The following is a 111,843-nucleotide window of genomic DNA, read 5'->3' as shown; positions in this document are numbered from 1 at the left end:
CGAAAACGAAACCTTCAAAGTGACCGAGCAGGAAGGCAAAGAGAAATACTATTGCCTGTCTATGCTGCCCTATCCTTCTGGCCGCCTGCACATGGGCCACGTGCGTAACTACACCATTGGCGATGTGATTGCGCGCTACCAGCGCATGCTGGGCAAAAACGTCCTGCAGCCGATTGGCTGGGATGCCTTTGGCCTGCCCGCCGAAGGGGCGGCGGTGAAAAACAACACTGCGCCAGCACCCTGGACCTACGACAACATCGAATACATGAAAAACCAGCTGAAACTGCTGGGCTTCGGCTATGACTGGAGTCGCGAACTGGCGACCTGTCAGCCTGAGTATTACCGCTGGGAACAGTGGTTCTTCACCAAACTGTACGAAAAAGGTCTGGTCTACAAAAAAACCTCCGCAGTCAACTGGTGCCCGAACGACCAGACCGTACTGGCGAACGAACAGGTGATCGATGGCTGCTGCTGGCGCTGCGACACCAAAGTCGAACGCAAAGAGATCCCGCAGTGGTTCGTGAAAATCACCGATTACGCCGAAGAGCTGCTCAACGACCTCGATAAGCTGGAAGACTGGCCGGAGCAGGTCAAGACCATGCAGCGCAACTGGATTGGCCGTTCTGAAGGTGTGGAGATCACCTTTGACGTGGCCAACAGCGCGGAAAAAGTCACGGTTTACACCACCCGTCCGGACACCTTCATGGGGGCAACTTATGTCGCCGTGGCAGCCGGTCATCCTCTGGCGCGTCAGGCTGCCGTCAACAACCCGGCGCTGGCTGACTTCATTGCTGAATGCAGCAACACCAAAGTCGCCGAAGCGGACATGGCCACGATGGAGAAGAAAGGCATGGCCACCGGCCTGCACGCTATCCATCCGCTGACGGGCGAAGAGATTCCGGTCTGGGTCGCTAACTTCGTGCTGATGGAGTACGGCACCGGTGCCGTGATGGCCGTACCGGGTCATGACCAGCGCGACTGGGAATTCGCCACCAAATACGATCTCAACATCAAGCCGGTGGTGCTCAACCTCGACGGTACCGAGCCGGATGTCAGCGCCGCGGCGATGACCGAAAAAGGCACGCTGTTCAACTCCGGCGAGTTTGACGGTCTGGACCACGACGCCGGCTTCAACGCCATCGCCGATGCGCTGGCCGCCAAAGGCGTCGGCGTGCGTAAAGTAAACTATCGCCTGCGCGACTGGGGTGTGTCACGCCAGCGCTACTGGGGTGCGCCAATTCCGATGGTGACGCTGGAAGATGGCACCGTAATGCCAACGCCAGAAGATCAGCTGCCGGTAATTCTGCCGGAAGACGTGGTCATGGACGGTATCACCAGCCCAATCAAAGCCGATCCGGAGTGGGCGAAAACCACCGTCAACGGTCAGCCGGCGCTGCGTGAAACCGACACCTTCGACACCTTTATGGAATCATCGTGGTACTACGCGCGTTACACCTGTGCGAACTACAACGAAGGCATGCTGGATCCGGCGGCAGCGAACTACTGGCTGCCGGTCGATCAGTATGTGGGCGGTATCGAACACGCCATCATGCACCTGATGTATTTCCGCTTCTACCACAAGCTGCTGCGCGACGCGGGCCTGGTCAACTCTGACGAGCCGGCCAAACGCCTGCTGTGTCAGGGCATGGTACTGGCAGACGCCTTCTACTACGTCGGCGCCAACGGCGAGCGCAACTGGGTTTCACCGGTTGACGTTAACGTCGAGCGCGACGAAAAAGGCCGCATCACCAAAGCCATCGACAATCAGGGCCGCGAAGTGATCTACGCGGGCATGAGCAAAATGTCGAAGTCCAAAAACAACGGCATCGACCCGCAGCTGATGGTTGAGCGCTACGGCGCAGATACCGTGCGTCTGTTCATGATGTTTGCCTCCCCGGCGGAAATGACGCTGGAGTGGCAGGAGTCAGGCGTGGAAGGCGCTAACCGCTTCCTGAAACGCGTGTGGAAGCTGGCGTACGATCACGTGGCTAAAGGCGCGACCGTGGCGCTGGATGTCAACGCGCTCAACGATGAGCAGAAAGCGCTGCGTCGCGATCTGCACAAAACCATCGCCAAAGTGGCGGATGACATCGGCCGTCGTCAGACCTTCAACACCGCTATTGCGGCGATCATGGAGCTGATGAACAAACTGCTGCGCGCGCCGCAGGAGAGCGAACAGGATCGCGCCCTGATGCAGGAAGCGCTGGTCGCCGTAACGCGCCTGCTCTATCCATTCACCCCGCACGCCAGCTACGTGCTGTGGCAGGCACTGGGTGGCGAAGGCAGCATCGACGACGCCAGCTGGCCGGTTGCCGATGAAGCGGCAATGGTAGAGGATTCGCTGCTGGTGGTGGTGCAGGTCAACGGTAAAGTGCGTGGTAAAATTACCGTAGCGCCGGATGCGACGCAGGAGCAGGTGCAGGCGCGTGCGGCACAGGAGCATCTGGTGGCGAAATATCTGGATGGCGTCACCCTTCGTAAAGTGATTTATGTCCCTGGCAAACTGCTTAACCTGGTCGTAGGTTAAGTTCAGGAGGAACTGTGCGACAACTCGTTATCAGGCTGTTTGTCCTGCTGGCAGTGCTGGTCACTGCCGGCTGTGGTTTTCATCCGCGCGGCACCACGCAGGTGCCACCGGAAATGAAAACGCTGATCGTCCAGAGCGGCGATCCGTATGGCCCGCTGGCGCGCACCGTGCGTCAGCAGCTGCGCATCAACGATGTCAAAATCGTTGAAGACAGCAAAGCGGCCAGTGCGCAATACCCGACGCTGCGTCTCGGCGCGGAGAGCCAGGGACGCGATACTGCGTCGGTATTCATCAGCGGCACCACCGCCGAATACTCGCTGGTAATGACCGTCAGCGCGCAGGTGTTGCTGCCGGGTAAAGGCATTTATCCGATCAGCACCACGGTATACCGTTCGTTCTTCGACAACCCGAACGCCGCGCTGGCGAAGGATGCCGAGCAGGATATGATCGTGCAGGAGATGCGTCAGCGTGCCGCCGAGCAGCTGGTACGTAAGCTGCTGACGGTACACGCCGCGCAGGAGAGCAACAAAGAGACGCTGCCGCAACCTGAAGTGATTGCGCCAGGCGCGGACTCACCGGAAGTGCCCTCCTCGTCAGCCACCAGTCTGCAATGATCAGGATCTATCCTGAACAACTGCGCGCGCAGCTTCGAGAGGGGCTGCGCGCCTGTTATTTTCTCACCGGTAATGAACCCCTGCTGATTCAGGAGAGCGCAGATGCCATCCGCGCTGCCGCCGCTCAGCAGGGCTTCGACGAACATTTTTCCGTCAGCGTTGATGCGCAGACTGACTGGGAGGCGATTTTCGCCAGCTGTCAGTCGCTGAGCCTGTTCACACAGCGCCAGACGCTGACGCTGCAACTGCCGGAAAACGGCCCCAACGCCGCCATCGCCGAACAGCTGGTGAAACTGGCGGCGCTGCTGCACAGCGACATTATGCTGGTGCTGCGGATGGCGAAGCTGACCAAAGCGCAGGAAAACAGCGCCTGGTTCAAAGCGCTCAGCGCCAGTGCGGTGCTGGTGCCGTGCCAGACGCCGGAACAGGCGCAGCTGCCGCGCTGGGTGGCCGCCCGCGCGAAAGCCCTGCAGCTGAGTATTGATGACGCGGCAATTCAGCTGCTCTGCTACTGTTATGAAGGTAATCTGCTGGCGCTGGCCCAGGCGCTGGAGCGGCTGTCGCTGCTGTGGCCGGACGGCAAACTGACGCTGCCCCGCGTGGAAGAAGCGGTGAACGATGCCGCGCATTTCACGCCGTTTCACTGGGTTGATGCGCTGCTGGCCGGCAAGAGCAAACGCGCGCTGCACATTTTGCGTCAGCTGCAAAAAGAGGACAGCGAAGTGGTGATTCTGCTGCGCACGCTGCAGCGCGATCTGCTGACGCTACTGCAGCTGCAACGCCAGCAGGCGAAGCAGCCGCTGCGCACGCTGATGGATCAACAACGTATCTGGCAGAACCGCCGTGCCCTGTTCACTGAAGCGCTGCAGCGACTGGATGCGCAACGGCTGCAGCAAGCGGTGCATCTGCTGGCTCAACTCGAACTGACCATGAAGCAGGACTACGGTCAGAATCTGTGGCCGCAGCTGGAGACGCTGTCGTTGCTGCTGTGCCATCGTGATTTTCCGCTGGGTTTAACTGATGTCTGACCTTTACGCGCTGTTTGGCGGCACCTTCGATCCCATTCATTACGGCCATCTGCGTCCGGTCACCGCGCTGGCGCAGCAGGTTGGCCTGCAAAAAGTGACGCTGCTGCCAAACAACGTGCCGCCGCACCGGCCACAGCCGGAAGCCAGCGCACAACAGCGCGTGGCGATGCTGCGCTGCGCCATTGCCGATCGTCCGCTGTTTGATATCGACACGCGCGAGCTGACGCGCACCACGCCGTCATGGACGGTGGACACGCTGGAAACCCTGCGCGCCGAGCGCGGCGCACAACAGCCCCTCGGGTTTATCATCGGTCAGGATTCTCTGCTAACGTTAGGAAAATGGCATCGCTGGCAGGAGTTGCTGTCGCTGTGTCACCTGCTGGTCTGTCAGCGTCCAGGCTACGCCGCGCAGATGGCTACGCCAGAGATGCAGCAGTGGCTGGATGCGCACCGCGCGCATGAGGTGCAGCAGCTGCATCGCGCGCCGGCAGGCCACATCTGGCTGGCCGATACGCCGCTGTTCGACATTTCTGCCACTGAGATTCGCCAGCGCCGCCATCATGGCCAGGACTGCGCCGATCTGCTGCCAGCGGCGGTGATCGACTACATCGATCGCGCGGGCTTATATCGCGATTGATCGCCGCGTGCTATACTGCGCCGCTTCATTTTTGGCTGCGTTTTCCGGGGCATTCAGCCTGCCCATAATCACCTGTTTTTAAGGGGAACCTTTTGCAAGGCAAAGCACTCCAAGAGTTCGTTATTGATAAGATTGATGATCTCAAAGGCCAGGACATCGTTGCGATTGATGTGCAGGGCAAATCCAGTATCACCGATTGCATGATTATCTGTACCGGGACCTCCAACCGTCACGTCTCCTCCATCGCTGACCATGTGATGCAGGAATCGCGCGCGGCTGGCCTGAAACCGCTCGGCGTCGACGGCAAAGCGGCTGCTGACTGGGTTGTGGTCGATCTCGGTGAAGTGATCGTGCACGTGATGCAGGAAGAGAGCCGCCAGCTGTATGAGCTGGAAAAGCTCTGGAGCTAAACGTTGAAACTGCAGCTTGTCGCCGTCGGCACCAAAATGCCCGACTGGGTTCAGACCGGTTTCATGGAGTACCTGCGTCGCTTTCCCAAAGATATGCCGTTTGAGCTGACTGAAGTGCCGGCCGGTAAACGCGGCAAAAACGCCGACATCAAACGCATTCTGGAAAAAGAGGGTGAAGCGATGCTGGCGGCGGTGGGCAAAGGCAACCGCATTGTGACGCTGGATATTCCCGGACAGCCGTGGGAAACGCCGCAGCTGGCGCAGCAGTTAGAGCGCTGGAAGCTGGACGGGCGTGATGTCAGCCTGCTGATTGGTGGGCCGGAAGGCCTGGCGCCGGCGTGTAAAGCGGCAGCCGAGCAGAGCTGGTCACTGTCCGCGTTAACGCTGCCGCACCCGCTGGTGCGTGTGCTGGTGGCGGAAAGCCTGTATCGTGCCTGGAGTATTACCACTAATCACCCTTATCACCGTGAATAAACGCCTGACAACCTCCAGACAATAAACGCAGCGGATGAAATTACAGAGCAACGCTTTTCGCGATTACACTGCCGAACAGAAACTGTTTGTCCGCCGCGCCCTGGTGGCCTTTGTCGGCATCCTGCTGCTCTCCAGCGTGCTGGTGGTCAATCTGTATCATCTGCAGATCCTGCGCTTCGACGACTACAGCACCCGTTCAAACGAAAACCGCATCAAACTGGTGCCGGTTGCCCCCAGCCGCGGCATCATCTATGACCGCAACGGTGTGCCGCTGGCGCTCAATCGCACCATTTACCAGGCCGAGCTGGTGCCGGAAAAAGTCGATGACCTGAAGCAGACGCTGCAGGATCTGCGGCCGGTGCTGGATTTGACCGACGACGATATCGATGCGTTTGAAAAAGAGCGCAAGCGCTCGCGCCGCTTTACCTCGATTCCGGTCAAAACCGGCCTGAATGAAGTGCAGGTCGCGCGCTTTGCAGTGAACCAGTACCGTTTCCCGGGCGTGGAAGTGAAAGGCTACCAGCGCCGCTACTACCCTTACGGCCAGACGCTGACGCACGTGGTGGGCTACGTCTCGAAAATCAACGATCGTGACGTCAAGCGCCTTGATGAAGAAGGCAAATGGCCGAATTACGCAGCCACCCACGACATCGGTAAGCTCGGCATCGAAAACTATTACGAAGATGTGCTGCACGGCAAAACCGGTTACGAAGAGGTTGAAGTCAACAACCGCGGTCGCGTGATCCGTCAGCTGCATGAGCAGTCACCGCAGGCCGGACGCGATATCTGGTTAACCATCGATCTCAAGCTACAGCAGTACATCGAAACCCTGCTGACCGGCAGCCGCGCCGCCGTGGTGGTGAGCGATCCGCGCACCGGTGAGATTCTCGCGCTGGTCTCCACACCCAGTTACGATCCGAATCTGTTTGTCGATGGTATTTCGAGTAAAGATTATAAGGCGCTGCTCGGCGATGAGAACCGCCCGCTGTATAACCGTGCGCTGCAGGCATCGTATCCGCCAGCTTCCACGGTTAAACCTTATGTGGCGGTCTCAGCGCTCAGCGCCGGCGTGATCAACCGTAATACCAGCCTGTTCGATCCGGGCTGGTGGCAGCTGCCGGGCTCAGAAAAACGCTACCGCGACTGGAAAAAATGGGGCCACGGTCGCCTCAACGTCACTAAATCGCTGGAAGAGTCAGCGGATACCTTCTTCTATCAGGTGGCCTATGACATGGGCATCGACCGCCTGTCGGAGTGGATGACCAAATTCGGCTACGGCCACCGTACCGGTATCGACCTGCCGCAGGAGAGTCCCGGTAACATGCCGACGCGCGAATGGAAGATGAAACGCTTTAAAAAGCCGTGGTATCAGGGCGATACCATTCCGGTCGGTATCGGCCAGGGCTACTGGACAGCGACGCCGGTGCAGATGAACAAAGCGCTGATGATCCTGATTAACGACGGCGTGATCAAAGTGCCGCACCTGCTGCGCGCCACCCGTGAAGGCAACAGCATGGTGCCGTATCGCCAGCCGCCGGATGCGCCGATTGGCGACATTCACTCCGGCTACTGGGAGATCGCCAAAGACGGGATGTATGGCGTGGCCAACCGCGCCAACGGCACCGCGCATAAAAGCTTTGCCGATGCACCGTACAAGATTGCGGCGAAATCCGGTACCGCACAGGTGTTTGGCCTGAAAGAGAATGAGACGTACAACGCGCACAAGATTGCCGAACGGCTGCGTGACCATAAGCTGATGACCGCCTTCGCGCCGTACGACAAGCCGCGCGTCGCCGTCACCATGATTCTGGAAAACGGCGGTGCCGGCCCGGCGGTGGGCACCGTGATGCGCCAGATTCTCGACCACATAATGCTGGGCGACAACAATACCGTGCTGCCAGAAGCCGCACCCATGCCGCCCGGCTACGAAGGTGAATAACGATGTCGATGAACGATAGTCCCCAGAAAAGAACGATCTGGACGCGTATCCATATCGACCCACTGTTTATGCTGATCATCATCAGCCTGCTGGCCTACAGCGCCATTGTTATCTGGAGCGCCAGCGGCCAGGATCCGGGCATGATGGAGCGCAAGCTCGGGCAGATTGCCATGGGCACCATCATCATGCTGGTGATGGCGCAGGTGCCGCCGCGCGTGTATGAAAGCTGGGCGCCCTACCTCTACATTGTCTGCGTGATTTTGCTGGTGGCGGTCGATGCCTTCGGCCACATCAGTAAAGGGGCACAGCGCTGGCTGGATCTCGGTTTTGTGCGCTTCCAGCCATCGGAAATCGCTAAAATCGCCGTGCCGCTGATGGTGGCACGCTTCATCAACCGCGATGTCTGCCCGCCGACGCTGAAAAACACCGGCATCGCGCTGGTGCTGATTTTCATGCCGACGCTGCTGGTGGCGGCGCAGCCGGACCTCGGTACCTCCATTCTGATCGCCGCCTCCGGCCTGTTTGTGCTGTTCCTCTCGGGCATGAGCTGGAAGCTGATTGGCGTGGCCGTGCTGCTGGTGGCGGCGTTCATCCCGATTCTGTGGTTCTTCCTGATGCACGATTATCAGCGCGACCGTGTGATGATGCTGCTCGATCCGGAGAGCGATCCGCTTGGTGCCGGCTACCACATTATTCAGTCCAAGATTGCTATCGGCTCCGGCGGACTGCGCGGCAAAGGCTGGCTGCATGGCACCCAGTCGCAGCTGGAGTTTCTGCCCGAACGTCACACCGACTTTATCTTCGCGGTGCTGGCGGAAGAACTCGGCCTGGTGGGCGTCCTGCTGCTGCTGGTGCTTTATCTGCTGCTGATCATGCGCGGGCTGGTGATTGCCGCACGCGCGCAAACCACTTTTGGTCGCGTGATGTCCGGCGGCCTGATGCTGATTCTGTTTGTGTATGTTTTCGTTAACATTGGCATGGTTAGTGGTATCTTACCGGTGGTTGGCGTGCCGCTGCCGCTGGTGAGCTACGGCGGATCGGCGCTGATTGTGTTAATGGCCGGATTTGGCATCGTGATGTCGATCCACACTCATCGAAAAATGTTATCTAAAAGCGTTTAAGAGGCTGCACATGCGTAAGGACTGGCTTGGGGTTGCTCTGGCATCACTGGTACTGGCTGCCTGTTCCACACCGGAACAGCAGACGAACACGGCCCCGCCGCAGCCGGCCTATAATGGCCCGGTGGTGGAGATTCCCGGCGTGGAGCCGCGCTATGAGCCGATCAATCCCTCTACCAGCCAGGACTACAGCGTCAACGGCAAAACCTACCGGGTGATTAAAGATCCGTCCAACTACAGCGAAGTTGGTCTGGCAACCTGGTACGGTGAAGAAGCGCAGGGCAACCGCACCGCGCTGGGTGAAACCTACGATCCGGACGCGTTAAGCGCCGCACACCCTACCCTGCCGCTGCCAAGCTACGTGCGCGTCACCAACCTGGCTAACGGCCGGCAGATTGTGGTGCGCGTCAACGATCGCGGCCCTTACACGCCGGGCCGGATTATCGACCTGTCGCGCGCCGCGGGCGATCGCCTGAATATTTCCAATAACACCCGCGTACGGGTGGATTACATCAAAGTAGCACCGGACGGTTCGGTGTCCGGCCCGGGCACCATCGGCACCACCGTGGCCAAACAGAGCTATGCGCTGCCGGCGCGGCCTGACCTGAGCGGCGGCATGGTGATGACCGGCGCCAGCAGCGCGCCCGCCCCTGCCGCACAGGACGTCCGCGCGGTGGATAACAGTTCACTGCAGAGCAACGGCAACATCGGCGCACCGGTGCAGAGCAGCGGCTTTCTCGGCGCACCGCAGCCGTTAGCCAGCGGCGTACTGGAAGGCAGCGCGCCGGCCACACCGGTTGTCGCCAGCCCTGCCGCACCGGCTGCGGCTGCGGCAGCGAGTCCGGCTCCGGCCAGCCACAACGCCAGCGCCCATGCCGGCAGCGGTTTTGTGGTACAGGTTGGCGCCCTGAATGACGCCGCACGCGCCCGGCAGATGGCGGACAGCCTTGGCCAGCGCTTTGGTGTACCCGGCGCGGTGGAAGCCAATGGCAACGTCTACCGCGTGCAGCTTGGCGGTTTCAGCAGCCGGGCTCAGGCCGCGGCGCTGCAGCAGCGTCTGAGCACTGAAGCGCAGATCAGCTCCTTTATTACCACGGCCCGCCCGTCAATGTGACGGGCCGTGCCCTTGCCTGCTGACACTGAGGCATAAAGCCAGATGTCGCACGATGGCAGCTTTGCTATAGTAAGGCACTTTTTTCACTCTTAACCCCACGGATGCTGTAGTCCTGAACATGAATACGCTGAAACCTTCTCGTTTTCTGAAACGCCTGACAGTGGGATCACTGGTCGCTCTCTCCCTCAGCCACGTTGCCTTTGCAGATGATGTTAATCTGAAAACCATGATTCCGGGCGTGCCGGACATCGATGCCGAAGCTTACGTGCTGATCGACTATAACTCCGGCAAAGTGCTGGCGGAAAAGAACGCGGACGCGCGCCGCGACCCGGCCAGTCTGACCAAAATGATGACCAGCTACGTCATCGGCCAGGCGGTCAAAGCGGGCAAAATCCATCAGGATGACATTGTTACCGTCGGTAAAGATGCCTGGGCAACCGGCAATCCGGTGTTCAAAGGCTCCTCGCTGATGTTCCTCAAGCCGGGCGATCGCGTACCGGTCTCTCAGCTGACGCGCGGTATCGTGCTGCAGTCCGGTAACGACGCTTGCGTGGCGATGGCCGATTATGTTGCCGGCAGTCAGGACGCGTTCGTTAACCTGATGAATAACTACGTGGGCGCGCTGGGCCTGAAAAATACCCATTTCCAGACCGTGCACGGTCTTGATGCTGACGGTCAGTACAGTACGGCGCGTGACATGGCGCTGATTGGCCAGGCGCTGATTCGCGATGTGCCGGATGAGTACGCGGTCTACAGAGAGAAAGAGTTCACCTTTAATAACATCCGCCAGATGAACCGTAACGGCCTGCTGTGGGATACCAGCCTGAACGTCGACGGCATCAAAACCGGCCACACCGAAGCCGCCGGCTATAACCTGGTGGCGTCAGCGACCGAAGGCCAGATGCGTCTGATCTCGGCGGTGATGGGCGGTCACACCTTCAAAGGCCGTGAAACCGAAAGTAAAAAGCTGCTGACCTGGGGCTTCCGCTTCTTCGAAACCGTGGCACCGCTGAAGGCGGGCAAAGAGTTTGCGTCTGAGCCGGTATGGTTTGGCAACAGCGATCGCGTGCAGCTCGGCGTGGAAAAAGATGCCTACCTGACCATCCCGCGCGGCCGCATGAAAGACCTCAAGGCCAGTTACGTGCTGAACAACACCGAACTGCACGCGCCGCTACAGAAAAACCAGGTCGTGGGCAGCATCAACTTCCAGCTGGATGGTAAAACCATCGAACAGCGTCCGCTGGTGGTGCTGAACGAAGTGCAGGAAGGCGGTTTCTTCAGCCGCATCATCGATTACATCAAACTGATGTTCCATCACTGGTTCGGCTAAGGCGCGCTTGAAAAATCGCCAATCCGTCCCCAGATAAGCTACTATATTGCTCCCGCTTCGGCGGGAGCCTGTTTTTTATGCACCGGAGTTAATATGAAAACCAAACTGAATGAACTGCTCGAATTCCCGACGCCTTTTACCTACAAAGTGATGGGCCTGGCGCAACCGGAGCTGGTTGATCAAGTGGTTGAAGTGGTGCAGCGTCATGCGCCCGGCGACTACAGCCCTGACGTGAAGCCCAGCAGCAAAGGCAATTATCACTCGGTTTCGATCACCATTAACGCCACCCACATCGAACAGGTGGAAACCCTGTACGAAGAGCTGGGCAACATCGAAATCGTGCGCATGGTGCTGTAATGCTGACGCTGGTAAAGGCCGCTTTGCCAGCGTTATACTCTGCCCTCCACTCGCTACCGGACTTCTGCTTTGTCTGCTAATACGCTTCTTGTTCGTCAGCTTGGCCAGCGCGACTGGCAGCCCGTCTCCGATGCCATGCATCACTTTACCGATCGGCGCGACAGCGCCACCGCCGATGAACTCTGGCTGGTGGAACACCCCGCGGTGTTTACTCAGGGCCAGGCGGGCAAAGCCGAACATGTGCTGGTGCCGGGCGATATTCCGGTGGTACAGAGCGATCGTGGCGGCCAGGTAACCTATCACGGCCCGGGCCAGCAGGTGATGTATGTACTGATTGACGTTAAACGCCGCAAGCTGGGCGTGCGCGATCTGGTCACCGCACTGGAAGAGACGGTCATCGCTACGCTGGCTGATTACGACATCAGTGCGCGTGCACGTGCGGATGCGCCCGGCGTATACGTTGACGATGCGAAAATCTGTTCGCTCGGCCTGCGCATCCGTAAAGGCTGCTCGTTTCACGGTCTGGCGCTCAATGTTGCGATGGATCTGGCGCCCTTCCTGCGCATCAATCCCTGCGGCTATGCCGGCATGCAGATGACGCAGATCAGCGCTTTCCAGCCCGGCGTCACGCCGGCAGACTTGCAGCCGCGCCTGGTGCAGCATTTCGCGCGCCTGACCGGCTTTAGCGACACAGAATGGCATGATGAGGCCGCGTGCTGACCTTGACCGTACGTGCGCATTTACAAAATTGTAACTTTCGCCACGGCTTATCGGCTGCTTCTGCCCCGGCGAGATGATATAATTTTTGCAATTTTTTCAAATAAAGTTGAAAGCCTGGTTCTCAGTTTGAGTGAGGAAGCTTTCAAATCGCAATCCCGACCGGAACCTGCAGATTTATGAGTAAACCAATTCAGATGGAACGTGGCGTCAAGTATCGCGATGCCGACAAAATGGCGCTGATTCCGGTAAAAACCGTGGTCACCGAACGCCAGGAAATCCTGCGTAAGCCGGAGTGGATGAAGATCAAGCTGCCTGCGGATTCCAGCCGCATTCAGGGCATCAAAGCGGCGATGCGTAAAAACGGCCTGCACTCGGTGTGTGAAGAGGCTTCCTGCCCTAACCTTGCCGAATGCTTTAACCACGGCACCGCCACCTTTATGATCCTCGGTGCCATCTGTACCCGCCGCTGTCCGTTCTGCGATGTGGCACACGGTCGGCCAAACGCGCCGGACGCCAACGAGCCGCTGAAGCTGGCACAAACCATCGCCGACATGGCGCTGCGCTATGTGGTGATCACCTCGGTGGACCGCGACGATCTGCGTGACGGCGGTGCACAGCACTTTGCTGACTGCATCAGCGCCATCCGCGAGAAAAGCCCGACCATCAAAATTGAAACGCTGGTGCCGGACTTCCGCGGCCGTATGGATCGCGCGCTGGAGATCCTCACGGCTACGCCGCCGGATGTGTTCAACCATAACCTGGAAAACGTACCGCGCGTCTATCGCCAGGTGCGTCCGGGCGCCAACTACGAGTGGTCGCTGAAGCTGCTGGAGCGTTTCAAAGAGGCGCATCCGGACGTGCCGACCAAATCCGGTCTGATGGTCGGTCTCGGGGAAACCAATGCGGAAATCATCGAGGTGATGCGCGATCTGCGTCGCCACGGTGTCACCATGCTGACCCTCGGCCAGTACCTGCAGCCAAGCCGTCACCACCTGCCGGTACAGCGTTACGTCAGCCCGGCGGAGTTTGATGAGATGAAAGAAGAAGCGCTGGCGATGGGCTTCACCCATGCGGCATGCGGTCCGTTCGTCCGCTCGTCTTATCACGCTGATATGCAGGCGAAAGGCCTGGAAGTGAAGTAATCTCCTGCCGCGATTGTGCCCTGCTGCGGCGCAATCGCAAAAATTCTGCTTAAACCGCTTAATTCCTGTCGCAAATCTGTCGCTTTAACCGCTGAGGCCATAAGAGCCTGTTTATTATTTTATTTTCTCAGTGTTTTTTTCATAAAGGTCAGATTATGCAATCATCCTTTCATATCGATGAGCTCGATTTTATGCGGGCGGCGGATGTGTCAGGTCCATCCTCTGGTAGACCGCGAAGCGGCGCGTCGGGCGAAAGCCTGGATGCGCTAAAAGCGCGTACCACGCCCATGGATATCACTAATCCGTTCGTGACGCCCCATGCGTCGTGCGAACTGGCGTTTCTTGCAACCGCCATCAGCATCGACCACCGCTACGACGAAATTCATCTGCACCTGCCGCAAAGCGCGCAGCCTGCGTCTGCGCCCGCACTGCCGTTCACCGAACTGCGCAGCGTAACGCCGGATGAAACGCCGTTGCTGCCAGCGCTGCCGCCGCTTGAGTCAGCGCAGCAGGCCGCCGGCGAGAGCGTCTGGCACAGCCTGCCTGAGATTCCGGCGCTCAGCCCGGCGCTGTCGCTGGTCAGCGCGCTGCCTGCGGCATGGTATGCAGCAGAACACCAGACGCCCCACCCGTCGCCTGTCCCCACGCTCCCAGTCCGGCAGCCGCTGAGTCTGCCAGAGGTGGCTGTGCTGCGCGACATACGGCAACACGACTATGCGGTGGATTACGACGACAGCGGTGAGCCGAAAATGTTTAGCGGCACGCTGGCGGCGGGCGCTCAGGTGCATATTTATATCGATAATGTGCTGATCGAGGTGGTAACCGGCGACGAACAGGGTCACTGGCAGTTCGCTCAGCCCGCCGATTTAAGCGCGACACAGCATGTTTTCAGTGCAGAGTTCGTCGATGAACAGGGGCATGTCAGCAGCCGTTACAATAAGTTGATTACCGTACTGCCGCAGCCTGCCGCCATTATCACGCCGATTGATGACAGCGATCTCAGCGCGATTGATTGTGCACTGATGGAACTGGCGATGCAGCAGGATGATATTGCGCCCGCTATTCTGCCGCTGACCTTCAGCGAAGCATGGCTGGATGAGTGGAACAATGCTGACAGCACACTGACCGCCAGCGGCGATCACGGCGGCAACCTGCCAGGCTGGGATGAACCGCTGGAACATCACATTGTCTGGCACTAAAAAAACGAAAACCAGACTGTAGCAGTCTGGTTTTTTAACGTAATAAATATTTACACTTATTGACGTTCAGCGCAGAGATTACTCTTTATGGCCGACGCGTTCAGCAGGCGTTTCTTCGGCACTGCTTTTGGTTGCGGTGGATTCATCATCTTTCATGGCTTTTTTAAAGCCCTTGATTGCGGAACCCAGATCGCCACCCAGTGAACGTAACTTGTTGGTGCCAAAAAGCAGTACGATAAGCGCACCGATGATCAGCAGTTTGGCAATACTGATACCTTCCATATTTTACCTTTCAACCTTCGCGAAAAACGGACAGCACTATTAACGCGCAGTTATTCACCACGCTCAACTGCAATCTGTAACAGAGTGAGATCTCAGGGTCAGATAAAGCGGCTGAGAAACGCCTGGGTACGTGGATGCTGCGGATTGCCGATCACCTGCTCTGGCGGTCCCTGTTCCACCACCACGCCACCATCCATGAACACCACGCGATCGGCGGCTTCACGCGCAAAGCCAATCTCATGCGTCACCACAATCATGGTCAGGCCGCGATTAGCTAACGTACGCATGGTGGCCAGCACTTCCCCCACCAGTTCCGGATCCAGCGCTGAGGTCGGTTCATCGAACAGCATCAGCAGCGGTTTGATCGCCAGCGCACGGGCAATCGCCACGCGCTGCTGTTGTCCCCCCGACAGATGCCGCGGCCAGGCGTCGGCTTTATCGCTCAATCCGACCGTTGCCAGCAGCTCACGCGCGTGTTGCAGCACCTCATCGCGTGGGAACTTGTGCACGCCAATCGGCGCTTCCATGATGTTTTGCAGTACCGTCATATGGGGATAGAGATTGAACTGCTGAAACACCATGCCGATTTTCTGCCGCTGATGGGCAATTTTCCGCGCCGACAGGCGATGCAGCAGGCCGCGCTTTAGCGCATAACCAATCTGCTCGTCGCCCACCATAATCGAGCCGGCATTCATCTCTTCCAGATGATTAATGCAGCGCAGAAAGGTCGACTTGCCGGAGCCCGAAGGCCCGAGAATCACCACCACTTCGCCCGGAAACACATCAAGGTCGATGCCTTTCAGCACCGCGTTATCACCAAAGCGCTTTTGCACATTACGCGCGCGCACCAGCGGCTGAATCTCGCTCATACGTCCTCCTTTAAACGCGGGGCCGCAGCCAGCGCCGCGTCACTGCTTGCGCGTCGTTTGTTCACCACCACGGTACGTTTGCTGCCGCGCGCGTAGTAGCGCTCAATGGCTGACTGGCCGACGTTGAGGATCGAGGTAATCAGCAGATACCAGATCACCGCCACCATCAGCATCGGAATGATTTCAAAGGTACGGTTGTAAACGGCCTGCACCGAATAGAGCAGATCGCCCATCGCGATGACGCTCACCAGCGACGTGGCTTTGATCATGCTAATCAGCTGGTTGCCGGTCGGGGGAATAATGGCGCGCATCGCCTGTGGAATGATGATACGCCGCAGCGCGCGGCTGCGGCTCATGCCAAACGCCTGAGTGGTTTCAACCTGACCGTGATCGACCGACAGCAGGCCGGCACGGATAATCTCCGCCATATAGGCAGCCTCGTTGAGCGCCAGACCGGCGATGGCGGCAGTCAGCGGCGTGATCAGATCGTTAGTGTTCCAGCTGGCAAAGGTGATGTCTGTCCACGGCACGGTGATCGAAAGCGTGGGAAACAGTGTCGACAGGTTGTACCAGAATATCAGCTGCACCAGCAGCGGCGTACCGCGAAAGAACCAGATGTAGAGCGCCGACACGCCGCTCAGCAGTTTATTCTCTGACAGCCGCCAGACCGCCAGCAGCAGCCCCAGCAGGGTGCCCAGCACCATCGACACCACCGTCAGCCCGAGCGTCACCTGCAGCCCTTTCAGCACCGAGCCTTCGGTAAACCACTGCAGCACCACGTGCCACTCAAAATTGGGATTGGTCGCCACCAGCCACAGACCATTCGCTGCCAGCGTCAGGACCACGATCCAGCTAACCCAGCGTCCATACGCGGGCGCGCTACGGGCAAAAGCGACGTCGCGCTGCGGCACGTCGGCCTGATCCGTGGGGCGCGCGTTGGGGCCGACGGCACTCATTTTGCCGTCTCCTGCGCCAGGTTACGTCCCGGCTGCGGCAGCATGTTGCCGTCCAGCTGCCACTTTTTCATGATGGCCGCGTAGGTGCCGTTGGCAAATAGTTCTTTGTAGGCATCCAGCACCACCTCGCCCAGCGGCGAGCCTTTGGGAACGACCGTGCCCTGAAAGATATCGCCAAAGCCGTTTTTCTGCCCCTGACCAGACAGTTCAAGCTGCCCCTGCGCCTGCTCAATGAAATAGGTCAGCGGCGCCTGCGAGGAGAAGAAGGCATCCGAACGCTTCGAGCGCACCGCCAGTATCGACGAAGGCTGATCGGTAAAGGACTGCACTACGACTGCAGGTTTGCCCGCAGCCTCACAGGCGGCTGACTGTTTGCGGATCACCTGCTCCGCCGAACCGGCCGCCATCACCGCAATGCGCTTGCCGCAGGTATCTGCCAGACCGTTGATGTGCGCCGGATTGCCCTTCTGCACGCCAAACACCACGAACTCCTGCACGTAGTCGATGAAGTCCACCTTCTGCTGGCGATCCGGATAATCACCTATCGGCCCGATGGCCATCTGATAGCGTCCGGAATTAATGCCGGCCAGTACGCCGGACAGACCGCTCACCGTCGCGTGTTCAATTTTCACGCCCAGCAGCTGGCCGAGCGCCACGGTAAGATCGGCCGAGGCGCCATCCATTGAGTGCGGCCCGTTAACGATCTCATACGGCGGAAAGGAGCCGTTGTTTACCGAGATCATTTTGCCAGCCTGTTTGATCTGCGCTGGCAGCCGATCGTGCAGCGCCTTATCCATTTTTTGCGTCGGAATGGCGTCCGCTGCCTGGACGACACTCGCCGTCAGGCCGGTCGCCAGCGCGATGGCGGTTAAAAGCATTTTCATCAGTCAGTTTCCCCCAGGCAGGTCAAAGTGATTGCAATTCCGGACGGGCAAAGCGGCGATTTTCCAGTACCGGCAGCACGCTGCGGGCGTAGGCGATGCGGGCCGGATCCAGTTCGGCAAACACCAGTGCAGCGCACTCCGGTGCCTTAGCAATCACCACGCCAAGCGGATCGATCACCAGACTGTTACCAATGTTGCGCGGCCCGCACTCGCCTACCGCCACCATGTAGCAGGTGTTTTCCAGCGCGCGCGCACTGGTCAGCAGTTCCCAGTGCATCTCCTTTAACGGTCCTTTTACCCAGGCGGAAGGCAGCACCAGCACGTCGGCACCGTCCAGCACCAGCCGGCGCGCCAGTTCGGGAAAACGCACGTCGTAGCAGGTCATCAGCCCGACTTTCATGCCGGCCACCTCAACCAGCGGCGGCACGGCATCACCCGGATTGACCCGCTGCGACTCCTGCATGGCGAAGGCATCGTACAGATGCAGCTTGACGTACTGCGCGATGATTTCGCCATTACGCACGGCAATCAGCACGTTGTGCGCTTTGTTATCCTGCGTCGGCACGTGCACGCTCATCATGGTGGTCAGCGCGTTACCTTTGCTGGTTTCCAGCAGCTGACTGACAAACGGCCCGTCCAGCGGCTGTGCGGCTTTTAACACCAGATCGGGATCGGCGATATCGCGCGCCAGCACGCCTTCCGGCAGCACCAGCAGATCGGCGCCCGCCGCCAGCGCATCCTGCATCAGACCGCGACAAATGGCGGTGTTCTCCTGCCATTCGCGGCTAACGGCGAACTGCCCCATGGCTACTTTCATCTTCACTCCCCTCTGGCCGCCGCCGGGAAAATCTCCTCCGGCGAGAGCAACGTTGTGGTTAAGCCCTGCTGAAACAGCTCACGGGCGAAGTCGGCAATCATCCTTTTGTTAGCGGTAAATCCGTTTTGATTCCAGTCGGCAGGCAATTCCTGCGCGGTGCGTCGCAAATCATCCAGCAGCCACGGCGTGGTATCCGCGTACTTCTCGCGTTTGCGCATCCACAGCTGATACGCGCGATCGATCACCTCGCTCAGCGCCTGCGGCAGCCACGGATGCGCCGCCGCCAGCGCCGGCTTCAGCGCCAGCAGATGAATACCGGGCACATAGCCGACGCGGTTGAAGTAGTCGCGCTCAGCACTGACGAAATCCGCCTGCAGCTGGCGCAGACCGGAATCTTTCAGGAAAAAACCCTCAGGCATAAACGGCGTGAACACCGCATCCAGCTCGCCGGCTTTCAACAGTTCAATCAGCGGACGCTCGTCCGGCGCCGGTTCGATGCGGCCCGGGCGACCAAATCCCGCCAGCCGGTCAACAATCGGATGATCAGCGGTCAGGCGTCCGGCAAACCAGAAGGCGTCGTTGATATCGACGCCCGCTTCACGCAGCACGGTGCGCGTCCAGGTATTACCGGAGTCCTGCCAGCCGGTAACGCCGATTCTTTTGCCTTTCAGCTGGGCTGGCGTGGTGAGCGGGCTGGCGGTGGTGGTGATGATGCAGCGCTGGCGAAAGCCACGCATCAGAAAGTGCGGCAGGCCGAGCAGTGAATTGTCGCCGCGCGCCCGTGCCTGCGCATAGCGGCTGAACGACACCTCACCGCCTTCGTAGTGTTCACTGCTGGCCAGGTTATCTACCAGCGTGCCTACGCGGTCAATGATCAGCCTGAAGCCCTGTGGCTGAATATCGCCCAGCGCCAGCGGCGTGAAGTAATCCCAGTCGCGCACCGCCAGTCTGATAGTGATCATCGTTGTGCTTCTCCGTTTGTTCAGCCGCCACGCTGGCGCTGTGCATTTTTTCTGCAAATTGTGCTTGAATTTGAGTCTAAAACGCGAATACTAATCTGAACAATCATTTCTTTGTTACTGAACAAAGCTTTTTCTTATGACGCAAATTGTGGATGCAGAGTGGCTCAGCCAGCAGATTAACGACGCCTCGGTCAAAGGCATTACCCTCGCCGCGTCAACATTGATTCGCGACGGACAGATTGCCGTGGGCATGCAGATGCCGGCGGTGCGCGATTTGGCGGAACGGCTGGGCGTGAGTCCGGCCACGGTATCCGCGGCCTGGGCGCAGCTGAAAAAGCAGAAAGTGCTGGCGGGTAAAGGGCGAAGCGGAATCTGGGTGTGCGGCAACAGTGTGATGCCGCGACCGGTCCGCTTTGAGAAAATTGGCAACTATGGTGAAAACGTCAAAGCCGCGCTGGCGATGGCTGCGCCCGATCCGGCACTGCTGCCGGACCTGCGCCCGGCGATGCTGGCCGGGCTGGCGTCACCGCAGCTGAATAGCTATCAGCGTGAGGCGATTTCGCCACAGCTGCAGGCGGCCATTGCGCCGCGCTGGCCCTGTCCGGCGGAGGCGTGGCTGGCGACCGATGGCGGCTTCGATGCCATGAACCTGATAGTGCAGACGCTGCTGTCACCCGGCGATCGGGTAGTGATTGAAGATCCGACCGCGACGCGTCTGCTGGATATGCTCGACAACATCGGTGCCGAGATCCTGCCGCTGCCCGGTGATGAGCAGGGACCGCTGCCCGCGGTGCTGGCGACACACTTACAGAAAGCGCCAGCGATGTTCATTTATCAGCCACGCACCCACTCGGCGACCGGCTACAGCGTCAGCCAGCAGCGCAGCGAAGCGCTGGCGCAGGTGCTGGCGCAGAGTGCCACCCTGATTGTCGAGGATGATGGCATCGGCGATTTGTCGCGCTGGCCGGTATGGAGTCTCGGCCGCCACTATCCGCAGCGCACGCTGCACGTGCACTCCTTTTCCAAAGCCTACGGCCCGGATCTGCGGCTGGCGGTGGTATCCGGCACGACAGAACTGGTGAAACGGCTGCAGTCGTGGCGTAACTTCGGGGTCAGCTGGACCAGCCGTATTTTGCAGGATGCGGTGGCCTGGATGCTGAGCGATGCGCCCACCCAGCAGCGCATACAGCAGGCTAAAGCCACGTATGCCGCGCGCCGTCAGCAATTGCTGGCCGCACTGGCGCGGCGCGGGCTGGTACAGGAAGATCGCGACGGCCTGAGCGTGATGCTGCCGGTGGCGTCAGAGCAGTATGCCATGATCACCCTCGCCGCCAGAGGCATCACCGTGCTGCCAGGCGAACGCTGCAGCATCAACAGCGGACAGTTCATTCGCGTCAGCATTGCGCGGCTGCCGGCCGATCAGCTCGACAGCATCGCCGATGCGTTAGTGATTGCCTGCGGACGCGAGCTTAATATCAGCCCAGATCTTTGATGTGATAACGTGGCGACTCAACGTAGCCTTCACGCGCATAAAACTGGTTGGCTTTCAGGCGCGAGGCGTGACAATGCACTTCCATGCGGTCGCAGCCACGGGCACGCGCCAGTTGCTCGGCGTGGTTCAGCAGTTGCTGGCCGCTGCCTTTACTGCGCTCGCCTTCGGCGATACAGAAATAGCTGATGCGCGCGAAATCGCCCGCTAATGCCAGCTGCGGAATAAAGTGCAGCGAAAGAAATCCCAGCACCTGGTTACCGTGTTCCGCCACCAGCAGCGTCTCGTCGGGATGGGCGCACAATTGCGCCAGCCGATCGCTGATAAATTTTTCCGTGCCGCGATAACCCAGCTCGGTTAACAGTGCACTCAGGGTAAAGCTGTCTTTGGCCTGTGCTTCACGTATGTTCATCCTGCCTCCTCCGTTCCCTGACTGCTGTTATATAGCGTTGCCGCTGAAAAATCTGCAAGTAAGCTTTGTTATGAGTATGTTACGGGAATTATCTGTGAGCGACGCCGCAGAATGTGCCTTGTCATGCCGCTGTCACGCTGGCTTAAGGCTGGCTTAATCTTGCTTTGCCATGCTGGCATAAATGAAGTTGCGAGGCATGGCACATGAAGAATCTGGTACCGCACTGTTTTAATGAATGGCTGGCGCTGTCGCTCAGTACGCTGGTGATTATCGCCTGGGCCATTAGCTGGTGGCAGGGCTGAAAAAAGCACAAAAAAAACCCGCCATCAGGCGGGTTTTTAAAATTCTGACTGTTAACTTACAGAGCGGTAACGTTAGCAGCAGATGGGCCTTTAGCGCCGTCGGTGATTTCAAACTCTACACGCTGACCTTCAGCCAGAGTTTTGAAGCCGTTGCTCTGGATAGCAGAGAAGTGTACGAATACATCTTTGCTGCCATCTTCTGGAGTAATGAAACCGAATCCTTTGGACTCATTAAACCACTTAACGTTACCTTTGATCTTGGACATCTATATTACCTTTACATGAAAAATGGACACTAAACTGTGTCGGCATCTAGTACAGCAATTGCAGTGACATTTGTCCAGCGCGAATTGATGAAAAAGTGATAAATATTGATTTTTTCCATGCCCTTCACACTTTCTGCGCATCTTCAGCGACTAAAACTGAAATCTTAACCAGGCAAAATAGACGTTGCCATTGTTATAAGTGCCTGGAATGTAAGTCATTTGGAAGGTTGCTGGGCCATACCCTATCGAAGCCAGCGGCAATACCAGCGGAACCGGGATATATCGCCAGTTATCTCTGGCCGTCACACCCGCGGTGTAACCGGCGCCCAGATGGAAATTCTGATCGTTCAGCGGTCGCCAGGTCGCTTCCCAGCCGTAGCCGGCGATGGGCTCCCACTTGTTAAACGAGTCTTTGAACGCCATGGCATACAGGCCGTGCCAGTTGCCCTTTTCATCCCAGCGCGAAACGCCACCGCCCGCGCCCCACGGCCGCTCGTTGTACTTTTTGATGTGTTCATCATCGTAAGTAAAGCGGTTGTGCCAGGTGATAGCCGGGACGTAAAGATCGTAATTTTGCGGTTGTGTCCAGGTTTGCGCCACGTTATCGGAGAAGGTATTCCAGCCCGATTTAATCGCTTCGCCTGTGGTTGCCGCTGGTGTCGAAAAAGAGACCGATGAAGTCAAAATACAGCCGCAAAAAGCTGCAGAAATACGCCAGTTCACAACAATGCTTCCTGTTAAATCATCCTGTATCCGGCAGGCACCGCGTAGCGCCACATCGCGCCGCACCGTGCTGCCGTGGGTTAATGGCTGATGCCACGAGCGTGTACAGCGCGCGCGCCACAGTGGCGCCAGTCGCACCCGGCTCTGCTGGCAATCAGCTGGTTAATTTTACCTCACTGCGCGAACGGAGTCGAAACGGCAAATAAACAAAACGCAGAGGGTAAAAGGTGCAGAAAATGCACTGCTCAGTTGATTATTACTTAGGGTGATTACTTAATATTCAGCAACTTATCCATAGAAATTGATTTCATGAATAAATTAATAAAATTTATCAATTGAACTCACCCGATGATTGAGATAAATCTCATCACTCCAGGACGGAGAGAGGAGGAACTGAGATGACAATTCGTTGCAGCCGCTGCGGTTGCGCCAAATTTTTTTATACAGTACCCGGCAAGGAAAAGGTCGACGATCCCGATCATCACGGCGCCTGTTGCGCCGCGTGCGGCAAGCCGATCAGCCTGCGCGATGTGATCCCGCTGTCATCCCTGCACCCGTCTTCTGCCGCCCGTCACGTTGAATAATGTTTTCAGGCACCCACCGGGTGCCTGAACGCGTCAGAAAATCAGTTTAAACACACCAGTAATCGTCAGTAACCCGACAATAAAGATGATGGCAATAATCCACAGTATTATTTTCATTGTTCGCTCCTTCAGGATGAAAAATAACGCATCGTGCATTCAGTATAGATGATTATTCCGGCTTCGCTGGGCGCTGCGAGCGCGATCCCAGTCACTTGCCTCAGAGACTGTTACCTGCTCTTTTTTTCTGCGAGCCCGGTCGCAGCTTACCGCTTAAGTTGCTATCCCGCCGCACGCGTAGCGCGCTGATTGTCTAAAATTACAGCGCCTGTAGCAGGCCTCAATTGTTCGCTATGTCTACGTAACAAGGAGATGATATGAGCACGATTAATACCAGCATGGGTCGTTACAGCCTCAAGGCAAAGGATCATGGCAGTCACATTCGTGGCAGCATTGCGATTAATGACGAAGGCGGTACGCAGCTCACCCTGCAAGAGTTTGATGAGCATTATCTTGACGATGTCGTCAACAACGTTATTTATCCAATCACGGGTGGGAACCGTGAAATTGCACGCGCACTGCGTGAACAGATGGTTAAAGCCGGCTTCGAACAGCCGCACTGAGTTTGTTGGGCCACGTGTTGTGGCCCTTTATCAGCCCTTACTTGCGATTATTATCCATTTCAGCGCAGGATGCTCTCTCCCCCCATAAGGAGATTAACCGCGTGACTGAACTGCATCGTGTTTCCCCTTCCCGCTTACATCAGTTTGTTCAGGCTATCTGGCTGCATGCCGGTAGCAGTGCCGAAGAAGCGCGCCTGGTGGCTGACCATCTTGTTGCTGCTAACCTCGCGGGCCATGACTCCCACGGCGTCGGTATGATACCGAGCTATATGGCCTCGCTGACGCAGGGCTTTCTCCAGCTCAATCAGCACGTCAGCATCGAAAAAGACGCTGGCGCGGTCCTCACCCTTAATGGCCAGAAAGGCTTTGGTCAGGTGGCCGCGTACGAGGCCATGCAGCACGGCATTGAGCGGGCGAACAGGTTTGGACTCGCGGCGGTCGGCCTGCATCATTCGCATCACATTGGCCGTATCGGTCACTGGGCGGAGCAGTGTGCCGCAGCGGGCTTTGTCTCCTTTCACTTCGTTAATGTGATGGGCGATCCGATGGTGGCGCCGTTTAACGGCAGCGATCGCCGCTTCGGCACCAATCCGTTCTGCGCGGTGTTTCCGCGTCGCGACGGCGAACCGCTGCTGCTGGACTTTGCCACCAGCGGCATCGCCTATGGTAAAACGCGGGTGGCGTATAACAAAGGTCAGCCGGTCGCGCCGGGCTATTTGCTTGATGCGCAGGGCCAGCCGACCACCGATCCGGGCGTGATGCATCAGTCGCCGTATGGCGCGCTGACCGCCTTCGGCCTGCACAAAGGCTATGCGCTGGCGACGATGTGCGAAATCCTTGGCGGCGCGCTGTCCGGCGGTCGCACTACGCATGACGCCACGCTGCTTTCCGGCACCGACGCCATCTTCAACGGCATGACTACCATAATCCTGAACCCTGACGCGTTTGACGCACCGGCGATGCAGCAGGAAGCCGAAGAGTTTCTCGCGTGGGTCAGGCGTTCACCGCAAAGTGGTGAGGCGGAGATTCTGGTGCCGGGCGAATGGGAAACGCGCAATCGGGCAGCACGTGAACGCGAGGGTATTCCGCTGGACAGCAACAGCTGGCAGCAGATTTGCGCAGCGGCACGCCAGGCTGGCATGCCGGAGGAGGAACTGGCGGCCTTCCGCGCCTTAGCGCAGTAAGCCGCCGGGGCTGAGGCGCGGTGCCTCAGCCGGTTACAGCGCAGCGGACAGCAGCAAACAGCCCAGCAGACCGCACACCGAGATGATGGTTTCCAGCGCCGACCACGAGCGAATAGTTTCACCGATGGTCAGGTTGAAGTACTCCTTAAACAGCCAGAAGCCCGGATCGTTGACGTGCGAGAAGATGACACTGCCGGAACCGACGGCAATGACCATCAGCTCCGGGCTGGCGCCGCTGGTGGCAATCAGCGGTGCCACAATGCCGCCGGCGGTAATCGCTGCGACGGTGGCAGATCCCAGCGCAATACGCAGCACCGCCGCAATTGACCACGCCATAAAGATTGGCGAGACGTTGGTTTCATGCATCATGCCGGCGATGTATTTATCCACACCACTGTCCACCAGCACCTGCTTGAAGGCGCCACCGCCGCCGATGATCAACAGCATCATGGCGATGATTTTGATCGAATCAGTGATGGTACCCATCACCTCATCCATGCTGCGGCCACGGTTAAGGCCAAAGGTGAAGATGGCAATCAGCACTGCAATCAGCGTTGCCATGATCGGATCGCCAAAAAATTCCGCGTACGGCAGCAGCACATGGTCTTTCGGCAGCAGCATTTCTGCCACGGCACGCAGCGCCATCAGGATCACTGGCACCAGCGCCGTCCACACGCTAACGCCAAAGCCCGGCATCTCCGCTTCGCTGAAAGTTTTCGGGTTCCACAGCCCTTCCGGAATCGGCTTATCAATGCCTTTCAGAAAACGCGCATACACCGGCCCGGCCAGAATCACCGTCGGAATACCCAGCAGCGTACCGTACAGCAGGGTTTTCCCCATGTCGGCATTAAATAACGTGGCGATCGCGGTCGGGCCCGGATGCGGTGGCAGAAAGCCGTGCGTGACGGATAAGGCGGCCGCCATCGGCACGCCGACATACAGCAGCGGCACGCGCGCCGACGCGGCAATGCTGAACACCAGCGGCAGCATCAGCACGAACCCGACTTCATAAAACAGCGCGAAGCCCACAGTGAAGCCGGTCAGCACCAGCGCCCACTGAATGTGCTTTTGGCCGAATTTTTCGATCAGCGTGGTGGCGATACGCTGCGCACCGCCGCAGTCGGCCAGCAGTTTCCCCAGCATCGCGCCAAAGCCCATGATCAGCGCCAGGCTGCCCAGAGTACCGCCGACGCCGGTTTTGATCGATCCAATCACTTTATTGACCGGCATGCCCTGCATCATGCCTACCGCCAGTGCCACCAGAATCAGCGCGATGAAGCCGTTAAGTTTGAAGCGAATCATCAGCAGCAGCAGTAACGCCACGCCAATTGCCACATAGAGTAATGGCATAATTTTTCTCCACTTTTGCGCTCGGCGTATTACCGGCAGCGGTTTGTTGTAATGGGACAAAGGGGTTATCAGTGCCAGATGTTTCAGAATGCGACATCCTGTTACCGGTATCATGTTAAGGGTAACATTGACGGGAAAGCACCTGGTGCAGCGGGTGAATTTCTGTTTTGCGAAGGTGATCAACTTTTTGTCGGAGGGTTATCAGAATGTTTGCCCCGGCAGCGGCGTGGCTTTTGGTTACACTAGCTGTTTTATGCCAACCGATAAGGATCTGCAGGTGAGTGAGAATCTGATTGAGCTGTACAGTAATCAACAAACCCTGTTTGGCCGTGGCAGCATCGACCGCCTGGTCCCGCTGCTGGCGGCGAATCCGCAGCCCACGCTGCTGTTCTGCGGCCGCTCATTTCTCAACAGTGCGGCGTGGGCGCGTCTGGGCGCGACGCTGAACGATCACATTCTGGGCTATGAAATTGTCAGCCATGAAGCCTCGCCAGACGAGATCGATGGCTGGGTGACGCGCTGGCGTGGCCACGTCGATCGCGTTGTCGCCATCGGCGGCGGCAGCGTGCTGGATGCGGCCAAAGCCTTTGGCGCCATGATGCAGCATCCGCTGAATATCGCGCGCTACCTCGAGAAAGTGGGCGATACGCCGGTACAGGCGGTCACGCTGCCGCTGATCGCCATTCCTACCACCGCCGGCACCGGCAGCGAGGTCACGCAGAATGCGGTGGTGACCGATCAGCAGCACATTAAGGTGAAGGCCTCGCTGCGCCATCCGGTGTTTGTGCCGCAGGTGGCGATTCTCGATCCCGATCTGCTCAAAGGGGCGCCGGATCGCGTGCTGGCCACCTGCGCCATCGATGCCTTTACCCACCTGTTCGAGGCTTATCTGTCACGCAAGGGCAACCTGTTCAGTCAGCAAAACGCGCTCAACGGGCTGCAACTGTTCATGCAGGCGTGGCCGTACCTCAATCTGGACGACAGCCGCGGCGATGCGGCACGTGAAGCCATGATGATGGCATCATGGCTCGGCGGCGTCAGCCTGAGCAGCGCCGGTTTGGGGGTGATCCACGGTATTGCCGGCGAGCTGGGGGCGATTAAACCGTTCCATCACGGCGAAGTCTGCGGTCGTCTGCTGTTCCCGTTCCTTGATGTACTGGCGGAGAGCGCGCACCCCGAACAGCAGCGGCTGATGGCGGCGCTGGCTGAACGCCTGCTGCCCGATGAAACGGCACCGCCGGCGCTGGCGCTGAAAGCCTGGCTGCAGCAGCAGGCTATCGTGCCGTTCTGGCTGGAAGGACCGACGCTGGCTGCGGAAGAGGTCGACTGGATTGTGGCGCGCGCCAACAGCAAAAACGGCTGGGTCAATTATGATCCCGCCACGCTCACGGAGATGATTACCGCCGCGTGGCGCGTCGTCTGAGCCTTTCGGGCAGCGCAGGCTGCCCGTTGCTTATTCAGCCAGCAAACGGCCCTTCCCCCGCCAGCATCTGCTCAATCACCTGCAGCACGCCTTCCTGGTTATTGGACGGTGCGCCGTAGCGCGCAGCGTCTTTGACCCGCTGCGGCGCATTCTGCATGGCAAAGCTGAAGCGCGACTGCACCAGCATCTCCAGATCGTTACCGCCGTCGCCAAACGCCAGCACCTCATCGCTGCTGATGTCCCAGCGCTGCTGCAACAGACGCAGCCCGTTGGCTTTGTGCAAGCCGGGCACAATCAAATCCACCGAGCCGTGCCCGCTGGAGGTCGCCGCCGCCGCGCCCTGATGCAGACGCTCAATATCAGCCATCAGAATATCGACATAATCATCGGACAGATTCAGCGCAAACTTGAACAGCCGGTCATCGCCCACGTCAGCGAGGCTATCGATCGCCTTGAGGCGATGGCAGTAGTGACGCATTTTGACCAGCCACTGCTCATCCATGGTGTTGAAGTGATAAGCGCTGTTGCGGCCGCAGAGGATGTATTTCAGGTTGGGATAGTTACCGCGCTGCAGGGTATCGAGCACGGCATTAACGTCCTCGCGCGAGAACGCGCCGCAGAACAGCTCCTCATCCCTATCGAGGATCCACGCGCCATTTTCGGCGACAAAGGCGATCTCACTGGCGATGTCGGGAAAGAAGGATTTGAGCTGGTAATACTGATTACCGCTGGCGACCACAAATTTGATGCCGCGCCGCGTCATCTCCTGATAGCAGGCCTGAAAACGTGCCCGGTTGTACTGTTTTTTATCGTCGAGAAAGGTGCCGTCCATATCCACCGCCACCATTTTTACCATGGTCATCATGACTCCTTAACGCGTTGAAAGGAAAAACGGGTTGTCCAGAGAATAACCTGGTGAGCGGTGAAAGCGGAGAGAAACACGGATGGCCGTCGCCATCCGTGCGGCAGGATTAGTTAAATGCGTTATTCAGCAAAATGGCGGTGATAATCCCGGTCGCGGCCGCCACTAACACATAATTTCCGTCGATAAAGGCCCAGTGCTCGCCGCGCGGCGGCTCATACAGACCGCGTGCCCGCCAGTCATCGACGCGATAGTGTGGACCGCGAAACTCCGGCGGTGCCGGATAACCACGGCGAAAATCATGACCGCGCCAGGCAAAGCGATCGCCGCCACGATGTCCCTCCGGCATACGGTGGTCAGCATAGTGATCGTGACGATCCGGGCCCGGTCCGCGATCGTGGCCAAAGTCACGACGGTCATGATGATCGGGACCCGGGCCGCGATCCTGATGGCGGTCGCCGCCGTGCGAATCCCAGCGAGGATCACCGGGACCGTCGGCCCAGGAGACGCTGGAAAACAATGTGCTGCATGCAATAAATGACGCAATAATCGTAAGTGTTGTTTTTTTCATGGTGTTACCTCCAGGGATAACGGCAGTCTGCGCGCCGTTGAGGCTTACTATTACCTAAACAAAGCTAAAACAGCATTTCCAAAACTCTTAAAAATCGGTGACTTACAATACATTACGCCAGGTTAGCGCTTTCTTAACGATTGTGGAGACTTTATGGTGGCGTGGCACGATAAGGCTGGCAGGGAAATAAGCAATTAATTCAGCGGAAATAAAGAAAACCCGATCGCGGGGATCGGGCGGACAATGCTATTTCCATAAAAAGCATAAAGCGGGGAAACCCTGCTAAAAAGAGGGTAAAACTGAAGCACACAACGCCACATCACTAGCATTGCCCGGAAAGAATAACATTCATCAGGGCAAAATACTTTCAGAAAACTTCTATTTTCAGAAAAAACCGTAAAAATGTTCATGGCAGCGAAAATAACCACCAAAGGTACATAACGTGAAAGGAAATAAGGTCCGTGCTCTGACCAGCTGTCGCCAGGAAATATAGTCAGCCCGTATAAAATATCGACATAAAATCACAATACATTGAATTTGAAAGGTAAAAATTAATCAATGCCATTTTTTAGTTATGCCGCCATTTAAGCCGACCGGCAAAATAGCTGACCGGCACATTTCATTGATAGCGAGAGCCCTATTGCTGTGCTGGCAATTAATCGATGTGCGTGATTAATATAACGCTAATTTTTCGTTGCGCTGAAGCATAAGGTTAAATAACCAGCAAGCGGGCGCACAATAATTATGCGCCGGCTGTTAATCCAATTGCGCTGGCGAATTTAGCGGGGTGGCGCAGAAACAGGATATCGCTGAGTTGCAGCCGGATGGCGCAGCAGCGCCTGCGCCGGACGTATCGGCCGCCGCACCAGTTCACCCGCACAATTCGGACAACGCTGCGCCAGCACGCCTTCCGCGCAGTCAACGCAAAACGTGCACTCAAACGAGCAGATGCGCGCATCAGGCGAGGCCGGCGGCAGATCTTTATCGCAGCATTCACAGTTAGGACGTAATTCCAGCATGGCACTCTCCTGTCAGGGTTCAGGGCTATCATCGTCGCCGCCGACCCGGCGCGCCAGCCTGTGAGCGGACATAGGGCGGACAGTTCGGGACAGCTTTTCATCCTGCACGCCTTGCCTTGCGCGCTAAAAACATTACATTCCGCAAAAGCCGTTCTATAGTTCATTCGCTACGTTTATCTGCGAGGCTTTTGCATGCGTGTTAAAGGGTTAAATATCGGTTTCTTTATAGTGATTCTGGCGATTGTCACGATCGCCTTTTTTGATGTGCTGGCGCCCTATTTCTCTGCCATTTTGTGGGCGGCGATTCTGGCGGTGATCTTTGCGCCGCTGAAGTCACTGCTGCGGCGCAAAATGGGCGACCGCAACGGGCTGGCCTCTTTTGTGACCTTACTGATTATCTGCCTGATCGTGTTCACCCCGCTGGCGATCATCACCTCGTCGCTGGTGGTCGAGATCAATACGGTGTACACCAAGCTGCAAACCAATTCCGCGCAGTTCCCGACGGTGTTTGCCTCGCTGCTGCAGCATCTGCCGGAGTGGGCACAAACCTGGCTGGCGGATCACGATCTGAACAATGCCGCACAGATTCAGCAAAAACTCTCCGGCTTTGCGCTGAAGGGCGGACAATACATGGCGGGCAGCGTGTTCCTGATCGGTAAAGGAACTTTCACCTTCACCGTGGGCTTTGGCGTGATGCTTTATCTGCTGTTTTTCCTGTTGAAAGACGGCGCCTGGCTGGTCGGGCTGATTCTCGAAGCGCTGCCGCTCTCCACCTATGTTAAGCACCATCTGCTGATGAAATTTGCCGCTGTATCGCGCGCGACGGTCAAAGGCACCGTGGTGGTGGCCGTGGTGCAGGGGGTGCTTGGTGGCTTTGCCTTCTGGATCACTGACATCGACGGTAGCCTGCTGTGGGGCGCGCTGATGGCGTTCCTGTCGCTGATTCCGGCAGTCGGCTCGGCCATCGTCTGGGTGCCAGCGGCCATCTTCTTCTTCGCCACCGGTGCGCTGTGGAAAGGCCTGTTCCTGGTGGGCTTCTTCGTTATCGTGGTCGGGCTGGTGGACAACATCCTGCGTCCGCTGCTGGTTGGCAAAGATACCAAAATGCCGGATTACCTGATCCTGATTGCCACGCTGGGCGGCATGGAAGTGTACGGCATCAACGGCTTCGTGATTGGTCCCTTGATCGCTGCCCTGTTCATCGCCTGCTGGAATCTGCTCTCCGGCCGCGACAACCGGGAAAATGTCGAAGAGATCGACGAAGAGTTTATCGAAGAGGGTAAAACCCGCGAGTAGCAGCGGTATAACAACTAAAGACCTGCTGACGGGCCACTATCGCTCACTGGCAGGCTCATCCAAAGCGGCGCTTTAAAGCGCCGCTTGTCTTTTCAGCGCGGCCGCCAGGCTGTCTCGCACGCAACGCTGTCTGCGCCTTTACTGACCTTTCCCTCCTGCCTTCACCCTTTTACCGGGCTCAGTCAGCACTCAGCCCGGACGTTTCACAATTAAACCCATGCTGCTAAGGTGTCAGAGGACAATCGCGACAATCTGGAGCGTATAATGCTTACAACAATAATTTATCGCAGCCACATCTCTGAAGATGTTCCCGTCAATATCCTGCCGGAGATGGTGGCAAAAGCGAGTCTGCTCAATGCTGAGCATCATGTTACCGGCATCCTGCTGTTTAACGGCACGCACTTTTTTCAAATCCTGGAAGGGCCGGAGCAAGGCGTTCTGGCAATCTACGCCCGCATCTGTGCCGACCGGCGTCATCACAATGTGGTCGAGCTGATGCGCGACTACTCCCCTTCGCGGCGTTTCGGTAATGCTGGCATGGAGCTGTTCGATTTGCGTAATCACCACAGCGGCAGTGTGCTGCAGGCGGTGCTTGATCGCGGCACGTCGAAATATCAGCTGACCTATGACGATCGCGGGCTACAGTTCCTCAGAACCTTTGTCGAAGCGCGTGAAAAAGAGAACTACTTTGAAGTGCCGCCGGCTGATTGCTGGGAGTTCATCCCCGCGGAAGGGCAATCTCCCGCGCCGGCCAGTGGCGTCACTTTCCGCCCAGTGGTTGATCCCCTCGGCCGTGAAGTGACGGCCATTGAGGCGATTCCGCACGCGCAACCCGCCGGATTAAAGGAACATGAGCGTTACATTCATGACCTCAACGTGGTGACAGACGCACTGCATAAAGCCGGCCAGGCATGTCCCGATGGCATGACGCTGTATATCAGTATCCTGCCGATGACGCTGGTTTATCTTCCCGATGCGGTAAGTCAGCTGGTCAGCGCCATCGCGCAGGCGGAGCTGGTGCCGCAGCAAATCATTCTTGGCGTGAGCGAAACGGAAGTCATCTCCCGGCTGGAAGATTTTTCCACGGCGGTCAGACAGCTGAAAGAGGCTGGCATCAGCCTTTCCATTGATAACTTCGGCGACGGCTCGGCCGGTCTCTCTTTACTGGCGCACGTCCAGCCTGACCGGGTACGTATCGGCGCAAATATTGTACGTGATATTCATCGTAGCGGCCCGAAGCAGGCGGTGATGCAGGCGGTCATCCGCTGTTGTTCGGCGCTGGAAATCAACGTCATTGCGGCCGGCATTGAGCGTCCCGAAGAGTGGATGTGGCTGGAGGCGGCCGGGATCATCGATTTCCAGGGCAGCCTGTTTACGCCTGAGGGCGGCGCCGTGGCATGGCCTGAGAGCCGCGAGGCGATCTGAAAGCGGTTAAGCCTGACGACGCAGAACCTCTGAAGAGATAAAACGTCAGGCTCACAGGAGAAGACAATGCTGAGCGATGCCCGACTGCAGTTTATATCCAGCCATCCGGAGGAGAACGAACCGGAGGCGGTATCCATGGCGCGCGAGTTACTTCGGTACCGCAGTGCGCTGGCGCAGCCATGGGCTGTGGTGGAGGGACTGGGTGTGAAGTACGTGGAGGACGGTAACGGGGCGATGATCTGGCCGGCGCGTTACTGCGAACGCGGCGACACCTTACTTTATCGTCTGGATCAGGCGGCTTCAGAGGTCAGCGGGCGCGCTGAAGCCGCGGAACCCGTCAGAAAGTAGCGCCGTGATGGCCGGTGCGAACGCAAATGTCATCCTCTTTGCAACGCCGGCAACTCAATATGCTGATCATTGCGCCGATAACCCGCGTCCGGCATCTTTTAGCGGAGTTTGATGTGCTCAATGTGTCCGGGTGAGATTCCTGTGGTAAGCTCATTGCCCTAACCGCAGCCGGACAGACTGATGAAAAACAATTTTGACGATAAAATGGCGGATATCATCATCGGAGAAGCCGTAACGGCGTTACTCGATGATAACGTCGCCATAAGCTGGGCGGCCCTCAACGACAGGCTGCAGGCGATGCTTGACCGCGAAACAGACAGTGACCGCATTCGTGCTGTGCTGCGTGTCATTGAGGACGTCAGACGGGAAATGGAGATGAGCGCGGTGAAGAAAGAGGCGTTCACTGCCGGGCATTTTTCTTTTTCCGGCAAGCTGCACTGATCGCTGCCTGACAATCTGCCGCGCCTGACGCTGTGGTTTCTGCTATACTGTATGCTTATCCACCAACGGATGGAGGTCATTTGAGCGATGACACTACCGCCGAAGATATCTACGCCGTTATTGGAACGGTTGTGGCGCGCCTTCTTAAGCCGGACCAGCACCTGACACTTCAGGACATTACCCATGCACTGCATCATCTTGGCGAAACGGCAAGTGAAGATGAACTGCGGCAGGCCTGTTTAAACGCCATCAGTATGCTTGTGAAGCAGATGCACTAAGCTTAATCTACTGCTCCGGCTTACTAACCTTTTCAGAACCCTTCATCATCCGGCGTTCTGCCGACCACGATTTCAAGCACGTTGCGCAGTACATCCAGTTTGACAATATCGGTGGTCATCTCAAGCTCTGAGATGAGATACAGGATGATGGTTTTGCTCGTCACTTTTTGGCCATGGATGACGATGTCGCGAATCACGGCATCCAGTGCCGCGGCTTCGGCCGCATAGCGCTCACCGCCGCTGCGAAAATGGTGAATAAGGGCCGCTTCAGCGCTGAATGCGTGTTCGTTGGTTTGCATGTGTAGTTATCCGTAAACCGGGCGCTGCTGACAGCCCGGTGGTCGCCAAAAAAATCGGCCATCCTGAGATGGCCGTGTTATGCCGGGCGTCCTGCCACACTCCGGTTAATCACGAGATCGTATCGTCCCTGTCATTAATGCTTTTTACCAGCCCTGGGTTGTGACATCCCGCCCAGAGCAGCCATCGGCTTTTTACGAATTTCACGGGCTGCTGACTGCATCTGCATTTCCCTGATGGCGATCCTGATCGCCTCCAGACGGTCGGGATTAAATTCCTCTGCGGCCATTGACCGGAGCCGGGCTGAAACGGTCGCCACATTGATTCGTTCATTATTATCGAGCAGCCTGACCACCGCCTCGCCCAGAACGATTTCGGTTAAACGTTCAATTTGACTTCTCTGCATGCCCACCCCCTGCGGGACTGTGCCCTTTCGGACAAGTGGCTGCCCCTTCCCGGATCATAAAGCGCATGCTGCAGGTACCACCGATTATCCCTTTACGTATCAGCGTTCAAACAGCATGCCAATCAGCGTCTGGTAATGACGCTCTTCTTCATAATTTGCCGCGACCTCAAGGCGTCTCAGCAGTTTGGTGCAGATCGCCTTACGGTTGAGGTTTTTTCCTGCGCGCAGGATCTCAACGACAATCTGCCCCAGCGTTTCCTGCTGAGTAGGTGCTGTCGCTCTGCTGAAATAGCGGGCAATCTCACTGGCGCTGTCTGGAAATTTTGCAACATTCTGACGCATGATGAACCCCTCGAATGGTTAAAATACCGTCGCTTCTCTCTGTGCGTAAACTTATACAAAGAAATAAAACTTGTACAGCAATACTGTTTCTGTATTAGCTACGTTCTTGTGCAAAAAATGCTAACACCTTAATCTCAGGGGCTTACGCGCTGAAATAACCGGCATGATGGCTGGGTTCAGCGGCAGGAAAAACGGTATCGGTTTGGACAACCCGCTGATTTCCTGACACGGGGAGAGGATTGTTGCTGTACAGACGATATCGTATCGGTTACTTTGCGCCCTACAAGATGATCGTGTGCTGCAGGTGGACAAATGAGAAACAACGGGCTGCCGCCTTGTCACAATACCGGACTAGCCGGTTACTTCAGTCAGGTCACCGATCCCCGCCAGATTGCGCTACTGGGACGCATCACCGTTGAAATTTTGCGTCAGGAACGTCGGCTGACGCGCACCGCGATCTGTCTCAAGCTTATCGGGCACATCAATGACACGGACGATGACGTCGAAGCGGAACAGGCACGTTCCCTGCTGGCGATGCTGTTTGGTCGCTGATCGTTTGATTCATCCGCTCACCTTCAGCGCGTTGCACATCCGTCGCTAAAGCCCGCATCCGTTGCCACATGCCGCGTTGCCGAAAATCGTTAATACGAGGTTTGATGGTGGTGAAGACGTCATCCCTGACAGTTTTCTCCGGCCGGTACACGCTAACGCGCGTCCGATGAGGTCATCTACGTTGTCGTCTTCCGGCCAGAGCCGGACTACGTCTTATGGCGTCAGTTCTTCTCGTCGTTCAGGCCTGCAAGCGTCTGCAGGTACGGCACATGGATCGCGGCCTGCTCAGGCTCATCGAAGCTTCTGAGCCAGCCGATCGCCTCTGAAATCGCGGACAGACGTATGTCGCTGCCGCCAGCGCGTTTCATGTGTCTGAGCTCGTCGATAAGCGTATTAACGCTGATCTTCTTTTTGCCCAAAGCCAGGCTTAGTGCCGCTTCGCCAATAATGACGTGCCCTTTCCCGTCGTGTTGAATAGACAAATTTACTTCCTCCATTTCACGTTGATGAGAACCTCACGTCACACTGTAGACCCTATTGAGCGAACCGGTGCAGGCAAGTTCTGAAATGAAGCCTGTATCAGGATTTATTTTAGCGAGCATGAAAAATGCCGCGGCGGGTGCCGCGGCACAGCGTGCTGGGGATCAGGTTGATGACGCGGCTTGATCCGCAGGTTCACCAAAATGCTCGCGCATGTGGGATTCAATTTCTTCCAGTGATTTCCCCCGGGTTTCCGGCAACATCACGGCAATAAAAGCCAGGGAAGCCACATTGATTGCGGCAAAGATAAAGAACGCCTTATTACCAACCAGCGACAGCAAAGGCGGAAATGCCAGCGCCACCACGGCGTTGCATATCCACTGAAACGCTACCGCTGAACCGGTTAATACCCCGCGAACTTTCATCGGAAATAACTCCGACATCAGCAGCCAGTAAACCGGGGAAATGCACATCTGCATAAAGAACAGGAACACCAGAATACACGCCAGTGCCAGCAGACTTTGCGTCAGGCTTTGCGGCATGAGAACCAGCACCGCGCCCAGCGCCAGCTGCATCGCAATCACCACCGACAGCCCGGTCATCAGCATCGGGCGCCGGCCGAAATGACTGATGGCTTTAATGCCGGCAAAGGTGGCCAGTACCGATACCACCCCGTTGCCGATGGTGGCCGCAATCGAAGCACTGGTGCCCAGCCCGGTACTTTTCAGAATGACCGGCGTGTAATACATGAAGGCGTTGACGCCGGTAAACTGCGCGACGATGCCCATGCCGCAGCCCAGCAGCAGCAGACGCACAATCCATTTTTCTTTTAACAGTTCGCGTGCGGGTGGCCCCTGACGGGCTTCGCGGGCATTCTGCCGCATCTCTGCCATCTCTTTTTTAATCTCGCGCGGATTTTCCCGCAGTTTGCGCAGGATACGCAGCGCCTCATTAAAGCGCCCTTCCGCCACCATCCAGTGCGGTGAGGCCGGGACAAAAAAGGTGCCAATAAACAGCAGAATACCGGGGATCATCGCCAGCGACAGCATATAGCGCCACATGCCCGGATCGTGCAGTAACAAACTCATGGCGGCGCTGACGACATAAGCCAGCAGTTGCCCTGACACAATCATCAGTTCGTTGCGGCTGACCAGCGGTGCCCGGCGCTTTGGACCGGCAATTTCAGCGATAAAGACCGGAACCGTTGACGATCCGCCGCCCACCGCAAACCCCAGAATAAAGCGCATCACCACCATGATTTCCAGATTCGGCGCAACCGTGGTGCCTAACGCCCCGGCAATGAACAACAGGGCAAGGCTGCGTAACGTGATACGGCGACCAAAGCGGTCTGAGACATAACCGCTGATGAACGCGCCGAGCGCGGAGCCAAAGGTGAGCGCAGAGGTCACCAGCCCTTCGGTAAATGGCGTGAGATCGAGACCGCCCTGCGCGGCGGGCAGCGTCATGTAGGGCAGCGCGCCGGAAATAATGCCGGTGTCGTAGCCAAACGCCAGCGCGCCCATCGTGGCGACTAACACCACAAAAAACAGGCGCTGCTGAACAGTGAACGTCAGGCTGCCGCCATCATCTGATTGAGACTGCGAAGGATTTTGCTTGCTATCGTCCATGGGTGATTCAAGACCTGGTCAATGACGGGATAAAAAGGAGGTTTGAGTATAGTCAGAAACGAGAAAGTGTGAGGCCGGTCACGATTTTTACCGGATGGCGACGGAATAAAAATCCCGCACCACCCTGACTGCACAGCGCATATTTGCGCCGCAGCCGCGCCCTCGCACTGCGCTCAACCCCTGGCTGGCCTGCTGCAATCCCGCCCCCGACAGGGGGAAAATTTTCTGCTAAGGTACGCTGGCTGGTTAATGAGAAACACGCTGAGGCGTAACGCAGAAAGGCAGGTCCGGTGACAGATTGCTGAATTAACGTTCAGGAAAACGGTGTCTTTTAAGGTAGAACGTGAAAAAAGAAACGGTTAAGAAAAATATCATTCTCGCGGCGCTGCAGCTTTTTCGGGAGCGCGGCTTCAACAATGTTTCAACCCGCGATCTGACCAATACGCTGGGCATATCCCGCAGCCATATCTACCACTATTTCAAAAACTGGGATGCGCTGAGGCTGGACTCTATTGCTTTCATGCTGGATGAGGACGTTGCCGCTTTCTCTGTAGAGAGCGAAAAGAGGGATGATTCACAGCATGACGCCTTTTTTCGTGCGCTGGTGGATTATCTCCTGCCAGACGGGCCGGCTTCTCACTGGTTGATCTACCTCGAGTTGTGGCCGCTGGCGGCAAGGGATACGCAATTTGAGCAGCTGCTGCTCTCCAGCACGCAGACGTGGACGGCGATCATCCGTCAGGGCTTATCAGGCCAGGCATTTAGCCACCTCAGCGAAGCAGGTAAAGACGAGGTGGCGCATAATCTTCACGCCCTGATTGACGGTTACTCAAGCGCGCTAATTCTTAACTACTCTGCGGATAAGCGGACACATTTTTTTCTTGAGATAATGGCCGCCTTGCAGAAACTTTGTCGCTAGCAGGGATTTTTCCACATAGCCGCTTACCTCCCGGGCTTTAAATCATTAAACAGCCTGGCCATCTTGCTGCCGGCTGAGGTGTAGGCCGGATTGTTTTTCTCCGGCGCCATCCAGCTTTCATCCGCTTCCGGATGCGGTCCGCTCAGGAGTACCGTGCCTTTACCGTAAGTATATTTCGCCAGCGCGACATCACCGTTGGCATAGCGCGCCAGAGCGACAAAGCCGTGCGCGTCTTCGGCATTCAGGTAAGGACCATCCTGATAATAAAATTTTTCGGTTTTCCCCTGCCAGACAACATCGACAACGTAATCGCCCTCATCGGGTATGTTAGTCCCCTTGCGCATGACTTCAGAGTCCAGCGATGAGGGGATCAGCCCCAGCCAGTTTTCATCGGCCAGATACGCGCCCATGCACAATCCGAGAAAGCTTTTTCCATTGCGGACAAATTTGCGTATGGCCTCAGCCCCTTCGTCGCCCAGCGCAGCAAAGGCGCCGGGGATGTCCTGCCCGCCGCCGGGCTGGATGTACACATCAAAAGTGGCGAGATTATCCTCCGTGACCTTTATTTTTTCCTGCTCTCCGACATAGGCGATGTCCAGCGGCAGACCGCTCTGTTCCAGCGCTTTACGGACCATTTCGGAGCAGCCCGGACAACCGGCACCGCCGCGATAGATAGCGACATGGGTGACGGCGGCACTGGCCATATTCACGGTGGCTAACCCGCCGGCAAGCAGAATGGCAGCATACGTCAGAAGGTTCTTCATCAGATAACGCCAGAAACGGGAGGAGGCTCTCAGTAACATTGTTTTCACCATCAGCGGCAGGACCAGGCTCAAAATTAGAGCGACTGCTCAATTTAGGACCAGCACGAAGAGGCTGTCAACAGCCTGACAGCGTGAAAAACACAATCCTCTGTTTTAATTAAACTTTCACATGAGCCCGTTAACGGCTGCCGCGATTGTGCCGGTTGCAGAAGGAGTGTCTGAAGCTGATCGGCCGGGAATTATTCGATAAAACCGCTGGCTGACTGCCGTAACCGCCCGGTGATGGCGATCAGCCCTTCGATGTCTTCCGGCGTCAGCAAATCGAGGAAATTTCGCCGCACGCCCGCGGCATGTATCGGCCGCGCTGTAGCAAGCAGCTGGCTCCCGGCCTCTGTCATGCGGACTGAAATCCCTGCGCGAGTCGCGCGGCTGCGCTGTACCAGATCCCGGGCGGCCATACGTGAAAGCTGGTGCGATAGCCGCGACTTGTCCCATTCAAGGTATTCCAGCAGCTCACGCTGCAGCAGTACGCCCTGCGGACTGCGGTTGATTTCCATCAGGATCATGAAATCCGGGCCGGACAACCCGGTCGCCTCATTGATCTCTCTGACAATGCGTCCGGTGATGATTTCAGCAAGCCGGCGATATCCGCGCCATGCCTGCCACTCTGCGTCTGAAATCTCTGTGCTGCCCATTATTTATCCCGCCACGTAGTTGATATGTCAACTTTGTGATTATACAGTATCCACTTTACATCGGGGAAGAACAGGCATGTCGGACAAACTGACTATCGCTATCGTGGGCGGCGGCCCGGCAGGCCTCACGGCGGCCGTGATTCTTCAGCGCCACGGTTTTAACGTGACGGTGTTTGAGGATGAGCCGGCGGATGCTGCGCGGAGTCAGGGCGGCTCACTGGATTTGCATGCTGACAGCGGCCAGGTGGCGCTGCGCAGAGCGGGCCTGCTGGAGCAGTTCATCAGTATCGCCAGGCATGATGATCAGGAAAGCCGGATGCTGAATTACCTTACCGGAGACATTGAGGTCGACAGATTCACGCCGGAAGGTGAAATGGATAAACCGGAAATCGATCGCGGCGAGTTGAAAAACCTGCTGCTGAGCGCCCTGCTGCCGCAGACCCTGCAGTGGAATCACAAACTGCATTACGTTGACTATGGCCAGCAAAAAGCGCACGGGCTGGTATTCAGAAACGGCAGGCGCTACGAAGCCGATATCGTGATTGGTGCAGACGGTGCCTGGTCGCGGGTCCGCCGTTATCTGACACCGGTACGTCCGTTTTATACCGGCATTACCTTTTTCGAAGGCTGGATAGATCACCCGTCCGACCAAATCAACAGCATTGCCGGCAACGGGACCGCGTTCAGCTTCAGCGGTGCGCAGGCGCTGGTCACGCAACGCAACGGCGGCGGGAGGATTTGCGTCTATGCGGCGATGAAGCGCGCCCCTGATGTCATCGATCAACACATAGCCTCCTCCGGCCTCACCGCCTGGGTGCGCGACAGCTACCGCGACTGGGCCGCTTCCCTGCAGTTGGTGGTAAACGCCACCGGTGACTATGTCAGACGCCCGATTTACAGCCTGCCCGCCGATTTTGGCTGGGCACCACGGCCGGGCATCACCCTGATTGGCGATGCCGCTCACCTGATGCCGCCGGTTGGCGTCGGAGTCAACCTGGCGATGCTTGATGCTTCAGACCTGGCTCTGGCACTGTGCGAGGCCTCGCACCCGCAGAACGGACTGCGCTCTGCGGAGACCCTGATTATGGAACGCGCACGCGACATGATGCCTGATGCAATAGCGGGGTTTCAGAACTGGTTCGATGAGAGAGCCTGACACCAGTTTTACGTGACCCGCCACCCGCGGTTTACTGTTGCTTTTGTTCCGCCTCTTTCTGTTTTTTGGCGGCCATGTGGTGGCCCACCGCGCAGCCAGCTGCCGCACCGGCAACGCCATGATGAACCAGATGACCTGCCACGCCGCCAGCGACGGCGCCTTTCAGGCACCCTTTTGCCTCTGCCTGGGCGCTAACGACTAAAAGAAGGCCTGCCGCTGCCAGGGCCGCAATCCACTGTTTTTTCATTGCCGTAAATCTCCATAAAGATACGTGTTATGTCAGTAATGCTGAGCATAGCCTGGCAGCACTGACGGCATGATATACAGGAGGTAAACGGCGAACTTTGTTACCTATGGTTACGCTTATGCAGCAACGGTCTGCTCAGGACAAAGTCAGTCAGGGCGCAAAACGCACCGGTATCTTTTCTTTCAGATACACAGGCCGCATGGGGAAGGTGTTGGCATCTATCGCCTGCTTTACCGCATTGATAGCGACGGCGCACAGATCAGCATCTCCGCCCTGCGCAGTGACGTTTGTCGGTGGCTGACCTAAGGGTTGCGTAATGACCAAATCACAGGTCTTACCGTGATATAAATTCGCGTCAAAAAACCGATACTGTATTGCGGTAACGACCTGACAAAGCCACAGATGCGTATCTTTATTTGCTATTTGCGAGGAGGTTTGCGATTCGCACTCGCTTCTTATCTCGGAAGCGGTTGGAAACCTGAATGACTGCCTTGTTGTTTGTTTAGTATGGGACTGGCAGCCGACTAATAACATGACGGCGATAAGTGAGAGTGTTTTTTTCATCATGGCATCCATGCAGATCATTTATGCATTTATAGCATCCCGGATAGATTGCGGAAACCGTGCCTGCTATCGGGTTGCTTTCGCATTGGCAGCGAATACTCACCCCAGCAACCGACCGCATTCCAGATGTGAGAATAAACAGTGTAACGTCTCATGCCAATTCGCAGACCCCATCAAAGGTTGCGAAATAAGGCCAGCGTGTTTTGGCCAGCCTGACATGCAGGGATAGGTTTCTGTTGAAAGGTCGGGACGGCTGCAGAATAAATTCAGCAAAGATCTTTCCGCCCCACCCGACTCAATCCCCAATATGCACGTGATTTATTGAGCGTCCTTAGTCTGATTTCTACTCAGGAACGCTGAGCCCTTTTACGTCAGACACGAAATGTGTCCACCATCCCCCGCAGAGCGTGCGCCTGCTCAGAGAGAGACTGAGACGCCGAAGAGGACTCTTCAACCAGCGCAGCGTTATTCTGCGTGACACCATCCATCTGACTTACCGCAATGCTAACCTGAGAAATGCCCTGCATCTGTTCTGAAGAAGCCAGTGAAATATTATCCATGGCCTCTGCCAGTTCGCCCACCATGCTGACAATCTTCAATATGCTCTGCCCTGTACCTGCTGCCACCTCAACACCGCTTTCGACCTGCTCAACGGCCTGTTCAATCAGCTGTTTGATGTCGCGAGCAGCATTTGCACTGCGCTGTGCAAGCGTTCTGACTTCACCGGCAACCACGGCAAAACCGCGTCCTTCTTCACCTGCCCGGGCGGCCTCCACCGCTGCGTTGAGCGCCAGAATGTTGGTCTGGAAGGCAATGCTTTCGATCACGGAGGTGATGTCCCGTACCTTTGTCGCGCTCAATGAGATCTCATTCATGGTTTCAGACATACGCTGTACGTCGGCCTCACCTGCGCGTGCCAGCGTTGCCGCATCCCGGGCAGACCCAGCGGTCTGCTGCGCGCCGGCCGTATTACTTTTCACGGTGGCGGTAAGCTGCTCCATACTGGCCGCAGTTTCCTGCAGTGCTGCAGCCTGCTCCTCAGTGCGGGATGACAATTCTGTATTGCCCTGTGATATCTCATCCGCCGCCAGCGCCACTGAAGCAGCAGAGTCTTTTATCTTTGACACCAGACCACGCAGGTTTGCCTGCATGCCATCCAGAGAAGCCATCAGGCTGGTACTGTCATTGTTTCGCAGCGTTACAGGCGTCGTCAAATCGCCAGAAGCAATGGTTGCCGCAAGAGTCTGCGCCTGTACAGGCTCGCCGCCCAACTGACGCATCAGTACGCGAATGGTCATAACGCACGTTCCCACTGCCAGCAGTGCTGATGCGGCCGCGAGCAACATCAGGATCAGCGATGCCCGGCGTGTCGCCTGACTGTTAGTTTCAACAGCAGACTGCGTGTTTTTCATCTGAACCAGCGTCATGTCATTAAGCGCTTTGAGCAAGGTACTCTGCACCGGGCGCGTGACGTTCAGCAGATAGGCAGTGGCTTCCTCAGCACGATTTTCAAGCCCGAGCCGGCCAGCCTGCTTCAGCGACGAAAGTGCAGGCTCCTCAGCTTCAGTAATGCGGCTCATGACTTCCCGCCCCTGCGGTGTTGAATCCTCCTGCATCACCTCAGCCAGAGCCTTACGGCTGGCTATATACTGCGCTTCTTGTTTTTGTACGCGCTCCCATTCAGGCTTCATTGCCTCAATATCTGTTAAGAGCGCCAGGTTACGAACCGCAATGCCCATATCCCTGATGCTGCCACGCATATCCAGCACCAGCTGATACTTTTTCATTTTGACGTTAACCGCATCGTCCATACCTTTGCTCGCATTACTCAGGGCGTTGAGCGCAATGCCGGTACAGATAATAAAAAGTACAACAAGCAGGCCAAAGCCCGTTGCAAGTCGGGTGGATATTTTCATATTAATTCTCGCTGTAAGTAGATGAGAGTGTCAGATATGAATGTGTTATCGGCATTGTGTGACGCAGATTCATCACCCGGAATGGTTAATTTTAAAATTCATTTCGGACATGTCGTTCAGATTGACGCAGCTACACATCGCTATATTAGTGACATTCTCAATATAAAATTAACCAACGAATTTTTGAGAGAAATAATTCTTGCATGCAAATAATCAATACCTAGCTCATAACCGTCCGCACCAGGAAATTTTTCACCGATATGCTACCGCTGACACCCTGTTCTTTTCCTGGCGCAATAATTCTGAATCCGCCGAGGGGAAATGGTAAAAACCATTGATTTTAATGAAAAAAATGATGATTGAATTTTCTTCGATTGACCTAAAATCGTGCCAACGTTAAACACCTGTTATCATCCAGCCGTAACGCCACGAAACCAGAACGAGAAAAATAGCCCGCAAAGTTTTTATAAAAGGTTAATTATTATTTACCATCCCCGCTTAACAGGTGACAGGTTGATATTAACGGCCGTAAGTATTTAGCAGGAATGGCCTGACGCGATCCCGAGTCAGGTGCCATAATTATTTCTAAAATATTTTCAATGAATATCGTCATCCGCGCCTGACTGACAGCGGTTCAGAAAATCTGTCTGGCAGGAAACATCGCATCTATACTGAATGGTCAGGTTAACTTATATAATTCCTGTCTAAAAAGGCATTGCGCGTTGACTGTCAACGAGAATAATTCATCAGGGTGCTTATGCCCCAGTGAGCTGGCGTTTCGCCTTGTCATGTCGTGCTCTGGCATCAGCACAGAGATAGGCGGATGGGAGAGCATCGAAATGGTTCAGCGGTATGCTCACCTGGCACCGAATCATCTGACAGAGCATGCGAGGCAAATTGACGCGATTTTTGGCAGTCGTGTCCCAAATCAGTCCCACGGGAAATTTTGAAGGCTGAAGGAGGTTGTTAAGTGATTGATTTTGTTTGGCACGCCCTACAGGATTCGAACCTGTGACCTACGGCTTAGAAGGCCGGTGCTCTATCCAGCTGAGCTAAGGGCGCATAGAAGATGCGTCGGATTATACGTCGGCACGCTGGCGCGTCAACGTTTTTGCCGCCAACGGACGGCAGAGTGTCGAGGGAATGAACAATTCGCCTTAATGACGCTGACGCCACTCACTCAGCGAGATCAGATTACTCACCTCCGCGGATTCCCCTTCCAGTTCAATCCCCTGCGGCGTAAAGCGCGCATTATACTGCTCGCGTAACGCATTCAGCTCCTGGCTGTCCGGCTCCAGCTGGCGCAGGAACCCTAGCGCCAGCAACAGCTGCTGCCGTGAAATCAGAGCGGAGAACCCCGCCTTCGTCAGAATGTGATGCCAGCGCTGCGCGTTCTCATCGCTGCCATCGACAATCAGCACCTGCCAGATCAGCAGCACTGCCGCGCCATTATTGAGGTGCGCTTCGTTGTCGCCGCGAATGTAATCGGTGAACTCGTTTGCCGCCTCTTTGCCCATCTGCGCAAGCAGCGATTCAACGTGCACCGGCGGCAGCTGCAGCCGCTTGCTGAGCGCCTGCGCGGCGTGGCGCGAACCGGCGGTCAGCAGCTGAAATCCCACAACAAACACTATCGCCAGCGTGGCGAGCATCAACCAAATCATCACGTGTTCCACATCATTGCCTGGCGGGCATAATACGCGCTAAGCATGGCGCGCGCCACGGCGAAAAATCGGGAAACCGGTCGCGTAAACGAATCTGTGACTGACAGCCGCACGCGCTTCTGACAGAATAGGCGCCATCCCCGATTCAACTCTCTACAGATGGATTTCCTCTCTGATGGCAGCAAAAATTATTGACGGTAAAACGATTGCGCAGCAGGTGCGCCTTGAGGTTGCCGAAAAAGTGCAGCAGCGTCTCGCTGCCGGTAAACGCGCCCCTGGCCTGGCCGTAGTGCTGGTCGGTGAAAACCCGGCATCGCAGATCTATGTCGCGAACAAACGCCGCGCCTGCGAAGAGGTAGGTTTTGTGTCGCGCGCTTATAACCTGCCCGCCAGCACCAGCGAAGCTGAACTGCTGGAGGTGATCGATGAGCTGAACAATGACGACGCTATCGATGGCATTCTGGTGCAGCTGCCGCTGCCGGCCGGGATCGATAATGTCAAAGTGCTGGAGCGCATCACGCCGGATAAAGACGTTGATGGCTTCCATCCTTATAACGTCGGTCGTTTGTGCCAGCGCGCCCCTAAGCTGCGTCCGTGTACGCCACGCGGCATCGTGACGCTGCTGGAGCGCTATAACATCGATACTTACGGCCTGAACGCCGTGGTGGTTGGCGCATCAAATATCGTCGGTCGCCCGATGAGCATGGAACTGCTGCTGGCCGGCTGCACCACCACTGTCACTCACCGTTTTACCAAAGATCTGCGCCATCACGTTGAGCATGCCGACCTGCTGGTAGTCGCGGTCGGTAAGCCGGGCTTTATCCCGGGCGACTGGATTAAACCAGGTGCGATTGTGATTGATGTCGGCATTAACCGGCTGGAAAGCGGCAAAGTGGTCGGCGATGTGGATTTTGCGTCAGCCTCTGAGCGCGCGGCTTACATCACGCCTGTACCGGGCGGCGTTGGCCCGATGACGGTTGCCACGCTGATTGAGAACACGCTGCTGGCGTGCGAGCAATATCACGATGTGGAGCAGGCATAATGGCGAGTTTTTCACTGGGTAAACATGCGCACGTTGATTTGTGCGATCTGCTGAAGCTGGAAGGCTGGGTGGAGAGCGGCGCGCAGGCCAAAGCGGTGATCGACGAAGGCGAAGTGCGCGTTGATGGTGCTATTGAGACGCGTAAGCGCTGCAAGATTTTTCCCGGTCAGACGGTTGAGTTTGCCGGTCAGCGCGTAACCGTTGTGGCCTGATTTTACCAGGCAAATCCGGACCTGTAGCGGCGCAATTTATTGCGCAATGAATTGCGCCGCTACGATAAGTGCATCAGGTTAATTACCCATAACCAGTGGGTTAAAGTTAGCCGTATAAAAAAGGGCGAACCGCAGTTCGCCCTTTTTGTTATTTACGGCGCCAGCTTGACCCCTGCGGGCCATCTTCCACGATGACGCCCAGCTCGTTCAGCTTGTCACGTGCGATGTCTGCCTGCGCCCAGTCTTTTGCAGCACGCGCATCGGCGCGGGTTTTCACCCAGTGTTCAATCTCTGCCACTTCGTCGGCATTGACCTGTGCGCCACTCTGCAGGAACTGCTCCGGATCCTGCTGCAGAATGCCCAGTACATCGGCCAGCTGACGCAGTTTCGCGGCCAGCGCATCGGCGGCGGCTTTATCTTCACCCTTCAGGCGATTGACTTCACGCGCCATATCGAAGAGCACCGAGTAAGCTTCCGGCGTGTTGAAATCATCGTCCATGGCGCTACGGAAGCGGGCTTCAAACGCCTCACCGCCAGCCGGCGTCGCGCTGGCATCGGTATGGCGCAGCGCGGTGTAAAGGCGCTCCAGCGCCGCGCGTGCCTGATTCAGGTTATCTTCGCCATAGTTAAGCTGGCTGCGATAGTGGCCGGACATCAGGAAGTAGCGCACGGTTTCCGCATCGTAGTGCTGCAGCACATCGCGCACGGTAAAGAAGTTGCCGAGCGATTTCGACATCTTTTCCCGGTCAACCATCACCATGCCGGAGTGCATCCAGTAGTTCACGTACGGGCCATCATGTGCACAGGTCGACTGCGCCACTTCGTTTTCATGGTGCGGGAACATCAGGTCCGAACCACCGCCGTGGATGTCGAAATGGGTGCCAAGCTGTTTGCAGTTCATCGCCGAGCACTCAATGTGCCAGCCCGGGCGGCCGTTGCCCCACGGTGAGTTCCACGCCGGCTCATCAGCCTTGGACATTTTCCACAGCACAAAGTCCATCGGGTTGCGCTTCACTTCCGCCACTTCCACGCGCGCGCCGGCCTGCAGCTGTTCGAGATCCTGACGCGACAGCGCGCCGTAATCTTTATCGCTCAGCACATCAAACATCACGTCGCCGTTATCCGCCACGTAGGCATGGCCGCGATCGATCAGCTTGCCGACCAGTTCGATGATCTCCGCGATGTGGCGCGTGGCGCGCGGCTCCAGATCCGGCGGCAGAATACCCAGCGCGGCAAAATCTTTGTGCATTTCGGCGATCATCCGGTTGGTCAGCGTTTCGATGCTTTCCCCGTTTTCGTTGGCACGTTTGATGATCTTGTCATCGATGTCGGTGATATTACGCACGTATTTCAGTTTATAGCCCACGTAACGCAGGTAACGCGCGACCACGTCGAATGCCACAAAGGTACGCCCATGGCCGATATGACAGAGGTCGTAAACCGTGATTCCACACACGTACATACCGATTTCACCGGCATGAATGGGTTTAAATTCCTCTTTCTGGCGACTCAGGGTGTTATAGATCTTTAGCATTGAACGATTCCGTTGTTTACGTGTGCGGGATACGCCTTCTTGATGTAGCCGGTTATTGTGCCGTATTTTTCCGACTTGTGCATCGCTCGCTTCGCAACTGCCGTTGCCTTACTGACGCGTTATTGGAAATTGTGATATAAGAGGCGTCTACAAAAATGCCCCGCCGCCTTGCCGGTGCGGCAGTTGATACTGACGACAACCTCCACAGGACGAATATAATGGTCACTTTCCAGACGAACCATGGCGATATCGTAATCAAAACCTTCGATGACAAAGCGCCGGCTACCGTACAGAACTTCCTGGACTACTGCCGTGAAGGTTTCTACGACAACACCATTTTTCACCGCGTGATCAACGGTTTCATGATTCAGGGCGGCGGTTTCGAGCCGGGCATGAAGCAGAAAGCCACCAAAGCAGACATCCGCAACGAAGCCAATAACGGCCTGAAAAACACCAAAGGCACGCTGGCGATGGCGCGTACCCAGGCACCTCACTCGGCTACCGCACAGTTCTTCATCAACGTTGCCGATAACGACTTCCTGAACTTCCGTGACGAAAGCCTGCAGGGCTGGGGTTACTGCGTGTTTGCTGAAGTGGTTGAAGGCATGGACGTGGTCGAAAAAATCAAAGCAGTGAAAACCGGCCGCAGCGGCATGCACCAGGACGTGCCGGTTGATGACGTGATCATCCAGAAAGTGACCGTCAGCGAGTAATGTCGCGCACGCTGTTTATCGCAGATTTACATCTGTGTCAGGAAGAACCGGCAATCACTGCCGGTTTTCTGCATTTTTTGCAGGGGGAAGCGCAGCAGTGTGATGCGCTTTACATCCTTGGCGATCTGTTTGAAGCCTGGATTGGCGATGACGATCCTAATCCGCTGCATCAGCAGATCGCCGACGCCCTGCGTGCCCTGCCGGTGCCAAAATTCTTTATTCACGGCAATCGCGACTTCCTGTTAGGTCAACAGTTCGCCCGCGCCAGCGGCATGACGCTGCTGCCCGAAGAGCAGGTGCTGGAGCGCTATGGTCAGCGCGTGCTGATGATGCATGGCGACACGCTGTGTACTGACGATCACGGTTATCAGCGTTTTCGCGCCAAAGTCCATCAGCGCTGGCTGCAGCGGCTGTTTCTCGCGCTGCCGTTGCGTCTGCGCATGCGCATTGCTGCGCGGATGCGGGCCGACAGCAAGCAGGCCAACCAGCACAAGTCACTGAGCATCATGGACGTCAATCCGCAGGCGGTAGCCGCGGCGCTGACGCGCCAGCAGGTGCCGATCCTGATTCACGGCCACACCCATCGTCCGGCGATTCATCAGTTCGAGCTCGCCGGCACGCCAGCGCAACGCGCGGTGCTGGGCGCGTGGCATGAGCGCGGATCAATGATTCAGCTGGACGCACAGGGCGTGCAGTTAATCGAATTTCCTTTCTGATTGTTTGCGGCGGAAATGCCGGTTTTCCGCCTACGCAACCGTTTTCCTTGCCGCTGTCTCGTGCTATTCTCTGTGCCCTTCTTTACCTGCCCGCCCGGCCAGGTTCGTTTGATTATTCACAGGAGTTGACCGCATGTCATCCAACGCCGCCCCGGCCCGTATCGCCATCGTCATGGGTTCCAAAAGTGACTGGGCTACCATGCAGTTCGCCGAGGAAATCCTTAACAGCCTGGATGTCCCGTTCCACGTTGAAGTGGTCTCTGCGCACCGTACGCCTGATAAGCTGTTCAGCTTCGCAGAGCGCGCAGCCGACAACGGTTTTCAGGTGATCATCGCCGGTGCCGGCGGTGCGGCGCACCTGCCAGGCATGCTGGCGGCGAAAACCCTGCTGCCGGTGCTGGGCGTACCGGTACAGAGCGCAGCGCTGAGCGGCGTGGACAGCCTCTACTCCATCGTACAGATGCCGCGCGGGATTCCAGTCGGTACGCTGGCCATCGGTAAAGCCGGTGCCGCCAACGCCGCACTGCTGGCGGCGCAGATCCTGGCGATTCACGATCGCGATCTGGCTGCACGCCTGGCCGCCTGGCGTCAGAGCCAGACCGATGAGGTGCTGAATAATCCGGATCCGCGGGAGGACGCATGAAGCCAGTTTGCGTACTCGGCAACGGTCAGCTGGGCCGCATGCTGCGCCAGGCCGGCGAGCCGCTGGGCATCGCCGTGTATCCGGTCGGGCTGGACGCGGAGCCGTCGGCACTGCCGATCGCGCAAAGCGTAATCACCGCAGAAATCGAGCGCTGGCCGGAAACCGCGCTGACGCGCGAGCTGGCTAACCATCCGGCGTTCGTCAACCGCGATATTTTTCCGCGCCTCGCCGATCGCCTGACGCAAAAGCAGCTGCTCGATCAGCTCAACCTGGCAACCGCGCCATGGCAGTTGCTGGCCGACAAAAGCGAGTGGCCGGCGGTATTTAGCACGCTGGGCGAGCTGGCGATCGTCAAGCGCCGCACCGGCGGCTACGACGGCCGCGGCCAGTGGCGCCTGCGCGCCGACGAAACCGCAACGCTGCCGGATGAGTGTTACGGCGAGTGCATCGTTGAGCAGGGTATTAACTTCAGCGGTGAAGTCTCGCTGGTGGGCGCGCGCGGGCACGATGGCCGCACGGTGTTTTATCCGCTGACGCACAACCTGCATCAGGACGGCATCCTGCGGACCAGCGTTGCCTTCCCGCAGGCTGATGCCGCGCAACAGCAGCAGGCAGAAGCGATGCTGAGCGCGATCATGCATGAGCTGAAGTACGTGGGCGTGATGGCGATGGAGTGTTTCGTCACGCCGCAGGGCTTGCTGATCAATGAGCTGGCACCGCGCGTGCACAACAGCGGCCACTGGACGCAGAATGGCGCCTCTATCAGCCAGTTTGAACTGCACCTGCGTGCGGTGCTCGGTCTGCCGCTACCGCAGCCGGTGGTGTTTGCGCCGTCGGTGATGGTCAACCTGATTGGCACCGACCTCAATACCGACTGGCTGCAGCAGCCGCTGGTGCATCTGCACTGGTACGACAAAGAAGTCCGCGCCGGACGTAAGGTCGGCCACCTGAATCTGACCGACAGCGATCCGGCACGCCTCACCGCCGCACTCAATGCGCTGGTACCGCTGCTGCCTGACGCCTATGCGAGCGGCATTGCGTGGGCCGTGGCGAAGCTGTAGTTCCGCGGTGTTCCCCTCACCCTTGCCCTCTCCCACAGGGAGAGGGGATTATACGGTGCGATTTTTCAGTTTGACGCTCACCTTAATGTCCTGAAGTGCAGAATCACGCATACGGGCTCGATCGGCCCCCTCTCCCGTGGGAGAGGGAACCATGCGCTGCGATTTTTCAGTTTGACACTCACCTGAACGTTCTGAAGTGCAGAATCACGCATACGGGCCCGATCGGCTCCCTCTCCCGTGGGAGAGGGCTGGGGTGAGGGCATCAGGCAGCATCAAACCGCCTGAACAGCGCTTTCCCCTTCAGTAAACGGACACCCAGCCAGCCGCCGCACAGCGACAGCAGCGCCGCACCGCACAGCGGCAGCGCCAGCCACAGCGTCCAGTCTGGCTGCCACGGGAAATCAAAAATCTTGCGCTGAAGCCCCCACAGTGCCGCTTCCGCCCCCAGCGCCGCCGCGATTCCCGCCACCACGCCAAGCAGCGCAAACTCACACCACAGCGTGCCGCGCAGCAGGCGCTGGCTGGCACCGAGCGTACGATACACCACCAGCTCCTGCCGGCGCTGGCGCATGCCGACCTGGATCTGCGCCAGCAGCAGCAATACACCGCAAACTGTCACCAGGATCACCATGATCTCCAGCGCCTGGCTCACCTGCGCCAGCACCTGTCCAATCTGCTTCAGCATGCTGCCAACATCCAGCAGGCTCAGCGTCGGGAACGCGCGGTTGAGCTGCGCCAGCAGCGCGGGATCGTTCGCCATGCGGAAGCTGGTCAGCCAGGTTTGTGGCTGCTGATCGAGCGCGCCCGGCGGGAAGATAAAGAAGAAGTTTGGCCGCAGGCTCTCCCAGTCGACCTTGCGCAGACTGGTGATCGTCGCGCTGAACTGCTGCGTATCGCCGCTGAAGGTCAGCCTGTCGCCGAGCCTGACGCCCAGACGATCGGCCAGCTCGACCTCCATCGAGACTTCACCGGCTTTCGGTGGCCAGCTGCCGGCCACCAGCGGATTGTGATCCGGACGCTCCGCCTGCCACGTCAGATTGAGCTCGCGATTCAGCGCGTTATCCAGCCTGGGATCGGCCGGCTTGCCGTTCAGCTCAGTGAGCCTTGCCCGAACGATCGGATAGAAGGTACCAGCGTTAACCTGATGCTGCCGCAGAAACTCGTCTACCTGCGGCACCTGCTGCTGGGTCAGATTGAGCAGAAAATAGTTGGGCGCATCCGCCGGTAATTGCTGCTGCCAGCGATCGAGCAGATCGCCGCGCATCACCAGCAATAATGCCAGCAGCATAAAGGAAAGCGAAAACGCCGCCAGCTGGCTGAGCGTCATGGCTGGCTGACGCAGCAGACGGTTGATCGCCAGGCGCAGCGCCAGATTACGCACCACCAGTCTGCGCAGCAGCAGAAGCGTGCCCCAGCCGAGCAGCGCCAGCAGCAGTGCCAGCATCACCACGCCAGCCAGCAGCGCCCACAGCATTTTGCTGCCGCCCATCAGCAGCGCAAGGAGTGCCACCACCACCAGCGCCATCACCGGCAGATAAATACGCAGCGGCCATAGCGTGGCTACCGCATCACGACGCAGCACGCGCAGCGGCTGTGTGGCCATCAGCAGACGGTATGGACGCAACCCGACCAGCAGCGAGATCACCACCAGCGCACCAATCGCCCATAGCCACGGCCAGACGCTGGCAGCCGGTAAAGCGGCGGGCAGCACCGGTTTGAGCATCAGCAGCAGCGCGACTTCAATGCCCTGCCCCAGCGCACTGCCGGCGATGGCCGCCAGCAGCAGCACGGCCAGCCACTGACCGATAATCAGCCGTTGCAGCGATTTACGCGTGGCGCCCAGCGTTTTCAGCACCGCCACCAGATCGTAACGGCTGCGGCAGTAATGACTCATTGCGACGGCCACTGCGGCAATCGCCATCAGCAGGGTTAACAGCGCTGAGAGCAGCAGGAACTGCTGCGCACGCTGCATTGAGCGGCCCAGTGCATCCTCGGAATTCTCCACGCTGATCCAGCGCTCGCCGGCCTGCAGCTGCGGCTGAATCCAGCGGTCATAGCGCGCCAGCGCTGCCGACTCGCCGGAGAATTTGTAGCGCCAGCTCAGACGGCTCCCCGGCTGGATGGCGCCGGTTTTCTCTACGTCGGCAAGATTCATTAACAGACGCGGCGCCGTCTGAAACGGGTTAAATCCGCCGTCCGGCTCCTGAATCACTTCGCCGGCAATACGCAGCGTGGTATCGCCCACGTCAATGCGGTCACCGACCTTCAGGTTAAGCAGCGCCAGCAGACGCGGCGCGGCCAGCACCGTTCCGGCCACCGGACGCAGGCCGGGCGGATCCGTCTGCAGGGTGCCGAACATCGGGTACGCATCATCGACCGCTTTGACATCGGCCAGCTGCGGTGTCTCCTGCGCAAAGGTCATGGTCATAAAGCTGAGCTGCCGGCTGACCGCCAGCCCCTCTTCGCGCGCTTTGTCCAGCCACGCATCCGGTGCCGGTTTACTGCTGCGCAGAGTACGGTCGCCGGCCATAAAGTCACGGCTCTGCTGGCTGAGCCCTTTCTCCATGCGATCGCTGATGGAGCCCAGCGCCAGCACGCAGGCCACCGCCAGCGTCAGCGCCAGCCAGACAATCAGCAGCGAGGGCGAACGCCACTCGCGCCAGAACCAGCGCCAGATCATGCTTCCTCCCACAGCTTGCCGTCGCGCAGCCGCAGGCGACGATCGCAGCGTGCCGCCAGCTGCTCATCGTGCGTCACCAGAATCAGCGTGGTGGCGAAATCGCGGTTGAGCGAAAACAGCAGATCGGCGATGCGATCGCCGGTTTTGCGATCGAGGTTACCGGTCGGCTCATCGGCAAACAGCAGGCCGGGACGGCCGCTGAAGGCGCGTGCCAGCGCCACGCGCTGCTGTTCGCCGCCGGAGAGCTGGGCCGGCAGATGGTGCAGACGATCTTTTAGTCCGAGCTGCGTCAGTAATTCAGTGGCCTGCGCGCGACTGTCGCGATCGCTGTCTCCGCGCAGCAGTGCAGGAAGCTGCACGTTCTCCAGCGCGTTGAGCGTGGGCACCAGCATAAAGGACTGAAACACAAAACCGACCTCACGCGCGCGCAGCGCGGCGCGCTGCTCTTCGTTCATCTGATGAAGCGGCTGGCCCAGCAGATGCACTTCGCCGCTGCTGCCATCATCCAGTCCGGCGAGAATACCCAGCAGGGTGGATTTCCCGGATCCCGACTCGCCGATCAGCGCCAGCGTCTCGGCTGGTTTGACAACCAGCTCAACTCCGGTAAGGATGGTCAGCTGATGCTCTCCCTGACCGACGGACTTAGTAAGATGATGAACTGCAACAATGTTTTCCGCTGGCATTATTCCTTCCTGTTGTTATTGCTGCTGCTGGTGTCGCGCATCGCCGCCGCCGATACCCTGCTGATTCTCGGCGATAGCCTGAGTGCCGGCTATCGCATGTCCGCCGCCGCCGCCTGGCCGAGCCTGCTCGACAAAACCTGGCAACAGCAGCCCAAAGTGGTTAACGCCAGCATCAGCGGTGATACCGCCGGTCAGGGGCTGGCGCGGTTGCCGGGCCTATTAAAACAGCATCAGCCGCAGTGGGTGTTAATCGAATTGGGCGGTAACGATGGGCTGCGCGGCTTCCCGCCGCAAAACATCGCGCAGGATCTGAGTAAAATTATCGATCAGGTCAAAGCCGCTAACGCCCAGCCGCTGCTGATGCAAATTCGTCTGCCGGCTAATTATGGCCAACGCTACACCGACGCGTTCAGCGCGCTCTATCCGCGCCTCGCGCAGCAGTATCATATTCCGCTGGTACCGTTCTTTATGGAGCAGGTTTATCTGAAGCCGGAGTGGATGCAGCAGGACGGTATTCACCCCAATCCGGATGCGCAGCCGTTCATCGCCAACCTGATGGCTGAGCAACTGGCTCCGCTAGTTAAGCATGATTAACGCCGCGACGTGCCCAATGACAGGTAAAGATATGCAAAAGTCCGTATTAATTACCGGCTGCTCCAGCGGCATCGGTCTGGTGGCGGCCAACGATCTGCTGGCGCGCGGCTATCGCGTGCTGGCCGCCTGTCGCCGCACCGACGATGTGGCGCGCATGGATGAGCTCGGCTTCACCGGCATCCTGCTGGATCTTGACGATCCGGCCAGCGTGGATGCCGCCGCCGATCGCGTGCTGGCCCTCACCGACCACTGCCTGCACGGGCTGTTCAACAACGGCGGCTTCGGCCAGTACGGTCCGCTGACCAGCGTGTCGCGTCAGCAGCTCGAGCAGCAATTCTCCACCAACTTTTTCGGCACCCACCAGTTGACGCTGCGCCTGTTGCCGGCGCTGCAAAATAGCGGTGACGGGCGGATTATCAACACCAGCTCGGTGCTCGGCCTGATTTCCACGCCGGGCCGCGGCGCTTATGCCGCCAGTAAATGGGCGCTGGAGGCGTGGAGCGATGCGCTGCGCATGGAAGTGCGCCACAGCGGCGTGCGCGTCAGCCTGATTGAGCCAGGCCCGATTACCACCCGGTTTACCGAAAACGTGCAGCAGGGCGAACGCGACAAGCCCGTGCGCAACCCCGGCATCGCCGCGCGCTTTAGCCTGCCGCCGGAGGCGATTCTGCCGAAACTGCGGCATGCGCTGGAGAGTAAACATCCGCGCCTGCGCTATCCGGTGACGCTGGTCGCCTGGGCGATGAGTCTGCTTAAACGACTGCTGCCGGGCTGGATGCTGGATCGCATTTTACGCAGTAACTAAACTGCAAGCCGGAATTGAACTTGAAGCCGGGGCGTTTGCCCCCATATCCTCAACACACTTTCTGCCAAGAGACGTATTCATGTCACACGCTTTGATTATCGACATCAACGAATCCAACCTGCAGCAGACGCTGGAGCAATCAATGCAGCTGCCGGTACTGTTCTACTTCTGGTCGGAGCGCAGCCAGCACTGCCAGCAGCTGACGCCGGTGCTGGAGCGTCTGGCACAGGAGTACGCCGGCCAGTTTATTCTGGCGAAGCTGGATTGCGATAAAGAGCAGCTGGTGGCATCGCAGTTTGGTCTGCGCTCTCTGCCGACCGTCTACCTGTTCCAGAACGGTCAGCCGGTCGATGGCTTCCAGGGCCCGCAGCCGGAAGAGGCGATTCGCGCGCTGCTGGAGAAAGTCCTGCCGCGTGAAGAGGAGTTAAAGGCGCAGCAGGCGATGCAGCTGATGCAGGAAGGCAAGCCGCTGGATGCGCTACCGCTGCTGAAAGACGCCTGGCAGCTGAGCAATCAGAACAGTGAAATTGGTTTTCTGCTGGCAGAAGTCCTGATCACCCTGAACCGCAGCGAAGAAGCCGAAGCGGTGCTGGCTGTGGTACCGTTGCAGGATCAGGATACGCGCTATCAGAGCCTGATTTCGCAAATCGACCTGCTGAAACAGGCCGCCGACACGCCGGAGATCCAGCAGCTGCAGGAGCAGATGGCAAGCGAACCGGACAACGCCGGTCTGGCTGCTAAACTTGCGTTACAGCTGCATCAGGTGGGCCGCAATGAAGAAGCGCTGGAGCTGTTGTTAGGTTTTCTGAAGCGCGATCTCAGCGCCGGTGACGGCGAAGTGCGCAAAATGTTCCAGGAGATTCTGGCGGCCCTCGGCACAGGCGATGCCCTCGCCTCGCGCTATCGTCGCCAGCTCTACTCGCTGCTGTACTGACCGGTACCGCGCGGTAAACGGGCCGAAGCGACTCGGCCCGACAATCTGACAGCCAGGAGGTTATATGTTAACAGTGATTCCCGTCATCATCGTGCTCGCGCTGGTTACCGTGTGGGCCGGTGTCAAAATTGTGCCACAGGGCTACCAGTGGACGGTGGAGCGCTTTGGCCGCTACACCAAAACGTTGCCGCCCGGTCTGAATCTGGTCGTGCCGTTCATGGATCGTATTGGTCGCCGGATCAATATGATGGAGCAGGTTCTCGATATTCCGTCGCAGGAGATCATCTCCAAAGATAACGCCAACGTCACCATCGATGCAGTGTGCTTTATTCAGGTGGTGGATTCGGCGCGCGCCGCTTATGAAGTCAGCAATCTTGAGCTGGCCATCATCAACCTCACCATGACCAATATCCGCACCGTGCTCGGCGGCATGGAGCTGGATGAGATGCTGTCGCAGCGCGATAACATTAATACCCGCCTGCTGCACATTGTTGATGAAGCGACCAATCCGTGGGGGGTAAAAATCACCCGTATTGAAATCCGCGACGTGCGCCCGCCGCAGGAACTGATAGCGGCCATGAACGCGCAGATGAAAGCCGAGCGTACCAAACGCGCCGATATCCTCGCCGCCGAAGGCGTTCGCCAGGCGGCCATCCTGCGCGCCGAGGGCGATAAGCAGTCGCAAATCCTTAAAGCGGAAGGCGAACGTACCTCCGCTTTTTTGCAGGCGGAAGCGCGCGAGCGTCAGGCCGAAGCCGAGGCCAACGCCACGCGGATGGTGTCAGAAGCCATCTCTGCCGGGGATATCCAGGCGATTAATTACTTTGTGGCGCAGAAATACACCGATGCCCTGCAAAAAATTGGCGAAGCGAATAACAGCAAAGTGGTAATGATGCCGCTCGACGCCAGCAGCCTGCTCGGCTCGGTGGCCGGTATCAGCGAGCTGCTGAAAGAGAGTCGTCAGGAGCGCAAACCGTGATGCTGATGGAGCTGATTGCGCATCCGCACTGGTTCTGGCTCACGCTGGGCGGTTTACTGCTGGCAGCGGAGATGCTCGGCACCAGCGGTTACCTGCTGTGGAGCGGCGTGGCGGCGGTGCTGGTCGGGATCATTGAGTGGCTGTTTCCGTTCTCGTGGACCAGCCAGGGCATGCTGTTCGCCACTCTGACGCTGCTGTGCGTGTTTTTCTGGTATCGCTGGATGCGCTTTCGCGAAAGTGCGCAGCAGCCCAATACGCTCAATCAGCGCGGCAGCCAGCTGATTGGCCAGCACCTGACGTTAGACAGCGCGCTAAAAGACGGCGTCGGTCATGTGCGCATTGGTGACAGCAGCTGGCGCGTGCAGGCGCAGGAAGATTTGCCGGCGGGCACGCCGGTGATCGTGACCGGCGTGTCAGGCATCACGCTGCTGATTCAGCCGCGTTTGCCGCCCTCCCGATGACCGCAGCCCGCCAGGTGATTGATGATGGGACATTCGGCACCGTCATCGCCCGGGCAGGCTGCAGCCAGTTCCAGCAGACGCGCGCGCATCGCGTGCAGCTCTTCAATATGCGCCGCGATCTCATCCGCCTTCTGCAGGGTACGCGCTTTGACATCGGCACTGTGGCGCGCCGGATTATTAAACAGTGCGACCAGTTCGCGGCACTCCTCGAGCGTGAAGCCCACCTGCCGCGCCTGGCGCAGAAAATTGAGCTCATCCAGATGGTGCGCGCCATAACTGCGATAGCCGTTGTCACTGCGTAACGGCGGCGTAACCACCCCTTTCTGTTCGTAAAAACGAATCGCTTTGCTGGTCAGCCCGGTTTTTTTTGCTACATCGCTGATGTTCATCTCTGCCCCTTGACCTTCCCCTGAATGGAAGGTTTAGGCTTTATAACTAATGCAAACCTTGCAGCGAGTCAAACCTGATAAACGAGGAGTTGATGATGTCACACACACAATTACTGGCTCTGGACGGCTTGTCCTGTGGCCACTGTGTTAAACGCGTTAAAGAGGCGCTGGAGCAGCGCAGCGATGTGGAACAGGCCGAGGTAACGCAGCAGGAAGCGCGCGTCACCGGCGCAGCCAGCGCCAGCGATCTGATTGCCACCGTTGAGCAGGCTGGTTATCACGCCACGCTGAAAAATGAGGCGTCCAGCCCAAAGCCTGATCCGTTGCCAGCTCAGGAGCCGCAGCCGGAGGCGCTGACAACGGAGTCGCAGCCGGCAGAAGAGAATCTTGCGGTGCACCATCTGCTGATAGGCGGAATGAGCTGCGCCAGCTGTGTCAGCCGCGTCGAGCAGGCGTTACAGAAAGTGCCCGGCGTGAGCCAGGCGCGCGTCAATCTGGGTGAGCGCAGCGCGCTGGTGCTGGGCGATGCCGTACCCTCAGCGCTGGTCAGCGCCGTAGACGAGGCAGGTTATTCTGCGGAAGTGATCGAAGATGAACAAACCCGGCGCGAGCGCCAGCAGGTCAACGCACAGCAGGCGATGCGCCGCTTTAGCTGGCAGGCGGCGCTGGCGCTGATCGTCGGCGTGCCGATGATGGTCTGGGGCATGCTCGGCGATCACATGATGCTAAACGACAGCAATCAGACGCTCTGGCGCGTGCTCGGTGCCGTCACGCTGGCGGTGATGGCGCTTGCCGGCGGCCACTTCTATCGCAGCGCGTGGCGCAGCCTGCGTCATGCTACCGCCACCATGGACACGCTGGTCGCGCTCGGTACCGGTGCGGCCTGGATCTACTCGATGAGCGTCGCGCTGTGGCCGGCATTTTTCCCGCCGCAGGCGCGCCACCTTTATTTTGAAGCCAGCGTGATGATCATCGGCCTGATTAACCTCGGCCATGCGCTGGAACAGCGCGCGCGCCAGCGCGCCTCACAGGCGCTGGAGCGGCTGCTGGATTTAACCCCGGCGCAGGCCTGCGTGATCACCGCCGAAGGGGAAAAACCGCTGCCGCTGAGCGAAATCGCACCGGGCATGACGCTGAAGCTGGTGACCGGCGATCGCGTACCGGTGGACGGCGAAGTCAGCCGCGGCGAAGCCTGGCTTGACGAAGCAATGCTCACCGGCGAAGCGCTGCCGCAGTCGCGCCGTCCTGGCGATAAGATTTATGCCGGGACGCTGGTGCAGGACGGATCGCTACAGTTCACCGCCCGCGCCACCGGCAGCCATACCACGCTGGCCCGTATTATCAATCTGGTGCGTCAGGCGCAGAGCAGCAAGCCGGAAATGGGCCGGCTGGCCGATCGTATTTCGGCGGTGTTTGTGCCGGTGGTGGTGGCGATTGCCCTGCTCAGCGGAGCGGTCTGGTATGTTGTCGGACCGCAGCCGCAGCTGGCCTATACGCTGGTGATTGTCACTACGGTGCTGATTATCGCCTGTCCGTGCGCGCTGGGTTTAGCCACGCCGATGTCGGTGATCGCGGGCGTCGGCCGCGCCGCCGAGCTGGGCGTGCTGGTGCGCGATGCCGATGCGCTGCAGCGGGCCAGTGAAGTCGACACCATTGTGTTTGATAAAACCGGCACCCTGACCCAGGGTACGCCGCAGGTCAGCGAGGTGCTGCTGTACAGCGACTGGGATCGTCAGCAGGTACTGCAGGCGGCCGCCCAGCTGGAGCTGGGATCGGGGCATCCGCTGGCGAAGGCCATCGTCGCCGCCGCACCGACCGTCAGTGACGCCCGCGTTGCGCAATTTCGTACAATACGCGGCAAAGGCGTGAGTGCTACTGTCGCTGACAGAACGCTGCTGCTGGGCAATGCGGCGCTGCTGGAAGAGCAGCACATCGACCTGCGCGCCGCACAGCAGGATATCGCGCGACTCGCTGCGCAGGGCGCCACGCCGGTGCTGCTGGCGGATCAACAGCAACTGCTGGGCCTGATCGCCCTGCGTGACCAGCTGCGTCCGGAGAGCCGTGCGGCGCTACAGCGGCTGCATCAGTTGGGCTATCGTCTGATCATGCTGACCGGTGACCATCAGACCACTGCCGAAGCCATCGCTGCCGAAGCGGGTATCGATGAGGTGATCGCTGGCGTGCTGCCGGACGGTAAAGCGCAGGCGATTGCGCAGCTGCAACAGCAGGGGTGCAGCGTGGTGATGGTGGGCGATGGCATCAACGACGCCCCGGCGCTGGCGCAGGCGGATGTGGGGATTGCCATGGGCGGCGGCAGCGATGTGGCGGTTGAAACCGCGGCGATGGCGCTGATGCGCAACGATCTGCACTGCGTGGCCGACGCGCTGGCGATGGCCAACGCCACGCTGCGCAATATGCGGCAGAATCTGCTGGGTGCCTTTGTCTATAACAGTCTGGGCATTCCGATTGCTGCCGGCATACTCTATCCGTTTACCGGTGTGCTGCTCAGCCCCATCGTCGCCGGTGCCGCCATGGCGCTGTCGTCGATCACCGTGGTGAGCAATGCTAACCGTTTGCTGCGCTTTAAACCGGCGCAGCGGCAATAGCAACCTCTGCCCTGTCTTTCGCTGAGCGAAATCGCTAGCATGGATTTTTGACTTAAAAAGGACACGGCATGAGACGCAGTGTGTGGCACCGCCTGCAACAGCTGGCCAGCAGCCTGTTCCCCGCCAGCTACAGCTGGCCCGCCATGGATATCAGACTCGGAGACCGCCGTCTGCATCTGGCTGGCAGTATTCATATGGGCACGCGCGATATGCAACCGCTGCCGGCCGGCTTGCTGCGCCAGCTGCAGAAAGCCGATGCGCTGGTGGTGGAAGCGGATATTACCCGCGGCAGTTCACCATTCAGTGAGGGTGAAGCGTATCCGCCGCTGGCAACGCGGCTGACGCCAGAGACGCTGCAACAGCTGACGGCGCTGTGCGATGAGCTGTCACTGAACATCGCGCTGTTTGATAGCCTGCCGTTCTGGCAAATTGCGCTGATGCTGCAGGCGCAGCAGGCGCAGCGGCTGGGGCTGCGACCGCAGTACGGTATTGACTATCAGCTGCTGCAGGCAGCGCAGGCGGCAGGAAAACGCATTATTGAGCTGGAAGGGCCGGAAACGCAGATCGCGTTGCTGAAATCACTACCGCAGGATGGCCTGGCGCTGCTGCTGGATACGCTGGAACACTGGCACACCAACGCGCGACTGCTGCAAACCATGATCAGCTGGTGGCTGGATGCGCCGCCCGCCAGTCAGCCGGTGGCGCTGCCGACTACGTTCAGCAGTGAACTGAACGATACTCTGATGCGCAACCGTAATCAGCACTGGCGCGAGCTGCTGCTGGCGTTGCCGCGCGGGCGCTATGTGGTGGCGGTCGGTGCACTGCATCTCTACGGCGAAGACAATTTGCCGCAGCTGCTGAAGGCATAAAAAAAGAAGGCCAATATTGCTATCGGCCCGTCAAAGAGGAATTTGTTTATGATTTTGGTTATCGCCAGGGTGACTGGCGCCGGCCAATTTTCGCGCAAAGTTCAGATTTTCGCCAGTACTTTCACGCAAACCGAGATAAGAATTTTCGTAGCAAGGATTGATTATGACACCCGCCGTAAAACTGCTGGAAAAACAACAGGTCGCTTTTACCCTGCATCCCTACGAGCATGACAGCCATGAAACCCACTTCGGTGACGAGGCGGTGCGCAAGCTCAACCTGGATGCGCGCCAGGTGTTTAAAACCCTGCTGGTGGCGCTTAACGGTGATGGCAAAGCGCTGGCAGTGGCGGTGACGCCGGTCTCTTCACAGCTGGATTTGAAAAAAGTCGCCAAAGCGCTGGGGGCAAAAAAAGCCGACATGGCCGATCCGCAACTGGCGCAGCGCGTCACCGGCTATCTGGTGGGTGGCATCAGTCCGCTGGGGCAGAAAAAGCGGCTGCCGACGGTGATCGATCAGCAGGCCAGCGAATTCCCGACCATCTTTATTTCCGGCGGCAAGCGCGGGCTGGATATCGAACTGGCCGCGCAGGATCTGGCAAGGCTGCTGGATGCCACGCTGGCTGACGTGGCGCGCCGCGATTAATCAGGCTGCTGCGCGCACAGCTGGTCGATCATCCAGCGGCCGGCCGGGCCCGGCGGATTGCGCCGCGACCAGATGACATCCACCGCAATATGCTGCGGCCAGCCCGGCACCGGCAGCTCGCGCAAGACCTGATGACCAAACTGCTGCACCAGCCAGCGCGGCAGTACGCTCCAGCCAAACCCCTGCTCCGCCATCTCCAGCAATAAAAGATAGGTTGGGGCCGACCAGGTGCGGCCCGCCGGCAGCGGCTGGCGGGTTTCCACCCAGGTATTGAGCCGCAGCTGACGCAATTCGCCCAGCTGCGCCTCGCTCACCTGCGAACGGGCTGCCAGCGGGTGATCCTGATGCAGGAAAATCGCCATTTGCGCTTCAACCTGCAGTCGCGCCACCGCCAGATCCGGCGGCAAACGCGGCTGGGCGCGCACCACGCCAAGATGTACGCGCCCGGCCTGCAGTAAATCCAGCACATCCTCATCTTCTGCAATCATGCATTCAAATTCGATATCCGGATAGCGCGCCTCAAAGCGCGTCAGCAGATTTTCATGGTGATCGGCCTGCCAGAAGTCGGAAATGGCCAGGCTGAGTCGCGGCTCAACGCCCTGCGACAGCCGCACCGCCAGTTCATCCAGCCGCTGGCTGGCAGCAAGAATTTGCTGCACCTGCGCCAGCGCGCGCTGGCCCTGAGCGGTCAGCACCGGCTGGCGTCCGCTGCGATCAAACAGCGCAAAGCCTATGTCATCTTCGAGATTGGCCACCGCGCTACTGATGGTGGACTGACTTTTTGCCAGCGCACGCGCCGCTGCAGAAAACGAGCCGCTGGCGACGGTCTGAACAAATGCCTCAAGGGATTCTGGTGAGTACTTCATGCTGAACCATCGCTTTTATCGATAGGTAATCATTTTATCTTAGCATTGTGCAGTGAGAAAATGCGTGGCGTTACTCAAGAGGAGGTTTATATGCGTACCCGTTCACTGAAAGAACGTTTTTGTCATGCCGCAGGCTTTGAAGGGTTAGCGATCGTCACGGTTGCGCCGCTGGCCGCCTGGGTTATGGATAAACCGCTGTTTCAGATGGGCGCGCTGGCGATTATGCTGTCGACCGTCGCCATGCTGTGGAACATCATTTATAACAGCGGCTTTGACCGTCTCTGCCCGCCGCAGCGCCAGCGCGGTCTCGGCCTGCGCGCGCTGCATGCGCTCGGCTTTGAGGGCGGCTTTATCCTCATCGGCCTGCCGATTGCCGCGTGGATGTTGCATATTTCGCTGCTGGACGCTTTCCTGCTGGAAGTGGCGTTCTTTCTGTTCTTTCTGCCCTACACCATGGCTTACAACTGGGCATGGGATAAGCTGCGCCAGCGCTGGGTGAGCCAGAAATCCTGCAGCGCCTGAAAAACCACGGGCGGCTGAAGTGCCGCCCGTTTTGTCACTCATGCGCCGCGCGTGGCCAGATCCACGCCAGGATCATCTGCGGATAGCTGCGCTTCTTTTGCTTCTCCAGCGCTTTGTCGCGCTCCTCAACCTGCTGCGGTGTCAGATGCACAATCTGCGGTGGCGCATAATCGGCGACGCGCAGCGGTGAGTGCTGACTGACATAGCTGCGCAGCACCTCCGCATCACGCAGGCCGCTGTTGCGGAAACCAGCATGGCCATCAATCACCGGGTAGCCGTCGCCGCCGCTGGCGTTAAAGCTGTTGGTGGCCATGCGATAGGTTTTATCCAGCTGCAGCGGCTCGCCATTGATTTTCACTGCGCTGACGCTTTTGCCATCGGCCACCAGGCTGATGTTGCTGAACTGCGCGAAACCGCCGGAATCGGCTTTGATATTCGCCACCGTCGCCAGGTAGTTCAGCAGCTCTTTGCCCGTCAGCGTCACGGACACCACCTGATTGCCAAACGGCTGGATCTGCAACAGATCGCGCCAGCTGATCTCGCCCTGCGCCAGCGAGGTGCGAATACCGCCGCCGCTGATAACGGCAAAGTCGGCCTGAGTAGCCGCCATCTGCGCGCGCATGATCAGCTGAGCCAGTGGCATTTGTTCAAAGCGCACCTTGCTGCGGTCGCCATCAAACACGCTGTCGCTGCGACCCACGTTGACCGCCAGCTGTTTGCCGGCGCGCAGCTGATACGGCGTCAGCAGCTTCATCATTGCGCCGTTCTGCGCTATCGCTTCCTGATACGGCAGCCAGGTTTCGCTGCCATCAAGGTTCTTTACCTTGTGCTTAAGGTTGACCGGAATCAGCTGATAGTTATCCAGCGTCAGCTCACCGTTGCGGAAGGTGAAATCGCCGCGACCGACAAATTTCCCCCACTCTTTTGCCTGCACGATCCACACGCCGTTCTGGCGATCCGGCTGGCACGGCTGTCCGGGCTGATAATCCGCCACGCTGACGTTCTCTTTTGCCATGCACACTGCATCGTGCGAATGCCCGCCGACGATCACGTTAACCGTGCCCGGCGGCAGGCTGCGCGCCAGTTCCACATCGCCCGGTGCGTTGCTGCCATGCTGCCCGTCGTCGTAGTGACCCATGTGCGTCAGCGCGATAATCACATCCGGCTTGTCGCTGGCGCGCAGTTCCGCCACCGCTTTTTCCGTCTCTTTCACCGGATCGCGAATCTCTATCTGCGCCACGTTTTGCGGATTGGCGATGCGCAGCGTATCAGTGGTGGTCAGGCCGATCACCGCAATTTTCAGCCCCATACGATTGAATATCGCCCACGGCTTAAACAGGCGCTTATCGCTGCCTTTGGCATAAATGTTGGCGGCAAGGAAAGGGAACTTCGCCCATTTCTGCTGCTTCTGCAACACGCTGAGCGGTTTATCGAATTCGTGGTTACCGAGCGCCATCGCGTCATAGCCGATGAGGTTCATGCCGCGAATGTCCGGCTCGGCGTTCAGCACATCTGATTCCGGCACGCCGGTGTTAACGTCGCCCGCCGACAGAATCAGCGCGCCGCCGCCTTTGGCCTGTACATCATACCGCTGCTGATCCATTAGCGTTTTTTGCGCGGCCAGACCATATTCACCCTGCGCATTGGCCCAGAAGTGGCCGTGATGATCGTTGGTGTGCAAAATGCTAAAGCGGTAGCTGCGGTCCGGCTGCCACGCCTGCGCCAGCAGCGGCAACAGCAGCATAAACAGCGCCAGCCAGCGCCCTCTGTGCGGTGATAACAACAAAGCCGATCTCCTTATTCTGCGTTTTTTACCGGGCGGTGCGCCGGATGTGCTTTTTCGCCCTTCTGTGTCGCACAGTTCGCCCTTTAACTCAAGGCCAAAGGCGAATACAGTCATGCATGACGTAACAATCTGATAACGAAATTCCCACCCCTTCAGGATCTTTATGGCAAGTGAACAGACGTTAACCCCGACGCGGCGCACCGGGCGTACCGCTTTTGGCATTCTTGGTGCCATCAGCCTCGCGCATCTGCTGAACGATATGCTGCAATCGCTGTTACTGGCGATCTATCCGCTGCTGCAGAAAGATTTCAGCCTCAGCTTTGTGCAAATTGGTTTGATTACGCTGACGTATCAGGTTACGGCCTCATTATTACAACCGCTGATTGGCTATTACACCGACAAATATCCGAAACCCTGGTCACTGCCGGTCGGGATGGGGTTTACCCTGTTCGGTCTGGTGCTGCTGACCTTTGCCAGCACTTATCCGCAGGTGCTGCTGGCCGCGGCGCTGGTTGGCTGCGGCTCATCGGTGTTCCATCCGGAATCGTCGCGCGTGGCGCGTATGGCCTCTGGCGGCCGCCACGGGCTGGCTCAGTCGCTGTTTCAGGTCGGTGGTAATTTTGGCAGCGCACTGGGGCCGCTGCTGGCCGCCATCATCGTCGCGCCCTATGGCAAAGGCCATCTCAGCTGGTTCATGCTGGCCGCGCTGCTCGGCATCATTGTGCTGCTGCAGGTGAGCCGCTGGTACAGCCACCAGCAGCGCGCCACGCAGGCCAGCGCTGCCAGCAGGCCGCGTAACCCCCTGCCGCGCAATAAAGTGGCGCTGGCCATCGGCATTCTGCTGCTGCTGATATTCTCCAAGTACTTTTATCTCACCAGCCTGAGCAGCTATTACACCTTCTATCTGATGCACAAATTCGGGCTGTCCGTGCAGGCCTCGCAGTTCCATCTGTTTGCCTTTCTCGGCGCGGTCGCCGCCGGCACCATTATCGGTGGGCCGATAGGCGATAAAATCGGACGGAAATATGTCATCTGGGGATCGATTCTCGGCGTGGCGCCGTTTACCCTGCTGTTACCGCACGCCAGCCTGATGTGGACCAGCGTGCTGAGCGTCATTATTGGTCTGATCCTTGCCTCGGCGTTTTCCGCCATTCTGGTCTATGCCCAGGAGCTGCTGCCGGGGCGTATCGGTATGGTTTCCGGGCTGTTTTTCGGTTTTGCTTTTGGCATGGGTGGCCTCGGCGCGGCGGTCCTGGGCGTGGTAGCCGACCACACCAGTATCGAATGGGTGTATCAAATCTGCGCCTGGCTGCCACTTATTGGCCTGTTGACCGCTTTCTTACCTGATCAGCAGCAGCGCTGAGCCCTTTCGGGGGGCAACTATTTTTCTCTGCCCCCCTCCATTCTGCATAAATCCTGCCGATATGCTGAGATAACTGAGGAAAATAGCGCTTCGGCTGCGTTTTTGTCTCATTTTTTCAATTTTTTCGTCTTTCACCGCTCAAATGTTTAAACGCGGCGAACGATTGTGCATTACACTAGGTTGTTACAAGCGGATACATTTGCACACAAGGAGACAGGCATGCATCACACTACCCCGTTGATCACCACCATTGTCGGAGGTCTGGTCCTCGCATTTCTCCTTGGTATGCTGGCGAATCGCCTGCGCATCTCGCCGCTGGTCGGCTATCTGCTGGCCGGCGTGCTGGCGGGTCCTTTTACCCCGGGCTTCGTCGCGGATACCAATCTGGCTCCCGAACTGGCTGAACTCGGCGTCATTCTGCTGATGTTCGGCGTCGGTCTGCACTTCTCGCTTAAGGATTTGATGTCGGTAAAGTCGATCGCCATTCCCGGTGCCATCGCGCAGATCGCGGTCGCCACGCTGCTGGGAATGGGTCTGTCATGGGCGATGGGCTGGTCATGGATGACCGGCCTGGTGTTTGGCCTGTGTCTTTCTACCGCCAGTACCGTGGTGCTGCTGCGCGCGCTGGAAGAGCGTCAACTGATTGATAGCCAGCGCGGGCAGATCGCCATCGGCTGGCTGATCGTCGAAGACCTGGTGATGGTGCTGACGCTGGTGCTGCTGCCGGCCATTGCCGGCATGCTGGAGCAGGGAAATGCCAGCCCGACGCTGCTGGCGTGGGACCTGTTACTGACCATCGGCAAAGTCGCTGCCTTTATGGTGCTGATGATGGTGGTCGGCCGCCGCGTGGTGCCGTGGATTCTGGCCAAAAGCGCCGCCACTGGTTCACGCGAGCTGTTTACGCTGTCGGTACTGGCGCTGGCGCTGGGTATCGCGTTTGGCGCGGTGGAATTCTTTGATGTTTCCTTTGCCCTCGGCGCCTTTTTTGCCGGCATGGTGCTGAATGAATCAGAGCTGAGCCACCGGGCGGCACACGACACACTGCCGCTGCGCGATGCGTTTGCCGTGCTGTTTTTTGTCTCGGTCGGCATGCTGTTCGACCCGATGATCCTGCTGGAGCAACCGCTGGCGGTGCTGGGTGCGCTGGCCATTATCGTGCTGGGTAAATCGATTGCCGCCTGGCTGCTGGTCACGCTGCTCGGCCACTCGCGGCGCACCGCGCTGACCATCTCCGTCAGCCTGGCGCAGATTGGCGAATTCGCTTTTATCCTCGCCGGACTGGGGATTTCGCTCGGCATGCTGAGCGACGAAGGCCGCAACCTGGTGCTGGCGGCGGCGATTCTCTCCATCATGCTTAACCCGATTCTGTTTACCGTGCTGGAGCGTTATCTCGACAAAACCGAGACCATGGAAGAGCAGACGCTGGAAGAGGCAATTGAAGAAGAGAAGCAGATTCCGGTGGATATCTGCAATCATGCGGTGATTGTGGGTTATGGCCGCGTCGGCAGCCTGCTGGGACAGCAGCTGATGGAAGCTGATGTGCCGCTGGTGGTGGTGGAGAATTCGCGCCCGCGCGTCGAAGCGCTGCGCGAACAGGGCATCAAAGCCGTGCTGGGCAACGCGGCGCGAGTCGATACCATGGATTTAGCGCGTCTTGACTGCGCGCGCTGGCTGCTGCTGACCATCCCCAACGGCTATGAAGCCGGGGAAATTGTTACCGCCGCGCGCGAAAAGCGGGCAGATATTGAGATTATCGCCCGGGCGCATTACGACGACGAAGTGGCCTATATCATGGAGCGTGGCGCCAATCGCGTGGTAATGGGCGAGCGGGAGATTGCCAACAGTATGCTGCATGTATTGCAGGAAGAGATCGCGCAAAACCCGATTGTGCGCGAGTACCCGATTTAAAGACGTTATTACACCGTAGCGGCGCAATTTATTGCGCATACTAAAGCCATATCACGGCTGAAGAATGCGCAATAAATTGCGCCGCTACGGGTTCGTTATTACCTGTCCCAGTAAGACTCTTCTAAACTGTCTTCCCGCTCCGGCAGTCCGCGCGTCAGACGCGGGGAGTGCTGGTTCAGCACCTGATAACTGACGCGGTTGGCATATTTGCACACCTGCGCCAGCGACGAGTAGGTCAGGTATTCGCGGGCGTGTTTGCTGGAGTTTGGCACTTTCTGACGGTGGAAATTGTTGGCGGTAATATCATGCAGCAGCGCCGCCAGCGCGCCATCACCGGCACCATTGGTGTTCATGATCTTCTCCGGACCGCCCATGTAAGGCGCAATGTGCGAGAAGATCCGCAGCGGCAGCTGGCAATCCTGATGGCGCATGGCGCGGCTGAACTCAAACTGGTTGAACTCGGCAATCGCCCCTGGCAACAGCGGATGATTGGTTTTGCGCTTAAACGCCTCTTCGGTGAACCCGGCCATATACAGCCCGGTCGGTCCGGCGGTGCATAGCACCAGATCGACCCAGTCCAGCGCCATGTTAGAGGCCAGCAACGGATCCGCTTCGCCGGTCAGCGCGAACGCTTCCTCTTCATTCATCGCCACAATCGAGACGTGTTCGCGCAGGAAATCGCGCCAGAACTGCGGGTTATCCTGAATCACATATTTGGTACCCAGCGTCAGCACCACCGGTACATTGTGCTTTTTGGCGAACTCAATGGCCCGCAGCGTCGCGTCCGGCATCGGTTCGCCCGGCTGACAGCGCACCAGGTAGGATGTCAGCACCAGCGCCGACGCACCGGCAATCACCTCTTCCGGAATACTGGCGGCCTGCAGCTGGTTCATCAGGCCAGGGCTGATAGCAAAGGTGCGCTCGCCCTGCTCGCCGATCAGGGTAAAGCAGCGGCCAATGGCGCCATCGACGCCCTGCAGGAAGTTAAGGTCCATGCGGCTGGAGGTATTGCACAGGTAGCGATAGGCGTAACCGCCAATCTGGATGTTGTTACACATCACGCCGAGCAGCACCGAACGGTCATCAGCCAGCACCGAGTAGTTGTGCAGCGTATTACCGATGGTACCGCCGGCAAACTGGTGGCTGATCAGCTGCTCGCGCATCAGCTCGTTATACAGCGCTTCGGCGGTCGCATCGTCGATCACCAGCGAATGACCGGCGCTCAGGCCATAGCGCTGCAGGAAGTCGTCATCGACTTTGGCTTCGATATCTACCAGCGTCTGGTCGATACCCACCACCCAGCTGCCCTCTTCCTGCTCCTGCTGGGAAGCCTGCAGCAGCGGATCGCGCGCGTTGACGGGAAAATAGTGTTTGGATTTGCGTTTGCCGGGAAATTTCATGAAAGCTGCCGTCAGGGAAAATCAGGCAGAGAATGATATCACATTCTCTGCCGCACCCTTAGCGGCGCGCTTGTACCAGCTGCACCATCATCTCGATGTGCTCATCATCCGCATTAAGCGCCGGAATGTATTCGAATTTCTCGCCGCCAGCGTGCAGGAAGATTTCGCAGTTTTCGCCGCTGATCTCCTCCAGCGTCTCGAGGCAGTCCGCCGCAAAGCCCGGACTCATCACCTGCACATGTTTAATCCCTTTGGCCGGCAGGCTTTTCATGGTCTCATCCGTGTACGGCATCAGCCAGGGCTCGCGGCCAAAGCGCGACTGGAAGGTCATCATGATTTTATGCGGCGCAATGCCGAGCGCGGCGGCCAGGGCGTCGGTGGTGTCTTTGCAGCGCAGCGGATAGTCGTCGCCTTCATTGGCGAAGCGTTGCGGAATGCCGTGGTAAGAGAGCACCAGCAGATCCGGCTCGCCATGTTGGGCAAACGAGCGCTCCACCGAGGCCTTCAGCGCGGCGATATAGGCCGGATGTTCGGCGTAATCGCGGATAAACGCTACTTCCGGCAGGGAACGCAGCGGTTTAAAGCTGGCCGCCAGGCCATCCCACACTGCCGCCACCGTGGAGCAGGAGAACTGCGGATAGAGCGGCAGCACGATGAATTTGGTGACACCCTGCGCCAGCAGACGCTCCACCGCACCGTTGAGGCTCGGCTGGCCGTAACTCATGCCCAGCTCTACCGGCATATCCAGCCGCTGCGCCAGCGCGGCACGCTGCCGCTTGCTGAACACCATCAGCGGGGAACCTTCGTCCATCCACACCGATGCGTACAGCTTCGAAACACGCGGCGAGCGGAACGGCAGAATGATGAAATTGAGAATCGGCCACCACAACCAGCGCGGCGTATCCACCACGCGCGGATCGCCGAGGAACTGTTTCAGATAGCGTTTCACCGCCGCGGTGGTCGGTGCGTCTGGTGTACCTAAGTTAACCAGTAAAACCCCAGGCTTATCTTGCCTCATTGTATTTCCTTGATGTCGCAGACAATGGTTCTGAATCGGGGGAAATTGTAGCGGAAAAAGCGGAGGGGGAAAGCAATTGCTGCAAAAGGGCCGGACAACCGGCCCTGTTCACCACTTAACCGAGGATATCGGCCAGCTGTGCACTCACTTCGGTCACCTGACGGGTGCCGTCGATTTTGTGGTATTCGGTGTTACCGGCTTCGGCTTCTTTGCTGTAGTAAGCAATCAGCGGCGCGGTCAGCTGATGGTATTCCACCAGACGCTTACGCACGGTCTCTTCCTGGTCATCTTTACGCGTGGTCAGCTCTTCGCCGGTCACGTCATCTTTACCTTCCACTTTTGGCGGATTGTATTTGATGTGGTAAACGCGGCCTGACGGCGCATGCACGCGGCGGCCGACAATGCGATCGACAATCAGTTCGTCCGGTACGGCGAACTCGAGCACGTAATCCACCTTGATGCCCGCCTCTTTCATGGCGTCAGCCTGCGGAATGGTGCGTGGGAAACCATCGAGCAGGAAGCCGTTTTTGCAGTCTTCCTGCGCGATACGCTCTTTAACCAGCGCAATCACCAGTTCGTCCGTTACCAGTTTACCGGCATCCATGATGGCTTTCGCCTGCTGGCCCAATTCGGTGCCGGCTTTGACAGCCGCACGCAACATGTCGCCCGTGGAGATCTGCGGAATACCGTATTTCTCCATGATGAATTGAGCCTGAGTGCCCTTACCTGCGCCCGGTGCCCCGAGCAGAATAATACGCATTGCGTAATTCCCCTTGCGAATCGCATTGATCAATCTGAGAAGGCCAAGAACATACCATTATGACCCGCACACCACAAGGCAACGGGCCCTCGGGCGCTGAAAGGCCTACTTTGACCTGCTTTAGCGCGGTGCGCCAGTAGCAGGCACGTTTTTAAGAATTTCGGCTGTCTCTGAGCACCTCGCGCAGCCGTTTTTTTAGCGCAGCGGTGACGTTCTGTGGCTTATTGCCGTTGCCGCGCACGCTGACCGGTAAAAACAGGCGATGCGGCGCGGGCAGCAGCAGCATATCCGCGGGCAACGCTGGCAGCGCACTGCCGGGCGGCAAGGGCAGCAGCGCAAACGGCAGGCCGGGCTGGTGAATCGACTGCAGCGTGAACGGCGTATCCAGCGTCAGGCTATCGACACTGGCAACATTGAAGGGCTGCCAGTCGTCCTGCGCCATGCTCTCCAGCGCGCGTTCCGGCGCGTCACCCAGCGCCAGTCCCTGTTCGAACAGCCGCAGTTCGCTGCGCACCAGCGTACTAAAATCATGAGTACGCAGCGCAATCAGCACCAGATCGTCGCTCAGCATCGCATGCTGATTCAGCTGGGTGACAAACAGTCGCGCCTCGCTGATGAGTCGTTTATGCAACACGCTGGCGAAGGAGCCGGACGCGTGCGTCACGCCCTGGCTCTGGCAGGCACTCAGATTGCGCACCCGGCCCTGCTGCATATCGACATGATCGACCAGCGCGATATTGCCCGCCATCATCGGCAGGGCCGGCAGCACGCTGAGTTCGCTGACCGGATATTGCGCGGCGTAGCGCGTCTGATTGCGCGCCTGCTCCTGGCGCAGAAACAGTTGCGAGAGCAGCACGCGCGCGATGTGCAGTGAGGGGGCAAAAAACAGATCGTAATTTTCCAGCCGATAGTGACGGGACAGCAAGCCGCGCAGCCGATCGCGCGCCGCCGCCCTGGCAGTAGCCTGTTGTGAAGTCATCACGTGACATTTCTCTTGGTTATTCTGCTGTGTGAAGCTGGCGCTGGCAGCGGACATCGCCGCTGCTTTACACAGCGAAGCCGGTCCGTCAACCCGCCAGATTAAGCAGGAAAGGTTAGGTTAATGCGGCTGGACATTAAAATGATATAAACTGACAATCCCTGTTAGGTTTTTACACAGGGGATGAGTATGACCGCGCTTCCGTCGTTACGTGCACTGCACTATTTTCATCAGGCGGCGCTGCATTGCAGCTTTAGCGTCGCGGCCGAATGTCTCCATGTCACCCACAGCGCCATCAGCCATCAGATTCGCCAGCTGGAGAGCTGGATGGGCAAGCCTCTGTTCATCCGCACTAACGGGCGCGTGCGCTTAACCTCTCACGGCGAACGTCTGCTGGTGAGCTGCCAGAAAGCCTTTAGCGAACTCTCTACCACCTGCGTAAGTATTCGCACCGGGATGCGCAACCATCTGAGCGTCGCCTGTACCCCAAGTTTTTTATCCCAGTGGCTGATTCCGCGCATCAGCAGCTTTTACCAGCGCTATCCCGATATTGAAGTGCAATTCCAGCCGCAGGGCGATATTGCTCAGCTGCGCAGCGAACACACCGATGTGCTGATCCTCAGTTATGAACAGGCGCCGGACGACGACATAGATGCCTCACTCATCAGCGATGATTACGTTGGCCCGCTGTGCGCCCCGCAGTACGCGGCGCGTTTTCACAGCGAGCAGGATCTGGCGTCGCTGCCGCTTTTGCACGCCGATACCCGCCTGCAGGCCTGGGCCGAATGGGCGAAGATCAGCGGCGTGCGCGGTAATTTTTGGCTGGGCAAACATTTCGATAATCTGACGCTGGCGATTCAGGCCGCGAGAAACGGACTGGGCGTGATTGTGGCGCCGCGCCTGCTGGTGCGTCAGGAGCTGAACGACGGCACGCTGATTGCGCCGTTGGGGTTTGTGCGCGCCGACCGTGCCACCTGGATGATGACCAAGCGGTCACGCCAGCACGATGCGGAGATTACGTTGTTCCGGGATTGGTTGCGGGATGAAGCGCTGAAGTAAGCAAGGGCGGCATAAATAAAAAAGGTCGTCATTAATGACGACCCTACAGAGAGTGGACAGTTGTCGAATCGGTGCCAGGTAACCTGTAGGGTCGGCATTCATGCCGACCGTTCCGATTACCGCACCGCGTTACGCCGTCAGCAACTGATTCATGCGGCGGATAAACTGGTTAGGATCGTCCAGCGTGCCGCGCTCGGCCAGCAGCGCCTGATCCAGCAGCAGTTCAACCCACTCCGCAAAGCGCGCTTCATCCTGGGTATCAGCCACGCGTTTCACCAGTGTATGCTCCGGGTTGATCTCAAAGATGTACTTCACTTCCGGCACATCCTGACCGGCCGCGGCGAACAGCTTCGCCATCTGCGTGGTCATTTCGTTGGCGTCGGTGGTGACAATCGCCGGCGTGTCGGTGAGGCGATGGGTCAGGCGCACCTCTTTGACGCGCTCGCCCAGCAGGGTTTTCACGCGATCGACGAACGGCTCCAGCGCTTTTTCCGCTTCCTTCTGCGCTTCCGTCTCTTCGTCCGCCAGCTTGCTCAGCGACTCATCCGCTTTGCTCACCGACTGGAACGTTTTGCCATCGAACTCCGTCAGGTAGCTCATCATCCACTCGTCGATACGATCGGACAGCAGCAGGACCTCGATGCCTTTCTTACGGAACAGCTCCAGATGCGGGCTGCTTTTCGCGGCGGCATAGCTGTCGGCAGTGATGTAGTAAATCTTCTCCTGCCCTTCAACCATGCGGCTAACGTAATCGTCCAGCGAAACGGTCTGCGCCGCGCCTTCGCTCTGGGTGGTGGCGAAACGCAGCAGTTTAGCAATCGCCTCCTGGTTGGCATGATCTTCCGCCGGGCCCTCTTTCAGCACCAGACCGAACTCTTTCCAGAACTGCTGATATTTCTCTGCGTCGTCTTTGGCCAGTTTTTCCAGCATCTGCAGGCTGCGTTTGGTCAGCGCGGCGCGCAGGCTCTGCGTGACGCGGCTGTCCTGCAGGATCTCACGGGAGACGTTGAGCGGCAGATCGCTGGAATCTATCAGGCCACGCACAAAGCGCAGGTAGTTCGGCATGAACTGTTCCGCGTCATCCATGATAAAGACGCGCTGCACGTACAGTTTCAGACCGTGCTTGCTGTCGCGGTTCCACATGTCGAACGGCGCACGCGACGGGATGTACAGCAGGCTGGTGTACTCCTGCTTACCTTCGACGCGGTTGTGGCTCCAGATGGCCGGGTCGCTGAAATCATGGGCGATGTGTTTGTAGAACTCGTTGTACTCTTCGTCGCTGATTTCGCCTTTGTTGCGCGTCCACAGCGCCTGGGCTTTGTTGATCTTCTCCCAGGTGACGGTATCGTTCTCTTCGTCTTTGGTCTCGATCTCCACCGGCAGCGCGATGTGATCGGAATATTTGCTGATCACGTTGCGCACGCGCCACGCGTCGAGGAAGTCATCTTCACCTTCACGGAAGTGCAGCGTAATTTCGGTGCCGCGATCGGCTTTCTCAATCTCCGCCAGCGTATACTCGCCTTCGCCGGCGGATTCCCAGAACACGCCTTCGTCGGCTTTGGCGCCCGCGGCGCGGGTGCGTACCGTCACTTTGTCAGCGACGATAAACGCCGAGTAGAAACCGACACCGAACTGGCCGATCAGCTGGCTGTCTTTTGCCTGATCGGAACCCATCGATTCCAGAAACGCTTTGGTACCGGATTTCGCGATGGTGCCGAGGTTTTCAATCACCTCATCACGGCGCATACCGATGCCGTTATCGCTCAGCGTCAGCGTGCGTTTTTCCTTGTCGACCGAGATACGCACGCGCAGGTCGCCATCGCCTTCATACAGATCCGGCGTCGACAGTGCGCGGAAGCGCAGCTTGTCAGCCGCATCGGAGGCGTTGGAGATCAGTTCACGCAGGAAAATCTCTTTGTTTGAATAGAGGGAATGGATCATCAGGTGCAGAAGTTGTTTTACCTCTGACTGGAAGCCACGCGTCTCTTGTCCTTTCATGGTCATTGCTACCTCAACAGAATCGGGGTTGATCAATTGTTGAGAGTGAAATGGGGATGGTGGGGAGAATTTCAAGCCGGTATCGCAGCAGGATACCGGCAAGTGGTCAGAATTTAATCTTGTGCCGTCCGGCAAGCGAGTGCGACAGCGTTGTGCCGTCGACCATTTCCAGTTCACCGCCGACCGGAACCCCGTGCGCGATGCGGCTGGCGTCAACGCCATACTGGCCGCACAGCTCGGCGATATAGTTAGCCGTGGCTTCGCCTTCCACCGTTGGGTTGGTGGCGAGGATCACCTCCTGCAGCGTCTCACGTTCAAGGCGCTGCTCCAGCCGATCCAGGCCAATGTCCTGCGGGCCGATGCCGTCCAGCGGCGACAGATGGCCCATCAGCACAAAGTAGCGACCGCCAAACTGGCCGGTCTGCTCAATGGCGTGGATATCCGCCGGGCTCTCCACCACGCAAATCTGGCCGTTTTGCTGACGGCGGGGATTGGCGCAGATGGTGCAGATCTCCTGCTCGGTGAAGGTGCGGCAGTCGGAACAGTGGCCGATTTCTGCCATGGCGCGGGTCAGCGCCTGCGCCAGACGCATGCCACCGCTGCGATCGCGCTGCAACAGATGAAACGCCATGCGCTGCGCCGATTTCGGGCCAACGCCCGGCAAACAGCGCAGCGACTCCATCAAAGCTTCAAGCAGTGGACTGGTTTGCATCAGAACGGCATCTTGAAGCCAGGCGGCAGCTGCATACCGGCAGAGACGGACGCCATCTTCTCTTTCTGCGTTTCATCAATACGGCGCGCCGCATCGTTGAACGCCGCAGCGATCAGATCTTCCAGCATCTCTTTGTCATCTTCCAGCAGGCTGGGATCGACTTCCACGCGGCGGCAGTTGTGCGCACCGTTGATGGTCACTTTGACCAGGCCAGCCCCTGATTCGCCGGTGACTTCCAGTGCGGCGATCTCTTCCTGAACTTTGGCCATTTTATCCTGCATCTGCTGGGCCTGTTTCATCAGGTTGCCCAATCCGCCTTTACCAAACATAGTTTTCTCTCTCTGCTGGGGCTGCGCGCAACGCTGCGCGACAGCGTGATCATACGGGTCGGATACTCTCTTCATCCAGGTCCGCATCAAAGAAGCGACGCAGCGTCTGAATGTGGGTATCGCTTTCGATCGACTGACGCGCCTGCGCCAGTTTCTCTTCATAAATGGCCTGACGCCACTCCAGCGGCGTCAATACCGCCGGATTATCGTCTTCCACGATGGTCAGTTCAACCGTCTGGCCGGCCGCCTGGCTCAGCGCCTCCTGAATCGCCTGGCGCGCCGGGGCAGAGTTGAGATGACGCTGGCTGCTGCGCAAATGCAGCGTCACGCCCTGCTCATTCACCTCTTTCCACGCGTTCAGCGCGACCTGCTGGACCAGCTTCGGCAGCGTCAGCCTGGCGATTTCCGCCGCCCAGGCATCGCGCTGCAGCGCCTCTTCCGCCAGTTTGAGCGCCAGCTCTGGCGTTTTCTCATGCTCCAGCGCAGAACGCAAGGCTTTTGGCGTCGCCACCGGCTCCGGCTTGATCTCCTCCTGCTGCTGGGCTTTCCAGCGATACGCTTCCGGTTTCGCCGGCGCTTTTACCGCCGGCTCAGACGCGCGCTGTTGCACGCGCTCGGTGACGCTTGCCAGACGTTCCAGCGCCGGGTTTGCCGGCCGCGCGGAACGCGCTGCCGGCTCACTCTTTTTTGCTTTGCCGGCTCCCTGACGCAGCAGTTGCGTCCGCGCCTGTAACAGCTGACTGGTGGCGTCGGGCAAGTTATCCGGGGCCGGTGCCATATCGGGATAATCATCGGCCGGCGGCGGCGGCTCATCCATCGGCGGTGCCATCTGCGGCTGCGCGGCCACAGCGGGTGCGGCTTTGGTCTGAGGCGCTGGCGCGGCAACGGCCGGTGCGGCCTGCGGCGTCAGCGACGGGCGCGCCACCGGTTCAGCGATGGTGGCCTGCGGATGAAACGCCAGTGCACGCAACAGCGTCATTTCCACGCCGAGCCGGCGATCCGGCGCCAGCGGCAAATCTTTGCGCCCCATCAGCAGCGTCTGATAATAGAGCTGAACGTCAGCAGGCGGCAGCACGCGCGCCAGTTCGCGCAGGCGCTGCGCCTGGCTGGCATCATCTTCGCCAAGCGAGCTGGGCAGCAGCTGGACCATCGCGATACGGTGCAGCAGACGCAGCATCTCCACCAGCAGCGCCTCCCACTCCACGCCGCGCGATGCGGCCTGATTCAGCAGCGCCATCACCTGTTCGCCGTTGCCTTCCACCAGCGCTTCAATCAGCGCCAGCGGCTGTTCATCATCCAGCGTGCCCAGCATTTGCGCCACGCTGTCGCGCGTGACGCTGCCCTGCCCCATGGCAATCGCCTGATCGGTGAGGCTGAGCGCATCGCGCATGCTGCCGTCGGCGGCGCGCGCCAGCAGATGCAGCGCGCGCGGCTCGGCGTCAATCTGCTCCTGCTGCAGCACGTGCGCCAGCTGCTGCTGAATCTGTTCGACGTCGAGGGCTTTCAGGTGGAACTGCAGGCAGCGCGACAGAATGGTTACCGGCAGCTTCTGCGGATCGGTGGTCGCCAGCAGGAATTTCACATGCGACGGCGGCTCTTCCAGCGTTTTCAGCAGCGCATTAAAGCTGTGGCGCGACAGCATGTGCACTTCATCGATTAGATAGACCTTAAAGCGCCCGCGCGCGGGTGCATACTGCACGTTATCCAGCAGGTCGCGCGTGTCTTCCACTTTGGTGCGCGAGGCGGCATCGATTTCAATCAGATCGACAAAGCGCCCCTGTTCAATCTCGCGACAGTTATCGCACTGTCCGCAGGGCGTGGCCGTAATACCGGTTTCGCAGTTAAGGCCTTTGGCCAGCAGACGCGCAATCGAGGTTTTCCCCACGCCGCGCGTGCCGGAAAACAGATAGGCATGATGGATGCGTCCCAGTGACAACCCGTTGGCCAGCGCCGTCAGCACATGTTCCTGACCGACTACGTCGGCGAAAGCCTGGGGACGCCATTTTCGCGCAAGTACCTGATAGCTCATGTGGATTCAATCACTGGAGTTGTTTAACCTGGCACAGCAGCACGCTCAGTTGCGCCGATTCTGCCGTGGGACTTAGGGGAAAAATGCGGTGACGCAAACCCTGTTTATTTTGACAGGAGTGTAACAGCCACAGCCGGATATGCCTATACCCGTGATACGTCGCGCGCTGCGCTTCAGGCCGGAATATCCGTGTCAGGGAATGTAAAGAGTGGCGCCGCCGGGCATCAAGGCTGGCGGCGCGATGGCCTTAGTGGCCGGGGAAGTTGACCAGGCTGTAGCAGTCGATACCCAGCGCGTTCAGGCGCGCTTCGCCGCTTAAATCAAACAGGTTGATCACGAACGCGGCATCTTTAACTTCACCGCCCGCACGACGAATCAGTTTCACCGTGGCTTCAAGGGTGCCGCCGGTAGCCAGCAGATCGTCCACCACCAGCACCACATCGCCGGGTTTGATGGCGTCTTTGTGCAGTTCCAGCGCGTCTGAACCGTACTCCAGTTCATAGCTTTCGCTGAAAGTTTCACGCGGCAGTTTGCCCGGCTTGCGCACCGGCACAAATCCCACGCCCAGACCCAGCGCAACCGGCGCCCCGAACAGGAAGCCACGCGCTTCGGTGCCCACCACTTTGGTGATGCCTTTATTACGATAACGCTCCACCAGAATGGCGATCGCTGCGGCATACGCCTGCGGATCTTCCATCAGACTGGTGACGTCACGGAACAGGATGCCCGGCTTCGGATAGTCAGGAATGCTTTTGATGCTGTTTTTGATCAGTTCAAGCTGCTGCGCAGTTGCGGTCATAAAGGTTACGCCTGGAAAAATATCTAAAACGCGCAGCTTCCACAGCGCCAATACCCGGAAACCGGGTTAAGCGAAGTCGTTTCTCAAAGGGAAGCCACGCACGAAGATGCCCAAATCTAAGCAAACAGCCGGCTAAATGCAACCCTGATGCTACGGTTCGTGCGGGTTCGCACTTTCTGCTACAACCGGGATGCGCCACAGCATGAGCAGCAGCAACGCCAGCATCGCGCCGAGCAGGATGCGCAGCCACAGCAGCTTCACCAGCCAGATTGAAACCGCAAAGGTGATGACAATCAGCAACATGGCGCGGCTTTTGGCACCGGGCGGCATGGCGCGATGCTGCTGCCAGTGGCGCAGATAGCGGCCAAACGGCGAGCGCCACAGCAGCCAGTGGTGAAAGCGTGGCGACGAGCGGGCAAAACACCAGGCGGCCAGCAACACGAATGGCGTGGTCGGTAGTAAAGGTAATACAATGCCCAGCGTGCCCAGCACAATCGCCAGCCAGCCAAGGCTTAACAGTAAAATGCGCTGCATGCCAGATGCCTGAAAAATGTCACAACAGCGCTACGTTAACACAGACGGAATCGAAGTGATGCCTCAACTGCCCGCCCAACAGCGTCTGCACGCAATGATTGACACGCTGCGCCAGCAGATTGCGCAGCAGCCGGACGGTAGCTGCCGTCAGCCGCGCTTTGACGCGCAGCTGTTTCGCTGTAAAGGCACGCGGCTGGCTGACTATCTGCAAGAGCTGCAGCACAATGCGGCGCAGCTCGCGGCGTCCAACAGTGATGCGTCGCGCCGCCAGTGGCTGGCGCAGAAGGTGCTGGACCAGATTGCCGCGCTGCAGCGCGAGTGCAGTAGCCAGCAACTGCGCGTGGTGCGTGAACGGCCGCGGCGCGATCCGCTGCAGCCGAAGCGTGATGAGTACCGCGGCTACGAAACGCGATTGCTGGCCATGCTGCAGCAGCGCGAACAGCACCTGGCGCGCGCTGAAACGCTGAGCGTGCAGCAGCAGCTGATGCGCGAGGTGGAGATTCTGCAGGAGCGGCTGGCGCGCTGCCGCGCCGCGTTGCATAAACTGGAGATCGCGGCGCAGCCGTAAGCCGTTCGCTTTCCTCTATACTGGAAACAGCGCTGACGGGAGGAGAAGCATGACCCTTATCATCTGGATTATTATTGGCCTGGCTGCCGGCTGGCTGAAGCGGAGGGTGTTTCCCGGCCGTCCCGGCGGACTGGTGCCGACGCTGGTGCTGGCGGTGATCGGCGCGCTGATTGGCGGCTACATCGCCACGTATTTCACCACGGGCGACCTCGGTACGCTGCATCCGACGGGCTTTGCCGTGGCGCTGGCCGGTGCCCTGCTGATGCTGCTGGTCGCCGCTAAACTACGTATTTAGGAGACACTATGACGCTGGATACCGCGCCGGACGACATCAAGCTGGCGGTCGATTTAATTCAGCTGCTGGAGGAAAACCAGGTGCCCACGGCCACGGTGCTGGCTGCGCTGGCGATTGTCCAGCGCGATTATGAGCAGAAGCTGGCGGCCGAGCGCACCGCTTAGCGCGTGCCGGCGAGCGTCGGGCTCAGGCGCAGCATATCTATAAAGGCCTCGACCACCTGCGGCGCTTCACTCACCAGATCAAAACTTTGCGGATTGAACAACCAGCTCTCCATCATGCCGCTGATGTAGCCGCGCATCAGCAGCGCCGCCTGGCGGGTGTTGAGGCTGGCCGGAAGCTGCCCGGCCTCGATACAGCTGCGCAGCACCTCTTCGATGCGGTCATAACACGCCTGCAGCAGCCCCTGCTGCATCGCCATTAACGTCGACATTTCGCCAACGAACTCACATTTATGGAAGATAATCTCCATTAATGCGCGTCTTTGTGGATCCTTTGCTGTGGCTTCAAGGATATAGATCAGCATCGAACGCATTACAGAAAGTGGATCGCCAGGGTATTTTGTCTGATACTCAAGTTCCACATCGTCGAGCCCGGCGTCGCAACGCAGCCAGATCTCCTGTAACAGATCGGCTTTATTTTTAAAATGCCAGTAGATAGCGCCGCGCGTGACGCCAGCGGCCGCGGCGATATCCGCCAGTGAAGTGGCGGCCACACCGTGTTCAGAAAAGTGAGCTAAAGCGGCATCCAGAATTTGATGTCGCGTTTCAAGTGCTTGCGCTTTGGTTTTTCGTGCCATAGAGGACTGTTTTTACAAACTGGCAAGTTTACATACATTTGTGAATGTATGTACCATAGCACGACCCGTGTTTTAACGCAGCAATGGGTTTAACGGTTTGTGATCCATTGATCATTTGATATCGGACACTAGAGGTTTATTTATGAATAAAAACAGAGGATTAGCGCCTCTGGCGGCCGCCGTGATGCTTACAGGCAGCTTTTTGTTAACAGGATGTGATGATAATAAATCCCAGCAAGCCGCCCAGCAGCAGCCCCCGGAAGTGGGTGTTGTCACGTTAAAAAACGAGCCCCTGGAAATTACCACCGAACTGCCAGGCCGTACTTCGGCGTTTCGCGTGGCTGAAGTGCGTCCGCAGGTGTCAGGTATCATTCTCAAGCGTAATTTTGTTGAAGGCAGTGATGTTAAAGCCGGCGATTCGCTGTACCAGATCGATCCCGCCACCTATCAGGCCGCGTACGACAGCGCAAAAGGCGATTTAGCCCAGGCTCAGGCCAACGCGCGCGTTGCCCAGCTGACGGTGAATCGTTATAAGCCGCTGCTGGGTACCAAATATATCAGCCAGCAGGACTACGATAACGCCGCGGCCACCGCCGCGCAGACCGCCGCAGCCGTACAGGCGGCGCAGGCCAATGTGGAAACCGCCCGCATTAACCTGGCGTACACCAAAGTGACCTCGCCAATCAGCGGCCGCATTGGTAAATCCTCGGTGACGGAAGGTGCGCTGGTGTCGAACGGCCAGACCACCGCGCTGGCGACCGTGCAGCAACTCGACCCGATGTACGTCGATGTGACCCAGTCCAGCGATGATTTCCTGCGCCTGCGCGGCGAGCTGGAGTCGGGTCAGCTGAAGCAGAACGACGGCAAAGCTAATGTTACCCTGCTGATGCAGAACGGTAGCGCATACAGCCAGCCGGGCACACTGGAATTCTCTGATGTTACCGTGGATGAAACCACTGGCTCGATTACCCTGCGCGCGATTTTCCCGAATCCGGATCATCGTTTGCTGCCGGGCATGTTCGTGCGTGCACGTCTGGATGAGGGCACTAACCCGACGGCGCTGCTGGTACCGCAGACCGGCGTAACCCGCACGCCAACCGGTGAAGCCACTGCGATGGTAGTGGGCGCGGATAATAAAGTCGAAGTGCGTAAGATTACCGCGAACCAGGCGTTTGGCGACAAATGGCTGGTGACCGATGGCCTGAAAGAGGGCGATCGCGTGATTACCGTCGGTATTCAGCGTGCTAAACCGGGTGCTCAGGTGACGCCGCAGGAAGTCAAAGATGATGCCAAAGCCGCACCGGAATCTCAGTCTGCTAAATCATCGTCATAAACAGGAGCCGTTGATACATGGCTAAGTTCTTTATCGATCGCCCCATTTTTGCCTGGGTGCTTGCCATCATTATTATGCTGGCGGGTGCGCTATCGATTATCAAACTGCCGATCGAGCAATATCCCAACGTTGCGCCGCCGGCAGTTGAAATCCAGGCATCTTATCCGGGTGCAGATGCGAAAACGCTACAGGATTCGGTAACGCAGGTTATCGAACAGAATATGAACGGCATCGACGGGCTGATGTATATGTCCTCGAGCAGTGACTCTTCTGGTACGCTGACGCTGACGCTGACCTTCCAGTCTGGCACTGACGCCGACATTGCTCAGGTGCAGGTGCAGAACAAACTGCAGCTGGCAATGCCACTGCTGCCGCAGGAAGTACAGCAGCAGGGGATTCAGGTGAAAAAATCCTCCAGCAGCTTCCTGATGGTCGCCGGTTTCGTCAGCGAAGATGGCAGCATGACGCAGAACGACATCTCAGACTACGTAGCGTCGAACATCAAAGATCCGATCAGCCGTACGCCTGGCGTCGGTGACACTCAGGTGTTTGGTGCGCAGTATGCGATGCGTATCTGGCTCGATCCGCACAAGCTTAACAACTACCAGCTGACGCCGGTGGATGTGATCAGCGCGCTGCAAACCCAGAACACCCAGGTGGCCGCTGGTCAGCTGGGCGGTACCCCACCGGTGCCAGGTCAGCAGCTTAACGCCTCGATCATTGCCCAGACGCGTCTGACCTCGACCGAAGAGTTCGGCAACATCATGCTGAAGGTCAATCAGGACGGCTCACAGGTGCGCCTGCGCGATGTCGCGAAGATTGAACTCGGCGGTGAAAACTACGAGATCATTGCCCGCTATAACGGCAAACCAGCCTCCGGTATCGGTGTCAAACTGGCGACCGGCGCCAACGCACTGGATACCGCCGACGCGGTGAAAGCGGAACTGGCTAAGCTGGAACCGTTCTTCCCGGCCGGCATGAAAACCGTTTACCCGTACGACACCACGCCATTCGTTAAGATCTCCATTTTCGAAGTGGTGAAAACGCTGTTCGAAGCCATCGTGCTGGTGTTCCTGGTAATGTATCTGTTCCTGCAGAACTTCCGCGCGACGCTGATTCCTACTATCGCCGTGCCGGTGGTGCTGCTGGGCACCTTTGCCATCATCAGTGCCTTTGGCTACTCGATAAACACCCTGACGATGTTCGGCATGGTGCTGGCCATCGGCCTGCTGGTGGATGACGCCATCGTGGTGGTGGAAAACGTTGAGCGCGTCATGGCGGAAGAGGGATTACCGCCGAAAGAAGCCACCAAACGCTCGATGGAACAGATCCAGGGCGCGCTGGTTGGCATCGCGCTGGTGCTGTCAGCGGTATTTATCCCGATGGCGTTCTTCGGCGGCTCAACCGGGGTGATTTATCGTCAGTTCTCGATCACCATCGTTTCGGCGATGGCGCTGTCGGTGCTGGTGGCGTTGATTCTGACGCCAGCGCTGTGTGCCACCATGCTGAAGCCCATCAAAAAAGGTGAACACGGCAAAACCACCGGTTTCTTCGGCTGGTTTAACCGCCTGTTTGATAAGAGCACCAACCATTACGTCGACAGCGTCGGCCACATTGTGCGCAGCACCGGTCGCTATCTGCTGATTTATCTGCTGATTGTGGTCGGCATGGCTTACCTGTTCCTGAAACTGCCTACCTCGTTCCTGCCGGAAGAGGATCAGGGGCTGTTACTGGCGCAGGCGCAGCTGCCTGCCGGTGCGACTCAGGAACGTACGCAGAAGGTGCTGGATCAGGTTACGGATTACTTCCTGACCAAAGAGAAAGACAGCGTGAATTCGGTGTTTACCGTTAACGGCTTTGGCTTCGCCGGTCGTGGACAGAACACCGGTATCGCCTTCGTCAGCCTGAAGCCATGGGATGAGCGTGGTGATGCCAGCCTGAAAGTGCCGGCGATTGCCGGACGTGCGATGCAGGCGCTGGGTCAGATCAAAGATGCCATGGTGTTCCCGTTCAACCTGCCGGCCATTATCGAACTGGGTAACGCCACCGGTTTCGACTTCCAGCTGATCGATCAGGGTAACCTCGGCCATGAGAAGCTGACCGCCGCGCGTAACCAGCTGTTTGGCATGATTGCCCAGCATCCGGATACGCTGGTGGGCGTGCGTCCGAACGGGCTGGAAGATACGCCGCAGTACAAACTGATTATCGATCAGGAAAAAGCGCAGGCGCTTGGTGTGTCGCTGTCTGACATCAACACCACGCTGGGTGCGGCCTGGGGCGGTTCTTACGTCAATGACTTCATCGACCGTGGTCGCGTGAAGAAAGTGTACGTGATGGGTCAGGCCGACTCGCGCATGCTGCCGGATGACATCAGCAAATGGTACGTGCGCAATAGCGCCGGGACCATGGTGCCATTCTCAGCCTTCTCTTCGGCGAAGTGGCAGTATGGTTCACCGCGTCTGGAGCGTTACAACGGTCTGCCATCAATGGAGATCCTGGGTCAGGCGGCGCCGGGCAAGAGCTCGGGTGATGCCATGAACCTGATGGAGAGCCTCGCCTCGAAGCTGCCTGCGGGTATCGGCTACGACTGGACCGGCATGTCCTATCAGGAACGCCTGTCCGGCAACCAGGCGCCTGCACTGTACGCCATTTCGCTGATTGTGGTGTTCCTGTGTCTGGCCGCGCTGTATGAGAGCTGGTCGATTCCGTTCGCGGTCATGCTGGTGGTGCCGCTGGGTGTGATTGGCGCCCTGCTCTTCACCACGCTGCGCGGTCTGAGTAACGACGTGTACTTTGTGGTGGGTCTGTTGACCACCATTGGTCTCTCGGCGAAGAACGCCATCCTGATCGTCGAATTCGCCAAGGATTTGATGGAGAAGGAAGGCAAAGGGCTGGTCGAGTCGACGCTGGAAGCCTCACGTATGCGTCTGCGTCCGATTCTGATGACGTCGCTGGCGTTCATCCTCGGCGTACTGCCGCTGGCGATCAGCAGCGGTGCCGGCTCCGGCGCACAGAACGCCGTCGGTACCGGCGTGATGGGCGGGATGGTGACGGCCACCGCGCTGGCGATCTTCTTCGTGCCGGTGTTCTTCGTAGTGGTGCGCCGCCGTTTCAGCAAGAACAAGTCTGAGCTGGAACAGGGCCATCCGGTCGATCACCCTCACTGATAGTTTCTCTCTGCTAAAAGGCCGCGCAAGCGGCCTTTTTTATTGCGCACTCCCCTGCCCGCTCGTCCCATGACAAATCCGCACCGGACGCGTGGTTGCAATACTGCGGCGTGAGGTTCATAATATTGTTATATTATAACATTACACGAGAGCGCTATTATGAAACCAAACATTCATCCGCACTACCGTCCTGTGGTGTTCCACGACACCACCGTCGACGAATACTTCAAAGTCGGCTCAACGATTCAGACCGATCGTACCATCCAGTTTGAGGGCGAAGAGCTGCCGTACGTCACGCTTGATGTGTCGTCGAAGTCGCACGTTTACTACACCGGTAAACAGAAAGAGTTTGCCAAAGAGGGCAGCGCCGCACGCTTCAACAAGCGTTTTGGCAGCTTCCTGACGCGCAGCAAATAACCGGAGTTTAGCCACATGCAAGTTGTCAGTTCATTGCGGTCTGCCAAGACCCGTCACAAAGATTGCAAAGTCGTGCGGCGTAAAGGTCGTATTTATGTGATTTGCAAAACCAACCCGCGCTTTAAGGCGGTGCAGGGAAGAAAGAAAAAACGTTAGGAAAGTGTCGTGATAATTGGCCGGGATGCTCCCCGGCCTTTTTTTTACTTCATGCTGTGCAGCAGAGTTTCCACATTGTGCTTAAACGCCGCCTCATAGGTGGGCGCCGGCCCGCTGGCCGCTGACAGCGCTTCCGGATAGAGCTCGCCACCGGGTTGCGCACCGGTTTCACTGGCGATCTGTTTCACCAGACGCGGATCGGTCTGATTCTCCATAAAGTAGGTGGTGATGTGCTCGGCCCGGAGCTGTTTGATGATAGCGGCGACATCGCTGGCGCTGGCTTCCGCTTCGGTTGAGAAGCCCACCGGCGCGAGGAATGTCACGCCGTAGCGCTGGCCGAAATAGCCAAAGGCATCATGGCTGGTGAGTACCTTGCGTTTACTTTGCGCCACGCCGGCAAATTCACTTTTGGCCCAGCTATCCAGCTTCTGCAACTGCTGAATATAGCGTTCACCGCTGTGACGGATGTCGGCGGCATCGTCCGGATCGGCTTTGATCAGCGCGTTCATCACGTTGGTGGCGTAGATCACGCCGTTGTGCATGCTGTTCCACGCGTGTGGATCGGTGATGGTTTTGCCATCCTCCTCCATTTTGCGCGTATTGACGCCGTTCGAGGCAACCACCACCGTGCCCTTATAGCCGGACGCGCTAATCAGCCGGTCCATCCAGCCTTCCATGCCCAGCCCGCTGACGAACACCACATCGGCCTGCGCCAGCGCCTGACTATCCTGCGGCGTCGGCTCAAAGGTGTGCGGATCGCCATCCGGCCCCACCAGCGATTTCACCTTAACGTGATCGCCGCCGACCTGTTTAACGATGTCAGCCAGCACGGTAAAACTGGCTACGGCATCAACGGTTTTTGCCAGCGTCAGCGGGCTAATCAGCATCGCGCCAATCGCCAGACTCAACGGTAACTTCTTCATACCTATCCCCTTGTCATCTTATTATCGACGGCGCAGCAGGCCGCCACATGGTCCTGTCAACACAGACAGCAAAAACAGTACGGCCGCACTCAGTACCACCGCCGGTCCGGCAGGCAGCGCATAGTGCCAGGAGAGCAACAGGCCGATAAAGGCGGCAATCAGCGCCAGCAGCATGGCAATCGCCAGCATGCGAGTAAGGTGACGGCTCCAGAAGCGCGCGCTGGTGGCGGGCAGCATCATCAGCCCGACGGACATCAGCGTGCCGAGCACCTGAAAACCCGCCACCAGATTCAGCACCACCAGCGTGAGGAAAATGCCGTGCACCAGCGGTGCGCTCCATCTCCCCTGCGCACGCAGAAAATCAGGATCAAAGGCATCAATGACCAGCGGCCTGAAGATCACGGCCAGCATCAGCAGGGTGAACGCGGCGATGCTGCCAACCAGCACAATCGCGCCGTTATCCACCGCCAGCAGCGAGCCGAACAACACATGCAGCAGATCGACACTGGAACCGCGCAGTGATACCAGCGTGACGCCGAGCGCCAACGAACCCAGATAGAAGCCGGAAAAGCTGGCATCCTCCTTCAGGTGGGTGTAACGGCTGACCGCACCGGACAGCAGCGCCACCGCCAGCCCGGCAATCAGGCCGCCAATGCCCATCGCCACCAGCGACAGGCCGGACACCAGATAGCCGATGGCGGCGCCCGGCAATACCGCATGGGACAGCGCATCGCCCACCAGGCTCATACGGCGCAGCGAGAGAAAGACGCCGAGCGGCGTCGCACTGATCGCCAGCGCCATGCAGGCCACCAGCGCCCGGCGCATAAAACCAAACTCAATAAACGGCTGGAGTAACGTCATGACGCCACCCGACACAGCCGCGGTTGCTGCGCACTGTCGCGCTCATCCAGCGACAGCACGTCACGAAAATGGCGCGCCACCAGTAGCTTGTCGTGCAGCACCACCAGCAGCGTGGTGCCCGCCCGCTGCTGCTGTTCGAGAATCGACATCAGTAAGGTTATCGTCGGCGTATCAATGCCGTTGAAGGGTTCATCCAGCAGCCAGAGCTGACTGCGCTGGAGCATCAGGCGCGCAAACAGCACGCGCTGCAACTGCCCGCCGGAGAGCATCGCGGGCTGCGCAGTGGCGAAGTCGCGCATCTGCACCGCCTCCAGCGCGGCATCAATCTCCTGCCTCAGCGCACGCGTGATGCCACCGAACCAGCCGCAGCGTGGCCAGCAGCCCATTGCTACCAGCTCATAGACGGTGAGCGGGAAGCGGGTGTCCAGCTCGCTGCGCTGCGGCAACCAGCCCAGCGCTTTTCGCGGCAGCTGCAGTTCACAGCGTCCCGCCACCGGCGGCAGCAGTCCGGCGATGGTCTTAAGCAAGGTTGATTTGCCCGTACCGTTGGCCCCGACCAGTGCCGTCATACTGCTGGCCGCCAGTTCGCCATTCACCACCGGCGTCACCGCCCTGCCCTGATAGCCGCCCTGCAGATGATGAAAACGCATCATTGGTGCAGGCCCCAGAAGATGGCTAAAGCCAGCAGGCTACTCAGCAGTAGCGCTACCAGCAGGCGCCCGCCGAGCGAGAGAAGTAATCCACTGTGATTCATGATAGGCAACCAAAATGTTATAACATAACAATATACTACCTGATGGCATCATCGCGACGCGCGGACGAAAGTGTTTCAAAAGTTGATCAGTAGCGATACGCCTGGGCGATTTGTGCCATCAAGCCAGCGCCCATCGCAGCAATCGCCCTTTCTGTTTACCAATGGCTTGCAATGTCAGAGCTGAAAGCCAATGATAGAACTCTCCTTGCTTTTTACGGGATGCAGAATGCAGTCTATTATTCATAGTGATATTGACGTGAATGAGGATGATTGCGGCAAGTTACGCCAGATTATCCAGGGGAATATTCTCAAAATAGCCCAGGACCTTGCCGGCGATTTACAGTGGTATTCTCAAAACGCGCAATTAGTTCCGGACAGTTTTACCATTATTTCCATTCAGCCCGTCGGCCACAAACGATTTAAAATGCTTTACGATTTCACGTGGGATTTATTTAATCCCTGCCTTGATTTAAATGAAACCTTTACCCAACGTGAAGAAGTTTTGTTCCAGACAACGCCCGGCGCACTGGTGTTTGAGGTGATAGACAATACCCGCCCGTCACCGTGCGACGAATTGTAACATTTAGTAATTGGGTGAGCAAAACTAATGATTGTGGATTATATTTAAAAGGTCGCTGAATTCTTTTTATTCGTGATCGCTCCCTGGTAGCTTTTCCAAATCTCGCCGCGTCGCGGTAACTGTGCTCGCTATGGAGGGGAAAAAGATGGACGAATACTCACCGAAACGGCATGATATTGCCCAGCTTAAATTTCTGTGTGAGAACCTGTTTGACGAAAGTATGGCGACGCTAACCGACAGCCATCCCGGCTGGGTTAATGATCCCACTTCGCCAGGCAATTTACAGCTCAACGATTTGATTGAGCATATCGCCTCTTTCACGATGAATTACAAAATTAAGCATGTTGAAGATGAAGCGCTGATTACGCAAATCGATGAATATCTTGATGATACCTTTATGCTGTTTAGCAGCTATGGAATCAATACCCAGGATCTTCAACGGTGGCAACGTTCAGCAAAACGCTTATTTAATCTGTTTGCCGAAGAGTGCGCTTATCTCCAGCAACCCAGCCATTCCTTTTAGCATCAGAGTGAGACCGGTTTATTTATGAGCAACCCAGCCTTAACCAAAACAGACTATTTGATGCGACTGCGTCGTTGTCGCTCAATTGACACCCTTGAACGGGTGATTGAAAAGAACAAGTATGAATTACCCGATGATGAGTTAGCGGTATTCTACTCCGCAGCCGATCACCGTCTGGCCGAGCTGACCATGAACAAGCTCTATGACAAAGTGCCCGGATCTGTCTGGAAGTACGTCCGCTAAGTTTTCTCCCCGCAGGTCGTTTCGTTACTCACCTTTATTTCCACGGATGACAGGCAGGCAAAGGAGTGCCGACAGGGTGCTGTGCCGCATTGCGCGCAGGGATTTTGCATGGGCAGAAATGGTGGAGGCCCTGCCAGCTACATCCCGGCACACGCGTCGCCTGCTGCGGCTGCTTCCTTCCGGACCTGACCGAGTTCACAAGTTAGCGTTGCGGGAGAACCAACAGGGCCCCCATTGACGAGCTCTCATGTTGAGAGCGCTGGCATTATCGGGGAAGCCCCTGGCAATTGCAAGCGCAGGCCGGGCAACCGTTGGTTTCTTGAACAGGCCGGCGGCCAAACCCTGCTGATAGCCGCAATCGCATGCTAAAGTGGCGCTTTTCCCGCAGACGAGGTGCGTCAGTGAGTGAACAGAGCAATTTTTCCGAGCGCGTCTGGCAAATTGTTGCCGCTATTCCTGCCGGTAAAGTGACGACCTACGGCGATGTCGCGCTGCTGGCTGGTTCACCGCGTGCCGCACGTCAGGTGGGCGGCGTGCTGCGGCGCCTGCCGCCAGGCAGTAAACTGCCGTGGTTCCGCGTGATTAATCGTCATGGTCGTATTTCGCTGCAGGGCGATGATCTTTTTCGTCAGCGCGATGCACTGGAAGCCGAAGGTATTGAAGTGAGTGATGCGGGAGAAATTGAACTGGCGAAATATCGCTGGGAGTATTAATGCTGACAGGCCGCACTCCCTTTAAGGCGCGGGAATGGCACTGCAGAAAGTAAAGCGTCACACGCCAGGGATGGCGTGTGCCGAGCGATCAGGGACGAGACAGCGCCTTTACTTTCTGCAGTGCCATTCTGGCGCAGCTGCCGTAACGCGCTGTCTCCCGTTTCAACTTACAGACTGGTTGGTGCCGGCACGGAGGCTGACGGCGTAACCTGGGTTGGCGACGTCGAAGGCACGGTGGTAGCAGCGCCCGGCTGGGTTGGCATCGCCATATTGGTCACCGGTACCAGCAGCAGTTCCGCTTTCGTTCCACCCTGATTAATCACCGGTTTCACCGTATCGGTAATAAACGCCAGCTTGCCGTCGATGGTGATCGCTGCGCTCAGCAAAATGCGCGCGTTCGGCTGGATATCGGCCGGGTTAAAGGGCAGCACAAACTGGAACGGTGCCTGTTTGCCCTCGGTGCGAACCACACGCTGTGACAGCACTTTGGACGGCGCGTCCGCCAGTGACGCATCGGCCAGCGTCACGGTCAGCACCGCATCCGGCGGCAGCGCAATACGCTGGCGAATATAGACGGAACCGCTTACGTTCGGCTGGGCAATTGCCGACGGCTGCCCGGCCACGCTGGCGCCTAAAGTTGGCGTCGGCACGGGTTTACTGTGATCGGCACAGCCTGTGATTGCCACCGCCAGTGTCATACCGCTAATTACATGCCAGAGTTTCATCGATGTCGTCTCCTTATGAACACTATGATTGTCGGCGGTAAATTTATTGGCTGGGTTTTCCACCGCCGATTGCTGTTAATTCTGGCACAAAAATCCGCTTTGCGCCTGAAGCCCCGCCATGCTGCTGAAAACCGGGTAAAAGCGTTGCGCAAACTGGTCGGATCTTTCACACTGACGCCATTGGCATCACTGAGGAATCCGTTATGAGCCAGGCACTGCACAACCTGCTTAATTTATTGAATCTGGAAAAACTGGAAGAAGGCCTGTTTCGTGGGCAGAGTGAAGACCTCGGCCTGCGCCAGGTGTTTGGCGGCCAGGTTGTGGGACAGGCGCTATATGCGGCAAAACAAACCGTGCCGGAAGCCCGTATCATTCACTCCTTCCACAGCTACTTTCTGCGCCCGGGCGACAGCCAGAAAGCCATTATTTACGATGTGGAAACCCTGCGCGACGGCAAAAGCTTCAGCGCCCGCCGCGTCAGCGCCGTACAAAACGGTCAGCCGATCTTCTACATGACCGCCTCCTTTCAGGCACCGGAAGATGGCTTCGAGCATCAGAACAGCATGCCGCAGGTGCCGGGACCCGATAACCTGCCCTCCGAGCAGGATCTCGCCCACCGACTGGCTGCGCACCTGCCGCTCAAGCTGAAAGAAAAATTCCTCGCCGAGCGCCCGCTGGATATCCGTCCGGTGCAGATCCACAATCCGCTGAAAGGCCACGTTGATGAGCCGCTGCGCCAGGTCTGGGTGCGTGCCAATGGCCAGCTGCCGGACGATCGCCGCATTCATCAATATCTGCTGGGCTACGCTTCCGATCTCAACTTTCTGCCGGTCGCGCTGCAGCCGCATGGCAAAGGCTTCCTTGAGCCGGATATGCAGGTGGCGACAATTGACCACTCCATGTGGTTCCACCGTCCATTCGATCTCTCCGAGTGGCTCCTGTACAGCGTGGTAAGCACTTCAGCGTCCGGCGCGCGCGGCTTCGTGCGCGGTGAGTTCTTCAGCCAGGACGGCACGCTGGTGGCGACGACGGTGCAGGAAGGGGTGATGCGTCAGCGCGAAGCATAAAAAAAGGGGCGATTATCTCGCCCCTTTCTCATCATTATAGTTATAGCGCACTGCTCTTCTGCCAGCCGGCACTTACTGGTTGTAAGCGTTCTCGCCGTGGCTGTTCACATCCAGACCTTCACGTTCCTGTTCTTCCGGTACGCGCAGGCCAACAATCATATCTGCCAGCTTGAAGCCCACGAAGGCTACTACGCCAGACCAGACGATGGTCAGGCCACAGCTGAACAGCTGCACCCAAACCTGATGGCCCATGGTCACGCCTTCCGCGTAGCCTACGCCGCCCAGTGAAGAGGAGGCAAACACGCCGGTCAGGATACAGCCGAGGATACCGCACACGCCGTGCACACCGAACACATCACACGGGTCATCAACGCGCAGCCATTTCTTCAGCGTGGTCACACCCCAGATACCTGCCAGGCCACCGGCCAGACCGATAATCAGTGCGCCGCCGACGCCGACATAACCACAGGCTGGCGTGATGGCAACCAGACCGGCGATGAAGCCAGAAGACGCACCCAGCAGTGAAGGCTTACCGCGCAGCGCCCACTCACCGAACACCCACGACAGCACGGCACCCGCAGTGGCCACTACGGTATTCAGGAAGGCCAGCGCCGCGATTTCGTTAGCGGAAGACGCAGAGCCGGCGTTGAAGCCGAACCAGCCAACGTACAGAATCGCGGTACCGGTAAACACCATTGGCAGGTTATGCGGTTTGAACGCTTCTTTACCGAAGCCAGCACGCTTGCCTACCAGGTAAGCACCAACCAGACCCGCAACGGCGGCGTTGATATGCACCACGGTACCGCCAGCGAAGTCCAGCGCGCCATCCTGTGCCAGGAAGCCGCCAGCCCACACCATATGTGCGATAGGCAGATAGGCCAGCGTCAGCCACACCAGCACGAAAATCAGTACCGCAGAGAAGCGAATACGCTCAGCCAGCGAACCAACAATCAGCCCCACGGTGATACAGGCGAAGGAAGCCTGGAACGCCACGTGAATGTACTGATAGAAGCTGCCCATCACCGCTTTCAGCTCAATATTTTTCAGCATCGCCCACTGGAAGTTACCGAAGAAGGCGTTGCCTTCGCTGAACGCCAGCGAGTAGCCGTAGACGATCCACAGTACGCACACTAACGCGAACGTCACCGCGACCTGAGTCAGCATCGACAGCACGTTTTTGCCGCGAATCAGGCCGCCGTAAAACAGGGCAATGCCGGGAATTGTCATGAACAGTACCAGCGCGGTACAAATCATCATAAACGCGTTATCGGCTTTATCCGCTACGGCAGGCGCAGCTGCCATCGCAAGAGACGGTAACAGCGCCAGGCTGGTGAGGCCCAACTTAGTCATTACTTTATTCATTTCTTTCCATCCCATCACAATTCAGAGCCCCAGTTACAGTGCTGCTTCGTCGGTCTCGCCGGTACGAATACGAATCACGCGCTGCAGTTCCGCGACGAAAATTTTGCCGTCGCCAATTTTGCCGGTGTACGCGGCTTTGCTGATCACATCCACCACTTCATCCAGCTGATCGTCCGCAATCGCAATATCGATTTTTACTTTTGGCAGGAAGTTAACGCTGTACTCGGCACCGCGGTACAGTTCTGCATGGCCTTTCTGACGACCGAAGCCTTTCACTTCGGTCACGGTCAGGCCCTGAATGCCAATGGAGGATAAGGCTTCACGCACGTCCTCCAGCTTAAATGGTTTGATTACCACGGTAACCAGCTTCATACGTTCCCCTCCGGATATAAAAATAGGTGAGTCTTCGCGGACACGCAGAGAGTTAAGCAAAGGCTGTGCCACAAATGGCAAAAGTAGGCGCTAAGGCTGCCGGGCGCAGAGTATCGCGCTCCGGTATGGCGTAACGGGCAAGGTTTTCATTCGGAAAAACAGAAAGGTGGGACTTTACTGCACTCCTTTGGTGCTTGCGGCCTCAAAGGAGTGCATCAATACAGAACATTCCGATAAATCTGCGCAAAAAAGGTGCAAATCACCCCTCTGCCGTTGCGGGTATGCCCGCCGCGAGTTCATCGCCGGCCTGCTGCAGCTGGTACATCTGCCAGTAACGGCCCTGCTGCGCCAGCAGTTCGGTGTGCGTACCACGTTCGACCACCTGACCACGGTGCAGCACCAGAATCTGATCCGCTTCGGTAATGGTGGAAAGACGGTGAGCAATCACCACCAGCGTGCTGTGCTGGCGCAGCGTGCGCAGCGCCTGCTGAATCGCCTGCTCGGTGCCTGAGTCGATATTGGCAGTGGCCTCATCGAGGATCAGAATCTGCGGCAGCGACACCAGCACGCGCGCCAGCGCCAGCAGCTGCTTCTGCCCGACCGACAGCGTGTTCCCCTGCTCACCGAGCCGGGTATGAATGCCGTCGCGCATCGCGCGGGCCAGCGGTGCCAGCTGCACCTTCTCCAGCGCGCGCCACACGTCCTCTTCGCTGATATCGCGTCCCAGGCGCACGTTGGCCAATAGCGTATCGGCCAGTACCACCGGATCCTGTTGCACCATCGCCACGCTGCCGCGCAGCGCATCGTGCGTCAGCTGGCGCAGCGGGCGGCCATCCAGTTCTATGCTGCCGCGCGTCACCGGATAGTAGCCCATCAACAGATTGGCTAAGGTGCTTTTTCCGCTGCCGGTGTGGCCGACCAGTGCCACGAAGCCGCGCGCCGGCACCTCGAGATCGATATGGCTAAGCACGTCGCGGTTGTCGCGGTAGGCAAAGCTGACATCGCGCAGGGTGATACGCCCGGAAGCCAGCGGCTGAGCGTCACTGCCGTAGCCCTGCTGCGCCGCATCCATCAGTTCAAAAATACGTTCGCCCGACACCACCGCCTGCTGCAGCATTGACTGCTGCGTGGTGAGCTCGATCAGTGGCTCGTTAAGGCGGCCAAGATAAGTGATAAAGGCGTAAAGCACGCCAACCTCAAACACGCCCGGCGTGGCGAAGCTGAACAGCATCAGCAGACCGCACAAAATCAGTGCAGAAAACAGGCTGAGCAGCGGACGCAGCAGGAAGCCGTCCAGCCGCAGCGTCTCCATCCGCGCCAGATAGTGCGAACGGCTGGCTTCGCCCATGCGCTCGCCAAAGCGCGCCTGCTGGCGAAACTGCTGGATTACACTCATGCCGTTAATCACTTCGTTGAAGCCATTATTGATTTCGGCCAGATAGCTACGTACGCGGCGCGCAATCGGCGTGCTGTAGCGCTGATAGATCAGCATCACCGTTAACACCAGCGGGAAAATCACCAGCGCCACCAGCGCCATACGCCAGTCGAGTGCAAACATCGCCACCAGCATCGCGCCAATCAGCGCAGCGCTGCGCAGCACAGTGGCCACCACCGTGACGTAAAGATCTTTGATCACTTCGGTGTCGTTGGTGACGCGCGAAATAATCTGCCCCACCGGCTGGGTGTCGAAGGCACTGAGCGGCTGGCGCAGCGCCGCATTCATCACGTCGACGCGCAGCTGCTGCACAACCCCAATCGCCGCGCGGTTAAACAGCAGCGCCTGGAAATAGTGCAGACCCGCTGCCAGCAGCTGTAGCAGCACAAAACCCACCAGCAGCCCGGCCACGATGCCCCACGGCATCTGGTGTTTTGCCACCAGGTTATCGATAAAATAACTCACCAGCACCGGACCGGTGACTTCAGCAGCGGCAGCGATCCACAGCATGCCGACGGCCAGCCACAGCGATTTGCGCCACGGTTTACCGTAGGCCAGCAGGCGTTTCAGCGTTGGCCATAAGCGTTGCGATTTAGCCATGGTCGGCTCCCTGTTCTGACTCGTCCTCATCCAGCGCGGCTTCCAGCTGCTGATAGCGATACATATCGCGATACCAGCCCGGCTGCGCCGCCAGCGTATCGTGATCGCCGCGCTGTGCCACTGCGCCCTGCTGCAATACCAGAATCTCGCTGGCTTCGGTCAGCGCTGACAGCCGATGCGCGCTGATGATCAGCGTGCGCCCTTTGCCCCACAGGCGCAGGTTATGCAGGATTTCATGTTCGGTACGGCCATCAACCGCCGACAGCGCATCGTCGAGGATCAGAATCTCCGCGTTGAGCAACAGCGCACGCGCAATGGCGATGCGCTGTTTCTGCCCGCCAGAGAGCATGACGCCGCGCTCGCCCACTTCGGTAGCGTACCCCTGTGGCAGACGCAGTATGTCATCGTGCACGCAGGCCATCTGCGCCACGCGCTCAATCTCTTCCTGCGTTGCCTCCGGGCGGCCCAGCGCCAGGTTATTCGCAACGGTATCGGAAAACAGGAACGGCGTCTGACTGACCACCGCCAGCCGGCTGCGCCAGCTGTCCAGCCGCAGCTGCGGTAGCGGAATGGCGTGATAGCAAATCTCGCCCTGATCGATATCAAAATGGCGCTGAATCAGGCTCAGCAGCGTGCTTTTGCCGCAGCCGGTAGGCCCGCACAGCCCAAGCATCTGCCCGGGTTGTAGCTGGAAATGCACGTCGCTCAGCACCGGCGCGCTGCTCGCCGGATAGTGGAAGGCGCGGATCGCCACCTGCAGCACGCCCGCTTCCACCGGCAGTGGCTGCTGACCATCCTCAACCGCAGGCGCTTCCGCCAGCAGCGCGCCAATACGGCTCCAGGCCGCGCTGCCGCGCTCGACGATGTTAATCATCCACGCCAGCGCCAGCATCGGCCAAATCATCAGCCCTAAATACATGACAAAGCTGGTGAGCTGCCCGAGCGTCAGTGAACCGTGCCACACCATCCAGCCGCCACCGCCAATCGCCAGCAGATTCGAAAAGCCCACGGCGATATAAATGATGGGATCGAAGCGCGCATCGACGCGCGCCACGTGCAGATTTTTGCGGCCGGTGTCGCTGGCGATATCCGCAAACTGGCTCGACTGATGATCTTCCAGGCCAAAGGCTTTGATCATGCGGATGCTGGTCAGACTCTCCTGCGTTTGATCGTTCAGGCTGGAGAACGCCGCCTGCGCCACTTTGAAGCGCTGATGCAGGCGCGCGCCGTCTTTCTGGATCACCAGCGCCATAATCGGCATGGGAATCAGCGCCAGCAGCGTCAGCTCCCAGCTAATCTGCACGCTCATTACCGCCAGCACGACCAGCCCCATCACCAGCGAATCCACCAGCGTCAGCACCCCTTCACCCGCGGCAAACACCACGCGATCGACATCGTTGGTCGCGCGCGCGATCAGATCGCCAGTACGGTGGCGCAGGTAAAACGCCGGATGCTGGCGGCTAAGCTGGCGGTAAAAATCTTCACGCAGCTCCACCGCCAGCTGGTAAGAGGCGCCGAACAGCAGCACGCGCCAGACGTAGCGTAGTAAATAGACAATCACTGCGGTCACCAGCATCACGCCGATCCACAGAAAAATTTCGCCGCGCGTCAGGCTGTGCTGGGTCACGCCGTCGACAATCACGCCGACCAGATGCGGAGGCAGCAGCTGCAGCAGCGCAATGATAATCAGCAAGCTGATGGCGCCCAGATAGCGCCGCCACTCGCGCAAAAAATACCAACTTAACTGGCTGAATAATCGCACAAAACAATCTCTTGTGATGCCCGTTCAGGGCGCTACCGGCAAGGCGGTGGTGTATTTAATCTCTTCCATAGCGAAGCTGGAGGTGACGTCAATCAGCCCCGGCACGCCGTTAACCAGACGTTTGTAAAACGCGTCGTAGCTCTTCATATCGGCCACCTGAATGCGCAGCAGGTAGTCGTACTCGCCCGCCATGCGGTAGAAGGCCATCACTTCCGGCATCTGCTGTACCACCGCGACAAACTGCTGAAACCAGTCGCTGCTGTGCTGCTGGGTTTTGATCAGCATAAAGGCGGTGAGCGACAGGCCGAGCTTTTCACCATCCAGCAACGCGACGCGCGCCCGAATAATGCCATCATCTTCCAGCTTTTTCAGGCGTTTCCAGCACGGCGTGGTGGTGAGATTCACCGCATCGGCCAGCGCCTGCAGCGACAGCGTGCAGTCTTTTTGCAGCAGCGCCAGCAGTGTGCGGTCAGTTTTATCTAGCATTCGCCACCTCAGGAGAAAAATTTTCTCTTATTTGCCCATTATAACCAAATTTTAGCAACCTCTTTTTCCTGCCAGTGCCTTACACTGAGCGCAATCTCGCTGCCGGAATCGCACCATGCAAACGCCCTGGGTTCGCCACGCTATCAATGAAATTAACGCCGACTTTCAGCGCTCCGCTGATACGCACCTGATCCGTTTTACGCTGGACGATTTCCCCGGCATTCGCTTTTATCTTAAGGATGAAAGCACCCATCCAAGCGGCAGCCTGAAACATCGCCTGGCGCGTTCGCTGTTTCTCTATGGTCTGGCCAATGGCTGGATTGGCGAAAACACGCCGATCATCGAAGCCTCCTCCGGCAGCACCGCGGTGTCGGAAGCCTATTTTGCCCGTCTGCTCGGCCTGCCGTTTATCGCCGTAATGCCAGCCAGTACCGCGCGGCGCAAAATCGAGCTGATCCGCTTTTACGGCGGGGAGTGCCACTTCGTGGCCGATCCGTGCCAGCTGTATAGCGAATCCGAGCGTCTGGCGCGTGAACTCAACGGCCATTTTATGGATCAGTTTACCTACGCCGAACGCGCCACCGACTGGCGCGGCAACAACAATATTGCCGAAAGCATTTTCCGCCAGATGGCGCATGAACCTTTCCCGGTGCCACACACCCTGATCATGAGCGCCGGCACCGGCGGCACCTCGGCTACGCTGGGGCGCTACATTCGCTATCAGGGCCACGACACGCGCCTGCTGGTGGTCGATCCGCAACACTCGGTGTTTTTCGATTACTGGCACAGCCGCGATCGCACGCTGCGCAGCGAGCGTGGCAGCCTGATTGAGGGGATTGGTCGCCCGCGCGTTGAGCCGTCGTTTTTACCGGATGTGATTGACGAAATGATGAAAGTGCCGGATGGCGCCACCGTGGCGGCCATGTTAAGGCTGGAGCAGATTCTCGGCCGGCGTCCGGGCGCCTCTACCGGTACCAATTTCTGGGGCATGCTGCAGGTGGCAAAACGGCTGCGCGCGCAGGGGCAATCTGCCGCGCTGGTGACGCTGCTGTGTGACAGCGGCGAGCGCTATCCGGATACCTATTACAATCCGCAGTGGGTCGCTGAGCAGATCGGCGATATTCAGGCGTGGCAGCACGAACTGCAATAAAAAACCGGACATCCTGTCCGGTTCACTGTAAGCCTCAGCATTCGGGGGAATAATCGAGGTGTGGTGTGGTCATCCAGTGATTTAAGTAGTGAGACACCGCCTGTGTCTCGCAATGGCCAATAATCGGTAAATGGGGCAGCGAGGTTTTGAGCTGATGCATGGCGTTGCCCATGATAAAACCGCGCCCGACGCGCTCCAGCATTTCGCGGTCGTTCATCGCATCGCCAAATGCCATGCAATCCGCCAGCGACAGCGACAGATGCTGGCACAGCCGCGCCAGCGCGGCGCCTTTGTGGCAATCCACCGGTAAAACTTCCAGACACTCCCTGGCGGAGAAGCACAGGCTGGCGCGATCGCCGAGCGCCTGTTGCAGTTCAATCTTCAGCGCCAGCAGCATCTCATACGGCGCGATAAAGCAGATCTTGGTGACTTCATGTGCCGGCATGCGGCGTAAATCACGCAGCTGATAGTGAAACCCGCTCATCGCGTGCGCTTCCAGCAATCCCGGGAGCGGTTTATCGGTAAACCAGCCTTCGTCATTGAAGATATGGATCGACGCGGGAGTTTGCCAGTGACTGTGCAATACCTCTTCCGCCACCGACGGCGCTAAATCACAGCCGTACAGCTGCCTGCCCTCGACATCGTGAATGCGCGTGCCGTTACCGGTGATCAGCCAGGCGGGCAAGGTGATCTGCCGACGTACTGCCTGCATATCCAGCAGGTGACGCCCCGTGGCAAACGCCAGTGTAACGCCACGCTGGTGTAAGGCGTTGAGGCTCTGCAGCGTCTCCGCACCTAAACGGTGGGTAGGTAGCAGCAGTGTACCGTCCATATCAAATGCCGCGAGGCGGGCCATAGCAACTCTCCGGTCTGAATGAGGGGTTTACTATCGCCTGGTAATTACGGAACTAATAGTGAATACTTTCAAAAAACTGTTCCGGGTTTAATCATGCGACAGCTTCATCGGGTTAATCAGTTTCAGCGCCTGTGGCAGCTTAGCCAGGGCGAAGCGCAGCGCATCAGCGTTGCGGCCATGGCGCAGCACTGCTTTTGCAGCGAGCGCCACGTGCGTACCCTGTTGCGGCAGTGGCAGCAGGCGGGCTGGCTGCAGTGGCACGGTGCGGCGGGACGCGGTAAACAGGGCGAACTGCGCTTTCTGCTCTCTCCCGAACAGCTGCGTCAGCAATTGCTTAGCCAGCAGCTGGCAGCCGGTGAAGCGGTACAGGCACTGCAGGTACTGGATGTCGCGCCTGAACGGCTGGTGAAAATGCTGCGCCCACTGATGGGCGGCCAGTGGCAGAATCAGGCGCCGGTGCTGCGCATTCCCTATTATCGCGCGATGGAGGCGCTGGATCCGCTGCAGCTCACCGGACGCGCCGAGCAGCATCTGGTACGCCAGATTTTTTCCGGCCTGACGCGCTTTAACGCGGATGATGTCGAGGGCGATCTGGCACATCACTGGCAGCACGATGCGCAGGGCCGCGAATGGTATTTCTGGCTGCGGCCGCTGCTCAGCTGGCACAACGACGAACCGGTGCAGGCGGCACAGCTGGTCCAGCAGCTGCAACGTATCATGCAGACGCCGCAGGGCGGCCGCCTGCTGGCGGCGGTGGAACACATCGATGCGCCACATCCGCTGGCGCTGCGTATCCGGCTGCGCACCAGCGATTACTGGCTACCGCAGCGGCTGGCGCATCAGTTTTGCCTGCTGCCGCATCCGGAACATGCCGATATCGGCAGCGGACCGTGGCGCCTGACGCACTTTACCCGCGAGCTGGTGCGGCTGGAGAGCCATGCGCGCTGGCACCATCAGCGTCCGCTGATTCAGGTGGTGGAATACTGGATTACGCCGCAGCTGTTCGATCGCGGGCTGGGCACCAGCTGTCGCCATCCGGTGCAGATCGCCATTGGCGATCCCGACGAGCTGGACACGCTGCGGCCGGTGGATCGCAGCATCAGTCTCGGTTTCTGTTATCTGGCGCCGCGTTTCTCGGCTCGCTTCAGCCAGGCGCAGGCCAAAACGCTGCTCGCGCTGATTCAGCACAGCGGCGTTATTCAGCAGCTGCCGCTGGATGAAGGCTTAATTACGCCAACCGCAGAACTGCTGCCCGGCTGGCCGCTGCCCGCCCCGCACCGCCCGGATGGCGCACTGCCCGCAACGCTGACGCTGCATTATCACCTGCCCATCGAACTGCACGTCATGGCGCAGGCGCTGGTGCCGCTGCTGGCGGCACAGGGCTGTACCCTCACCTGCGTATTTCACGACGTCAAAAGCTGGCGCGACGACATCGATCTGAGTGACGCCGACATCATCATGGGCGACCGTCTGATTGGTGATGCGCCGCAGTTTACCCTGGTGAACTGGCTGGAAAATGATGCGGCCTGGCAACCGCTGCGTCCGGCGGTACTGCAGGCACCGCTGCACGCTATCGCCCGTCAGGCCAGCCCGGCACTGCGCAGCGCCGCGATTCATCAGCTGTTTCAGCGGTTAATGCGCGACGGCCATTTGCTGCCGCTGTTTAACTATCGCTACCAGGTGTTTGCCCCGCCTGGCGTCGAAGGTATTCAGCTTAACAGCATGGGCTGGTTCGATTTCACCCGCGCCTGGATCCCGCCGCCTGCCGCAGGCGGTGCTGTTCAGCCCGCGCCAGAGTCAGTACCATAGGCGCACTGATTTATGGGGAAGAAAACATGAAACGAGCCGTTGTCGTATTCAGTGGCGGACAAGACTCCACCACCTGTCTGATTCAGGCGCTGCAGCAGTATAATGAAGTGCACTGCGTGACCTTTGATTATGGTCAGCGCCATCGCGAAGAGATCAGCGTCGCCGCAGGGCTGGCGCACCAGCTGGGCGCGCGGGCGCACAAAGTGCTGGACGTAACGCTGCTCAATGAACTGGCGGTCAGCAGCCTGACGCGCGATAACATTCCGGTGCCGGCCTACAATCCGCAGGCCAGCGGCCTGCCCAGCACCTTTGTCCCGGGGCGTAACATCCTGTTTCTGACGCTGGCCTCAATTTATGCCTATCAGGTGGAAGCCGAAGCGGTGATCACCGGCGTGTGTGAAACCGATTTTTCCGGCTACCCGGATTGCCGTGACGAGTTTGTCAAAGCGCTGAACAACGCCGTCACTCTCGGCATGGCGCGCGACGTGCGTTTTGAAACGCCGCTGATGTGGCTGAATAAAGCGGAAACCTGGGCGCTGGCGGACTACTGGCAGCAGCTGCCGCTGGTCCGCTCGGAGACGCTGACCTGCTACAACGGCGTTAAAGGCGACGGCTGTGGCGAGTGCGCGGCCTGCCACCTGCGCGCGCGCGGCCTGGCCGATTACCAGGCCAATGCGGCCAGCGTGATGGCGGCGATGAAACAGAAAAGCGGCCTGCGCTGATTGCGGCCGCGCTGCGGGCTGGCGTGCTTTCTGGGCATGTCAGCTCAGGAAGGCGCGGTCATCAATGCCGCCAGGCGTTCACGTAACTCACCTTCCAGCGGCACGGTTTTTTGCGTGCGCAAATCGATGCAGACGAAGGTCAGCGCCGCATCCGCCACCAGCGTGTTATCACCCGCCAGCCCCACCCGCTGTAAAATAATGCCGCTTTTGCCGTTGAGCTGCGAGACCTCGCTCTCAATGTGCAGCACGTCGCCCAGCACCGCCGGACGACGATAGTTAATGTTGATATTCACCACCACAAATGCCAGCTGCTGCTCCAGCAGCCAGTGAAAGGCATCGGCATCTTCCAGCCACTGCCAGCGCGCCTCTTCCAGAAATTCCAGGTAGCGCGCATTGTTCACATGCTGATAGACGTCAAGATGATAGCCGCGCACTTTGATGGTGGTTTGCATGATTGCTCCTGTTCAGGCTGTGAATGACAACTGGTTGGACCTGTTGAGCATAGCACAGCCTGATGGGCCGCTTTAGCAATCCTTCAGAGTCGCGAGCCGCTTCACAATTTCAGCCGCGCGCTGTTCCGCTCCACCAGCGCACTGCCAATACCAGGTACTTCTTTCAGCTGCTCGATGGCGCTGAAGGGCCCGTACTGCTCACGATAGCTGACAATTGCCTGCGCTTTTTTCAGTCCAATACCGTTCATGGCGGCGGCCAGCTGCTCGGCCGTGGCCTGATTGATGCTGACCTGTTCCTGCTGCGGCGTGGACACCTGCGTCGCCTGCGTTTCACTGGGGCTTTCCGCCGCCGCCAGTCCGCTGGTCCAGAGCGCGCCGCCCAGCGCCAGCGTGATGCAAAAGGCACGAAATGTTGATTTAACCATGCTGTGTTTCTCCTTGTGTTTGACAGCCACTGCAGGGTGGCACAAGCGAGAAACGCACTCAAAAGGCGATGATCAGAAATGGAAAAGGCCGCAGAAGCGGCCTTTCGGTATTGCAGCAGTTTACCTTTTTTTGTGAGGCTTACTGGTTTTGTGCGGCGGCGCCGTACTTAATCTTCGCCTCTTTGCGCAGGTTTTCCAGCAGCGCTTCAAAGGCAATCTGCGCGTTGTTTTGCGTCACGCCTTTCACCATTTCGTCGATCTGCGCCTGCGGCATGTTGCCCGCGCTGACCTTATCCAGCGCGACCAGCACCACGTTGCCCTGCATATCTTCGCTGACACCCCAAGACGGCTTGTTATCCGCTGGCTGTGGCAGGTTGAATGCGGCCTGAACCACCGGATCCTGCGCGTTGCGATCGACGGTTTTGCTGGCGCTCAGCGTCAGGCCAGCCGCCTGCAGCGCGTCCTGTTTGCCCGCTTTCAGCTCGGTCAGCAGTTTGTCTGCCTGCGCTTTGGCCTGCTGCGTCGCTTTGTCATGCTTCAGGCTGTCGGCAATCTGCGCTTTGACCTGATCCAGCGGTTTAACCGCTTCCGGTTTGTGCTCGCTGATGCGCAACACAAACGCCCGATCGCCATCGACGCTGATGATGTCAGAGTTGTTGCCCGGCGCGCCGTTCTGACCGGTCAGGCCACCGTTGAAGATCGCCTGTTTAACCGCATCGAAATCGAGATCGGCCGGCACGTTATCGCGGGTGATCCAGCCCGTTTCCACCACTTTCAGGCCAGATGCCTGTGCGGCGCCCGCCAGGGATTCGTTGTCGTTGCTGGCGGCTTCGCTCACCTTCTGCTGCATCTTATAGAAGGCGTCGACGGCTTTTTCCTGCTTCACTTTATCCGCCACCGCATCGTGCACCTCCGCCAGCGGTTTAACCTGCTCTGGCTGGATATCGTCCAGACGCACCACCAGGAAACCTACTGAGGACTTGATCACGCCAGACAGCTGACCTTTCTGCGTCAGGTTGGCGTTTTTCAGTTCGTCCGGCGTGGTGTTCGGCTCCAGCCAGCCCATGTCGCCGCCTTTACGCGCAGAGATTGGGTCGATGGATTTGCTCTTCGCCAGCGTGGCGAAATCCTCGCCCTTTTTCAGCGCATCCAGCACCGCGTTGGCATCGGCTTCGGTTTTGGTCTGAATGATGCTGTAACGGTTGCGCTGCGGCTGTGAATAGTCGGCTTTGTGCTGATCGTACCAGCTCTGAATATCCGCTTCGCTGGCGTTCTCCTGCAGGCTGGCCGCATCCATTTTGATGTAACTGACGCGGAACTGCTCAGGTGCCATAAAGCTGCTCTGATGCTGCTGGTAGTACTGATTGATTTCGTCGTCGCTGGCGGTTTGTTTCGCGGCCAGCGCATTAACGTCAATCACCGCCTGACGAATCTCGCGCTGCTGCGAGACCAGATCCACCAGCTTGCTGGTTTCACCCTTCAGCATGAAGTCGGTATTGGCGATGGCGTTGATCAGCTGCTGCGTCGCCAGCTGCTTGCGCAGCGCTTCGGCGTACTGATCGGCACTAAAGCCCATGCTGGCGATCAGGCCGTTGTATTTCGCGTTGTCGAACTTACCGTTGGTCTGGAAAGCCTGCTGATTGAAAATAGCCTGCTTCACCTGATCGTCGCTGATGCCAATGTGCAGATCTTTGATGTACTGATCGAGCAGCGCCTGATCGATCAGCTGCGACAGCGCCTGCTGGCGCATCTGCTGCATGTAGCCGTCGTTGCTGGCCAGCTGCGAGAACTGGTCGCCCAGCATCTGCTGCTGACGGTTGCGCTCGTTGTTAAACGCCTGTTCCAGCTCACCGCGGCTAATTTCATGGCCGTTCACTTTGGCAGCGTAATCGCTGTTACCGCCAATCAGGTAGTTGCCCACCCCGGTCAGTACGAATGACAGGATGATCAATCCCAGAATGATCTTGAGCACGACATGGTTCGACGCCGCGCGTAAATTGTCCATCATGGTATGACAACACTCCGCTGTAGTGTGGATGTAAAGCTCTGACACGATGTCATCATCGTGCAGCTGCGGTTCAGGCTGGCAGCTGGCAACCATGCGGAGACTGAAGCCAGCGGCTAAAGTCGCGCATCAAGATAAAAAAAGGCACATCAAAAATGATGTGCCCGTATGTTACATGAGAACGCCTTTTTCGTCCTCAATCCATGGAAGAAAATGCTTCGATGGACAGGTCAGCGGTCATTAATTGACGGCGTCTTTCAGTGCTTTACCTGCACGAAAACCCGGTACTTTACCAGCCGGGATGGTGATTTCTTTACCGGTTTGTGGGTTACGGCCGGTGCGGGCAGCACGCTCGCGTACAGAGAAGGTACCGAAACCGACCAGTGCCACTTCGTCACCGCCTTTCAGCGCGTCAGAAACGGAGCCCATGAATGCATCTAACACACGTCCCGCTGCCGCTTTAGAAATGTCAGCGTCTGCAGCAATTTTGTCGATCAACTGTGACTTATTCACTCTCTTCATCCCCTCTTTTATTATTCACTCGCACCCGCGCTTCCCGCCCGGTGCGAACGCGCAGCCAGTTATATCAAGCCTGTGGAGCTGAAACAACGGTATTCATCTTAATCGTTGATCCAGCAGCCCCCTAAATTAGCGGCACAAAAAAAAGCTGGCAAGCCCGATTTGGCCTGCCAGCTTCGCTTTTTAGCGCTTTTTGTCGCTAATCACTATTTTGCCGTGGCAACCTGCATCCCGTACGGGGCATTTTCCAGCGCCAGGCTCAGCACTTCTTCAATACGCTTCACCGGATGGATCGACAGATCGGCAATCACGTTCTGTGGAATCTCTTCCAGATCGCGCTTGTTTTCGTCCGGGATCAGCACGGTTTTGATGCCGCCGCGATGCGCCGCCAGCAGTTTCTCTTTCAGGCCACCAATCGGCAGTACCTGACCGCGCAGTGTGATCTCGCCGGTCATCGCCACGTCCGAACGCACCGGGTTACCGGTCAGACAGGAGACCAGTGCGGTACACATCGCGATACCGGCACTTGGACCATCTTTCGGCGTCGCCCCTTCCGGTACGTGTACGTGGATGTCACGCTTCTCGTAGAAGTCGCCGTTGATGCCGAGTTTCTCCGCACGGGCGCGGACTACCGTCAGCGCCGCCTGGATGGACTCCTGCATCACCTCACCGAGTGAACCGGTGTAGGTCAGCTTGCCTTTGCCCGGCACGCAGGCGGTTTCGATGGTGAGCAGATCGCCACCCACTTCGGTCCACGCCAGGCCGGTGACCTGACCAACACGGTTTTCGCTGTCGGCGCGGCCGTAATCAAAGCGCTGCACACCCAGGAAATCCTTGAGGTTTTCGCCGTTGATTTTGATGCTCTTTTTCGCTTTGTCCATCAGCAGCGCTTTCACCGCTTTACGGCACAGCTTGGAGAGTTCACGCTCCAGGCTACGCACGCCCGCTTCACGGGTGTAATAGCGGATAATGCCGATAATGGCGCTGTCGTCAACGCTGATCTCTTTCTCTTTCAGCGCATTACGCTCGATCTGCTTCGGCAGCAGGTGCTGTTTAGCGATGTTGAGCTTCTCATCTTCGGTGTAGCCGGAGAGACGAATCACTTCCATACGATCCAGCAGCGGAGCCGGAATGTTCATGGAGTTAGAGGTAGCCACAAACATCACATCTGACAGATCGTAATCCACTTCCAGATAGTGATCGTTGAACGCAATGTTCTGCTCCGGATCCAGTACCTCCAGCAGCGCTGAAGCCGGATCGCCGCGCATATCGGATGACATTTTGTCGATCTCATCCAACAGGAACAGCGGGTTTTTCACGCCGACTTTTGCCATTTTCTGGATCAGTTTGCCCGGCATCGACCCGATATAGGTACGACGGTGGCCGCGGATTTCCGCTTCGTCACGCACGCCGCCCAGCGCCATACGCACATATTTACGGCCGGTGGCTTTGGCGATTGACTGTCCCAGCGAGGTTTTACCCACGCCCGGCGGTCCGACCAGGCACAGAATCGGCCCTTTGATTTTGCTAACGCGACTCTGCACCGCAAGATACTCAAGGATGCGGTCTTTCACGCGCTCCAGACCGTAATGGTCGGTATCCAGCGTCTCCTGCGCTTTCCGCAGGTCTTTTTTCACCTTGCTGCGCGCGTTCCACGGTACCTGCACCATCCAGTCGATGTAGCCGCGCACCACGGTGGCTTCCGCTGACATCGGTGACATCATCTTCAGCTTCTGCAGTTCGGCTTCGGCCTTCTCGCGCGCCTCGACCGGCATTTTCGCCGCGTCGATTTTGCGTTTCAGCGCTTCGTATTCATCCGGCGCATCGTCCATCTCGCCCAGCTCTTTCTGAATCGCTTTCATTTGCTCATTCAGATAGTACTCGCGCTGGCTTTTCTCCATCTGCTTTTTAACGCGGTTGCGAATACGCTTCTCAACCTGCAGCAGATCGATTTCAGATTCCATCATCGCCATGAGATATTCCAGACGCTCATTGATGTCGGACATCTCCAGCACTGACTGTTTGTCAGCCAGCTTAAGCGGCATGTGCGCCGCCACGGTGTCGGCGAGACGCGCCGCGTCGTCGATGCTGTTGAGTGAAGTCAGCACCTCCGGCGGGATTTTTTTGTTCAGCTTGATGTAGCCTTCAAACTGATTGATGGCGGTACGCACCAGCACTTCCTGCTCGCGCTCTTCAATTTCCGGCGAGATCAGGTATTCGGCCTGGGCAACAAAGTGGTCGCCATTGTCCGCTAAAGTGGTGATGTGTGCGCGCTGAAGACCTTCCACCAGCACCTTAACGGTGCCGTCTGGCAGTTTCAGCATCTGCAGTACGGAAGCAACGGTCCCTACCGCGAAGAGATCGTTAATACCAGGTTCATCCGTTGAAGCCTCTTTCTGGGCAACCAGCATGATCTTCTTGTCATGATCCATCGCCGCTTCGAGGCAACGAATCGATTTTTCCCGACCAACAAACAACGGAATTACCATGTGCGGATAAACCACCACGTCGCGCAACGGCAACACGGGGATTTCAATGCGTTCAGAACGCTCAGGATTCATAGAGCTCTCTCTTAGTTTAATGTCCGCCAGGTGATGGGAACCGCGTGATACAGGCTGTATGCAGTTAGACCCACAGGATTATGAGTATATGGGGATGCTTGCACGACATTCAATGTCACAGAGGTGAGAAAAATAAAAGGGGAAACATTTTCCCCTTTTTTAAGATAACAACGTGGTGTAATTGATTATTTATTCGCCAGAAGCCTGGGCTTCATGCTTACCGTAAATCAGCATCGGGTCAGATTGCCCCTCGATCACTGACTCATCGATCACCACTTTCTCTACGCCTTCCATCGATGGCAGGTCGTACATGGTTTCGAGCAGCGCCGCTTCTACGATAGAACGCAGACCACGTGCCCCGGTTTTACGCGAGTTCGCTTTCTTCGCAATCGCCGTCAGCGCTTCGTCACGGAACTCCAGCTCCACGCCTTCCAGGTTAAACAGCGCCTGATACTGCTTGGTCAGCGCGTTTTTCGGTTCACGCAGGATCTGGATCAGTGCTTCTTCGCTCAGCTCGTTGAGCGTCGCCACCACCGGCAGACGACCAATGAACTCCGGAATCAGACCAAATTTGATCAGATCTTCCGGCTCAACCTGTGACAGCAACTCACCTTCGCTGGCTTTCTGCGATTTACCTTTTACGGTCGCGCCAAAGCCAATACCGGAGCCGGTTTCAACACGCTGTGAAATCACTTTATCGAGGCCGGCAAACGCACCGCCACAGATAAACAGGATTTTCGAGGTGTCAACCTGCAGAAACTCCTGCTGCGGATGCTTACGTCCACCCTGCGGCGGCACGGCAGCCACTGTGCCTTCAATCAGTTTCAGCAGCGCCTGCTGCACGCCTTCACCTGACACATCACGGGTGATAGACGGGTTGTCTGATTTACGGGAAATCTTATCGATTTCATCGATGTACACGATGCCGCGCTGCGCTTTCTGTACGTCGTAGTCGCACTTCTGCAGCAGTTTCTGGAT

The 111,843-nt window shown here is 58.1% G+C and carries 118 protein-coding genes, 1 tRNA gene, 1 other RNA gene, 1 pseudogene and 1 other annotated feature (2 of these 122 cut by a window edge); of the genes and pseudogenes, 62 read left to right on the top strand and 59 right to left on the bottom strand.

All coding sequences use genetic code 11. The annotated features are described in order from the left end of the window. The 14 genes from leuS to C1Y42_RS01360 all read left to right on the top strand — a co-directional run. Positions 1-2,527: the 3' portion of a leucine--tRNA ligase gene (gene leuS / locus C1Y42_RS01425; RefSeq protein WP_104092690.1), read on the top strand. The gene continues 56 nt to the left of window position 1, outside the view; 2,527 of the gene's 2,583 nt are visible here — the last part of the coding sequence; its start codon lies off the left edge, out of view; it ends in the stop codon at positions 2,525-2,527. A gap of 14 nt (positions 2,528-2,541) precedes the next feature. Next, positions 2,542-3,141, top strand: coding sequence for an LPS assembly lipoprotein LptE (gene lptE / locus C1Y42_RS01420; protein ID WP_021508579.1), 600 nt, complete (start codon positions 2,542-2,544; stop codon positions 3,139-3,141). Further along, complete coding sequence (holA, locus tag C1Y42_RS01415) at positions 3,138-4,169, top strand: DNA polymerase III subunit delta (RefSeq protein WP_021508580.1); 1,032 nt, start codon at positions 3,138-3,140, stop codon at positions 4,167-4,169. The genes lptE and holA overlap by 4 nt, the downstream gene beginning before the upstream one ends. Continuing rightward, complete coding sequence (nadD, locus tag C1Y42_RS01410) at positions 4,162-4,806, top strand: nicotinate-nucleotide adenylyltransferase (RefSeq protein WP_058769435.1); 645 nt, start codon at positions 4,162-4,164, stop codon at positions 4,804-4,806. Before holA ends, nadD begins: the two co-directional genes overlap by 8 nt. Before the next feature lie 92 nt (positions 4,807-4,898). Beyond that, the gene (gene rsfS / locus C1Y42_RS01405) at positions 4,899-5,216 is read left to right on the top strand and encodes a ribosome silencing factor (RefSeq protein WP_021508582.1); all 318 of its coding nucleotides are present in this window, start codon (positions 4,899-4,901) and stop codon (positions 5,214-5,216) included. Positions 5,217-5,219: 3 nt separating this feature from the next. After that, positions 5,220-5,690 carry a 23S rRNA (pseudouridine(1915)-N(3))-methyltransferase RlmH gene (gene rlmH / locus C1Y42_RS01400; protein WP_058757899.1) on the top strand — a complete coding sequence of 157 codons (471 nt, stop codon included), beginning with the start codon at positions 5,220-5,222 and terminating at the stop codon, positions 5,688-5,690. A 34-nt stretch (positions 5,691-5,724) separates the two neighbouring features. After that, positions 5,725-7,629, top strand: a complete 1,905-nt coding sequence (gene mrdA / locus C1Y42_RS01395; protein ID WP_021508584.1) for a peptidoglycan DD-transpeptidase MrdA — start codon at positions 5,725-5,727, stop codon at positions 7,627-7,629. 8 nt (positions 7,630-7,637) lie between these two features. Further along, positions 7,638-8,750: a peptidoglycan glycosyltransferase MrdB gene (gene mrdB, locus C1Y42_RS01390; RefSeq protein ID WP_031279886.1), complete on the top strand. Its 1,113-nt coding sequence runs from the start codon at positions 7,638-7,640 to the stop codon at positions 8,748-8,750. Between the two features lie 10 nt (positions 8,751-8,760). Next, on the top strand, positions 8,761-9,861 hold the full coding sequence (gene rlpA / locus C1Y42_RS01385; protein ID WP_104092689.1) for an endolytic peptidoglycan transglycosylase RlpA: 1,101 nt from the start codon (positions 8,761-8,763) through the stop codon (positions 9,859-9,861). 118 nt (positions 9,862-9,979) lie between these two features. Further along, complete coding sequence (gene dacA, locus C1Y42_RS01380; protein ID WP_021508587.1) at positions 9,980-11,191, top strand: D-alanyl-D-alanine carboxypeptidase DacA; 1,212 nt, start codon at positions 9,980-9,982, stop codon at positions 11,189-11,191. Between the two features lie 93 nt (positions 11,192-11,284). After that, on the top strand, positions 11,285-11,548 hold the full coding sequence (ybeD, locus tag C1Y42_RS01375) for a DUF493 family protein YbeD (RefSeq protein WP_010618866.1): 264 nt from the start codon (positions 11,285-11,287) through the stop codon (positions 11,546-11,548). 69 nt (positions 11,549-11,617) lie between these two features. After that, complete coding sequence (lipB, locus tag C1Y42_RS01370; RefSeq protein WP_104092688.1) at positions 11,618-12,268, top strand: lipoyl(octanoyl) transferase LipB; 651 nt, start codon at positions 11,618-11,620, stop codon at positions 12,266-12,268. A 176-nt stretch (positions 12,269-12,444) separates the two neighbouring features. Beyond that, positions 12,445-13,410 (top strand): lipoyl synthase, encoded by a 966-nt coding sequence (lipA, locus tag C1Y42_RS01365; protein ID WP_058757902.1) that lies wholly within the window; start codon positions 12,445-12,447, stop codon positions 13,408-13,410. A gap of 155 nt (positions 13,411-13,565) precedes the next feature. After that, a complete protein-coding gene (locus tag C1Y42_RS01360) occupies positions 13,566-14,609 on the top strand; it encodes a hypothetical protein (RefSeq protein WP_146068778.1) in 1,044 nt (347 codons plus the stop codon). A gap of 78 nt (positions 14,610-14,687) precedes the next feature. Here the strand turns inward: C1Y42_RS01360 and tatE are convergent, their stop codons facing one another. From tatE to C1Y42_RS01330, 6 genes are all read right to left on the bottom strand, one after another. Then, on the bottom strand, positions 14,688-14,891 hold the full coding sequence (tatE, locus tag C1Y42_RS01355; RefSeq protein WP_010618871.1) for a twin-arginine translocase subunit TatE: 204 nt from the start codon (positions 14,889-14,891) through the stop codon (positions 14,688-14,690). A 98-nt stretch (positions 14,892-14,989) separates the two neighbouring features. Then, a complete protein-coding gene (locus C1Y42_RS01350; RefSeq protein WP_104092686.1) occupies positions 14,990-15,760 on the bottom strand; it encodes an amino acid ABC transporter ATP-binding protein in 771 nt (256 codons plus the stop codon). After that, on the bottom strand, positions 15,757-16,716 hold the full coding sequence (locus C1Y42_RS01345) for an amino acid ABC transporter permease (RefSeq protein ID WP_104092685.1): 960 nt from the start codon (positions 16,714-16,716) through the stop codon (positions 15,757-15,759). The genes C1Y42_RS01350 and C1Y42_RS01345 overlap by 4 nt, the downstream gene beginning before the upstream one ends. Then, on the bottom strand, positions 16,713-17,600 hold the full coding sequence (locus tag C1Y42_RS01340; RefSeq protein ID WP_104092684.1) for an ABC transporter substrate-binding protein: 888 nt from the start codon (positions 17,598-17,600) through the stop codon (positions 16,713-16,715). The genes C1Y42_RS01345 and C1Y42_RS01340 overlap by 4 nt, the downstream gene beginning before the upstream one ends. Positions 17,601-17,622: 22 nt before the next feature. Further along, positions 17,623-18,417 carry a deaminated glutathione amidase gene (locus tag C1Y42_RS01335; RefSeq protein ID WP_058781249.1) on the bottom strand — a complete coding sequence of 265 codons (795 nt, stop codon included), beginning with the start codon at positions 18,415-18,417 and terminating at the stop codon, positions 17,623-17,625. A gap of 2 nt (positions 18,418-18,419) precedes the next feature. After that, positions 18,420-19,379, bottom strand: coding sequence for a nitrate ABC transporter substrate-binding protein (locus C1Y42_RS01330; protein WP_021508595.1), 960 nt, complete (start codon positions 19,377-19,379; stop codon positions 18,420-18,422). A 136-nt stretch (positions 19,380-19,515) separates the two neighbouring features. On the opposite strand from C1Y42_RS01330, the gene C1Y42_RS01325 reads away from it, so the two are divergent. After that, the gene (locus C1Y42_RS01325; RefSeq protein ID WP_104092683.1) at positions 19,516-20,871 is read left to right on the top strand and encodes an aminotransferase class I/II-fold pyridoxal phosphate-dependent enzyme; all 1,356 of its coding nucleotides are present in this window, start codon (positions 19,516-19,518) and stop codon (positions 20,869-20,871) included. On the opposite strand, the gene C1Y42_RS01320 is transcribed toward C1Y42_RS01325, so the two are convergent. The 3 genes from C1Y42_RS01320 to pagP all read right to left on the bottom strand — a co-directional run bounded on the left by C1Y42_RS01320 (position 20,855) and on the right by pagP (position 22,571). Next, complete coding sequence (locus C1Y42_RS01320) at positions 20,855-21,280, bottom strand: GNAT family N-acetyltransferase (RefSeq protein WP_104092682.1); 426 nt, start codon at positions 21,278-21,280, stop codon at positions 20,855-20,857. The genes C1Y42_RS01325 and C1Y42_RS01320 overlap by 17 nt on opposite strands. Positions 21,281-21,638: 358 nt before the next feature. Continuing rightward, positions 21,639-21,848, bottom strand: coding sequence for a transcription antiterminator/RNA stability regulator CspE (gene cspE / locus C1Y42_RS01315; protein WP_010615627.1), 210 nt, complete (start codon positions 21,846-21,848; stop codon positions 21,639-21,641). 150 nt (positions 21,849-21,998) lie between these two features. Next, complete coding sequence (pagP, locus tag C1Y42_RS01310; RefSeq protein ID WP_021508599.1) at positions 21,999-22,571, bottom strand: lipid IV(A) palmitoyltransferase PagP; 573 nt, start codon at positions 22,569-22,571, stop codon at positions 21,999-22,001. 398 nt (positions 22,572-22,969) lie between these two features. Here pagP and C1Y42_RS01305 point away from each other — a divergent pair, with 398 nt between their 5' ends. The 3 genes from C1Y42_RS01305 (at position 22,970) to C1Y42_RS01295 (ending at position 24,959) form a co-directional block, all read left to right on the top strand. Further along, positions 22,970-23,155 (top strand): hypothetical protein, encoded by a 186-nt coding sequence (locus C1Y42_RS01305; protein ID WP_104092681.1) that lies wholly within the window; start codon positions 22,970-22,972, stop codon positions 23,153-23,155. 374 nt (positions 23,156-23,529) lie between these two features. After that, complete coding sequence (locus tag C1Y42_RS01300; RefSeq protein ID WP_021508600.1) at positions 23,530-23,775, top strand: hypothetical protein; 246 nt, start codon at positions 23,530-23,532, stop codon at positions 23,773-23,775. Positions 23,776-23,876: 101 nt separating this feature from the next. After that, the gene (locus tag C1Y42_RS01295) at positions 23,877-24,959 is read left to right on the top strand and encodes a malate/lactate/ureidoglycolate dehydrogenase (RefSeq protein ID WP_104092680.1); all 1,083 of its coding nucleotides are present in this window, start codon (positions 23,877-23,879) and stop codon (positions 24,957-24,959) included. A gap of 33 nt (positions 24,960-24,992) precedes the next feature. On the opposite strand, the gene gntT is transcribed toward C1Y42_RS01295, so the two are convergent. Next, positions 24,993-26,309, bottom strand: a complete 1,317-nt coding sequence (gene gntT, locus C1Y42_RS01290; RefSeq protein WP_104092679.1) for a gluconate transporter — start codon at positions 26,307-26,309, stop codon at positions 24,993-24,995. 277 nt (positions 26,310-26,586) lie between these two features. Between gntT and C1Y42_RS01285 the strand changes: the two genes are divergently transcribed. After that, positions 26,587-27,732, top strand: coding sequence for an iron-containing alcohol dehydrogenase (locus C1Y42_RS01285; RefSeq protein WP_104093010.1), 1,146 nt, complete (start codon positions 26,587-26,589; stop codon positions 27,730-27,732). Positions 27,733-27,766: 34 nt separating this feature from the next. On the opposite strand, the gene C1Y42_RS01280 is transcribed toward C1Y42_RS01285, so the two are convergent. From C1Y42_RS01280 to C1Y42_RS01270, 3 genes are all read right to left on the bottom strand, one after another. Continuing rightward, positions 27,767-28,594: a Cof-type HAD-IIB family hydrolase gene (locus C1Y42_RS01280; protein WP_021508604.1), complete on the bottom strand. Its 828-nt coding sequence runs from the start codon at positions 28,592-28,594 to the stop codon at positions 27,767-27,769. Between the two features lie 109 nt (positions 28,595-28,703). Continuing rightward, a complete protein-coding gene (locus tag C1Y42_RS01275; RefSeq protein WP_058769425.1) occupies positions 28,704-29,165 on the bottom strand; it encodes an RcnB family protein in 462 nt (153 codons plus the stop codon). 779 nt (positions 29,166-29,944) lie between these two features. Continuing rightward, positions 29,945-30,184: a DUF1272 domain-containing protein gene (locus C1Y42_RS01270; protein ID WP_010615634.1), complete on the bottom strand. Its 240-nt coding sequence runs from the start codon at positions 30,182-30,184 to the stop codon at positions 29,945-29,947. 192 nt (positions 30,185-30,376) lie between these two features. Between C1Y42_RS01270 and C1Y42_RS01265 the strand changes: the two genes are divergently transcribed. From C1Y42_RS01265 to C1Y42_RS01245, 5 genes are all read left to right on the top strand, one after another. Continuing rightward, the gene (locus C1Y42_RS01265) at positions 30,377-31,480 is read left to right on the top strand and encodes an AI-2E family transporter (RefSeq protein WP_058769423.1); all 1,104 of its coding nucleotides are present in this window, start codon (positions 30,377-30,379) and stop codon (positions 31,478-31,480) included. A gap of 264 nt (positions 31,481-31,744) precedes the next feature. Next, positions 31,745-32,905, top strand: a complete 1,161-nt coding sequence (locus tag C1Y42_RS01260) for a diguanylate phosphodiesterase (protein ID WP_104092678.1) — start codon at positions 31,745-31,747, stop codon at positions 32,903-32,905. A gap of 66 nt (positions 32,906-32,971) precedes the next feature. Beyond that, entirely contained in the window at positions 32,972-33,253 is a 282-nt protein-coding gene (locus C1Y42_RS01255; protein ID WP_021508608.1) for a hypothetical protein, read from the top strand. 180 nt (positions 33,254-33,433) lie between these two features. Further along, the gene (locus C1Y42_RS01250; protein ID WP_021508609.1) at positions 33,434-33,694 is read left to right on the top strand and encodes a hypothetical protein; all 261 of its coding nucleotides are present in this window, start codon (positions 33,434-33,436) and stop codon (positions 33,692-33,694) included. 80 nt (positions 33,695-33,774) lie between these two features. Further along, complete coding sequence (locus tag C1Y42_RS01245; RefSeq protein ID WP_021508610.1) at positions 33,775-33,972, top strand: hypothetical protein; 198 nt, start codon at positions 33,775-33,777, stop codon at positions 33,970-33,972. Between the two features lie 32 nt (positions 33,973-34,004). Here the strand turns inward: C1Y42_RS01245 and C1Y42_RS01240 are convergent, their stop codons facing one another. The 3 genes from C1Y42_RS01240 to ycgZ form a co-directional block, all read right to left on the bottom strand. Further along, positions 34,005-34,271: a biofilm development regulator YmgB/AriR family protein gene (locus C1Y42_RS01240; protein ID WP_088516274.1), complete on the bottom strand. Its 267-nt coding sequence runs from the start codon at positions 34,269-34,271 to the stop codon at positions 34,005-34,007. Between the two features lie 134 nt (positions 34,272-34,405). Then, complete coding sequence (locus C1Y42_RS01235; protein ID WP_104092677.1) at positions 34,406-34,675, bottom strand: hypothetical protein; 270 nt, start codon at positions 34,673-34,675, stop codon at positions 34,406-34,408. 99 nt (positions 34,676-34,774) lie between these two features. After that, entirely contained in the window at positions 34,775-35,017 is a 243-nt protein-coding gene (ycgZ, locus tag C1Y42_RS01230; RefSeq protein ID WP_021508613.1) for a regulatory protein YcgZ, read from the bottom strand. A gap of 312 nt (positions 35,018-35,329) precedes the next feature. Between ycgZ and C1Y42_RS01225 the strand changes: the two genes are divergently transcribed. After that, positions 35,330-35,569, top strand: a complete 240-nt coding sequence (locus C1Y42_RS01225; protein ID WP_021508614.1) for a biofilm development regulator YmgB/AriR family protein — start codon at positions 35,330-35,332, stop codon at positions 35,567-35,569. A 221-nt stretch (positions 35,570-35,790) separates the two neighbouring features. Here C1Y42_RS01225 and C1Y42_RS01220 read toward each other — a convergent pair whose 3' ends face one another. Together C1Y42_RS01220 and C1Y42_RS01215 are read right to left on the bottom strand one after the other, a co-directional pair. Continuing rightward, the gene (locus C1Y42_RS01220) at positions 35,791-36,051 is read right to left on the bottom strand and encodes a hypothetical protein (protein ID WP_059010549.1); all 261 of its coding nucleotides are present in this window, start codon (positions 36,049-36,051) and stop codon (positions 35,791-35,793) included. Between the two features lie 162 nt (positions 36,052-36,213). Beyond that, on the bottom strand, positions 36,214-37,677 hold the full coding sequence (locus C1Y42_RS01215) for a sugar porter family MFS transporter (RefSeq protein WP_104092676.1): 1,464 nt from the start codon (positions 37,675-37,677) through the stop codon (positions 36,214-36,216). A 343-nt stretch (positions 37,678-38,020) separates the two neighbouring features. Between C1Y42_RS01215 and C1Y42_RS01210 the strand changes: the two genes are divergently transcribed. Beyond that, positions 38,021-38,596 carry a TetR/AcrR family transcriptional regulator gene (locus tag C1Y42_RS01210; protein WP_104092675.1) on the top strand — a complete coding sequence of 192 codons (576 nt, stop codon included), beginning with the start codon at positions 38,021-38,023 and terminating at the stop codon, positions 38,594-38,596. 23 nt (positions 38,597-38,619) lie between these two features. Here the strand turns inward: C1Y42_RS01210 and C1Y42_RS01205 are convergent, their stop codons facing one another. Both C1Y42_RS01205 and C1Y42_RS01200 read right to left on the bottom strand, forming a co-directional pair. Beyond that, a complete protein-coding gene (locus tag C1Y42_RS01205; RefSeq protein ID WP_233210678.1) occupies positions 38,620-39,360 on the bottom strand; it encodes a BPL-N domain-containing protein in 741 nt (246 codons plus the stop codon). Positions 39,361-39,599: 239 nt separating this feature from the next. Further along, the gene (locus C1Y42_RS01200) at positions 39,600-40,055 is read right to left on the bottom strand and encodes a MarR family winged helix-turn-helix transcriptional regulator (protein ID WP_058757920.1); all 456 of its coding nucleotides are present in this window, start codon (positions 40,053-40,055) and stop codon (positions 39,600-39,602) included. Between the two features lie 76 nt (positions 40,056-40,131). Between C1Y42_RS01200 and C1Y42_RS01195 the strand changes: the two genes are divergently transcribed. Further along, positions 40,132-41,211, top strand: a complete 1,080-nt coding sequence (locus tag C1Y42_RS01195) for an NAD(P)/FAD-dependent oxidoreductase (protein ID WP_104092674.1) — start codon at positions 40,132-40,134, stop codon at positions 41,209-41,211. Positions 41,212-41,242: 31 nt separating this feature from the next. On the opposite strand, the gene C1Y42_RS01190 is transcribed toward C1Y42_RS01195, so the two are convergent. The 3 genes from C1Y42_RS01190 to C1Y42_RS01180 form a co-directional block, all read right to left on the bottom strand. Further along, a complete protein-coding gene (locus tag C1Y42_RS01190) occupies positions 41,243-41,458 on the bottom strand; it encodes a hypothetical protein (protein WP_021508621.1) in 216 nt (71 codons plus the stop codon). Between the two features lie 150 nt (positions 41,459-41,608). After that, on the bottom strand, positions 41,609-42,034 hold the full coding sequence (locus C1Y42_RS01185) for a cell envelope integrity TolA C-terminal domain-containing protein (RefSeq protein WP_233210677.1): 426 nt from the start codon (positions 42,032-42,034) through the stop codon (positions 41,609-41,611). Positions 42,035-42,393: 359 nt separating this feature from the next. Beyond that, positions 42,394-43,938, bottom strand: a complete 1,545-nt coding sequence (locus C1Y42_RS01180; protein ID WP_104092673.1) for a methyl-accepting chemotaxis protein — start codon at positions 43,936-43,938, stop codon at positions 42,394-42,396. Between the two features lie 812 nt (positions 43,939-44,750). Here C1Y42_RS01180 and C1Y42_RS01175 point away from each other — a divergent pair. Next, a pseudogene (locus C1Y42_RS01175) lies at positions 44,751-44,888 on the top strand (integrase); the annotation flags it as partial. Between the two features lie 35 nt (positions 44,889-44,923). Here the strand turns inward: C1Y42_RS01175 and C1Y42_RS01170 are convergent. Beyond that, positions 44,924-45,000: transfer RNA gene (locus C1Y42_RS01170), tRNA-Arg, on the bottom strand. Between the two features lie 95 nt (positions 45,001-45,095). After that, positions 45,096-45,599: a DUF1198 family protein gene (locus tag C1Y42_RS01165; RefSeq protein ID WP_104093006.1), complete on the bottom strand. Its 504-nt coding sequence runs from the start codon at positions 45,597-45,599 to the stop codon at positions 45,096-45,098. Positions 45,600-45,774: 175 nt separating this feature from the next. Here C1Y42_RS01165 and folD point away from each other — a divergent pair, with 175 nt between their 5' ends. Both folD and ybcJ read left to right on the top strand, forming a co-directional pair. After that, entirely contained in the window at positions 45,775-46,641 is an 867-nt protein-coding gene (gene folD / locus C1Y42_RS01160) for a bifunctional methylenetetrahydrofolate dehydrogenase/methenyltetrahydrofolate cyclohydrolase FolD (protein ID WP_058757932.1), read from the top strand. Then, entirely contained in the window at positions 46,641-46,853 is a 213-nt protein-coding gene (ybcJ, locus tag C1Y42_RS01155; protein ID WP_010618497.1) for a ribosome-associated protein YbcJ, read from the top strand. Before folD ends, ybcJ begins: the two co-directional genes overlap by 1 nt. A 148-nt stretch (positions 46,854-47,001) precedes the next feature. Here the strand turns inward: ybcJ and cysS are convergent, their stop codons facing one another. Then, positions 47,002-48,387 carry a cysteine--tRNA ligase gene (gene cysS, locus C1Y42_RS01150; protein WP_104092672.1) on the bottom strand — a complete coding sequence of 462 codons (1,386 nt, stop codon included), beginning with the start codon at positions 48,385-48,387 and terminating at the stop codon, positions 47,002-47,004. A 218-nt stretch (positions 48,388-48,605) separates the two neighbouring features. On the opposite strand from cysS, the gene ppiB reads away from it, so the two are divergent. From ppiB to purK, 4 genes are all read left to right on the top strand, one after another. Then, complete coding sequence (gene ppiB, locus C1Y42_RS01145) at positions 48,606-49,100, top strand: peptidylprolyl isomerase B (protein ID WP_021508631.1); 495 nt, start codon at positions 48,606-48,608, stop codon at positions 49,098-49,100. Further along, positions 49,100-49,816 (top strand): UDP-2,3-diacylglucosamine diphosphatase, encoded by a 717-nt coding sequence (locus C1Y42_RS01140; protein WP_104092671.1) that lies wholly within the window; start codon positions 49,100-49,102, stop codon positions 49,814-49,816. The genes ppiB and C1Y42_RS01140 overlap by 1 nt, the downstream gene beginning before the upstream one ends. A gap of 133 nt (positions 49,817-49,949) precedes the next feature. Beyond that, complete coding sequence (gene purE / locus C1Y42_RS01130; RefSeq protein WP_021508633.1) at positions 49,950-50,459, top strand: 5-(carboxyamino)imidazole ribonucleotide mutase; 510 nt, start codon at positions 49,950-49,952, stop codon at positions 50,457-50,459. Next, positions 50,456-51,520, top strand: a complete 1,065-nt coding sequence (purK, locus tag C1Y42_RS01125; RefSeq protein ID WP_058757935.1) for a 5-(carboxyamino)imidazole ribonucleotide synthase — start codon at positions 50,456-50,458, stop codon at positions 51,518-51,520. The genes purE and purK overlap by 4 nt, the downstream gene beginning before the upstream one ends. 262 nt (positions 51,521-51,782) lie before the next feature. Here purK and ybbP read toward each other — a convergent pair whose 3' ends face one another. Beyond that, positions 51,783-54,200 (bottom strand): putative ABC transporter permease subunit YbbP, encoded by a 2,418-nt coding sequence (gene ybbP / locus C1Y42_RS01120; RefSeq protein WP_058769409.1) that lies wholly within the window; start codon positions 54,198-54,200, stop codon positions 51,783-51,785. Then, complete coding sequence (ybbA, locus tag C1Y42_RS01115) at positions 54,197-54,883, bottom strand: putative ABC transporter ATP-binding protein YbbA (RefSeq protein WP_021508636.1); 687 nt, start codon at positions 54,881-54,883, stop codon at positions 54,197-54,199. The genes ybbP and ybbA overlap by 4 nt, the downstream gene beginning before the upstream one ends. Here ybbA and tesA point away from each other — a divergent pair. From tesA to C1Y42_RS01090, 5 genes are all read left to right on the top strand, one after another. Further along, positions 54,851-55,477: a multifunctional acyl-CoA thioesterase I/protease I/lysophospholipase L1 gene (tesA, locus tag C1Y42_RS01110; RefSeq protein WP_199188951.1), complete on the top strand. Its 627-nt coding sequence runs from the start codon at positions 54,851-54,853 to the stop codon at positions 55,475-55,477. The two genes, ybbA and tesA, sit on opposite strands and share 33 nt — an antisense overlap. A gap of 31 nt (positions 55,478-55,508) precedes the next feature. Then, a complete protein-coding gene (locus tag C1Y42_RS01105; protein ID WP_104092670.1) occupies positions 55,509-56,282 on the top strand; it encodes an SDR family oxidoreductase in 774 nt (257 codons plus the stop codon). A 79-nt stretch (positions 56,283-56,361) separates the two neighbouring features. Further along, positions 56,362-57,216 carry a co-chaperone YbbN gene (locus C1Y42_RS01100; RefSeq protein WP_021508639.1) on the top strand — a complete coding sequence of 285 codons (855 nt, stop codon included), beginning with the start codon at positions 56,362-56,364 and terminating at the stop codon, positions 57,214-57,216. Positions 57,217-57,280: 64 nt separating this feature from the next. Then, entirely contained in the window at positions 57,281-58,195 is a 915-nt protein-coding gene (locus C1Y42_RS01095; RefSeq protein ID WP_021508640.1) for an SPFH domain-containing protein, read from the top strand. Beyond that, positions 58,195-58,656, top strand: coding sequence for an NfeD family protein (locus C1Y42_RS01090; RefSeq protein ID WP_104092669.1), 462 nt, complete (start codon positions 58,195-58,197; stop codon positions 58,654-58,656). The genes C1Y42_RS01095 and C1Y42_RS01090 overlap by 1 nt, the downstream gene beginning before the upstream one ends. Here C1Y42_RS01090 and cueR read toward each other — a convergent pair. After that, on the bottom strand, positions 58,629-59,045 hold the full coding sequence (cueR, locus tag C1Y42_RS01085; protein WP_104092668.1) for a Cu(I)-responsive transcriptional regulator: 417 nt from the start codon (positions 59,043-59,045) through the stop codon (positions 58,629-58,631). The genes C1Y42_RS01090 and cueR overlap by 28 nt on opposite strands. A gap of 95 nt (positions 59,046-59,140) precedes the next feature. Between cueR and copA the strand changes: the two genes are divergently transcribed. The 3 genes from copA to ybaK all read left to right on the top strand — a co-directional run bounded on the left by copA (position 59,141) and on the right by ybaK (position 63,163). Next, positions 59,141-61,651 (top strand): copper-exporting P-type ATPase CopA, encoded by a 2,511-nt coding sequence (copA, locus tag C1Y42_RS01080; protein WP_104092667.1) that lies wholly within the window; start codon positions 59,141-59,143, stop codon positions 61,649-61,651. Between the two features lie 68 nt (positions 61,652-61,719). Further along, complete coding sequence (locus tag C1Y42_RS01075; RefSeq protein ID WP_021508644.1) at positions 61,720-62,520, top strand: TraB/GumN family protein; 801 nt, start codon at positions 61,720-61,722, stop codon at positions 62,518-62,520. Positions 62,521-62,683: 163 nt separating this feature from the next. Beyond that, complete coding sequence (ybaK, locus tag C1Y42_RS01070; protein WP_021508645.1) at positions 62,684-63,163, top strand: Cys-tRNA(Pro)/Cys-tRNA(Cys) deacylase YbaK; 480 nt, start codon at positions 62,684-62,686, stop codon at positions 63,161-63,163. Here the strand turns inward: ybaK and C1Y42_RS01065 are convergent. Beyond that, positions 63,160-64,029 carry a LysR family transcriptional regulator gene (locus tag C1Y42_RS01065; RefSeq protein WP_104092666.1) on the bottom strand — a complete coding sequence of 290 codons (870 nt, stop codon included), beginning with the start codon at positions 64,027-64,029 and terminating at the stop codon, positions 63,160-63,162. The two genes, ybaK and C1Y42_RS01065, sit on opposite strands and share 4 nt — an antisense overlap. Positions 64,030-64,119: 90 nt before the next feature. Between C1Y42_RS01065 and C1Y42_RS01060 the strand changes: the two genes are divergently transcribed. After that, a complete protein-coding gene (locus C1Y42_RS01060; protein ID WP_104092665.1) occupies positions 64,120-64,551 on the top strand; it encodes a multidrug/biocide efflux PACE transporter in 432 nt (143 codons plus the stop codon). Between the two features lie 34 nt (positions 64,552-64,585). Here C1Y42_RS01060 and ushA read toward each other — a convergent pair whose 3' ends face one another. Next, positions 64,586-66,337: a bifunctional UDP-sugar hydrolase/5'-nucleotidase UshA gene (gene ushA, locus C1Y42_RS01055; protein WP_058781227.1), complete on the bottom strand. Its 1,752-nt coding sequence runs from the start codon at positions 66,335-66,337 to the stop codon at positions 64,586-64,588. A 163-nt stretch (positions 66,338-66,500) separates the two neighbouring features. Here ushA and C1Y42_RS01050 point away from each other — a divergent pair, with 163 nt between their 5' ends. After that, positions 66,501-67,700 (top strand): MFS transporter, encoded by a 1,200-nt coding sequence (locus C1Y42_RS01050; RefSeq protein WP_058769404.1) that lies wholly within the window; start codon positions 66,501-66,503, stop codon positions 67,698-67,700. A gap of 219 nt (positions 67,701-67,919) precedes the next feature. After that, positions 67,920-69,608, top strand: a complete 1,689-nt coding sequence (gene ybaL / locus C1Y42_RS01045) for a YbaL family putative K(+) efflux transporter (RefSeq protein WP_104092664.1) — start codon at positions 67,920-67,922, stop codon at positions 69,606-69,608. 98 nt (positions 69,609-69,706) lie between these two features. Here the strand turns inward: ybaL and C1Y42_RS01040 are convergent, their stop codons facing one another. The 4 genes from C1Y42_RS01040 to C1Y42_RS01025 all read right to left on the bottom strand — a co-directional run bounded on the left by C1Y42_RS01040 (position 69,707) and on the right by C1Y42_RS01025 (position 73,765). Continuing rightward, complete coding sequence (locus tag C1Y42_RS01040) at positions 69,707-71,008, bottom strand: inosine/guanosine kinase (RefSeq protein ID WP_058775243.1); 1,302 nt, start codon at positions 71,006-71,008, stop codon at positions 69,707-69,709. 58 nt (positions 71,009-71,066) lie between these two features. Further along, positions 71,067-72,026 (bottom strand): ferrochelatase, encoded by a 960-nt coding sequence (gene hemH, locus C1Y42_RS01035; protein ID WP_021507223.1) that lies wholly within the window; start codon positions 72,024-72,026, stop codon positions 71,067-71,069. 115 nt (positions 72,027-72,141) lie between these two features. Continuing rightward, positions 72,142-72,786 carry an adenylate kinase gene (gene adk / locus C1Y42_RS01030; RefSeq protein WP_021507222.1) on the bottom strand — a complete coding sequence of 215 codons (645 nt, stop codon included), beginning with the start codon at positions 72,784-72,786 and terminating at the stop codon, positions 72,142-72,144. A gap of 151 nt (positions 72,787-72,937) precedes the next feature. Beyond that, positions 72,938-73,765, bottom strand: coding sequence for a DUF6024 family protein (locus C1Y42_RS01025; RefSeq protein WP_104093004.1), 828 nt, complete (start codon positions 73,763-73,765; stop codon positions 72,938-72,940). Positions 73,766-73,954: 189 nt separating this feature from the next. Here C1Y42_RS01025 and C1Y42_RS01020 point away from each other — a divergent pair, with 189 nt between their 5' ends. Then, positions 73,955-74,824, top strand: a complete 870-nt coding sequence (locus tag C1Y42_RS01020; protein WP_021507220.1) for a LysR substrate-binding domain-containing protein — start codon at positions 73,955-73,957, stop codon at positions 74,822-74,824. Positions 74,825-74,953: 129 nt separating this feature from the next. Here C1Y42_RS01020 and htpG read toward each other — a convergent pair whose 3' ends face one another. The 6 genes from htpG to C1Y42_RS00990 form a co-directional block, all read right to left on the bottom strand. Continuing rightward, the gene (gene htpG, locus C1Y42_RS01015) at positions 74,954-76,828 is read right to left on the bottom strand and encodes a molecular chaperone HtpG (RefSeq protein WP_104092663.1); all 1,875 of its coding nucleotides are present in this window, start codon (positions 76,826-76,828) and stop codon (positions 74,954-74,956) included. Between the two features lie 100 nt (positions 76,829-76,928). After that, positions 76,929-77,534 (bottom strand): recombination mediator RecR, encoded by a 606-nt coding sequence (gene recR, locus C1Y42_RS01010; protein ID WP_031279660.1) that lies wholly within the window; start codon positions 77,532-77,534, stop codon positions 76,929-76,931. Further along, positions 77,534-77,863 carry a YbaB/EbfC family nucleoid-associated protein gene (locus tag C1Y42_RS01005; protein WP_010616869.1) on the bottom strand — a complete coding sequence of 110 codons (330 nt, stop codon included), beginning with the start codon at positions 77,861-77,863 and terminating at the stop codon, positions 77,534-77,536. The genes recR and C1Y42_RS01005 overlap by 1 nt, the downstream gene beginning before the upstream one ends. Before the next feature lie 49 nt (positions 77,864-77,912). Then, on the bottom strand, positions 77,913-79,892 hold the full coding sequence (dnaX, locus tag C1Y42_RS01000) for a DNA polymerase III subunit gamma/tau (protein WP_104092662.1): 1,980 nt from the start codon (positions 79,890-79,892) through the stop codon (positions 77,913-77,915). After that, positions 78,510-78,571: a sequence feature (DnaX frameshifting element), on the bottom strand. (Overlaps the previous gene by 62 nt.) Before the next feature lie 247 nt (positions 79,893-80,139). Beyond that, positions 80,140-80,691 carry an adenine phosphoribosyltransferase gene (gene apt / locus C1Y42_RS00995; protein ID WP_031279659.1) on the bottom strand — a complete coding sequence of 184 codons (552 nt, stop codon included), beginning with the start codon at positions 80,689-80,691 and terminating at the stop codon, positions 80,140-80,142. Positions 80,692-80,841: 150 nt separating this feature from the next. Next, complete coding sequence (locus C1Y42_RS00990) at positions 80,842-81,225, bottom strand: DUF454 family protein (RefSeq protein WP_104092661.1); 384 nt, start codon at positions 81,223-81,225, stop codon at positions 80,842-80,844. A 58-nt stretch (positions 81,226-81,283) separates the two neighbouring features. Here C1Y42_RS00990 and priC point away from each other — a divergent pair, with 58 nt between their 5' ends. The 3 genes from priC to rsmS are packed head-to-tail and all read left to right on the top strand — an operon-like array spanning position 81,284 to position 82,252. Next, positions 81,284-81,793, top strand: coding sequence for a primosomal replication protein PriC (priC, locus tag C1Y42_RS00985; RefSeq protein ID WP_058769399.1), 510 nt, complete (start codon positions 81,284-81,286; stop codon positions 81,791-81,793). A 49-nt stretch (positions 81,794-81,842) separates the two neighbouring features. After that, the gene (locus tag C1Y42_RS00980) at positions 81,843-82,088 is read left to right on the top strand and encodes a GlsB/YeaQ/YmgE family stress response membrane protein (RefSeq protein WP_010616865.1); all 246 of its coding nucleotides are present in this window, start codon (positions 81,843-81,845) and stop codon (positions 82,086-82,088) included. A gap of 8 nt (positions 82,089-82,096) precedes the next feature. Then, the gene (rsmS, locus tag C1Y42_RS00975; protein WP_021507212.1) at positions 82,097-82,252 is read left to right on the top strand and encodes a pleiotropic regulatory protein RsmS; all 156 of its coding nucleotides are present in this window, start codon (positions 82,097-82,099) and stop codon (positions 82,250-82,252) included. Here rsmS and acrR read toward each other — a convergent pair. Continuing rightward, positions 82,249-82,887 carry a multidrug efflux transporter transcriptional repressor AcrR gene (gene acrR, locus C1Y42_RS00970; RefSeq protein WP_031279658.1) on the bottom strand — a complete coding sequence of 213 codons (639 nt, stop codon included), beginning with the start codon at positions 82,885-82,887 and terminating at the stop codon, positions 82,249-82,251. The genes rsmS and acrR overlap by 4 nt on opposite strands. A gap of 142 nt (positions 82,888-83,029) precedes the next feature. On the opposite strand from acrR, the gene C1Y42_RS00965 reads away from it, so the two are divergent. The 4 genes from C1Y42_RS00965 to ykgO all read left to right on the top strand — a co-directional run bounded on the left by C1Y42_RS00965 (position 83,030) and on the right by ykgO (position 87,960). Next, the gene (locus tag C1Y42_RS00965) at positions 83,030-84,220 is read left to right on the top strand and encodes an efflux RND transporter periplasmic adaptor subunit (RefSeq protein ID WP_104092660.1); all 1,191 of its coding nucleotides are present in this window, start codon (positions 83,030-83,032) and stop codon (positions 84,218-84,220) included. A gap of 17 nt (positions 84,221-84,237) precedes the next feature. Continuing rightward, on the top strand, positions 84,238-87,387 hold the full coding sequence (locus C1Y42_RS00960) for a multidrug efflux RND transporter permease subunit AcrB (RefSeq protein ID WP_021507209.1): 3,150 nt from the start codon (positions 84,238-84,240) through the stop codon (positions 87,385-87,387). Between the two features lie 159 nt (positions 87,388-87,546). Further along, positions 87,547-87,804 (top strand): type B 50S ribosomal protein L31, encoded by a 258-nt coding sequence (locus tag C1Y42_RS00955; protein WP_021507208.1) that lies wholly within the window; start codon positions 87,547-87,549, stop codon positions 87,802-87,804. Between the two features lie 15 nt (positions 87,805-87,819). Beyond that, positions 87,820-87,960, top strand: a complete 141-nt coding sequence (gene ykgO / locus C1Y42_RS00950; RefSeq protein WP_010616859.1) for a type B 50S ribosomal protein L36 — start codon at positions 87,820-87,822, stop codon at positions 87,958-87,960. Positions 87,961-88,004: 44 nt separating this feature from the next. Here ykgO and C1Y42_RS00945 read toward each other — a convergent pair whose 3' ends face one another. The 3 genes from C1Y42_RS00945 to C1Y42_RS00935 are packed head-to-tail and all read right to left on the bottom strand — an operon-like array spanning position 88,005 to position 90,397. Then, the gene (locus C1Y42_RS00945; protein ID WP_058769397.1) at positions 88,005-88,883 is read right to left on the bottom strand and encodes a metal ABC transporter substrate-binding protein; all 879 of its coding nucleotides are present in this window, start codon (positions 88,881-88,883) and stop codon (positions 88,005-88,007) included. A 21-nt stretch (positions 88,884-88,904) separates the two neighbouring features. Further along, complete coding sequence (locus C1Y42_RS00940) at positions 88,905-89,744, bottom strand: metal ABC transporter permease (protein ID WP_058775239.1); 840 nt, start codon at positions 89,742-89,744, stop codon at positions 88,905-88,907. Further along, positions 89,741-90,397, bottom strand: coding sequence for a metal ABC transporter ATP-binding protein (locus tag C1Y42_RS00935; protein ID WP_104092659.1), 657 nt, complete (start codon positions 90,395-90,397; stop codon positions 89,741-89,743). The genes C1Y42_RS00940 and C1Y42_RS00935 overlap by 4 nt, the downstream gene beginning before the upstream one ends. 327 nt (positions 90,398-90,724) lie before the next feature. On the opposite strand from C1Y42_RS00935, the gene C1Y42_RS00930 reads away from it, so the two are divergent. The 3 genes from C1Y42_RS00930 to C1Y42_RS00920 all read left to right on the top strand — a co-directional run bounded on the left by C1Y42_RS00930 (position 90,725) and on the right by C1Y42_RS00920 (position 91,844). Next, the gene (locus C1Y42_RS00930) at positions 90,725-91,078 is read left to right on the top strand and encodes a hypothetical protein (protein ID WP_104092658.1); all 354 of its coding nucleotides are present in this window, start codon (positions 90,725-90,727) and stop codon (positions 91,076-91,078) included. A gap of 145 nt (positions 91,079-91,223) precedes the next feature. Further along, complete coding sequence (gene tomB, locus C1Y42_RS00925; protein ID WP_104092657.1) at positions 91,224-91,601, top strand: Hha toxicity modulator TomB; 378 nt, start codon at positions 91,224-91,226, stop codon at positions 91,599-91,601. A 24-nt stretch (positions 91,602-91,625) separates the two neighbouring features. Then, positions 91,626-91,844, top strand: a complete 219-nt coding sequence (locus C1Y42_RS00920; protein WP_021507203.1) for an HHA domain-containing protein — start codon at positions 91,626-91,628, stop codon at positions 91,842-91,844. 128 nt (positions 91,845-91,972) lie between these two features. Here C1Y42_RS00920 and ffs read toward each other — a convergent pair. Continuing rightward, positions 91,973-92,069: signal recognition particle sRNA small type (ffs, locus tag C1Y42_RS00915), an RNA gene on the bottom strand. 176 nt (positions 92,070-92,245) lie between these two features. Here ffs and C1Y42_RS00910 point away from each other — a divergent pair. Continuing rightward, positions 92,246-92,557: an MGMT family protein gene (locus C1Y42_RS00910; RefSeq protein ID WP_021507202.1), complete on the top strand. Its 312-nt coding sequence runs from the start codon at positions 92,246-92,248 to the stop codon at positions 92,555-92,557. 167 nt (positions 92,558-92,724) lie between these two features. Here C1Y42_RS00910 and C1Y42_RS00905 read toward each other — a convergent pair whose 3' ends face one another. Next, on the bottom strand, positions 92,725-93,282 hold the full coding sequence (locus C1Y42_RS00905) for a YbaY family lipoprotein (RefSeq protein WP_021507201.1): 558 nt from the start codon (positions 93,280-93,282) through the stop codon (positions 92,725-92,727). A 15-nt stretch (positions 93,283-93,297) separates the two neighbouring features. On the opposite strand from C1Y42_RS00905, the gene C1Y42_RS23345 reads away from it, so the two are divergent. Both C1Y42_RS23345 and tesB read left to right on the top strand, forming a co-directional pair. Then, entirely contained in the window at positions 93,298-93,489 is a 192-nt protein-coding gene (locus C1Y42_RS23345; protein ID WP_146068777.1) for a hypothetical protein, read from the top strand. Continuing rightward, entirely contained in the window at positions 93,486-94,349 is an 864-nt protein-coding gene (gene tesB, locus C1Y42_RS00900; RefSeq protein ID WP_088516247.1) for an acyl-CoA thioesterase II, read from the top strand. The genes C1Y42_RS23345 and tesB overlap by 4 nt, the downstream gene beginning before the upstream one ends. Positions 94,350-94,421: 72 nt before the next feature. Here the strand turns inward: tesB and amtB are convergent, their stop codons facing one another. The 5 genes from amtB to C1Y42_RS00875 all read right to left on the bottom strand — a co-directional run bounded on the left by amtB (position 94,422) and on the right by C1Y42_RS00875 (position 100,366). Further along, the gene (gene amtB / locus C1Y42_RS00895; RefSeq protein ID WP_021507199.1) at positions 94,422-95,711 is read right to left on the bottom strand and encodes an ammonium transporter AmtB; all 1,290 of its coding nucleotides are present in this window, start codon (positions 95,709-95,711) and stop codon (positions 94,422-94,424) included. 33 nt (positions 95,712-95,744) lie between these two features. Next, entirely contained in the window at positions 95,745-96,083 is a 339-nt protein-coding gene (gene glnK, locus C1Y42_RS00890) for a P-II family nitrogen regulator (RefSeq protein WP_007886947.1), read from the bottom strand. Between the two features lie 259 nt (positions 96,084-96,342). Continuing rightward, the gene (locus C1Y42_RS00885; RefSeq protein ID WP_058769395.1) at positions 96,343-98,118 is read right to left on the bottom strand and encodes a SmdB family multidrug efflux ABC transporter permease/ATP-binding protein; all 1,776 of its coding nucleotides are present in this window, start codon (positions 98,116-98,118) and stop codon (positions 96,343-96,345) included. Then, a complete protein-coding gene (locus C1Y42_RS00880) occupies positions 98,111-99,880 on the bottom strand; it encodes a SmdA family multidrug ABC transporter permease/ATP-binding protein (protein WP_031279655.1) in 1,770 nt (589 codons plus the stop codon). Before C1Y42_RS00880 ends, C1Y42_RS00885 begins: the two co-directional genes overlap by 8 nt. 24 nt (positions 99,881-99,904) lie before the next feature. Further along, positions 99,905-100,366: an Lrp/AsnC family transcriptional regulator gene (locus C1Y42_RS00875; RefSeq protein ID WP_021507196.1), complete on the bottom strand. Its 462-nt coding sequence runs from the start codon at positions 100,364-100,366 to the stop codon at positions 99,905-99,907. A gap of 115 nt (positions 100,367-100,481) precedes the next feature. On the opposite strand from C1Y42_RS00875, the gene C1Y42_RS00870 reads away from it, so the two are divergent. After that, positions 100,482-101,516, top strand: coding sequence for a PLP-dependent cysteine synthase family protein (locus tag C1Y42_RS00870; protein WP_104092656.1), 1,035 nt, complete (start codon positions 100,482-100,484; stop codon positions 101,514-101,516). 34 nt (positions 101,517-101,550) lie between these two features. Here the strand turns inward: C1Y42_RS00870 and cof are convergent, their stop codons facing one another. Beyond that, positions 101,551-102,372 (bottom strand): HMP-PP phosphatase, encoded by an 822-nt coding sequence (cof, locus tag C1Y42_RS00865; RefSeq protein ID WP_104092655.1) that lies wholly within the window; start codon positions 102,370-102,372, stop codon positions 101,551-101,553. 93 nt (positions 102,373-102,465) lie between these two features. Here cof and C1Y42_RS00860 point away from each other — a divergent pair, with 93 nt between their 5' ends. Both C1Y42_RS00860 and queC read left to right on the top strand, forming a co-directional pair. Further along, a complete protein-coding gene (locus tag C1Y42_RS00860) occupies positions 102,466-104,181 on the top strand; it encodes an SgrR family transcriptional regulator (RefSeq protein WP_104092654.1) in 1,716 nt (571 codons plus the stop codon). Positions 104,182-104,207: 26 nt separating this feature from the next. Beyond that, the gene (gene queC, locus C1Y42_RS00855) at positions 104,208-104,903 is read left to right on the top strand and encodes a 7-cyano-7-deazaguanine synthase QueC (RefSeq protein WP_104092653.1); all 696 of its coding nucleotides are present in this window, start codon (positions 104,208-104,210) and stop codon (positions 104,901-104,903) included. A gap of 44 nt (positions 104,904-104,947) precedes the next feature. On the opposite strand, the gene C1Y42_RS00850 is transcribed toward queC, so the two are convergent. The 6 genes from C1Y42_RS00850 to clpX all read right to left on the bottom strand — a co-directional run. Then, the gene (locus tag C1Y42_RS00850) at positions 104,948-105,355 is read right to left on the bottom strand and encodes a thioesterase family protein (protein WP_104092652.1); all 408 of its coding nucleotides are present in this window, start codon (positions 105,353-105,355) and stop codon (positions 104,948-104,950) included. A gap of 101 nt (positions 105,356-105,456) precedes the next feature. Beyond that, positions 105,457-105,780 (bottom strand): helix-hairpin-helix domain-containing protein, encoded by a 324-nt coding sequence (locus tag C1Y42_RS00845; protein ID WP_058775229.1) that lies wholly within the window; start codon positions 105,778-105,780, stop codon positions 105,457-105,459. 139 nt (positions 105,781-105,919) lie between these two features. Next, entirely contained in the window at positions 105,920-107,788 is a 1,869-nt protein-coding gene (ppiD, locus tag C1Y42_RS00840; protein WP_104093003.1) for a peptidylprolyl isomerase, read from the bottom strand. A gap of 237 nt (positions 107,789-108,025) precedes the next feature. Further along, positions 108,026-108,298 carry a nucleoid-associated protein HU-beta gene (gene hupB, locus C1Y42_RS00835; protein WP_014606441.1) on the bottom strand — a complete coding sequence of 91 codons (273 nt, stop codon included), beginning with the start codon at positions 108,296-108,298 and terminating at the stop codon, positions 108,026-108,028. A gap of 212 nt (positions 108,299-108,510) precedes the next feature. Next, complete coding sequence (lon, locus tag C1Y42_RS00830; RefSeq protein ID WP_058775228.1) at positions 108,511-110,865, bottom strand: endopeptidase La; 2,355 nt, start codon at positions 110,863-110,865, stop codon at positions 108,511-108,513. A gap of 189 nt (positions 110,866-111,054) precedes the next feature. Continuing rightward, on the bottom strand, positions 111,055-111,843 hold the 3' portion of the coding sequence (clpX, locus tag C1Y42_RS00825) for an ATP-dependent protease ATP-binding subunit ClpX (protein WP_021507186.1). It continues 483 nt past the right edge of the window; the window shows 789 of its 1,272 coding nt (coding positions 484-1,272); the start codon falls outside the window, past its right edge; its stop codon occupies positions 111,055-111,057.

The sequence above is a fragment of the Pantoea sp. ICBG 985 genome (genome assembly GCF_002928365.1).
Lineage (GTDB): Bacteria > Pseudomonadota > Gammaproteobacteria > Enterobacterales > Enterobacteriaceae > Pantoea > Pantoea dispersa.
This window is presented reverse-complemented; position numbering and strand designations above follow the sequence as displayed.

Coding starts and splice junctions, on each gene's coding strand:
- holA (WP_021508580.1), top strand. CDS start 3,138: ATGATCAGGATCTATCCTGAACAACTGCGCGCGCAGCTTCGAGAGGGG.
- nadD (WP_058769435.1), top strand. CDS start 4,162: ATGTCTGACCTTTACGCGCTGTTTGGCGGCACCTTCGATCCCATTCAT.
- mrdA (WP_021508584.1), top strand. CDS start 5,725: ATGAAATTACAGAGCAACGCTTTTCGCGATTACACTGCCGAACAGAAA.
- mrdB (WP_031279886.1), top strand. CDS start 7,638: ATGAACGATAGTCCCCAGAAAAGAACGATCTGGACGCGTATCCATATC.
- rlpA (WP_104092689.1), top strand. CDS start 8,761: ATGCGTAAGGACTGGCTTGGGGTTGCTCTGGCATCACTGGTACTGGCT.
- dacA (WP_021508587.1), top strand. CDS start 9,980: ATGAATACGCTGAAACCTTCTCGTTTTCTGAAACGCCTGACAGTGGGA.
- ybeD (WP_010618866.1), top strand. CDS start 11,285: ATGAAAACCAAACTGAATGAACTGCTCGAATTCCCGACGCCTTTTACC.
- lipA (WP_058757902.1), top strand. CDS start 12,445: ATGAGTAAACCAATTCAGATGGAACGTGGCGTCAAGTATCGCGATGCC.
- C1Y42_RS01360 (WP_146068778.1), top strand. CDS start 13,566: ATGCAATCATCCTTTCATATCGATGAGCTCGATTTTATGCGGGCGGCG.
- tatE (WP_010618871.1), bottom strand. CDS start 14,891: ATGGAAGGTATCAGTATTGCCAAACTGCTGATCATCGGTGCGCTTATC.
- C1Y42_RS01350 (WP_104092686.1), bottom strand. CDS start 15,760: ATGAGCGAGATTCAGCCGCTGGTGCGCGCGCGTAATGTGCAAAAGCGC.
- C1Y42_RS01345 (WP_104092685.1), bottom strand. CDS start 16,716: ATGAGTGCCGTCGGCCCCAACGCGCGCCCCACGGATCAGGCCGACGTG.
- C1Y42_RS01340 (WP_104092684.1), bottom strand. CDS start 17,600: ATGAAAATGCTTTTAACCGCCATCGCGCTGGCGACCGGCCTGACGGCG.
- C1Y42_RS01335 (WP_058781249.1), bottom strand. CDS start 18,417: ATGAAAGTAGCCATGGGGCAGTTCGCCGTTAGCCGCGAATGGCAGGAG.
- C1Y42_RS01330 (WP_021508595.1), bottom strand. CDS start 19,379: ATGATCACTATCAGACTGGCGGTGCGCGACTGGGATTACTTCACGCCG.
- C1Y42_RS01325 (WP_104092683.1), top strand. CDS start 19,516: ATGACGCAAATTGTGGATGCAGAGTGGCTCAGCCAGCAGATTAACGAC.
- C1Y42_RS01320 (WP_104092682.1), bottom strand. CDS start 21,280: ATGAACATACGTGAAGCACAGGCCAAAGACAGCTTTACCCTGAGTGCA.
- cspE (WP_010615627.1), bottom strand. CDS start 21,848: ATGTCCAAGATCAAAGGTAACGTTAAGTGGTTTAATGAGTCCAAAGGA.
- C1Y42_RS01305 (WP_104092681.1), top strand. CDS start 22,970: ATGACAATTCGTTGCAGCCGCTGCGGTTGCGCCAAATTTTTTTATACA.
- C1Y42_RS01300 (WP_021508600.1), top strand. CDS start 23,530: ATGAGCACGATTAATACCAGCATGGGTCGTTACAGCCTCAAGGCAAAG.
- gntT (WP_104092679.1), bottom strand. CDS start 26,309: ATGCCATTACTCTATGTGGCAATTGGCGTGGCGTTACTGCTGCTGCTG.
- C1Y42_RS01280 (WP_021508604.1), bottom strand. CDS start 28,594: ATGACCATGGTAAAAATGGTGGCGGTGGATATGGACGGCACCTTTCTC.
- C1Y42_RS01275 (WP_058769425.1), bottom strand. CDS start 29,165: ATGAAAAAAACAACACTTACGATTATTGCGTCATTTATTGCATGCAGC.
- C1Y42_RS01270 (WP_010615634.1), bottom strand. CDS start 30,184: ATGCTGGAATTACGTCCTAACTGTGAATGCTGCGATAAAGATCTGCCG.
- C1Y42_RS01265 (WP_058769423.1), top strand. CDS start 30,377: ATGCGTGTTAAAGGGTTAAATATCGGTTTCTTTATAGTGATTCTGGCG.
- C1Y42_RS01260 (WP_104092678.1), top strand. CDS start 31,745: ATGCTTACAACAATAATTTATCGCAGCCACATCTCTGAAGATGTTCCC.
- C1Y42_RS01255 (WP_021508608.1), top strand. CDS start 32,972: ATGCTGAGCGATGCCCGACTGCAGTTTATATCCAGCCATCCGGAGGAG.
- C1Y42_RS01250 (WP_021508609.1), top strand. CDS start 33,434: ATGAAAAACAATTTTGACGATAAAATGGCGGATATCATCATCGGAGAA.
- C1Y42_RS01240 (WP_088516274.1), bottom strand. CDS start 34,271: ATGCAAACCAACGAACACGCATTCAGCGCTGAAGCGGCCCTTATTCAC.
- C1Y42_RS01235 (WP_104092677.1), bottom strand. CDS start 34,675: ATGCAGAGAAGTCAAATTGAACGTTTAACCGAAATCGTTCTGGGCGAG.
- ycgZ (WP_021508613.1), bottom strand. CDS start 35,017: ATGCGTCAGAATGTTGCAAAATTTCCAGACAGCGCCAGTGAGATTGCC.
- C1Y42_RS01225 (WP_021508614.1), top strand. CDS start 35,330: ATGAGAAACAACGGGCTGCCGCCTTGTCACAATACCGGACTAGCCGGT.
- C1Y42_RS01215 (WP_104092676.1), bottom strand. CDS start 37,677: ATGGACGATAGCAAGCAAAATCCTTCGCAGTCTCAATCAGATGATGGC.
- C1Y42_RS01205 (WP_233210678.1), bottom strand. CDS start 39,360: ATGAAGAACCTTCTGACGTATGCTGCCATTCTGCTTGCCGGCGGGTTA.
- C1Y42_RS01200 (WP_058757920.1), bottom strand. CDS start 40,055: ATGGGCAGCACAGAGATTTCAGACGCAGAGTGGCAGGCATGGCGCGGA.
- C1Y42_RS01195 (WP_104092674.1), top strand. CDS start 40,132: ATGTCGGACAAACTGACTATCGCTATCGTGGGCGGCGGCCCGGCAGGC.
- C1Y42_RS01190 (WP_021508621.1), bottom strand. CDS start 41,458: ATGAAAAAACAGTGGATTGCGGCCCTGGCAGCGGCAGGCCTTCTTTTA.
- C1Y42_RS01185 (WP_233210677.1), bottom strand. CDS start 42,034: ATGGATGCCATGATGAAAAAAACACTCTCACTTATCGCCGTCATGTTA.
- C1Y42_RS01180 (WP_104092673.1), bottom strand. CDS start 43,938: ATGAAAATATCCACCCGACTTGCAACGGGCTTTGGCCTGCTTGTTGTA.
- C1Y42_RS01165 (WP_104093006.1), bottom strand. CDS start 45,599: ATGATTTGGTTGATGCTCGCCACGCTGGCGATAGTGTTTGTTGTGGGA.
- folD (WP_058757932.1), top strand. CDS start 45,775: ATGGCAGCAAAAATTATTGACGGTAAAACGATTGCGCAGCAGGTGCGC.
- ybcJ (WP_010618497.1), top strand. CDS start 46,641: ATGGCGAGTTTTTCACTGGGTAAACATGCGCACGTTGATTTGTGCGAT.
- cysS (WP_104092672.1), bottom strand. CDS start 48,387: ATGCTAAAGATCTATAACACCCTGAGTCGCCAGAAAGAGGAATTTAAA.
- ppiB (WP_021508631.1), top strand. CDS start 48,606: ATGGTCACTTTCCAGACGAACCATGGCGATATCGTAATCAAAACCTTC.
- C1Y42_RS01140 (WP_104092671.1), top strand. CDS start 49,100: ATGTCGCGCACGCTGTTTATCGCAGATTTACATCTGTGTCAGGAAGAA.
- purE (WP_021508633.1), top strand. CDS start 49,950: ATGTCATCCAACGCCGCCCCGGCCCGTATCGCCATCGTCATGGGTTCC.
- purK (WP_058757935.1), top strand. CDS start 50,456: ATGAAGCCAGTTTGCGTACTCGGCAACGGTCAGCTGGGCCGCATGCTG.
- ybbP (WP_058769409.1), bottom strand. CDS start 54,200: ATGATCTGGCGCTGGTTCTGGCGCGAGTGGCGTTCGCCCTCGCTGCTG.
- tesA (WP_199188951.1), top strand. CDS start 54,851: ATGATGAACTGCAACAATGTTTTCCGCTGGCATTATTCCTTCCTGTTG.
- ybbA (WP_021508636.1), bottom strand. CDS start 54,883: ATGCCAGCGGAAAACATTGTTGCAGTTCATCATCTTACTAAGTCCGTC.
- C1Y42_RS01105 (WP_104092670.1), top strand. CDS start 55,509: ATGCAAAAGTCCGTATTAATTACCGGCTGCTCCAGCGGCATCGGTCTG.
- C1Y42_RS01100 (WP_021508639.1), top strand. CDS start 56,362: ATGTCACACGCTTTGATTATCGACATCAACGAATCCAACCTGCAGCAG.
- C1Y42_RS01095 (WP_021508640.1), top strand. CDS start 57,281: ATGTTAACAGTGATTCCCGTCATCATCGTGCTCGCGCTGGTTACCGTG.
- C1Y42_RS01090 (WP_104092669.1), top strand. CDS start 58,195: ATGCTGATGGAGCTGATTGCGCATCCGCACTGGTTCTGGCTCACGCTG.
- cueR (WP_104092668.1), bottom strand. CDS start 59,045: ATGAACATCAGCGATGTAGCAAAAAAAACCGGGCTGACCAGCAAAGCG.
- copA (WP_104092667.1), top strand. CDS start 59,141: ATGTCACACACACAATTACTGGCTCTGGACGGCTTGTCCTGTGGCCAC.
- C1Y42_RS01075 (WP_021508644.1), top strand. CDS start 61,720: ATGAGACGCAGTGTGTGGCACCGCCTGCAACAGCTGGCCAGCAGCCTG.
- ybaK (WP_021508645.1), top strand. CDS start 62,684: ATGACACCCGCCGTAAAACTGCTGGAAAAACAACAGGTCGCTTTTACC.
- C1Y42_RS01065 (WP_104092666.1), bottom strand. CDS start 64,029: ATGAAGTACTCACCAGAATCCCTTGAGGCATTTGTTCAGACCGTCGCC.
- C1Y42_RS01060 (WP_104092665.1), top strand. CDS start 64,120: ATGCGTACCCGTTCACTGAAAGAACGTTTTTGTCATGCCGCAGGCTTT.
- C1Y42_RS01050 (WP_058769404.1), top strand. CDS start 66,501: ATGGCAAGTGAACAGACGTTAACCCCGACGCGGCGCACCGGGCGTACC.
- ybaL (WP_104092664.1), top strand. CDS start 67,920: ATGCATCACACTACCCCGTTGATCACCACCATTGTCGGAGGTCTGGTC.
- C1Y42_RS01040 (WP_058775243.1), bottom strand. CDS start 71,008: ATGAAATTTCCCGGCAAACGCAAATCCAAACACTATTTTCCCGTCAAC.
- hemH (WP_021507223.1), bottom strand. CDS start 72,026: ATGAGGCAAGATAAGCCTGGGGTTTTACTGGTTAACTTAGGTACACCA.
- adk (WP_021507222.1), bottom strand. CDS start 72,786: ATGCGTATTATTCTGCTCGGGGCACCGGGCGCAGGTAAGGGCACTCAG.
- C1Y42_RS01025 (WP_104093004.1), bottom strand. CDS start 73,765: ATGACTTCACAACAGGCTACTGCCAGGGCGGCGGCGCGCGATCGGCTG.
- C1Y42_RS01020 (WP_021507220.1), top strand. CDS start 73,955: ATGACCGCGCTTCCGTCGTTACGTGCACTGCACTATTTTCATCAGGCG.
- htpG (WP_104092663.1), bottom strand. CDS start 76,828: ATGACCATGAAAGGACAAGAGACGCGTGGCTTCCAGTCAGAGGTAAAA.
- recR (WP_031279660.1), bottom strand. CDS start 77,534: ATGCAAACCAGTCCACTGCTTGAAGCTTTGATGGAGTCGCTGCGCTGT.
- C1Y42_RS01005 (WP_010616869.1), bottom strand. CDS start 77,863: ATGTTTGGTAAAGGCGGATTGGGCAACCTGATGAAACAGGCCCAGCAG.
- dnaX (WP_104092662.1), bottom strand. CDS start 79,892: ATGAGCTATCAGGTACTTGCGCGAAAATGGCGTCCCCAGGCTTTCGCC.
- apt (WP_031279659.1), bottom strand. CDS start 80,691: ATGACCGCAACTGCGCAGCAGCTTGAACTGATCAAAAACAGCATCAAA.
- C1Y42_RS00990 (WP_104092661.1), bottom strand. CDS start 81,225: ATGCAGCGCATTTTACTGTTAAGCCTTGGCTGGCTGGCGATTGTGCTG.
- priC (WP_058769399.1), top strand. CDS start 81,284: ATGCCTCAACTGCCCGCCCAACAGCGTCTGCACGCAATGATTGACACG.
- C1Y42_RS00980 (WP_010616865.1), top strand. CDS start 81,843: ATGACCCTTATCATCTGGATTATTATTGGCCTGGCTGCCGGCTGGCTG.
- rsmS (WP_021507212.1), top strand. CDS start 82,097: ATGACGCTGGATACCGCGCCGGACGACATCAAGCTGGCGGTCGATTTA.
- acrR (WP_031279658.1), bottom strand. CDS start 82,887: ATGGCACGAAAAACCAAAGCGCAAGCACTTGAAACGCGACATCAAATT.
- C1Y42_RS00965 (WP_104092660.1), top strand. CDS start 83,030: ATGAATAAAAACAGAGGATTAGCGCCTCTGGCGGCCGCCGTGATGCTT.
- C1Y42_RS00960 (WP_021507209.1), top strand. CDS start 84,238: ATGGCTAAGTTCTTTATCGATCGCCCCATTTTTGCCTGGGTGCTTGCC.
- C1Y42_RS00955 (WP_021507208.1), top strand. CDS start 87,547: ATGAAACCAAACATTCATCCGCACTACCGTCCTGTGGTGTTCCACGAC.
- ykgO (WP_010616859.1), top strand. CDS start 87,820: ATGCAAGTTGTCAGTTCATTGCGGTCTGCCAAGACCCGTCACAAAGAT.
- C1Y42_RS00945 (WP_058769397.1), bottom strand. CDS start 88,883: ATGAAGAAGTTACCGTTGAGTCTGGCGATTGGCGCGATGCTGATTAGC.
- C1Y42_RS00940 (WP_058775239.1), bottom strand. CDS start 89,744: ATGACGTTACTCCAGCCGTTTATTGAGTTTGGTTTTATGCGCCGGGCG.
- C1Y42_RS00935 (WP_104092659.1), bottom strand. CDS start 90,397: ATGATGCGTTTTCATCATCTGCAGGGCGGCTATCAGGGCAGGGCGGTG.
- C1Y42_RS00930 (WP_104092658.1), top strand. CDS start 90,725: ATGCAGTCTATTATTCATAGTGATATTGACGTGAATGAGGATGATTGC.
- tomB (WP_104092657.1), top strand. CDS start 91,224: ATGGACGAATACTCACCGAAACGGCATGATATTGCCCAGCTTAAATTT.
- C1Y42_RS00920 (WP_021507203.1), top strand. CDS start 91,626: ATGAGCAACCCAGCCTTAACCAAAACAGACTATTTGATGCGACTGCGT.
- C1Y42_RS00905 (WP_021507201.1), bottom strand. CDS start 93,282: ATGAAACTCTGGCATGTAATTAGCGGTATGACACTGGCGGTGGCAATC.
- C1Y42_RS23345 (WP_146068777.1), top strand. CDS start 93,298: ATGAACACTATGATTGTCGGCGGTAAATTTATTGGCTGGGTTTTCCAC.
- tesB (WP_088516247.1), top strand. CDS start 93,486: ATGAGCCAGGCACTGCACAACCTGCTTAATTTATTGAATCTGGAAAAA.
- amtB (WP_021507199.1), bottom strand. CDS start 95,711: ATGAATAAAGTAATGACTAAGTTGGGCCTCACCAGCCTGGCGCTGTTA.
- glnK (WP_007886947.1), bottom strand. CDS start 96,083: ATGAAGCTGGTTACCGTGGTAATCAAACCATTTAAGCTGGAGGACGTG.
- C1Y42_RS00885 (WP_058769395.1), bottom strand. CDS start 98,118: ATGGCTAAATCGCAACGCTTATGGCCAACGCTGAAACGCCTGCTGGCC.
- C1Y42_RS00875 (WP_021507196.1), bottom strand. CDS start 100,366: ATGCTAGATAAAACTGACCGCACACTGCTGGCGCTGCTGCAAAAAGAC.
- C1Y42_RS00870 (WP_104092656.1), top strand. CDS start 100,482: ATGCAAACGCCCTGGGTTCGCCACGCTATCAATGAAATTAACGCCGAC.
- cof (WP_104092655.1), bottom strand. CDS start 102,372: ATGGCCCGCCTCGCGGCATTTGATATGGACGGTACACTGCTGCTACCT.
- C1Y42_RS00860 (WP_104092654.1), top strand. CDS start 102,466: ATGCGACAGCTTCATCGGGTTAATCAGTTTCAGCGCCTGTGGCAGCTT.
- queC (WP_104092653.1), top strand. CDS start 104,208: ATGAAACGAGCCGTTGTCGTATTCAGTGGCGGACAAGACTCCACCACC.
- C1Y42_RS00850 (WP_104092652.1), bottom strand. CDS start 105,355: ATGCAAACCACCATCAAAGTGCGCGGCTATCATCTTGACGTCTATCAG.
- C1Y42_RS00845 (WP_058775229.1), bottom strand. CDS start 105,780: ATGGTTAAATCAACATTTCGTGCCTTTTGCATCACGCTGGCGCTGGGC.
- ppiD (WP_104093003.1), bottom strand. CDS start 107,788: ATGATGGACAATTTACGCGCGGCGTCGAACCATGTCGTGCTCAAGATC.
- lon (WP_058775228.1), bottom strand. CDS start 110,865: ATGAATCCTGAGCGTTCTGAACGCATTGAAATCCCCGTGTTGCCGTTG.